Annotated in this window: 108 protein-coding genes, 1 other RNA gene, 2 pseudogenes and 1 other annotated feature (2 of these 112 only partly in view); of the genes and pseudogenes, 63 read left to right on the top strand and 48 right to left on the bottom strand. The window is 53.8% G+C overall.

From position 1 onward, the window contains the following. The 3 genes from phoR to proY all read left to right on the top strand — a co-directional run. Positions 1-397, top strand: partial view of a phosphate regulon sensor histidine kinase PhoR gene (gene phoR, locus ACT3RT_RS05000; RefSeq protein WP_185689390.1) — the final stretch only. It extends 929 nt beyond the left edge of the window; 397 of the gene's 1,326 nt are visible here — the last part of the coding sequence; its start codon lies off the left edge, out of view; the stop codon is at positions 395-397. 521 nt (positions 398-918) lie between these two features. Continuing rightward, the gene (gene brnQ, locus ACT3RT_RS04995; protein ID WP_034792453.1) at positions 919-2,238 is read left to right on the top strand and encodes a branched-chain amino acid transport system II carrier protein; all 1,320 of its coding nucleotides are present in this window, start codon (positions 919-921) and stop codon (positions 2,236-2,238) included. A gap of 154 nt (positions 2,239-2,392) precedes the next feature. Then, positions 2,393-3,790 carry a proline-specific permease ProY gene (proY, locus tag ACT3RT_RS04990; protein ID WP_353503137.1) on the top strand — a complete coding sequence of 466 codons (1,398 nt, stop codon included), beginning with the start codon at positions 2,393-2,395 and terminating at the stop codon, positions 3,788-3,790. A gap of 197 nt (positions 3,791-3,987) precedes the next feature. Here the strand turns inward: proY and ggt are convergent, their stop codons facing one another. The 3 genes from ggt to ACT3RT_RS04975 all read right to left on the bottom strand — a co-directional run bounded on the left by ggt (position 3,988) and on the right by ACT3RT_RS04975 (position 7,465). Further along, a complete protein-coding gene (gene ggt, locus ACT3RT_RS04985; RefSeq protein WP_496202583.1) occupies positions 3,988-5,748 on the bottom strand; it encodes a gamma-glutamyltransferase in 1,761 nt (586 codons plus the stop codon). Positions 5,749-6,071: 323 nt separating this feature from the next. Further along, positions 6,072-6,674, bottom strand: coding sequence for a peroxiredoxin C (locus tag ACT3RT_RS04980; RefSeq protein WP_353503135.1), 603 nt, complete (start codon positions 6,672-6,674; stop codon positions 6,072-6,074). Positions 6,675-6,883: 209 nt separating this feature from the next. Then, positions 6,884-7,465 (bottom strand): ACP phosphodiesterase, encoded by a 582-nt coding sequence (locus tag ACT3RT_RS04975; RefSeq protein ID WP_353503134.1) that lies wholly within the window; start codon positions 7,463-7,465, stop codon positions 6,884-6,886. 135 nt (positions 7,466-7,600) lie between these two features. Between ACT3RT_RS04975 and queA the strand changes: the two genes are divergently transcribed. The 5 genes from queA (at position 7,601) to secF (ending at position 13,219) form a co-directional block, all read left to right on the top strand. Continuing rightward, entirely contained in the window at positions 7,601-8,671 is a 1,071-nt protein-coding gene (queA, locus tag ACT3RT_RS04970; RefSeq protein ID WP_485903544.1) for a tRNA preQ1(34) S-adenosylmethionine ribosyltransferase-isomerase QueA, read from the top strand. A 100-nt stretch (positions 8,672-8,771) separates the two neighbouring features. Beyond that, entirely contained in the window at positions 8,772-9,896 is a 1,125-nt protein-coding gene (tgt, locus tag ACT3RT_RS04965) for a tRNA guanosine(34) transglycosylase Tgt (protein ID WP_034792442.1), read from the top strand. Positions 9,897-10,029: 133 nt separating this feature from the next. Further along, positions 10,030-10,362, top strand: a complete 333-nt coding sequence (gene yajC / locus ACT3RT_RS04960) for a preprotein translocase subunit YajC (RefSeq protein ID WP_034792440.1) — start codon at positions 10,030-10,032, stop codon at positions 10,360-10,362. A gap of 27 nt (positions 10,363-10,389) precedes the next feature. Then, positions 10,390-12,237, top strand: coding sequence for a protein translocase subunit SecD (gene secD, locus ACT3RT_RS04955; protein WP_353503088.1), 1,848 nt, complete (start codon positions 10,390-10,392; stop codon positions 12,235-12,237). A gap of 70 nt (positions 12,238-12,307) precedes the next feature. Further along, entirely contained in the window at positions 12,308-13,219 is a 912-nt protein-coding gene (secF, locus tag ACT3RT_RS04950; protein WP_051899533.1) for a protein translocase subunit SecF, read from the top strand. Between the two features lie 67 nt (positions 13,220-13,286). On the opposite strand, the gene ACT3RT_RS04945 is transcribed toward secF, so the two are convergent. Continuing rightward, positions 13,287-13,856: a DUF3251 domain-containing protein gene (locus tag ACT3RT_RS04945; RefSeq protein WP_353503087.1), complete on the bottom strand. Its 570-nt coding sequence runs from the start codon at positions 13,854-13,856 to the stop codon at positions 13,287-13,289. 204 nt (positions 13,857-14,060) lie between these two features. Between ACT3RT_RS04945 and nrdR the strand changes: the two genes are divergently transcribed. The 6 genes from nrdR (at position 14,061) to pgpA (ending at position 18,536) form a co-directional block, all read left to right on the top strand. Further along, entirely contained in the window at positions 14,061-14,510 is a 450-nt protein-coding gene (gene nrdR, locus ACT3RT_RS04940; protein ID WP_353503086.1) for a transcriptional regulator NrdR, read from the top strand. Positions 14,511-14,533: 23 nt separating this feature from the next. Then, positions 14,534-15,643: a bifunctional diaminohydroxyphosphoribosylaminopyrimidine deaminase/5-amino-6-(5-phosphoribosylamino)uracil reductase RibD gene (gene ribD / locus ACT3RT_RS04935; RefSeq protein ID WP_496202602.1), complete on the top strand. Its 1,110-nt coding sequence runs from the start codon at positions 14,534-14,536 to the stop codon at positions 15,641-15,643. 202 nt (positions 15,644-15,845) lie between these two features. Beyond that, positions 15,846-16,316: a 6,7-dimethyl-8-ribityllumazine synthase gene (gene ribH / locus ACT3RT_RS04930; protein ID WP_353503085.1), complete on the top strand. Its 471-nt coding sequence runs from the start codon at positions 15,846-15,848 to the stop codon at positions 16,314-16,316. 20 nt (positions 16,317-16,336) lie between these two features. Continuing rightward, on the top strand, positions 16,337-16,750 hold the full coding sequence (gene nusB / locus ACT3RT_RS04925) for a transcription antitermination factor NusB (protein WP_034792428.1): 414 nt from the start codon (positions 16,337-16,339) through the stop codon (positions 16,748-16,750). Positions 16,751-16,992: 242 nt separating this feature from the next. Further along, a complete protein-coding gene (gene thiL / locus ACT3RT_RS04920) occupies positions 16,993-17,979 on the top strand; it encodes a thiamine-phosphate kinase (protein WP_496202582.1) in 987 nt (328 codons plus the stop codon). Between the two features lie 62 nt (positions 17,980-18,041). Further along, entirely contained in the window at positions 18,042-18,536 is a 495-nt protein-coding gene (pgpA, locus tag ACT3RT_RS04915) for a phosphatidylglycerophosphatase A (protein ID WP_396131229.1), read from the top strand. Positions 18,537-18,608: 72 nt separating this feature from the next. Here the strand turns inward: pgpA and ACT3RT_RS04910 are convergent, their stop codons facing one another. The 4 genes from ACT3RT_RS04910 to xseB form a co-directional block, all read right to left on the bottom strand. Further along, the gene (locus ACT3RT_RS04910) at positions 18,609-19,583 is read right to left on the bottom strand and encodes an aldo/keto reductase (RefSeq protein ID WP_485903549.1); all 975 of its coding nucleotides are present in this window, start codon (positions 19,581-19,583) and stop codon (positions 18,609-18,611) included. A 157-nt stretch (positions 19,584-19,740) separates the two neighbouring features. Further along, positions 19,741-21,603 (bottom strand): 1-deoxy-D-xylulose-5-phosphate synthase, encoded by a 1,863-nt coding sequence (gene dxs, locus ACT3RT_RS04905; protein ID WP_396131126.1) that lies wholly within the window; start codon positions 21,601-21,603, stop codon positions 19,741-19,743. A gap of 86 nt (positions 21,604-21,689) precedes the next feature. Further along, positions 21,690-22,619, bottom strand: a complete 930-nt coding sequence (ispA, locus tag ACT3RT_RS04900; RefSeq protein ID WP_353503082.1) for a (2E,6E)-farnesyl diphosphate synthase — start codon at positions 22,617-22,619, stop codon at positions 21,690-21,692. Between the two features lie 6 nt (positions 22,620-22,625). Next, entirely contained in the window at positions 22,626-22,868 is a 243-nt protein-coding gene (xseB, locus tag ACT3RT_RS04895; protein ID WP_154145607.1) for an exodeoxyribonuclease VII small subunit, read from the bottom strand. A 325-nt stretch (positions 22,869-23,193) separates the two neighbouring features. Here xseB and thiI point away from each other — a divergent pair, with 325 nt between their 5' ends. Beyond that, positions 23,194-24,642, top strand: coding sequence for a tRNA uracil 4-sulfurtransferase ThiI (gene thiI / locus ACT3RT_RS04890; protein WP_353503081.1), 1,449 nt, complete (start codon positions 23,194-23,196; stop codon positions 24,640-24,642). Positions 24,643-24,727: 85 nt separating this feature from the next. Here the strand turns inward: thiI and yajL are convergent, their stop codons facing one another. Together yajL and panE are read right to left on the bottom strand one after the other, a co-directional pair. Further along, a complete protein-coding gene (gene yajL, locus ACT3RT_RS04885) occupies positions 24,728-25,333 on the bottom strand; it encodes a protein deglycase YajL (RefSeq protein ID WP_353503080.1) in 606 nt (201 codons plus the stop codon). After that, entirely contained in the window at positions 25,293-26,207 is a 915-nt protein-coding gene (panE, locus tag ACT3RT_RS04880) for a 2-dehydropantoate 2-reductase (RefSeq protein ID WP_496202581.1), read from the bottom strand. Before panE ends, yajL begins: the two co-directional genes overlap by 41 nt. A gap of 259 nt (positions 26,208-26,466) precedes the next feature. Here panE and ACT3RT_RS04875 point away from each other — a divergent pair, with 259 nt between their 5' ends. After that, positions 26,467-26,958, top strand: a complete 492-nt coding sequence (locus ACT3RT_RS04875) for a YajQ family cyclic di-GMP-binding protein (protein WP_034792410.1) — start codon at positions 26,467-26,469, stop codon at positions 26,956-26,958. A gap of 64 nt (positions 26,959-27,022) precedes the next feature. Here the strand turns inward: ACT3RT_RS04875 and ACT3RT_RS04870 are convergent, their stop codons facing one another. The 8 genes from ACT3RT_RS04870 to ACT3RT_RS04835 form a co-directional block, all read right to left on the bottom strand. Further along, on the bottom strand, positions 27,023-28,387 hold the full coding sequence (locus tag ACT3RT_RS04870) for an MFS transporter (protein WP_496202580.1): 1,365 nt from the start codon (positions 28,385-28,387) through the stop codon (positions 27,023-27,025). Between the two features lie 217 nt (positions 28,388-28,604). Beyond that, entirely contained in the window at positions 28,605-29,492 is an 888-nt protein-coding gene (gene cyoE, locus ACT3RT_RS04865) for a heme o synthase (RefSeq protein ID WP_034792408.1), read from the bottom strand. 18 nt (positions 29,493-29,510) lie between these two features. Then, entirely contained in the window at positions 29,511-29,843 is a 333-nt protein-coding gene (locus ACT3RT_RS04860; RefSeq protein WP_034792406.1) for a cytochrome o ubiquinol oxidase subunit IV, read from the bottom strand. Beyond that, on the bottom strand, positions 29,840-30,457 hold the full coding sequence (locus tag ACT3RT_RS04855) for a cytochrome o ubiquinol oxidase subunit III (RefSeq protein ID WP_034792403.1): 618 nt from the start codon (positions 30,455-30,457) through the stop codon (positions 29,840-29,842). Before ACT3RT_RS04855 ends, ACT3RT_RS04860 begins: the two co-directional genes overlap by 4 nt. After that, the gene (cyoB, locus tag ACT3RT_RS04850) at positions 30,447-32,438 is read right to left on the bottom strand and encodes a cytochrome o ubiquinol oxidase subunit I (protein ID WP_353503077.1); all 1,992 of its coding nucleotides are present in this window, start codon (positions 32,436-32,438) and stop codon (positions 30,447-30,449) included. Before cyoB ends, ACT3RT_RS04855 begins: the two co-directional genes overlap by 11 nt. 3 nt (positions 32,439-32,441) lie before the next feature. Then, the gene (cyoA, locus tag ACT3RT_RS04845; protein ID WP_034792398.1) at positions 32,442-33,395 is read right to left on the bottom strand and encodes a cytochrome o ubiquinol oxidase subunit II; all 954 of its coding nucleotides are present in this window, start codon (positions 33,393-33,395) and stop codon (positions 32,442-32,444) included. 529 nt (positions 33,396-33,924) lie between these two features. After that, positions 33,925-35,403 (bottom strand): muropeptide MFS transporter AmpG, encoded by a 1,479-nt coding sequence (gene ampG, locus ACT3RT_RS04840; protein ID WP_496202579.1) that lies wholly within the window; start codon positions 35,401-35,403, stop codon positions 33,925-33,927. A 130-nt stretch (positions 35,404-35,533) separates the two neighbouring features. Further along, positions 35,534-36,112: a lipoprotein gene (locus ACT3RT_RS04835; protein ID WP_353503075.1), complete on the bottom strand. Its 579-nt coding sequence runs from the start codon at positions 36,110-36,112 to the stop codon at positions 35,534-35,536. Between the two features lie 351 nt (positions 36,113-36,463). Between ACT3RT_RS04835 and bolA the strand changes: the two genes are divergently transcribed. From bolA to ACT3RT_RS04790, 9 genes are all read left to right on the top strand, one after another. Then, a complete protein-coding gene (gene bolA, locus ACT3RT_RS04830) occupies positions 36,464-36,778 on the top strand; it encodes a transcriptional regulator BolA (RefSeq protein ID WP_353503074.1) in 315 nt (104 codons plus the stop codon). Between the two features lie 458 nt (positions 36,779-37,236). Then, entirely contained in the window at positions 37,237-38,541 is a 1,305-nt protein-coding gene (tig, locus tag ACT3RT_RS04825) for a trigger factor (protein WP_485903558.1), read from the top strand. Between the two features lie 444 nt (positions 38,542-38,985). Then, complete coding sequence (gene clpP, locus ACT3RT_RS04820; RefSeq protein WP_034792385.1) at positions 38,986-39,609, top strand: ATP-dependent Clp endopeptidase proteolytic subunit ClpP; 624 nt, start codon at positions 38,986-38,988, stop codon at positions 39,607-39,609. Between the two features lie 190 nt (positions 39,610-39,799). Continuing rightward, the gene (gene clpX, locus ACT3RT_RS04815) at positions 39,800-41,074 is read left to right on the top strand and encodes an ATP-dependent protease ATP-binding subunit ClpX (protein ID WP_034792384.1); all 1,275 of its coding nucleotides are present in this window, start codon (positions 39,800-39,802) and stop codon (positions 41,072-41,074) included. 192 nt (positions 41,075-41,266) lie between these two features. Continuing rightward, positions 41,267-43,621 carry an endopeptidase La gene (gene lon, locus ACT3RT_RS04810; RefSeq protein ID WP_353503072.1) on the top strand — a complete coding sequence of 785 codons (2,355 nt, stop codon included), beginning with the start codon at positions 41,267-41,269 and terminating at the stop codon, positions 43,619-43,621. Positions 43,622-43,837: 216 nt separating this feature from the next. Beyond that, positions 43,838-44,113, top strand: a complete 276-nt coding sequence (hupB, locus tag ACT3RT_RS04805) for a nucleoid-associated protein HU-beta (protein ID WP_034792380.1) — start codon at positions 43,838-43,840, stop codon at positions 44,111-44,113. 168 nt (positions 44,114-44,281) lie between these two features. Then, positions 44,282-46,162: a peptidylprolyl isomerase gene (ppiD, locus tag ACT3RT_RS04800; protein ID WP_441656094.1), complete on the top strand. Its 1,881-nt coding sequence runs from the start codon at positions 44,282-44,284 to the stop codon at positions 46,160-46,162. 137 nt (positions 46,163-46,299) lie between these two features. Continuing rightward, complete coding sequence (locus tag ACT3RT_RS04795) at positions 46,300-46,686, top strand: ComEA family DNA-binding protein (protein WP_496202578.1); 387 nt, start codon at positions 46,300-46,302, stop codon at positions 46,684-46,686. A gap of 117 nt (positions 46,687-46,803) precedes the next feature. Further along, a complete protein-coding gene (locus ACT3RT_RS04790) occupies positions 46,804-47,220 on the top strand; it encodes a YbgC/FadM family acyl-CoA thioesterase (protein ID WP_353503069.1) in 417 nt (138 codons plus the stop codon). A 50-nt stretch (positions 47,221-47,270) separates the two neighbouring features. Here the strand turns inward: ACT3RT_RS04790 and queC are convergent, their stop codons facing one another. After that, entirely contained in the window at positions 47,271-47,969 is a 699-nt protein-coding gene (gene queC, locus ACT3RT_RS04785) for a 7-cyano-7-deazaguanine synthase QueC (protein ID WP_496200591.1), read from the bottom strand. 106 nt (positions 47,970-48,075) lie between these two features. After that, on the bottom strand, positions 48,076-49,776 hold the full coding sequence (locus ACT3RT_RS04780) for an SgrR family transcriptional regulator (protein WP_485903566.1): 1,701 nt from the start codon (positions 49,774-49,776) through the stop codon (positions 48,076-48,078). Between the two features lie 224 nt (positions 49,777-50,000). On the opposite strand from ACT3RT_RS04780, the gene cof reads away from it, so the two are divergent. Together cof and ACT3RT_RS04770 are read left to right on the top strand one after the other, a co-directional pair. Then, positions 50,001-50,822, top strand: coding sequence for an HMP-PP phosphatase (gene cof / locus ACT3RT_RS04775; RefSeq protein WP_353503066.1), 822 nt, complete (start codon positions 50,001-50,003; stop codon positions 50,820-50,822). A gap of 175 nt (positions 50,823-50,997) precedes the next feature. Next, positions 50,998-52,104: an ElyC/SanA/YdcF family protein gene (locus tag ACT3RT_RS04770; RefSeq protein ID WP_496202577.1), complete on the top strand. Its 1,107-nt coding sequence runs from the start codon at positions 50,998-51,000 to the stop codon at positions 52,102-52,104. 68 nt (positions 52,105-52,172) lie between these two features. Here the strand turns inward: ACT3RT_RS04770 and ACT3RT_RS04765 are convergent, their stop codons facing one another. Beyond that, entirely contained in the window at positions 52,173-53,216 is a 1,044-nt protein-coding gene (locus ACT3RT_RS04765; protein ID WP_034792364.1) for a PLP-dependent cysteine synthase family protein, read from the bottom strand. A gap of 123 nt (positions 53,217-53,339) precedes the next feature. Here ACT3RT_RS04765 and ACT3RT_RS04760 point away from each other — a divergent pair, with 123 nt between their 5' ends. The 5 genes from ACT3RT_RS04760 to amtB all read left to right on the top strand — a co-directional run bounded on the left by ACT3RT_RS04760 (position 53,340) and on the right by amtB (position 59,544). Next, entirely contained in the window at positions 53,340-53,795 is a 456-nt protein-coding gene (locus ACT3RT_RS04760; protein WP_034792362.1) for an Lrp/AsnC family transcriptional regulator, read from the top strand. Positions 53,796-53,920: 125 nt separating this feature from the next. Next, positions 53,921-55,738: a SmdA family multidrug ABC transporter permease/ATP-binding protein gene (locus tag ACT3RT_RS04755; RefSeq protein ID WP_496202576.1), complete on the top strand. Its 1,818-nt coding sequence runs from the start codon at positions 53,921-53,923 to the stop codon at positions 55,736-55,738. Further along, positions 55,731-57,515, top strand: a complete 1,785-nt coding sequence (locus tag ACT3RT_RS04750; protein WP_353503062.1) for a SmdB family multidrug efflux ABC transporter permease/ATP-binding protein — start codon at positions 55,731-55,733, stop codon at positions 57,513-57,515. The genes ACT3RT_RS04755 and ACT3RT_RS04750 overlap by 8 nt, the downstream gene beginning before the upstream one ends. A 340-nt stretch (positions 57,516-57,855) precedes the next feature. Further along, positions 57,856-58,194 (top strand): P-II family nitrogen regulator, encoded by a 339-nt coding sequence (gene glnK, locus ACT3RT_RS04745; protein WP_009639071.1) that lies wholly within the window; start codon positions 57,856-57,858, stop codon positions 58,192-58,194. Positions 58,195-58,254: 60 nt separating this feature from the next. Next, positions 58,255-59,544: an ammonium transporter AmtB gene (gene amtB / locus ACT3RT_RS04740; protein ID WP_185689410.1), complete on the top strand. Its 1,290-nt coding sequence runs from the start codon at positions 58,255-58,257 to the stop codon at positions 59,542-59,544. A gap of 188 nt (positions 59,545-59,732) precedes the next feature. Here the strand turns inward: amtB and tesB are convergent, their stop codons facing one another. After that, positions 59,733-60,599: an acyl-CoA thioesterase II gene (tesB, locus tag ACT3RT_RS04735; protein ID WP_485903578.1), complete on the bottom strand. Its 867-nt coding sequence runs from the start codon at positions 60,597-60,599 to the stop codon at positions 59,733-59,735. A 253-nt stretch (positions 60,600-60,852) separates the two neighbouring features. Between tesB and ACT3RT_RS04730 the strand changes: the two genes are divergently transcribed. After that, positions 60,853-61,440, top strand: a complete 588-nt coding sequence (locus ACT3RT_RS04730; protein WP_353503060.1) for a YbaY family lipoprotein — start codon at positions 60,853-60,855, stop codon at positions 61,438-61,440. Between the two features lie 72 nt (positions 61,441-61,512). On the opposite strand, the gene ACT3RT_RS04725 is transcribed toward ACT3RT_RS04730, so the two are convergent. Then, a complete protein-coding gene (locus ACT3RT_RS04725; RefSeq protein WP_353503059.1) occupies positions 61,513-61,821 on the bottom strand; it encodes an MGMT family protein in 309 nt (102 codons plus the stop codon). Positions 61,822-62,015: 194 nt separating this feature from the next. On the opposite strand from ACT3RT_RS04725, the gene ffs reads away from it, so the two are divergent. Next, positions 62,016-62,112, top strand: an RNA gene (gene ffs, locus ACT3RT_RS04720) — signal recognition particle sRNA small type. A gap of 139 nt (positions 62,113-62,251) precedes the next feature. Here ffs and ACT3RT_RS04715 read toward each other — a convergent pair. The 3 genes from ACT3RT_RS04715 to ACT3RT_RS04705 form a co-directional block, all read right to left on the bottom strand. Continuing rightward, a complete protein-coding gene (locus ACT3RT_RS04715) occupies positions 62,252-62,500 on the bottom strand; it encodes a hypothetical protein (RefSeq protein WP_496202575.1) in 249 nt (82 codons plus the stop codon). 186 nt (positions 62,501-62,686) lie between these two features. Beyond that, positions 62,687-64,036, bottom strand: coding sequence for an NCS2 family permease (locus ACT3RT_RS04710; RefSeq protein ID WP_353503057.1), 1,350 nt, complete (start codon positions 64,034-64,036; stop codon positions 62,687-62,689). 68 nt (positions 64,037-64,104) lie between these two features. Next, the gene (locus ACT3RT_RS04705; RefSeq protein ID WP_496202574.1) at positions 64,105-65,892 is read right to left on the bottom strand and encodes an adenine deaminase; all 1,788 of its coding nucleotides are present in this window, start codon (positions 65,890-65,892) and stop codon (positions 64,105-64,107) included. Positions 65,893-66,033: 141 nt separating this feature from the next. Between ACT3RT_RS04705 and ACT3RT_RS04700 the strand changes: the two genes are divergently transcribed. Next, positions 66,034-66,981, top strand: coding sequence for a LysR family transcriptional regulator (locus ACT3RT_RS04700; protein WP_496200599.1), 948 nt, complete (start codon positions 66,034-66,036; stop codon positions 66,979-66,981). A gap of 91 nt (positions 66,982-67,072) precedes the next feature. Here ACT3RT_RS04700 and ACT3RT_RS04695 read toward each other — a convergent pair whose 3' ends face one another. From ACT3RT_RS04695 to ACT3RT_RS04685, 3 genes are all read right to left on the bottom strand, one after another. After that, entirely contained in the window at positions 67,073-67,276 is a 204-nt protein-coding gene (locus ACT3RT_RS04695) for an HHA domain-containing protein (protein ID WP_034792706.1), read from the bottom strand. A 54-nt stretch (positions 67,277-67,330) separates the two neighbouring features. Continuing rightward, complete coding sequence (gene tomB / locus ACT3RT_RS04690) at positions 67,331-67,699, bottom strand: Hha toxicity modulator TomB (RefSeq protein ID WP_353503054.1); 369 nt, start codon at positions 67,697-67,699, stop codon at positions 67,331-67,333. A gap of 240 nt (positions 67,700-67,939) precedes the next feature. After that, positions 67,940-68,293 carry a hypothetical protein gene (locus tag ACT3RT_RS04685; RefSeq protein ID WP_485903583.1) on the bottom strand — a complete coding sequence of 118 codons (354 nt, stop codon included), beginning with the start codon at positions 68,291-68,293 and terminating at the stop codon, positions 67,940-67,942. Between the two features lie 403 nt (positions 68,294-68,696). On the opposite strand from ACT3RT_RS04685, the gene ACT3RT_RS04680 reads away from it, so the two are divergent. From ACT3RT_RS04680 to ACT3RT_RS04670, 3 genes are read left to right on the top strand one after another with little or no spacing between them, the layout of a single operon-like run. After that, a complete protein-coding gene (locus ACT3RT_RS04680; protein ID WP_485903584.1) occupies positions 68,697-69,434 on the top strand; it encodes a metal ABC transporter ATP-binding protein in 738 nt (245 codons plus the stop codon). Then, entirely contained in the window at positions 69,434-70,291 is an 858-nt protein-coding gene (locus ACT3RT_RS04675; RefSeq protein ID WP_353503051.1) for a metal ABC transporter permease, read from the top strand. The genes ACT3RT_RS04680 and ACT3RT_RS04675 overlap by 1 nt, the downstream gene beginning before the upstream one ends. A 25-nt stretch (positions 70,292-70,316) precedes the next feature. After that, positions 70,317-71,195, top strand: a complete 879-nt coding sequence (locus tag ACT3RT_RS04670) for a metal ABC transporter substrate-binding protein (RefSeq protein ID WP_353504015.1) — start codon at positions 70,317-70,319, stop codon at positions 71,193-71,195. 121 nt (positions 71,196-71,316) lie between these two features. Here the strand turns inward: ACT3RT_RS04670 and ykgO are convergent, their stop codons facing one another. The 4 genes from ykgO to ACT3RT_RS04650 form a co-directional block, all read right to left on the bottom strand. Further along, positions 71,317-71,457: a type B 50S ribosomal protein L36 gene (ykgO, locus tag ACT3RT_RS04665; protein ID WP_072009903.1), complete on the bottom strand. Its 141-nt coding sequence runs from the start codon at positions 71,455-71,457 to the stop codon at positions 71,317-71,319. 17 nt (positions 71,458-71,474) lie between these two features. Next, positions 71,475-71,732 carry a type B 50S ribosomal protein L31 gene (locus ACT3RT_RS04660; protein ID WP_353503050.1) on the bottom strand — a complete coding sequence of 86 codons (258 nt, stop codon included), beginning with the start codon at positions 71,730-71,732 and terminating at the stop codon, positions 71,475-71,477. A 121-nt stretch (positions 71,733-71,853) separates the two neighbouring features. Then, complete coding sequence (gene acrB, locus ACT3RT_RS04655) at positions 71,854-75,009, bottom strand: multidrug efflux RND transporter permease subunit AcrB (protein WP_353503049.1); 3,156 nt, start codon at positions 75,007-75,009, stop codon at positions 71,854-71,856. Between the two features lie 16 nt (positions 75,010-75,025). Continuing rightward, positions 75,026-76,216: an efflux RND transporter periplasmic adaptor subunit gene (locus tag ACT3RT_RS04650; protein ID WP_353503048.1), complete on the bottom strand. Its 1,191-nt coding sequence runs from the start codon at positions 76,214-76,216 to the stop codon at positions 75,026-75,028. A gap of 141 nt (positions 76,217-76,357) precedes the next feature. Between ACT3RT_RS04650 and acrR the strand changes: the two genes are divergently transcribed. After that, positions 76,358-77,005, top strand: coding sequence for a multidrug efflux transporter transcriptional repressor AcrR (acrR, locus tag ACT3RT_RS04645; RefSeq protein ID WP_496202573.1), 648 nt, complete (start codon positions 76,358-76,360; stop codon positions 77,003-77,005). 134 nt (positions 77,006-77,139) lie between these two features. After that, positions 77,140-80,541, top strand: coding sequence for a mechanosensitive channel MscK (gene mscK, locus ACT3RT_RS04640; RefSeq protein WP_353503046.1), 3,402 nt, complete (start codon positions 77,140-77,142; stop codon positions 80,539-80,541). 66 nt (positions 80,542-80,607) lie between these two features. On the opposite strand, the gene rsmS is transcribed toward mscK, so the two are convergent. After that, positions 80,608-80,781 carry a pleiotropic regulatory protein RsmS gene (gene rsmS / locus ACT3RT_RS04635; protein WP_072009902.1) on the bottom strand — a complete coding sequence of 58 codons (174 nt, stop codon included), beginning with the start codon at positions 80,779-80,781 and terminating at the stop codon, positions 80,608-80,610. Between the two features lie 221 nt (positions 80,782-81,002). Further along, entirely contained in the window at positions 81,003-81,539 is a 537-nt protein-coding gene (gene priC, locus ACT3RT_RS04630) for a primosomal replication protein PriC (protein ID WP_353503045.1), read from the bottom strand. A gap of 141 nt (positions 81,540-81,680) precedes the next feature. Between priC and ACT3RT_RS04625 the strand changes: the two genes are divergently transcribed. From ACT3RT_RS04625 to htpG, 6 genes are all read left to right on the top strand, one after another. Beyond that, positions 81,681-82,058: a DUF454 family protein gene (locus ACT3RT_RS04625; protein WP_353503044.1), complete on the top strand. Its 378-nt coding sequence runs from the start codon at positions 81,681-81,683 to the stop codon at positions 82,056-82,058. Between the two features lie 171 nt (positions 82,059-82,229). Continuing rightward, on the top strand, positions 82,230-82,781 hold the full coding sequence (gene apt / locus ACT3RT_RS04620; protein WP_496202572.1) for an adenine phosphoribosyltransferase: 552 nt from the start codon (positions 82,230-82,232) through the stop codon (positions 82,779-82,781). Positions 82,782-82,856: 75 nt separating this feature from the next. Then, positions 82,857-84,812, top strand: coding sequence for a DNA polymerase III subunit gamma/tau (dnaX, locus tag ACT3RT_RS04615; protein ID WP_496202571.1), 1,956 nt, complete (start codon positions 82,857-82,859; stop codon positions 84,810-84,812). Then, positions 84,139-84,203, top strand: a sequence feature (DnaX frameshifting element). It overlaps the preceding gene by 65 nt. Before the next feature lie 41 nt (positions 84,813-84,853). Further along, positions 84,854-85,183 carry a YbaB/EbfC family nucleoid-associated protein gene (locus ACT3RT_RS04610; protein WP_353503041.1) on the top strand — a complete coding sequence of 110 codons (330 nt, stop codon included), beginning with the start codon at positions 84,854-84,856 and terminating at the stop codon, positions 85,181-85,183. Further along, on the top strand, positions 85,183-85,788 hold the full coding sequence (gene recR / locus ACT3RT_RS04605) for a recombination mediator RecR (RefSeq protein WP_353503040.1): 606 nt from the start codon (positions 85,183-85,185) through the stop codon (positions 85,786-85,788). The genes ACT3RT_RS04610 and recR overlap by 1 nt, the downstream gene beginning before the upstream one ends. A gap of 199 nt (positions 85,789-85,987) precedes the next feature. Next, complete coding sequence (gene htpG / locus ACT3RT_RS04600) at positions 85,988-87,856, top strand: molecular chaperone HtpG (RefSeq protein ID WP_353504014.1); 1,869 nt, start codon at positions 85,988-85,990, stop codon at positions 87,854-87,856. Positions 87,857-87,929: 73 nt separating this feature from the next. Here htpG and ACT3RT_RS04595 read toward each other — a convergent pair whose 3' ends face one another. Next, positions 87,930-88,802 carry a LysR substrate-binding domain-containing protein gene (locus tag ACT3RT_RS04595; protein WP_496202570.1) on the bottom strand — a complete coding sequence of 291 codons (873 nt, stop codon included), beginning with the start codon at positions 88,800-88,802 and terminating at the stop codon, positions 87,930-87,932. 264 nt (positions 88,803-89,066) lie between these two features. On the opposite strand from ACT3RT_RS04595, the gene ACT3RT_RS04590 reads away from it, so the two are divergent. From ACT3RT_RS04590 to ACT3RT_RS04560, 7 genes are all read left to right on the top strand, one after another. Next, positions 89,067-89,738, top strand: coding sequence for a hypothetical protein (locus tag ACT3RT_RS04590; protein WP_396131091.1), 672 nt, complete (start codon positions 89,067-89,069; stop codon positions 89,736-89,738). 14 nt (positions 89,739-89,752) lie between these two features. Continuing rightward, positions 89,753-90,151, top strand: a complete 399-nt coding sequence (locus tag ACT3RT_RS04585) for an NUDIX hydrolase (RefSeq protein WP_100937457.1) — start codon at positions 89,753-89,755, stop codon at positions 90,149-90,151. Beyond that, positions 90,151-91,032 (top strand): DUF6024 family protein, encoded by an 882-nt coding sequence (locus tag ACT3RT_RS04580; RefSeq protein ID WP_496202569.1) that lies wholly within the window; start codon positions 90,151-90,153, stop codon positions 91,030-91,032. Before ACT3RT_RS04585 ends, ACT3RT_RS04580 begins: the two co-directional genes overlap by 1 nt. Then, positions 91,029-91,913, top strand: a complete 885-nt coding sequence (locus ACT3RT_RS04575) for a DMT family transporter (RefSeq protein WP_486031297.1) — start codon at positions 91,029-91,031, stop codon at positions 91,911-91,913. Before ACT3RT_RS04580 ends, ACT3RT_RS04575 begins: the two co-directional genes overlap by 4 nt. Positions 91,914-92,016: 103 nt before the next feature. Further along, entirely contained in the window at positions 92,017-92,661 is a 645-nt protein-coding gene (adk, locus tag ACT3RT_RS04570) for an adenylate kinase (protein WP_353503037.1), read from the top strand. Positions 92,662-92,892: 231 nt separating this feature from the next. Beyond that, on the top strand, positions 92,893-93,855 hold the full coding sequence (gene hemH / locus ACT3RT_RS04565; RefSeq protein ID WP_496202568.1) for a ferrochelatase: 963 nt from the start codon (positions 92,893-92,895) through the stop codon (positions 93,853-93,855). A gap of 26 nt (positions 93,856-93,881) precedes the next feature. Next, complete coding sequence (locus ACT3RT_RS04560) at positions 93,882-95,201, top strand: inosine/guanosine kinase (protein WP_496200605.1); 1,320 nt, start codon at positions 93,882-93,884, stop codon at positions 95,199-95,201. A gap of 61 nt (positions 95,202-95,262) precedes the next feature. On the opposite strand, the gene ACT3RT_RS04555 is transcribed toward ACT3RT_RS04560, so the two are convergent. Then, a complete protein-coding gene (locus tag ACT3RT_RS04555; RefSeq protein ID WP_034792301.1) occupies positions 95,263-96,039 on the bottom strand; it encodes an SDR family NAD(P)-dependent oxidoreductase in 777 nt (258 codons plus the stop codon). A 200-nt stretch (positions 96,040-96,239) separates the two neighbouring features. On the opposite strand from ACT3RT_RS04555, the gene ACT3RT_RS04550 reads away from it, so the two are divergent. The 7 genes and pseudogenes from ACT3RT_RS04550 to ACT3RT_RS04520 all read left to right on the top strand — a co-directional run bounded on the left by ACT3RT_RS04550 (position 96,240) and on the right by ACT3RT_RS04520 (position 100,663). Next, on the top strand, positions 96,240-97,166 hold the full coding sequence (locus ACT3RT_RS04550) for a LysR substrate-binding domain-containing protein (RefSeq protein WP_485903603.1): 927 nt from the start codon (positions 96,240-96,242) through the stop codon (positions 97,164-97,166). 186 nt (positions 97,167-97,352) lie between these two features. Beyond that, the gene (locus ACT3RT_RS04545; RefSeq protein ID WP_034792297.1) at positions 97,353-97,697 is read left to right on the top strand and encodes a carboxymuconolactone decarboxylase family protein; all 345 of its coding nucleotides are present in this window, start codon (positions 97,353-97,355) and stop codon (positions 97,695-97,697) included. A 51-nt stretch (positions 97,698-97,748) separates the two neighbouring features. Further along, a complete protein-coding gene (locus ACT3RT_RS04540; protein ID WP_496200607.1) occupies positions 97,749-98,429 on the top strand; it encodes a cupin domain-containing protein in 681 nt (226 codons plus the stop codon). Beyond that, positions 98,426-98,605: pseudogene (locus tag ACT3RT_RS04535) on the top strand (NAD(P)-binding protein); the annotation flags it as partial. The gene ACT3RT_RS04540 and the pseudogene ACT3RT_RS04535, both read left to right, overlap by 4 nt. 149 nt (positions 98,606-98,754) lie before the next feature. Continuing rightward, positions 98,755-99,321 carry an FAD-dependent oxidoreductase gene (locus ACT3RT_RS04530; RefSeq protein WP_496202601.1) on the top strand — a complete coding sequence of 189 codons (567 nt, stop codon included), beginning with the start codon at positions 98,755-98,757 and terminating at the stop codon, positions 99,319-99,321. After that, positions 99,305-100,051, top strand: coding sequence for an SDR family oxidoreductase (locus ACT3RT_RS04525; RefSeq protein WP_496202567.1), 747 nt, complete (start codon positions 99,305-99,307; stop codon positions 100,049-100,051). The genes ACT3RT_RS04530 and ACT3RT_RS04525 overlap by 17 nt, the downstream gene beginning before the upstream one ends. 114 nt (positions 100,052-100,165) lie before the next feature. Next, the gene (locus tag ACT3RT_RS04520) at positions 100,166-100,663 is read left to right on the top strand and encodes a P-loop nucleotide/nucleoside kinase family protein (RefSeq protein WP_485903610.1); all 498 of its coding nucleotides are present in this window, start codon (positions 100,166-100,168) and stop codon (positions 100,661-100,663) included. Positions 100,664-100,715: 52 nt separating this feature from the next. On the opposite strand, the gene ybaL is transcribed toward ACT3RT_RS04520, so the two are convergent. The 5 genes and pseudogenes from ybaL to ACT3RT_RS04495 form a co-directional block, all read right to left on the bottom strand. After that, positions 100,716-102,407 (bottom strand): YbaL family putative K(+) efflux transporter, encoded by a 1,692-nt coding sequence (gene ybaL, locus ACT3RT_RS04515; RefSeq protein WP_353503027.1) that lies wholly within the window; start codon positions 102,405-102,407, stop codon positions 100,716-100,718. A 230-nt stretch (positions 102,408-102,637) separates the two neighbouring features. Further along, on the bottom strand, positions 102,638-103,855 hold the full coding sequence (locus ACT3RT_RS04510) for an MFS transporter (RefSeq protein WP_353503026.1): 1,218 nt from the start codon (positions 103,853-103,855) through the stop codon (positions 102,638-102,640). A 42-nt stretch (positions 103,856-103,897) separates the two neighbouring features. After that, the gene (ybaK, locus tag ACT3RT_RS04505; protein WP_486031286.1) at positions 103,898-104,377 is read right to left on the bottom strand and encodes a Cys-tRNA(Pro)/Cys-tRNA(Cys) deacylase YbaK; all 480 of its coding nucleotides are present in this window, start codon (positions 104,375-104,377) and stop codon (positions 103,898-103,900) included. A 474-nt stretch (positions 104,378-104,851) separates the two neighbouring features. Then, positions 104,852-105,661, bottom strand: coding sequence for a TraB/GumN family protein (locus ACT3RT_RS04500; protein ID WP_396131076.1), 810 nt, complete (start codon positions 105,659-105,661; stop codon positions 104,852-104,854). Positions 105,662-105,830: 169 nt separating this feature from the next. Further along, positions 105,831-106,019 (bottom strand): annotated as a pseudogene (locus ACT3RT_RS04495) (cation transporter); the annotation flags it as partial. 89 nt (positions 106,020-106,108) lie between these two features. Here ACT3RT_RS04495 and cueR point away from each other — a divergent pair. After that, positions 106,109-106,516, top strand: a complete 408-nt coding sequence (gene cueR, locus ACT3RT_RS04490; protein WP_100937446.1) for a Cu(I)-responsive transcriptional regulator — start codon at positions 106,109-106,111, stop codon at positions 106,514-106,516. 256 nt (positions 106,517-106,772) lie between these two features. Here the strand turns inward: cueR and ACT3RT_RS04485 are convergent, their stop codons facing one another. The 5 genes from ACT3RT_RS04485 to tesA all read right to left on the bottom strand — a co-directional run bounded on the left by ACT3RT_RS04485 (position 106,773) and on the right by tesA (position 110,888). Beyond that, positions 106,773-107,234 carry an NfeD family protein gene (locus ACT3RT_RS04485; protein WP_496200613.1) on the bottom strand — a complete coding sequence of 154 codons (462 nt, stop codon included), beginning with the start codon at positions 107,232-107,234 and terminating at the stop codon, positions 106,773-106,775. Further along, positions 107,234-108,142 (bottom strand): SPFH domain-containing protein, encoded by a 909-nt coding sequence (locus ACT3RT_RS04480; protein WP_396131072.1) that lies wholly within the window; start codon positions 108,140-108,142, stop codon positions 107,234-107,236. Before ACT3RT_RS04480 ends, ACT3RT_RS04485 begins: the two co-directional genes overlap by 1 nt. A gap of 285 nt (positions 108,143-108,427) precedes the next feature. Then, complete coding sequence (locus ACT3RT_RS04475; RefSeq protein ID WP_496202566.1) at positions 108,428-109,285, bottom strand: co-chaperone YbbN; 858 nt, start codon at positions 109,283-109,285, stop codon at positions 108,428-108,430. 126 nt (positions 109,286-109,411) lie between these two features. Further along, on the bottom strand, positions 109,412-110,188 hold the full coding sequence (locus ACT3RT_RS04470; RefSeq protein ID WP_496202565.1) for an SDR family oxidoreductase: 777 nt from the start codon (positions 110,186-110,188) through the stop codon (positions 109,412-109,414). Between the two features lie 58 nt (positions 110,189-110,246). Beyond that, positions 110,247-110,888 (bottom strand): multifunctional acyl-CoA thioesterase I/protease I/lysophospholipase L1, encoded by a 642-nt coding sequence (tesA, locus tag ACT3RT_RS04465; protein ID WP_396131226.1) that lies wholly within the window; start codon positions 110,886-110,888, stop codon positions 110,247-110,249. On the opposite strand from tesA, the gene ybbA reads away from it, so the two are divergent. Beyond that, positions 110,859-111,545, top strand: coding sequence for a putative ABC transporter ATP-binding protein YbbA (gene ybbA / locus ACT3RT_RS04460; protein ID WP_154145576.1), 687 nt, complete (start codon positions 110,859-110,861; stop codon positions 111,543-111,545). The genes tesA and ybbA overlap by 30 nt on opposite strands. Next, on the top strand, positions 111,542-113,974 hold the full coding sequence (gene ybbP, locus ACT3RT_RS04455; protein ID WP_485903632.1) for a putative ABC transporter permease subunit YbbP: 2,433 nt from the start codon (positions 111,542-111,544) through the stop codon (positions 113,972-113,974). Before ybbA ends, ybbP begins: the two co-directional genes overlap by 4 nt. A 78-nt stretch (positions 113,975-114,052) precedes the next feature. Here ybbP and purK read toward each other — a convergent pair whose 3' ends face one another. After that, positions 114,053-114,500: the 3' end of a 5-(carboxyamino)imidazole ribonucleotide synthase gene (gene purK, locus ACT3RT_RS04450; RefSeq protein ID WP_485903633.1), read on the bottom strand. The gene runs 617 nt beyond the window's last position; 448 of the gene's 1,065 nt are visible here — the last part of the coding sequence; its start codon lies off the right edge, out of view; its stop codon occupies positions 114,053-114,055.

Genomic DNA, 114,500 nt, shown 5'->3' with positions numbered 1-114,500 from the left:
GGTGTTTGGCAATGAAGATCAGCTGCGCAGCGCGGTGTCTAACCTGGTGTATAACTCGGTGAACCACACGCCGACTGGCACGCGCATTGAAGTCAGCTGGCAGCAAACGCCGCTGGGGGCGCAGTTTCAGGTCAGTGATAACGGGCCGGGCATTGAGCCACAGCACCTGCCGCGCCTGACGGAGCGCTTCTACCGCGTCGACAAAGCGCGATCTAGACAGACGGGCGGCAGCGGGCTGGGGCTGGCAATCGTTAAGCACGCGCTCAGCCACCACAACTCCAAGCTGGATATCATGAGCGAAGTGGGTGTCGGCACGCGATTTATGTTTACCCTGCCACAGCGTCTGGTGGTGCCAGCCAGTTCCGCTACGCCGGGCAAAGTGAAAGATACGAAGTAATATTCTGCTGGCATAAATGTTAAAAAATAAAAGCTGCTCATCGGGCAGCTTTTTTCTTTTCTGCCAGAGGCTTACCCCAGCCTGCTAATCAGTAGCTCAACCTTTCATTAACACCTTATAAACGTGCGGGAAACGACCGGTTCTTGGTGATTTCGCGCAGTTTTAGCGGCAATAGTCTGTATCTTGTGCTTAATTTGATGAATAATCATACATATCATGTTTTGCATATCTCTAGTGACTTAGTGATATGCACTGCTTTTTGGTAAAAGTCTGGTCTAAGGCTCTGCTTTTTGGATCTCGGCTTGCCTTTTCACGACATAAACGTTTACCTTAGCGCCCGCTGTCGCTGAACTATTCCTGAATTACAACATTTCATCTGCATATCATCAGGCATTTTAGGCTTCTTTCTCTCCTCGAAATGGCATTGTCAGGCGGTTATCTCGCTCATTGACGTTATAACGAAAGAACAGGCGTTAGCATCGGTCACTTTATTCATTTGAACAGGCAACACGATACCAATCATGAGTACTCGTTTATCAAGCAAAGATATTTTGGCGTTGGGCTTTATGACCTTCGCCTTATTCGTCGGTGCCGGGAATATCATCTTCCCGCCGATGGTCGGTTTACAGGCCGGTCCCGCAGTCTGGTGGGCGGCGGCAGGGTTTATGATAACCGCCGTGGGCCTGCCGGTCATGACCGTGATTGCACTGGCTCGTGTGGGTGGTGGTGTTGACGCGCTGAGCTCGCCGATTGGCCGCGCCGCGGGCATTTTGCTGGCCACGGTTTGCTATCTGGCCGTCGGGCCGCTGTTCGCCACGCCGCGTACCGCCACCGTCTCTTTTGAAGTCGGGATCGCACCACTAACCGGCGACGGCCCGCTGCCGCTGTTCATTTATAGCGTCGTTTACTTCGCGCTGGTGATTGGTATCTCCCTCTATCCGGGCCGCCTGCTGGACACCGTGGGCCACTTCCTCGCGCCGCTGAAAATGGTCGCGCTGGGCGTGTTAGGCCTGGCCGCCGTGCTGTGGCCAGCGGGGCAGAGCATGCCTGCTGCCGAAGCCTACCAGCACGTGCCTTTCTCCAGCGGTTTCGTCAATGGTTACCTGACGATGGATACGCTGGGCGCGATGGTGTTTGGTATTGTTATCGTTAACGCGGCGCGCTCTCGCGGCGTGTCCGACGCCAAGCTGCTGACTCGCTACACTATTTTGGCGGGCCTGATTGCCGGTGTCGGCCTGATGCTGGTCTACCTCAGCCTGTTCAAACTGGGCGAAAATAGCGCCTCGCTGGTGCCTGACGCCACTAACGGCGCGGTTATTCTGCATGCTTATGTCGAACACACCTTCGGCGGCGTGGGCAGCTTCTTCCTTGGCGCGCTGATTTTCATCGCCTGTATGGTGACGGCGGTAGGCCTGACCTGTGCCTGCGCGGAGTTCTTCGCCCAGTATCTGCCACTCTCTTATCGCTCGCTGGTGTTTATCCTCGGCCTGTTCTCTATGCTGGTGTCGAATCTGGGCCTGAGCCATTTGATTCAGATTTCTATCCCGGTGCTGACCGCGATTTACCCGCCTTGTATCGTGCTGGTGGTGCTGAGCTTCACCCTGCGCTGGTGGAATAGCACCACGCGCATCGTGGCACCGGTAATGGTGGTTAGCCTGCTGTTCGGACTGGTGGATGGCATTAAAGCCTCGGCTCTGGCTGATATCATGCCAGCCTGGACTGCGAATCTGCCGCTAGCGGCGCAGGGCCTGGCATGGTTGCCACCTTCGCTGGTGATGCTGGTTCTCGCTGGGATTTACGACAAGATTAGCGGACCGCGCAGCGTGACGGCTCATCAGTAAATGACATTGGTGGTTCACTGGCGTCACGTTTCAGTCATATAATTGCGTTTGAAGAATGTTTCGCCAATCAGGCCACGGAAAACCCTTCCGTGGCTTTTTCATTGGTTTGAGTCCCTCATCAGCCTTGATGAACAAAGGAATTGGATAAATTCACATGCAGCAATCAGTTGAGAAAGAGCCGCCAGCGACTAAGTTAAAACGCGGCCTGACTACCCGACACATTCGCTTTATGGCGCTCGGCTCGGCCATCGGCACCGGCCTGTTTTACGGCTCGGCGGACGCGATTAAATTAGCCGGGCCAAGCGTGTTGCTGGCCTATCTGGTCGGCGGGATCGTGGCGTTTATCATCATGCGCGCGCTGGGTGAGATGTCGGTTAACAACCCGCAGAGTGGCTCGTTTTCGCGCTACGCGCAGGATTATCTCGGGCCATTGGCGGGTTACATCACAGGTTGGACCTACTGCTTCGAGATTTTGATTGTCGCCATCGCCGACGTCACCGCCTTCGGCATCTACATGGGCGTCTGGTTCCCCGAGGTGCCGCACTGGATTTGGGTGCTGAGCGTGGTGCTTATCATCGGCGGCATCAATCTGATGAGCGTCAGGGTGTTCGGCGAGCTGGAGTTTTGGTTCTCCTTCTTCAAAGTGCTGACCATCATCATCATGATTGTGGCGGGCTTTGGCATCATTATTTGGGGTATCGGCAACGGCGGGCAGCCTACCGGTATTCACAATTTGTGGAGCAACGGCGGCTTCTTCAGTCAGGGGATTATGGGCACCATTCTCTCGCTCCAGCTGGTGATGTTTGCCTACGGCGGGATTGAGATTATTGGTATCACCGCCGGAGAAGCTGAAGATCCGAAGAAGTCGATTCCGAAAGCCATTAACTCCGTGCCGTGGCGCATTCTGGTGTTCTACGTGGGCACGCTGTTTGTGATTATGTCTATCTTCCCGTGGAATCAGGTCGGGACGCAGGGCAGCCCGTTCGTGCTGACTTTCCAGCACATGGGCATCACCATTGCTGCCGGTATTTTGAATTTCGTGGTGATCACCGCCTCGCTTTCAGCGATTAACAGCGACGTGTTTGGCGTGGGCCGCATGCTGCACGGCATGGCGGGTCAGGGCCACGCGCCGAAGATGTTCAGCAAGGTGTCGCGTCGCGGCATTCCCTGGGTCACGGTGTTGGTGATGATGGCGGCGCTGCTGGTGGCGGTGTATCTCAACTACATCATGCCGGAAAACGTCTTCCTGGTTATTGCCTCGCTGGCGACCTTCGCTACCGTGTGGGTGTGGATTATGATTTTGTTCTCGCAAATCGCCTTCCGCCGCAAACTGAGCAAACAGCAGGTGAGCGAGCTGGAATTCCCACTGCGCGGCGGGGTGTTTACCTCGGTTATCGCGATTATCTTCCTATTCTTTATCATTGGCTTAATCGGCTACTTCCCAACCACGCGCGTCTCTCTCTACGCCGGGCTGGTATGGGTCGCCGTGCTGCTTATCGGTTACGCGTTTAAACGTCGCAACGACCGCAAGAAGCTGGCGGCGCAAAGCTAAGCAAGCACTTACATCCGTTAAAAGAAAAGCCCCGCGCTCACATAAGCTCGGGGCTTTTTCATATTTATGTTTAACCAAAATCATTCGCGCTGTATCAAGGCGGCAACTGCCCGAATCCTCAGGAGCTTACATCAGTAAGTGACTGAGGTGAGGGCAGGCAGCCAACGCCGATACGGTGCGAAGGATGAAGGTTAAGGTTAATAGCCGATGGCGGCGCCAGCTGGTCGACGCACATCATTCGCGCCATACAGATAGCCTTCACGCACTTTGCCCGACACCGCCGAGTCATTGCCCGAGTTAGCCGGCGTCACGCCAACCGCACCCGGCAGGCCGACCATAATCAGCTCGGTCGCGCCCCATGGGGTCTGCTCAACCATCTTGTAGCCCATCTTGGCCAGAATGTTCAGGCTGTCGGCTGAAACGCCTCGCTGCTCGTAATACACCTCATCCGGTAGCCACTGGTGGTGGATACGCGGCGCGTCAACGGCTTCCTGCGGAGGCATGCCGAAATCAATCACGTTGAGGGCAGTTTGCAGGGTGATAGTGATGATGCGCGAACCACCCGGTGAACCTAGAACCATGAAGATCTTGCCGTCTTTGGTCACTAAGCTCGGGCTCATGGAGGATAGTGGGCGCTTACCGGGGGCGATGGAGTTACGCGTGCCCTGCACCAAACCGTAGAGGTTTTTCTCACCCACTTTGACCGTGAAGTCGTCCATTTCGTCATTCAGGAAGAAGCCGGTTCCTGGCGCGATAACCACGGAACCAAAGCGGCCGTTGACGGTGTAAGTGGTGGAAACCGCGTTACCCATGCTGTCGACAATCGAGTAATGAGTGGTTTCTGGCTTTTCGTGCGGCTCCATTCCCGGCTGAACTTGTTCGGAAGGCGTGGCCTTATCTGCCTGAATCTTCTTACGAATCTCTTCGGCGTAGCTTTTGCTGACCAGACGATCAATCGGGTTCTTGATGAACTCCGGGTCGCCGAGATAGGTGTTGCGGTCCATGTAGGCGTGGCGCATGGCCTCGGTCATGTAGTGAATGGACGCCGCTGAGTTAAAGCCCATGCTCTTCAGGTCATAGCCTTCGAGGATATTGAGGATTTCGCACATGGTCACTCCGCCAGAGCTTGGTGGCGGTGCTGAGACAAACTTGTAGCCGCGATAGCTACAGGTGATAGGGGCCGTCTCGGTGACTTTGTAGTTGGCGAAGTCGGCGGCGGTCAGGATGCCTCCGCCTTTGTTGGACGCAGCTTCTACCGCAGCAGGGATTTTGCCTTTGTAGAAAGCGTCTGTGCCGTGTTTAGAAATGGATTCCAGCGTGTTGGCTAAGTCGGTTTGCACCAGTTTGTCGCCCGGTTGCAGGGCAGTGCCGTCTTTGCGCAGGAAAATGCGCGCGGCCTCAGGGTCTTCTTTGAAACGTTTTACCGTCGTGTCGAGGATATCCGTGTCGGCGCGGGTGAGGACAAAGCCTTCACGGGCCAGTTTAATCGCCGGAGCCATCACCTGCTCGCGGGTCAGCTTGCCGTATTCGCGCTGGGCGGTGTCCATGCCGAGCACGGTGCCCGGAACGCCCGAGGCGAGATACCCATACAGGCTGGCGTCTTTTTTCACTTTGCCATCGGCGTCCAGATACATGTTGGCACTGGCGGCGGCTGGGGCGGTTTCGCGGAAATTGATAAAGGTGTCTTTGCCGTCGGCAAGGTGCACCGTCATGAAGCCCCCACCGCCGATATTGCCACAGCATGGGTTAACCACGGCCTGAGCGTAGCCAACGGCCACGGCGGCATCAACGGCGTTCCCGCCCATCTTGAGAATATCGACACCCACCTGAGATGCCAGATATTGCGAAGTGACCACCATGCCGTTTTTGGCTTCTACCGCGGGGTTGGACGCCGCGTGAAGCGAGCCGCTGACCAGCAATGCCATTATGGTTAACGGCTTTTTCCATTTAAGTAACATATAAACTCCTGTTTGATACCCTGTCTGTGCAGAACCTTCAGGTTCTTGTGTGATAACGCTTTTTTTCTATACAACGTTCATTCTTGCCGGAGGAAACCATGCAAGGCGCAGGCCAATCTATCGCGCCACGTGGCAGGCAAAAATGAGACGTATTTAGGTTAGATGGAATAGGACTGATCGGGCAGAGTTTTATGAAATAAATGTGAAGACGGTGATGACTATGCGGGAAAAATGCGGGAAAAAAATCCCAAAAAAAAACGGCCAGCTAGGCTGACCGTTATTGCTCTGTTATTTTTTTTAAAGCCCTGAGGCTTAATAAAAAATTACAGGTTTGATGCGTTTTCTGACAGGTATTTAGCTACGCCGTCTGGAGAAGCGCCCATACCTTGTTTGCCTTTTTCCCACTGAGCGGGGCACACTTCGCCGTGCTCTTCGTGGAATTGCAGCGCGTCAACCATACGCAGCATTTCATCGATGTTACGGCCCAGTGGCAGGTCGTTAACAACCTGGTGGCGAACCACGCCTTCTTTGTCGATCAGGAAAGAACCACGCAGCGCAACGCCAGCGTCTGGGTGTTCGATACCGTAGGCTTTCTGAATTTCACGTTTGATGTCAGCAACCATCGCGTATTTAACTTCGCCGATGCCGCCTTTCTCAACAGGGGTTTTACGCCATGCGTTGTGAACGAATTCAGAGTCGAAAGAAACACCAACAACTTCAACGCCACGCTTCTGGAATTCTTCGTAACGGTGATCGAAAGCGATCAGCTCTGAAGGACATACGAAAGTGAAGTCCATTGGCCAGAAGAACAGAACAGTTGGTTTGCCCGCAGTGTGTTTTTTGAAGTTGAAGTTATCAACAACTTCACCGCTACCAAGTACAGCTGCTGCTGTGAAATCTGGGGCCGGACGAGTTACCAGGACCATAAGTACTCCTATTGGTGAGGTAAAAGAATTAGGGGTGTATAAATCGACAGCCAGTATAGAGGCTGGGGGGAAGCGAATAAACCCCATCAGACCAATCAATCAGATAGTATTCGACTATCAGTCTGTGGAGTAAGTCGCAAATCTTATTATGAATAAGCGGCTGATTTGCAGGGAATTGTGTCGCGATTCACGATTAATTTCACCCTAAGTCAAATTTCCTGCTGTCTGGCTTGCAGCATCATCTGCGGATAAAACTGCCAAAAAAGTTGTTCCAGCGCGTCATAATTCAATTCCAGATCGTGATATGACCCAGCCAGCGCGCTGAGTTTCGGGCGGCGGGCGGCCATATTCGACAAGGCATTGCCGATATTGGGCAGCGCGGCATAGCTCTGCATCCAGCGATCTGACCATAAATAGCGATTCAGATTGATAAAGCGCTCCGGCATTCCATCCAGCTGCGGTTCAATCTCTTGGCGACAAGCTTCGATAAACTCTTCCAGCTCAATGTCCGGCGAGAGCGTGGCCCAGTGGCGACACAGAAAGTGGTCCCACACCATATCCAGCGTGATAGGCGCGACGCGGCGGAAATCATCGCGGAAATAGCTGCGGGCGATTTTCACTTCCGGCAGGGTGTCGGTCATGACGTCGACCCGCCGATGCATGCGAATGCCGCTGACGATATCAGCGGAAAATAGCGAGTCAGGATTGCCACGGACGAAGTCGGCCAGCAGGTTTCCGAGTAGCGAACTGTTGGCGAGTGAGGCCAGATGGAGATGAGCTAAAAAATTCATCCGCACAGTATAATGCAAGAAACATGATCAATGACATGTCAGGATATGCCTTTCTTGAGGTAGAAGCTTGCAGCAAAAGGCCCGTACCACTAGACTAAGCCGCCTGTTTTTGTCCGTTAACTGAAGTGAAAAGCCATGCGCGTTGCCGATTTTTCTTTTGAACTCCCCGAGTCCCTGATTGCCCGCTATCCGCAGACCCAGCGCAGCGGCTGCCGTTTGTTGTCGCTGGACGGGCCAAGCGGCGAACTGACGCACGGCATTTTCACCGACCTGCTCGACAAGCTCGACGCCGGTGACCTGCTGGTCTTCAACAATACCCGCGTAATCCCCGCCCGCGTCTTTGGCCGCAAGGTCAGCGGCGGCAAGATTGAAGTGCTGGTAGAGCGGGTGCTTGATTCCAAACGCATTTTGGCTCACGTCCGTGCTTCAAAGTCGCCTAAACCGGGCGCAGAACTGCTATTAGGCGATAACGAAAACATCAAAGCCACCATGGTGGCTCGCCACGATACGCTGTTCGAGCTGGAATTTAATGAAGATCGCGATGTCTTCACTCTGCTGGAAGAGATCGGCCACATGCCGTTGCCTCCTTATATCGACCGCCCGGACGAAGACGCCGACCGCGAGCTGTATCAGACGGTTTACAGCGAGCGCCTTGGCGCCGTTGCGGCACCGACTGCCGGTTTGCACTTCGACCAGCCGCTGATGGACGCCTTGAAAGAGAAGGGGGTGGAGTTTGCTTTTGTGACGCTGCACGTTGGCGCGGGCACCTTCCAGCCAGTGCGTGTGGACACTATTGAAGACCACGTAATGCACGCCGAATACGCCGAAGTGCCACAAGAAGTGGTCGACGCGGTATTGGCATGTAAAGCGCGCGGTAAGCGCGTGATTGCGGTGGGAACTACCTCAGTACGCTCACTTGAGAGCGCCGCCAAGGCGGCAGAAGACGCGCTGATTGCGCCATTCTTCGGCGATACCAAGATCTTTATCTATCCGGGCTATGACTATCAGGTGATTGACGCGCTGGTGACCAATTTCCACCTGCCAGAATCCACGCTGATCATGCTGGTTTCCGCGTTTGCCGGATATAAAAACACCATGAATGCTTACCATCAGGCGGTGGCGGAGCAGTACCGGTTCTTTAGTTACGGTGATGCGATGTTCATCAACCGTAATCCTCTGGCTCCGCAAGAAGCGGTCGGCCAGTAACCATTGGCCCGGACGCATTCGATGCATTCGGGCTTTCTTTTTCTGCGGATAACTCCGCGGAGTAACCTCATCAGACTGTTTCTCTGATGCTGGAGGCACTGTGAAGTACGAATTAAGCACTACTGATGGTCGCGCACGTCGCGGACGTCTGGTTTTCGAACGTGGCGTGGTTGAAACCCCGGCATTTATGCCAGTGGGCACTTACGGCACGGTAAAAGGCATGACCCCGGAAGAGGTGAAAGACACTGGCGCGCAGATCCTGCTCGGCAACACTTTCCACCTCTGGCTGCGCCCTGGTCAGGAGATCATGAAGTTGCACGGCGACCTGCATGACTTTATGAACTGGCACGGCCCAATCCTGACTGACTCCGGCGGTTTTCAGGTGTTCAGCCTGGGCGCGATGCGTAAGATCAAAGAAGAAGGCGTGCACTTCCGTAACCCGATTAACGGCGATCCGGTGTTCCTCAGCCCTGAAAAATCGATGGAGATCCAAAACGATCTCGGTTCTGACATCGTAATGATCTTTGACGAATGTACGCCATACCCGGCGGATTGGGACTATGCCAAGCGTTCAATGGAAATGTCTCTGCGCTGGGCGAAACGCAGCCGCGATCGTCACAACGAATTGAATAATAAGAATGCTTTGTTCGGTATTATTCAAGGTAGCGTTTACGAAGATTTACGAGATGTATCATTAAAAGGGCTGGTAGAGATTGGCTTTGATGGTTACGCTGTGGGCGGCTTGGCGGTAGGTGAGCCGAAAGAGGACATGCACCGTATTCTTGAGCATGTTTGTCCGCAGATCCCGGAAGATAAACCGCGTTATCTGATGGGCGTCGGTAAACCAGAAGATTTGGTCGAAGGCGTACGTCGTGGCGTCGATATGTTTGACTGCGTAATGCCTACGCGTAATGCGCGTAACGGTCATCTGTTCGTCACTGACGGCATCGTGAAAATCCGTAATGCCAAGCATAAAGATGATACCTCGACCCTCGATGAGCATTGCGATTGTTACACCTGTCGCAATTACAGCCGTGCCTACTTGCATCATCTCGACCGTTGCAACGAAATACTGGGTGCGCGCCTGAACACCATCCACAATCTGCGCTATTACCAGCGTCTGATGGCGGGTTTACGCCAGGCTATCGAAGAGGGTAAATTAGAGCTGTTTGTAAAAGACTTCTACGAGCGTAAAGGGAAAGAGGTTCCACCTCTTAATTTCTGAGCCTGAAGTGTTAACGACGAGTTCTATTTAATGATTTACCGGCGTCGCTTTTTGGCGGCGCTTTTAAATGAGTCGCTTAAACAGAAACAGACGTTATATCGTTATGTTTCATAACAACAATGAGGGAATTTAAATGAGTCTTTTCATTTCCGATGCAGTCGCAGCTACCGGCGCACCGTCACAGGGAAGTCCTTACTCTCTGGTCATCATGCTGGTCGTTTTTGGTCTGATTTTCTATTTCATGATCCTGCGCCCGCAACAGAAACGCTCTAAAGAACACAAAAAACTGATGGACTCCATCGGTAAAGGTGACGAAGTGATGACCACCGGTGGTTTGATCGGTCGCGTAAGCAAAGTAGCTGAAACTGGCTTCATTGTTATCGCGCTGAACGACACTACTGAAGTGATGATCAAGCGTGACTTCGTGGCTGCCGTTCTGCCGAAAGGTACGATGAAGGCTCTTTAATTTTCGATTTTCCCGAAGGGAACTGCCGTGTTAAACCGTTATCCTTTGTGGAAGTATCTGATGCTGATCGTTGTGATCATCGTCGGTCTGCTATACGCACTTCCCAACCTTTATGGTGAGGATCCGGCTGTTCAAATTACTGGCGCTCGGGGCTCCGACGCCAGTGTTGCAACGCTGGACCAAGTCAAAAACGTATTAGATCAAGACAAAATTCCAAGCAAATCTATTGCACTGGAAAATGGTCAAATCCTTGCCCGCTTTAAAGACACTGATGTACAGCTGCGCGCTCGCGAAGCCCTCACCAGCGCCCTGGGCGACAAATTTGTTATTGCTCTGAACCTCGCGCCAGCAACGCCGCGCTGGTTAAGCATGATGGGCGCTGAGCCAATGAAGCTCGGTCTTGACCTGCGTGGTGGTGTTCACTTCCTGATGGAAGTTGACATGGATACCGCGCTGAGCAAGCTGCAAGAGCAGACCATGGACAGCATGCGCAGTGACCTGCGCGAGAAAAATATTCCTTACGCCACGGTTCGTAAACTCGACAACTATGGTGTCGAAGTGCGTTTCCGTGATGCCGCAACTCGCGACAGCGCCGTTAGCTATCTTTCCCCGCGTCACCGTGATTTAGTCATCACCGCCAGTGGCGACAATGCCGCGCGCGTTGTGATGACTGATGATCGCCTGAGCGAAGCCCGCGAATACGCCGTTCAGCAAAACATCAACATTTTGCGTAACCGTGTAAACCAACTGGGTGTGGCTGAACCGCTGGTACAGCGTCAAGGTTCAGACCGTATCGTGGTTGAGCTGCCGGGGATTCAGGACACTGCCCGCGCCAAAGAAATTTTGGGTGCGACGGCAACGCTGGAATTCCGTCTGGTCAACACCAACGTTGATGCGACTGCCGCTGCTTCTGGCCGCGTGCCGGGCGACAGTGAAGTGAAAAATACCCGTGATGGGCGCCCGGTTGTCTTGTACAAGCGCGTGATCCTTACCGGTGACCACATCACTGACTCCACCTCCAACATGGACGAATACAACCAGCCGCAGGTTAACATCTCCCTCGATAGCGCTGGCGGCAACGCCATGTCTAACTTCACCAAGGACAATATCGGTAAACCGATGGCGACCCTGTTTGTGGAGTACAAAGACAGCGGTAAGAAAGATGCGAACGGCCGTTCGATTCTGGCTAAGCAAGAAGAAGTTATCAACGTCGCGACTATCCAGTCACGTCTGGGTAACAGCTTCCGCATTACCGGCGTTAACGATCCGAATGAAGCTCGCCAGCTCTCCCTGCTGCTGCGCGCGGGTGCGTTGATTGCGCCGATTCAGATTGTTGAAGAACGTACCATCGGTCCAACTTTGGGGATGCAGAACATCACCCAGGGTCTGGAAGCCTGCTTGTGGGGTCTGGTGGCGTCAATTCTATTTATGGTGGTTTGGTATCGTAAGTTTGGTGTGATTGCGACAACCGCGCTGGTGGCTAACTTGGTTCTGATTGTTGGGATCATGTCTCTGCTGCCAGGGGCAACGCTGACCATGCCGGGTATTGCCGGTATCGTACTGACCCTTGCGGTTGCAGTTGATGCCAACGTACTGATTAACGAACGTATCAAGGAAGAGCTGAAGAACGGACGTTCCGTTCAGCAGGCGATTCATGAAGGCTATAAAGGCGCGTTCTCCAGTATCGTTGATGCCAACATTACTACCCTGATCACGGCGATTATTCTTTATGCGGTGGGTACCGGTTCGATAAAAGGCTTTGCTATCACCACGGCTATCGGTGTTGCAACCTCGATGTTTACATCAATCGTCGGAACCCGTGCCATCGTCAACCTGCTTTACGGCGGCAAACGCATCAAAAAGCTGTCTATCTGAGGAGTGCGTTGTGGCACAGCAACAATATACTGTTGAACAACTGAACTACGGCCGTAAAGTCATCGACTTTATGCGCTGGGACAACTTGGCCTTCGCCATTTCTGGTCTGTTGTTGATCGTTTCCATCGCGATCATCGGTGTTCGCGGGTTTAACTGGGGTCTGGACTTTACCGGCGGTACGGTAATTGAGATCAGCCTCGATCAACCCGCTAACCTTGATGACATGCGTGCATCAATGGAGAAAGCCGGGTTCACCGACCCTGTGGTCCAAAACTTTGGTAGCAGCCGCGACATTATTGTCCGTCTGCCGCCAACGTCAGGCACTGCGGGTCAGGAACTGGGTAACAAAGTCATCGGACTTATCAACGCCGACATCGACAAAAATGCGTCAGTAAAACGTATTGAGTTCGTGGGTCCAAGCGTAGGTAGCGATCTGGCTCAGGCCGGTGCGATGGCGCTGTTGATTGCGCTTATCTGTATCCTGATTTACGTTGGTTTCCGCTTCGAGTGGCGACTGGCGTTGGGTGCGGTTATCGCGTTGGCGCACGACGTCATCATCACCATGGGCGTGTTGTCACTGTTCAGAATCGAGGTTGACCTGACCATCATCGCTTCCCTGATGTCGGTTATTGGTTACTCTCTGAATGACTCCATCGTGGTTTCGGACCGTATTCGTGAGAACTTCCGCAAGATCCGTCGCGGTACCTCTTACGAAATCATGAACGTGTCCCTGACCCAGACCCTGAGCCGTACCATCATGACCTCAGCGACCACGCTGATGGTTGTTCTGATGCTCTACATCTTTGGCGGCGCGTTGCTGGAAGGCTTCTCACTGACCATGTTGATCGGTGTATCAATCGGTACGGTTTCATCTATCTACGTGGCATCCGCGTTAGCGCTGAAACTTGGCATGAAACGCGAACACATGTTGCAGCAGAAAGTTGAGAAAGAGGGCGCAGATCAGCCTTCGATCCTGCCTTAATCTGTTCAGCATCAGCCATGAAAAAGCCTCGCAATTGCGAGGCTTTTTTTATGCTTTCTGAAGGCCGTTATTTGGCGGCGGCGGGCTCTTGAACTGCTTGTACCGGGCCAAGAATATTATGCAGGCGAACAAAGCCGAGGGTTTCGACGCGAATATTCTGGAAGGTCACGTCGATAACCTGCTCCGCGCTCGGCAGCAGGGTCGGGACGCTGGCGATATTTTGCGTTTGCATATCCACGGTCAAAGGCTTGCCAGTGACTGGGTCAAGCTGTCCCCAGTCCAGCGAGGCGGTGAACGGCGGCAGTGGCTGTCCCGACACGCTTTTAATCCGCAGCTGGCCTTGAACGCCGCTGGCATCTGGAGAAACATTGGTCAGGATTACGCTTAACTCACCAATATCACTCTTCACCACCGCCGCGCTTTTTGCCGCAGGCAGGATATACAGGCCATCGGTTGACTGGCGGTTGAGCAGGGTTTGCTGCTCCAGCGCGCTGGCTAAATCGGTCAGACGCTGTAATTTTTGGTTTAACTGGCCGACTTCAGATCGCAGCTCTGTCACTTGTGGGTCTTGTTGGGCACAACCTGATAATGCCAGCAGGGCTGAAGCAGCTAAAGTTGCGCGAAAATAGCCTGTCATGTCGGTGAGTTCCTTTTCTTGCGCTCTGAGAGCGAGTTGCTCAGAGCCAGTAAAATCATAGGGTGAAGGGGGAAACGTGCAGCTCCTCCCGCTCAAACAAGGGGTTAAGTTTAACCCGATGTGCACCAAAGTAGCGACAGCCTTTGTTGTCGCGCCACTTCGCGCTAAACTAACCCCCCATCAAGACCGCCATCAGGAACTGCTATGCATTGCCCATTTTGTGCTGCTGTTGATACGAAAGTCATCGATTCCCGCCTGGTTGGCGATGGATCGCAAGTTCGCCGCCGTCGCCAGTGTCTGGTTTGCCACGAACGCTTTACTACTTTTGAAGTGGCCGAGCTGGTGATGCCCCGCGTGATTAAAAGCAATGACGTTCGTGAACCCTTCAATGAAGACAAACTGCGCCGCGGTATCTTGAAGGCGTTGGAAAAACGGCCTGTAAGCTCAGATGATGTTGAAATGGCCATCAGCCACATTAAGTCACAATTGCGGGCTACGGGAGAGCGCGAAATCCCTGCCAAAATGATTGGCAATCTGGTGATGGATGCACTTAAAAAGCTGGATAAAGTCGCCTACATTCGCTTTGCTTCGGTATATCGCAGCTTTGAGGATATCCGCGAGTTCGGCGAAGAGATCGCCCGTCTTCAGGATTAAGGATAGATATGTCCACAGAATCATTGCATACAGATGAAAAATACATGGCTCGCGCCTTTGAGCTGGCGCGACTCGGCCGCTTCACCACCACGCCAAATCCAAACGTCGGCTGCGTCATCGTCCGTGATGGCGAAATCGTGGGGGAGGGGTATCACATTAAGGCCGGTGGGCCACACGCCGAAGTTCACGCGCTGCGCATGGCGGGCGAAAAAGCCCAAGGCGCCACGGCTTATGTCACCCTTGAACCTTGCAGCCACCACGGCCGCACGCCTCCTTGCGCCGACGCGCTGATTGCCGCCGGTGTCGCTCGCGTGGTTGCTTCAATGCAAGACCCTAACCCGGAAGTCGCCGGGCGTGGCTTATACCGTTTGCAACAAACTGGCATTGAAGTCAGCCATGGATTGATGCACAGCGAAGCCGAAGCCATCAACCTCGGCTTCTTAAAGCGTATGCGCACCGGCTTCCCTTATGTGCAGCTAAAAATGGCGGCGTCGCTGGATGGCCGCACGGCGATGGCGTCTGGCGAAAGCCAGTGGATCACCTCAGCCGCCGCGCGTGCCGACGTGCAGCGTTTTCGTGCTCAAAGCTCGGCCATTCTTAGCTCCAGCGCCACGGTGCTGGCGGACGACCCTTCACTCAACGTCCGTTGGGACCAACTGGATAGCGACACTCAGCATATTTATCCGCAGGAGTCCCTGCGTCAGCCGCTGCGCATTGTTATCGACAGTCAAAATCGCGTGACGCCACGGCACAAAATGGTCAATCAGCCGGGCGATACTTGGCTGGCCCGCCTTGCCGCCGATGAGCAAACCTGGCCTGAATCCACCGAGCAGTGGGTGGTTCCGGGGCGAGATAACCGGGTTGATTTAGTGCTGCTGATGATGCAACTGGCCAAGCGACAGATAAATAGCATATGGGTTGAAGCCGGGGCAGAGCTTGCCGGGGCGCTGTTGCAGGCCGGTCTGGTGGATGAGCTGATCGTCTACATGGCACCAAAATTACTGGGTGAAAACGGACGTGCACTTTGTGTGCTCCCCGGCTTGCAAAGCCTGTCCGATGCGCCACAATTTACCCTCAGCGATGTGCGTCAGGTGGGAACAGATTTGCGTCTGCGCCTGAAACCTCAGTACTAATCGGCACGTATTCGAGCCGTAAAAACGTCGCAAAAATATCGGGCAGATAAGCTTCGGCTTCTCTGCCACGCCTTTTGACGGAATGTGTTTATAAATCGCATGTCCAGACAAGGTAATAATATGATAGAATCCGCCCCCCTGCGGCTGGGCTGGGCCGGGGCTGTCAAAAGCTGAACTCTTGAACCCATTTAAAGGAAAACCTATGAACGTTATCGAAGGTGTTGTAGCCACGCCGAACGCGCGCGTAGCAATCGCTATTGCCCGTTTCAACAATTTCATCAACGACAGCCTGCTGTCTGGCGCGGTTGATGCTTTGAAACGCATTGGTCAGGTTAGCGATGACAACATCACCGTAGTGTGGGTTCCAGGCGCTTATGAGCTGCCACTGGCCACTCGTGCTCTGGCGAACAGCGGCAAATATGACGCTGTTATCGCACTGGGTACCGTCATCCGTGGGGGCACTGCCCATTTCGAATTCGTGGCTGGCGAATGTAGCTCTGGTTTAGCCAGCGTTGCGCTGAACAGCGAGATCCCAGTTTCGTTTGGCGTGCTGACTACCGAAAGTATTGAGCAAGCTATCGAACGTGCAGGGACAAAAGCCGGTAATAAAGGTGCTGAAGCAGCCCTGACCGCGCTTGAAATGATTAATGTTATCAAGGCTATCCAGGCCTGAATCTAGTTAAGGGGAAATCCGTGAAACCTGCTGCTCGTCGCCGCGCCCGTGAATGTGCCGTACAGGCGCTTTACTCTTGGCAGTTGTCGAAAAACGACATTGCCGATGTTGAATTAGAATTCCTGACCGAGCAGGATGTCAAAGACGTCGACATTACCTATTTCCGCGAATTGCTGACCGGTGTTGCTACCAGTGCAGAGAAGCTTGATGCGCTGATGGCTCCATACCTGTCTCGCCAGCTCGACGAATTGGGTCAGGTGGAAAGAGCAATCCTGCGTCTGGCTCTGTTTGAACTGAGCAAGCGTCAGGACGTCCCTTACAAAGTGGCCATCAACGAAGCGATCGAACTGGCGAAAACCTTCGGCGCTGAAGACAGCCACAAATTTGTTAACGGCGTACTGGATAAAGCGGGCCCGCATATCCGCAAAAAGTAACAGTACAGCCCGTTCACAAGTCACAACAATAAATGCATGTTGGTCATACAGCCTTTAGTTTGGTTGAAGATTTTGTGAAGTTACATCGCTTACCATGGCGTTGACCAACCTGTTGAGGCCGGATATCCGGCCTTAGTCATTTTTCTCCCTCACCATTCAGTTGGCAGGCGCGCCGGTGTTGCTCCTTGCGCAGCTAGGCACCAGCTCGAATGATATTGGGTGACTCAATCTGGAATTTTACTATGGCATGCGGCGAATTTGATTTAATAGCTCGCTACTTCAACCGGTACAGAACGGCTCGCCGGGATGTCCAGTTAGGCATTGGCGATGACTGCGCTCTGCTGACTGTCGCTGAAAAGCAGCTATTAGCAGTAAGTACCGACACCCTGGTAGAAGGCATTCATTTCCTCAAGACTATCGATCCTGCCGATCTCGGTTATAAAGCATTGGCAGTGAATCTCAGTGATTTAGCCGCCATGGGTGCCGATCCGGCGTGGGTATCGCTGGCATTGACCCTGCCGGAAGTGAACACCGAATGGCTGGAAGCCTTTAGCGATAGCCTGTTTGATCAGCTCAATTACTACGGTATGCAACTGATTGGTGGCGATACCACCCGTGGCCCATTAAGCATGACCCTGACCATTCAGGGGCTGATTCCTATGGAGCGCGCATTAACACGCAGCGGTGCCGGCGTCGGTGACTGGATCTTCGTTACCGGCTCGCTGGGCGACAGCGCGGCAGGCCTGGCCCTGCTGCTGGATCAGCTGACCGTCGACAATGCCGAGCATCGCGACACTCTGCTGCAACGCCACCTTCGCCCGACGCCGCGTATTTTGCAGGGTCAGGCACTGCGTGGTTTAGCCACCGCGGCGATTGATATCTCAGACGGCCTGATTTCAGACCTTAAACACGTGTTGTCGGCCAGCGGCTGCGGCGCGCGTATCGACTTAGACGCGCTGCCGTTGTCAGAAGCACTTCTGGGCAGCGTGGATGGCGATCGGGCGCTGAAATGGGCACTGACCGGCGGCGAAGACTATGAGCTTTGCTTTACCGTTCCCGAAATCAACCGTGGCGCACTGGACGTGGCTCTCAGCCATCTGGGCGTTGATTTTACCTGCGTCGGGCAGATGGCTCCGCTATCTGAAGGAATCACCTTCTTGCGTTCAGGCGAGCCGGTGGAACTTGATTGGCAAGGGTTTGATCACTTTTCAGCAGGAGTTGTTGCGTGACCGTTAGTCATAAAAAGCGACCTGAGAACTACAAAGGTAAAACCGGCGATCATAAACGCGATATGGCCGCCGCGAAAAAGCGCCTCAATCTGCGCAACCCGTGGCACTTGCTGGCTACAGGCTTTGGTAGCGGGCTTTTCCCTTACGGGCCGGGCACTGCCGGTTCGATTGCCGCGATCCCTTTCTGGATCGTACTGACCTACCTGCCGTGGCAGCTTTACTCGCTGGTGGTGATGTTCAGCATCTGTATCGGGGTTTACCTCTGCCGCCAAACGGCCAGAGACATGCAGGTTCACGATCACGGCAGCATCGTGTGGGATGAGTTTGTCGGCATGTGGATCACGCTGATGGCGCTGCCAGTCAACGATTGGCAGTGGGTCGTCGGCGGTTTTGTGGTGTTCCGCATTCTGGATATCTGGAAGCCGTGGCCTATCCGCTGGTTCGACCGCAATGTTCACGGCGGCATGGGTATCATGATTGATGATGTTATCGCCGGGATTTTTGCCGCAGGCATTATCTATTTGGTTGGGCATCACTGGCCGATTGGCCTGTTTTAAGCCGACTTGAAATGTGAAAAGGCGCTGAGCTTCTGGCTTCAGCGCCTTTTTTACGCCTTCCCCTCACCGCGATTATTTATAGCCCGTCGCCTCATGCGGCTGATAGGCCATCTCCAGCTCGGCAATCTCTTCTATCGATAGCTTCACTTGCAGCGCCGCAATAGCGTCTTCAAGGTGGGCAGGGCGCGAGGCACCGATGATTGGTGCAGTAACCGCAGGCTTGGCCAACAGCCACGCCAAGGCAATTTGCGCCCGCGGAACGCCGTGGTCCTCAGCCACTTTCTCCAGACGCTCGGCAACTTTGGCATCAACAGCATCCGTGGCGTCATACAGCTTTTGGCTGACTTCATCGGAAACCGATCGCGCCGTGGTTTCGCCCCAAGGCCGCGTCAGTTTGCCTCGCGCCAGCGGGCTCCACGGCAGGACGGCGATATTCTCCTGCACGCAGAGCGGGTGCATGTCATTTTCCTCTTCGCGCTGGATCAGATTGTACTGATCCTGCATCGAGACAAACGACGCCCAGCCGTTTTTCGCCGACAGCTCCAATGCTAGTTTGAATTGCCGGGCATGCATGGAAGACGCGCCGATGTAGCGCGCCTTGCCTGCTTTCACCACGTCATTCAGTGCTTCCAGCGTCTCTTCGATGGGCGTCTCATAGTCCCAGCGATGGATTTGCAGCAGGTCCACGTACTCCATGTCCAAGCGCCGCAGGCTGTCATCAATGGATTGCAGAATTGAAGCGCGAGACAGCCCCGGCTTGAGGCCGGTGACGGCATTGTAGACCTTGGTGGCGACCACCACGTCTTCACGCCGGGCGTACTCTTTCAGCGCGCGGCCAATAATTTCTTCGCTACTGCCATCGGAGTAGTTATTGGAGGTATCGAAGAAATTAATTCCGGCGTCCAGCGCCTGCTTAATGATAGGGCGGCTGCTCTCTTCGGGCAGAGTCCAGGCGTGAGAGCCGCGGTCCGGCTCGCCAAAGGTCATACAGCCCAAACACAGGCGTGACACCTCAAGATCGGTTTTTCCTAGTGTAATGCGTTGCATCATTCCTCCTGCTTGTTGTTTTTATTCAAGAACAACCTGTGCAGATTCATAGCACGCTATAAGTGTAGTTCAGGCAGGACGGAGAGCAGGATAACGGCGGGAGTAAGTGTGAAGCTCCCCTCTTTAAAATAGCTAAAGAGGGGAGATGCGGCGGCGGTTAGGCCAGCCAGTCGTTGATTTGGCGTTCGATGCCTTCGGCATCCAGACCAAGATCGCGGCGCACTTCGTCCTGTGTGCCTTGAGAGACGAAGTGGTCCGGCAAACCAATATTCAGCACCGGCACCATCAGGCGTTTGGACATCAGCAGCTCATTCACGCCGCTGCCCGCGCCACCCATGATGGCGTTCTCTTCCAGCGTTACCAGCACTTCATGGCTAGAAGCCAGCTCGAGCACCAGAGCTTCGTCGAGAGGTTTAACGAAACGCATATCGACCAGCGTCGCATTCAGCTTTTCGGCCACGGCGTTGGCTTCTGGCAGCAGGGTGCCGAAGTTTAGGATGGCGATTTTCTCGCCTTCGCGACGCACAATGCCTTTACCCATTGGTAAGGAGGCCAGCGGCGTACACTCCGCGCCGGTTCCGTTGCCACGAGGGTAACGCACCGCCACCGGACCCTCTTGATAGTGGTAGCCGGTGTGCAGCATCTGGCGACATTCGTTCTCATCGCTCGGCGTCATGATGACCATGTTCGGGATGCAGCGCAGGAAGGACAGGTCAAACGCGCCCTGATGGGTCTGGCCGTCGGCACCGACGATACCGCCACGGTCGATGGCGAACAGCACCGGCAGGTTTTGAATCGCCACGTCGTGGATCACCTGATCGTAGGCGCGCTGCAAGAAGGTCGAGTAGATGGCGACGATCGGCTTGTAGCCGCCGATAGCCAGCCCGGCGGCAAAGGTCACCGCGTGCTGCTCGGCAATCGCCACGTCGAAATACTGCTGTGGATATTCTTTGGAGAAGCGCACCATGCCGGAGCCTTCGCGCATCGCCGGAGTGACCGCCATCAGCTTGCTGTCTTTGGCGGCGGTTTCGCACAACCAGTCGCCAAACACTTTAGAGTAAGTCGGCAACCCTTCTTTGCTTTTCGGCAGCGTGCCTAACAGCGGATCAAATTTCGGCACGGCGTGCCAGCTGATCGGATCTTTCTCGGCTGGCTCATAGCCTTTGCCTTTCTTGGTCATGATGTGCAGCAGCTGCGGGCCTTTCAGCTCGCGCATGTTTTTCAGCGTCTGCACCAGCGCCAGCACGTCGTGGCCGTCGACCGGGCCGATATAGTTAAAGCCCAGCTCTTCGAACAAAGTGCCCGGCACCATCATGCCTTTCAGGTGTTCTTCTGTGCGGCGTACCAGCTCCTTAATCGGAGGAATGCCGGACAGCACCTTCTTGCCGCCTTCGCGCAGGCGCGAGTAAAGCTTGCCGGAGAGCAGTTGTGCCAGATGGTTATTCAGCGCGCCGACGTTCTCGGAAATCGACATTTCATTGTCATTGAGCACCACCAGCATGTCTGACTTGATGTCACCCGCGTGGTTCATCGCTTCGAACGCCATACCGGCGGTGATCGCGCCATCGCCAATCACGCAGATGGTCCGGCGGCCTTTACCTTCGCGCTCGGCGGCCACGGCCATGCCCAAACCGGCACTGATCGAGGTGGAGGAGTGACCCACGGACAGGGTGTCAAACTCGCTCTCTCCGCGCCACGGGAAGGGATGCAGGCCATCTTTTTGGCGGATAGTGGAAATTCTGTCGCGGCGGCCGGTCAGGATTTTGTGCGGATAGGCCTGATGGCCGACATCCCACACCAGACTGTCGAATGGCGTGTTATAGACGTAGTGCATCGCGACGGTCAGTTCAACCGTGCCCAAACCGGACGCAAAATGCCCGCTGGACTGGCTGACGCTGGCCAATAGGTATTGGCGAAGTTCGTCGCAGAGCTTTGGCAAGCTCTCTTTAGGAAGCGAACGGAGTTCTTCGGGATTCTCCGCCAGCGCCAAGGTCGGGTATTTGGCTAATTCAAGACTCATGAGTTGCTCATAGTAAGTTCAACGGCATATAGGCTGCCTCGCGGGCGTTGTTGCTTCCATGTCACAACGCCCATGGCCCGGCTATATCAATTATCGCGTTCAATCACGAAGCGGGCTAATGCGTGCAGCGGTGCCGTGTTGTAAGAAAGTGCGGCCAGCTGTTCTAATGCCGCGACCGCTTCTTGATAGAGGTCTTTGGCTTTCGCTTGTGCGCCATCCAGTCCCAGCAGTGCGGGATAGGTGCTTTTGCCGAGTTGCTGATCGGCTCCCTGACGTTTGCCGAGTTTCTCGGTGTCGCCAATCACGTCCAGAATGTCATCCTGAACCTGAAACGCCAGGCCAATGGCTTGGGCATAAATATCCAGTTGAGGAAGCGCAGCGCGGCCTTTTTCACCCGCGGCTAACGCCCCCATGCGTACCGCGGCGCGGATCAGTGCGCCGGTTTTGTGGCGATGGATCTGCTCTAAGGCTTGCAGATCGATCTGTTGACCTTCAGCCGCCAAATCCAGTGCCTGACCGCCACACATGCCGGCAATACCACTGGCCGCGGCTAATTCAGACATCATTGACAGGCGATCTTGCAACCGCACTTCGCCCATCGGGCCGTCGGCCAAAATAGTGAAGGCCAGCGTTTGTAAGGCATCACCCGCCAAAATGGCATTCGCCTCGCCAAATTTAATGTGGCAAGTGGGTTGACCGCGACGCAGGTCATCATCATCCATGGCGGGTAAATCATCGTGGATCAATGAATAGGCGTGGATGCATTCAATGGCTGCCGCCGGGGCGTTCAGTGAGTCCAAATGCAAACCAAACAGCTGACCTGTAGCATAGACCAAATAAGGGCGCAGGCGTTTTCCACCCAACAACGCACCGTGGCGCATGGCCTGAGCCAGCGGCATCTCGGCAAAAGGTTGGGCATCTATGTAGGAGGTTAGCGCCCGATCGACACGTTTTTGCGCCGAACGGAGCTGGCTGTTGAAATCAATGCCTTCGGCTTGTTGTGCAATATCAGCCATGACAGATCACTCAGCGTCCGGGGTAAAAGGTGTCAGCGGGGCGTCATTGTCGCTATCCAGCAGGATTTGAACGCGTTGCTCGGCTTGTTGCAATTTTTGCTGTCCCTGACGGGCCAATTGCACGCCGGTTTCGAACTCATTCAGCGCGTCTTCCAGCGGCAATTCGCCAGATTCGAGGCGAGAGACAATCTGTTCCAGTTCGGCCAGAGCAGTTTCAAAGTTGGCGGGTGCTACAGCTTTTTTCGGCATAATTCTCTTTCAAACTCGTTGGTCAGATAGGTTGGGCAGCAGCGTGACGCTGCAATGTAAGTCATCGCCCTGGCGGGATTCCGTCTCGACGTCATACCCGATGTGTGGTTTTGTGCGCAGAGACCCTATTTAAAGTGGTATACTTTGCGCCGCTGAATCTGGCTCAACAAAATTATCGTTAAGCTATACGGCTATTCAACGCTGAAATGCCAACAGGCTCTATTACTCGTTAGTGTTAGTCGGCGTTGGGCTTAACAATAATAGGCGCTTTCAGCCTGATCCAGCCACTCATTCCCTGTTTTCTCACTGCTAACAAAAGACTGCTATGAAGTTTATCATTAAATTGTTCCCAGAAATCACCATCAAGAGTCAATCTGTGCGTTTGCGCTTCATTAAGATCCTCGCAAGCAGCATTCGCAACATCATTAAACCTCAGGATGAGTCATTGGCTGTGGTTCGCCACTGGGATCATATCGAAGTTCGCAGTAAAGACGAAAGTAAACACGACTTGATTATCGAATTGCTGTGCCGCATTCCCGGCATTCGTCACGTCGAAGAAGTGGAAGATCGTCCTTACACCGACATGCACAATATCTTCGAGCAGGCGCTGGAAGCTTATGGCCCTGAAGTTGAAGGCAAAACCTTCTGCGTGCGCGTGAAGCGCCGTGGTAAACATAGCTTCAGCTCCGGCGACGTCGAGCGCTATGTTGGCGGTGGTTTGAATCAACACGTTGAATCTGCGCGCGTTAATTTGACCAATCCGCAGGTGACCGTGAAGTTGGAAATCAACGACGACCAGCTGGTGCTGATCAAAAGCCGTCACGAAGGTCTGGGCGGCTACCCGATTGGGACGCAGGAAGACGTGCTGTCGCTGATCTCCGGCGGGTTTGACTCCGGCGTGTCGAGCTATATGTTGATGCGTCGCGGCTGCCGCGTGCATTACTGCTTCTTCAACCTTGGCGGCTCAGCCCATGAAATCGGCGTCAAGCAGGTGGCTTACTACCTGTGGAACCGTTTTGGCAGCTCACACAAAGTGCGTTTCATCGCTATCGACTTCGAGCCGGTGGTGGGCGAAATCCTTGAGAAAGTCGAAGATGGCCAGATGGGCGTGGTGTTGAAACGCATGATGGTGCGCGCAGCTTCGCAAATCGCCGAGCGTTACGGCGTTCAGGCGCTGGTAACGGGCGAGGCGCTGGGGCAGGTTTCCAGCCAAACGCTGACCAACCTGCGTCTCATCGACAATGCGACAGACACGCTGATCCTGCGTCCGCTTATCTCTCACGATAAAGAGCACATCATCAATCTGGCTCGCCAAATTGGCACTGAAGACTTTGCTAAAACCATGCCGGAATATTGCGGCGTGATTTCTAAAAGCCCGACAGTGAAAGCCGTTAAAGAGAAAATCGAAGCCGAAGAGCAGATGTTCGACTTCTCGATTCTCGACAAAGTGGTTAGCGAAGCGCAGAACCAGGATATTCGCCAGATTGCTGAACAAGCCGCGCAGGAAGTGAAAGAAGTCGAAACCGTGGCTGAGTTAGTAAGTACTGACATTCTTCTGGATATCCGTGCGCCAGACGAAGCGGAAGAGAAGCCGCTGGAGCTGGAAAATGTCGAAATCAAGGCCGTGCCTTTCTACAAGTTGAGCACCCAGTTCGCCGATTTGGACCAGAGCAAAACCTACTTGCTGTACTGCGAGCGCGGCGTGATGAGCCGCCTACAGGCGCTCTATCTGCTTGAGCAGGGCTACACCAACGTTAAAGTTTACCGCCCTTAAGCCTTATCGCGCGCTAAAAACAAACCCCGGCCATGCCGGGTTTTTTTATGGTTTTTCTCATTGCCATCAAACCGATAGTGAGCGATTACTCACGCGCCCCTTCGTCAGTGAAATTATAAATCCCCGGAGACATGACCAGCTGAGCGGCAATCTCCGCCGCTTTTGGCCGGTCGAACAGCAGTTCGATCAACTTTAGTGTGAACTCCATCGAACTGCCCGGCCCCTGACTGGTAAGCAAATTAACCCGAGGGTCATGCATCACCCGGCGATCTGACCATTTGTTGGCGGCGATTTTATCTTTCAACCCTGGAAAACCGGTGATATTGGCGATAGGGAATAAGTCGTGATACTCCAGCACCAGGGCTGGCGCGGCGCAGATGGCAGCGACAACTTTACCGGCAAAGTGCATCTGGCGAACGGTTTCCACCAGCAGCGGGCTGTCGCGGAAGCACTCGGCGCCTTTCACGCCGCCCGGCAGAACAATGGCGTCAAAGTCGTTATCGGCGACATCCACCAGTGGGGCATCGGCCAGCAGCCGCACGCCGCGCGAACAGGTGATTTCCAGCGCGCCGTCGCCTGCTACGCTTGCCGTGGTCACTTTGGCACCGGCTCGAACCAGCAAGTCGATGGCCGTGACGGCCTCAATTTCCTCACTCCCAGGTGCCAGGCAGACCAGAACCGAAACGCTCATAGCCATTTTCCTTTCTTTTAACGGTATCGAATAAGTGACTGTTCACCGGCAGAGTCAGCCCGTGCTTGCGCCCGCGGCGGATAACATAGCCGGTAATATAGTCGATTTCTGTGTGACGCTGAGTGCGAATGTCCTGCAACATCGACGAGTGGTTGGCGGCCGTGGTGTCGATCACCTGATACACATAGCTCAACAGGGACTCTGCGTGAGTTTGATATCCCTCAATCGCCATCACTTCCGCCACTTCGGCGCAAATCTGCTCTATTTCGCTGCTAAATCCCAGCAAGTCGCCATTAGTACAATTATGTACGGCGGTCAGAGGGTTAATTACGCAGTTAACCGCCAGCTTGTTCCATAGAGAAGGATAGATGTTGTTATGCCAGGCCACGTCGGGCAGGGCTTCATGCAGCACGTCGGCGATATGGCTGGAAGCCGCGCCTCGCGCAGATACCGGGCCGATATGGGTTATCCCGGCGGCAACGTGCAGAATGGCATTGCCCTCGTGGCGTGCGGCGTGGGTGGTCGCCCCTTGTAAAATGGACAGGCGGCTGGCCGGTAATTCATCAATGGTACCCATGCCGTTATGCAGCAGCAGCAGAGTGCAATTGTCGTTGAGCATCGGCATTAGAGCGCTCACCGCGCCGGAAACTTGCCAGGCTTTTAGCGTCACCAACAGCAGTTCGCTTTCGGCCAAATGCTGCGGGTCATTAGTTGGGAGGTTACGGTTGAACGCCACGCCGTCCGGCGATATCACGTTAACGGCAACAAAAGGCTGTGGAATGCGTACCCAACCTTGCACGTCATGACCTTGTTGGTACAGGGTAGATAGCCAAAGCTGCCCCAGGGCACCGCAGCCAAGAACTGTAATTTTCATTATGCCTCCTGAGCAATCAGATCTAACATACTCAGTAAATCGAATTTAATGTTTCTAATTTGTTATTAATTTGTATTTTTTAGTATAGCATTCTGTGCTGTGTGTCACATATTTTCGCCCATCGGCACCATCTTAACGGCCAGCCTAATAAAAACCGACGGCTTATTTTTGGCTTCAATGAGCGAAGGCGGTATTATGCACGCCATCATAAGACTTATCATCATAACGACATGGGTTAAAGCCCCAGGGAGAAGCGATTATGCCGTCATTCGACATTGTTTCTGAAATCGACATGCAGGAAGTGCTCAACGCGGTCGACAACGCTAGCCGTGAACTGCAAACCCGTTGGGATTTCCGCAACATTCCCGCCAGCTTCGAGCTGAATGAGAAAAACGAAACCATTAAAGTCGCCAGCGAATCTGATTTTCAGGTGAACCAGCTGGTTGATATTCTGCGTGAAAAGCTGGCGAAACGCGGCATTGAAGGCGCGGCGCTGGAGATCCCTGAGAAGATGGATCACAGCGGCAAGACCTATAGCGTAGAAGCTAAACTGCACTCAGGGATTGAATCTGCGGTAGCGAAGAAGATCGTGAAGCTGATTAAAGACAGCAAAATCAAGGTGCAGACTCAGGTTCAGGGTGACGAAATCCGCGTGACCGGTAAAGCGCGTGATGACCTGCAAGCCGTAATGGCGCTGGTGCGCAAAGGCGATTTGGGCCAGCCTTTCCAGTTTAAGAACTTCCGCGACTGATTGCCCTGCGGCAAACAAAAAAGGACGCCCTGTGAGCGTCCTTTTTTATTATCTAATCAAAGTATTAGATTACAGCGACTAACTGTTCCAGCGCTTTGCGATTGGTCTGTTTGGTATCCACTTTGACATAAGCACTCAGCTCTTCCGGCACGACAATCGCCTCGGCGACGCCCGGCTGGGCTTTGAGGCGTGCTTCCAGAGCCGAGTCTTTAACCGCCAGCTCAGACAGCGTAATGCGCAGGCTGCTGACGTAAGGCGGCTCGCTCATGGTAGCGCTGACCATCAGCCACACCACGGCAATGGCTGCGCAAACCAAGAAGACTGCGCCAGCGCCGCCCGCTCCGTAAACATAACCCCCTAGACTGCCGCCGATGGCGACGCCGATAAACTGGCTGGTGGAGTAAACGCCCATGGCCGTGCCTTTATAGCCCGCCGGAGACTCTTTGCTGATAAGCGAAGGCAGAATGGCTTCCATCACGTTGAACGCTAAGAAGAACAGCTGGATGCCGGCAATCACCACCCACAGGCGCAGGCCGGCGTACCACAGCACCAACTCAGCCAGCAGCAGCACCGCCACGCAGCCCATGAAAACTTGCTTCATGTGGCGCTTAGATTCGGCATAGATGATGACCGGAATGACGGCCACGAAGGAGACCAGCATAGTCACCAGATAGACGCGCCAGTGCTCACTCGGCGGGAAGCCCGCGTGCTCCATCACTTGTGGTAGCACCACGAAGCTCGACATCAGCAGAATATGCAGACAGAGAATGCCGAAGTTAAGCTTCAACAGTTTCTTGTTCGCCAACACTTTGCCAAAGCTGCCTTTCACCATGCTCGATTCACGGTTGAGGATGTGGGTTGCCGGAGCCGGGACCACCAACAACGTGATAACAATGGCAATAATCGTCAGCAGGGCTATGGCCCAGAACAGGGCGTGCAGGCCCCAGGCATGGGTAATGATGGGGCCGAGCACCATGGCGATAGCAAATGTGATACCAAAACTGATGCCGATAAAGGCCATGGCCTTGGTGCGGTTCTGCTCGCGCGTTAAGTCAGAGAGCAGCGCCATCACTGCGGCGGCAATCGCGCCGGAGCCTTGCATCGCACGGCCAATGATCACGCCCCAGATTGAATCTGTTGATGCAGCAACCACGCTACCGATACAGAAGATAATCAGCCCGAAAACGATCAGCGGCTTACGCCCAACGCGATCGGAGAGCAGGCCAAAAGGAATTTGGAAGACGGCCTGTGCCAGTCCATAGATACCGATAGCAATGCCGATAAGTGTTTCACTGGCACCCGCGAGCGCCATACCGTAAGTGGTCAGGACGGGTAGCACCATAAACATGCCGAGCATGCGCAAAGAGAAAACTATCCCTAGTCCCCACGTCGCCCGGCTTTCCTGCGGGGTCATTTGGTTATCGTTCATTACTACCTCAAGACTAAAACCTGCGACATTGTAATGTCTTTAACTTGTGCCGGTAAATTGCTGGATGTTTAGCAGATATTACCGCCGCCAGTGGGCCAGAAGCACAACGTTATGAAAATTCTGACTGGATAAAGCAGGGGAGGGCTCAAAAAAATGACCAGTATCGCTACTGGCCATTGTTGTGCTGTATGTCGCTAAAGAACTCAGCGCGTCATGCTTACCAGACGTAGGTTAACAAGTTGTTCGGCGAAGCGGCGTTGAAGTCGATAGACATCATGACGCTCAGCGAAGTGATCGCGATAATCGAGAAGACAAACAGCTTTCTTGCCCACACGATGTCGTTTTCGGTTTTGTAACCTTTCAGCGCCATGCCCAACCACCAGACGCTCACGGCGGCAGCCACAATCAGGTATTTATAACCCGCGTAGCCGCTGAGGGTCAGCATCAAGGTCGCCACCATAAAAGCAATGATGTAGACGGTGATGTGGTGTTTAGCCACTGAAATGCCTTTCACTACCGGCAGAACCGGAATGTTGGCAGCCTGATAATCTTTAAAGCGGAAGATGGCAATCGCGTACGAGTGCGGCATCTGCCACAGGCTGAAGATCAGCAGCAGGATCAGCGCGCCCATATCGAACTGGCCGGAAACGGCACAGTAACCGATAACTGGAGGCGCTGCCCCTGACAAGCTGCCGATCAGCGTGCCATATACCGATTTGCGTTTCATATACAGGCTATAAACCCCGACATAAACCACAAAGCCCATCACAGCCAGCCACATCGCCAGCGGATTGGCACCGATATACAGCAACGCAAAGCCCGCAATACCCAAAATGGTAGCGTAAACCAGGGTTGTTTTCGGCGGAATCAGGCCCTTAACCAGGACCCGGTTCTTCGTTCTTTCCATAATCTTGTCGATGTCGCGGTCAATAAAGTTGTTGAAAACACAACCCGATGCGACAACCAACGAGACGCCCACTAAGGTGGCGAGAAAGAGAGGGAAGTCGATGCTGCCTTTGGCAGCAAGGAGGAATCCCCCGACGACAGAAATTAAATTACCGAAAATAATTCCTGGTTTCGTTACTTGCAGGTATTGCTTAATCATCACGTGCAGCTCGGCTCTTTAACTGACCATCATATTGAGGTTGAGGTTATACATAATCCACAGTGAGCCCACAACGACGATAAAGATAATCACAGCGGTGAACAGAAATGCCACCAGGTTCCAGCGTGCTTCCGATGCAGTACTTAAGTGCAGGAAGTAAACCAGATGTACAACGATCTGGATAATCGCAGATGCGACCACCGTGCCAATGATAAGCGAATGTGAAGCTGTATCGCTCATTACCATGGCAAACGGGATAACCGTCAGAATAACTGACAGGATGAAGCCAATCAGGTATGACTTCACGCTGCCGTGGCTTGCGCCGCCATGGGAAGTGGCAGAATGACTCATGCTAATACCCCCATCAGATAAACAACGGTGAATACGCAGATCCATACCACGTCCAGGAAGTGCCAGAACAGGCTCAGGCACATCAGGCGGGTTTGGTTAACTGCGGTCAGGCCGCGACGGCTAACCTGTACCATCATGGTGATGATCCAGATCAGGCCACAAGTTACGTGCAGACCGTGGGTTGCTACCAGCGCGAAGAACGCTGACAAGAAACCACTGCGATCCGGACCGTAGCCTTCTTTAATCAAGTGATGGAATTCATAGAGTTCCATCGCGATGAAGCCAAGACCAAACAGGAAGGTCAGGAACAACCAGCTGTTAACAGCTTTTACGCTGCCTTTAGTCATGCCCAGCATCGCCATGCCGTAAGTAATACTACTGAACAGCAGGAAGAAGGTTTCTACCAGTACGAATGGCAGTTCAAAAATATCTTTACCAGACGGGCCGCCAGCGGTCCCGTGCACCAGTACTGCGTAAGTTGCGAACAAGCTCGCGAACAGTACGCAGTCGCTCATCAGGTAGATCCAGAAGCCGAAGACTTTGGTTTCACCTGCGTCGTGGTGCCCATGCTCTGCATGGGCTGCGTCGTGGTTAGTCAGGGTATCAGTTGCCATGTTTCAAGCCTGCTTTGCTGATTTGTTCAAAATGTTGGCTCTCAATACGTTCGATTTCTTCAACCGGCACGTAGTAATCAACATCTTCATCGAAGCTTTTCACAATCCAGGTTACAACCAGTGCGATGAAGCTAACCAGCGCCAACCACCAGATATCCCAGATTAATGCAAAACCGCTTACCAGGCTGAGCATCGCAATGATGAAGCCTGCGCCGCTGTTACGTGGCATATGAATTTTTTCATATTTTGCTGGTTTAACATAAGCTTCGCCTTTCTCTTTCATGTCCCAGAACGCGTCGCGGTCATGTACCTGAGGTACTACTGCGAAGTTATAGAACGGAGGAGGAGAAGAGGTTGCCCACTCCAGAGTACGTGCGCCCCACGGGTCACCCGTCAGGTCACGGTTCTGGTCGCGGTCACGAACACTCACAACGATCATGATCAGTTGGCAAAGAATACCGATTGCAATCAATGCTGCACCACAAGCTGCCACGACCAGTAATGGGTGGAACTCAGGGTCGATATTCTGGCTAACGCGGCGAGTCATACCCATGAAGCCCAGTGCATAGAGTGGCATGAAGGCGACGAAGAAGCCGATGATCCAGAACCAGAATGAACGCACACCCCATTTTTCATTCAGCGTGAAGCCGAAGGATTTAGGGAACCAGTAAGTCAGGCCAGCGAAGCAACCGAATACCACACCACCGATAATAACGTTATGGAAGTGAGCAATCAGGAACAAGCTGTTGTGCAGCACGAAGTCTGCGCCTGGAACAGCCAACAGAACGCCGGTCATACCACCTACAGAGAAGGTGATGATGAAGCCGATGGTCCATAGCATCGCAGCGTTAAGCTGGATACGGCCTTGGTACATGGTGAACAGCCAGTTGAAGATTTTTACCCCTGTTGGGATAGAAATAATCATCGTCATGATACCGAAGAAGGCATTGACGTTGGCACCTGAACCCATGGTGAAGAAGTGGTGCAGCCAAACAACGAACGACAACACGGTGATGGCGATAGTTGCCCATACCAGTGAGGTGTAGCCGAACAGACGTTTTTTGGAGAAGGTCGCAGTAACTTCTGAGAACACACCAAATACTGGCAGAACCAAGATATACACTTCCGGATGGCCCCAGGCCCAAATCAGGTTGATGTACATCATCATGTTGCCGCCCATATCATTGGTGAAGAAATGGGTGCCCAGATAGCGATCCAGGGTCAGCAACGCAACGGTTACGGTCAGAATTGGGAACGACACGATGATCAAGACGTTGGTACACAACGCAGCCCAGGTAAATACCGGCATTTTCATCAGCGGCATACCAGGCGCACGCATCTTGAGGATGGTGGCGAAGAAGTTAACACCGGTCAGCAAGGTACCAATACCGGATATCTGGAGACTCCATATCCAATAATCGACCCCGACACCCGGACTGTACTCCTTACCTGACAACGGCGGATAGGCCAACCAACCGGTCTGCGCGAACTCACCAACCCCCAGAGAGATGTTGATCAGTACAACGGCAGCGGCGGTGAACCAGAAGCTGATGTTGTTCAGGAACGGGAATGCAACGTCACGAGCACCGATTTGCAGCGGCACAACCACGTTCATCAGACCGATAACGAAAGGCATCGCCATGAAGAAAATCATGATCACGCCGTGCGCGGTAAAGATTTGGTCGTAGTGATGAGGCGGTAGGAAGCCCGGTTCTCCCGCAGAGGCGAGGACTTGCTGGCTACGCATCATGATCGCATCGGCAAAGCCACGCAACAGCATGACGAAGGCCAGAATGATGTACATGATACCTAATTTTTTGTGGTCAACGGAGGTGATCCATTCGTTCCACAAATATTTCCATTTGCCGAAATAGGTGATGCCGGCCAGAACGGCCAAGCCACCAATAATTATCGCGGCAACGGTGACCACGATAATCGGTTCATGATACGGGATCGCATCAAGTGTTAATTTTCCCAACATCGTTTATTCCTCGGCTCCGGCTGCGTGAGCATGATCGCCCATGTCCATGCCTTTCATGTCAGTGCCGGCTGGCATTGGCATTGTCTGGCCTTTGTGCATGTTCATATCACCCATGAATTTGCCAATAATTTCTTTGAACAATTCAGGTTTGACGCTTGCGAAGTATTCAACCGGGTTGTCGATACTTTGCGCTGCCAGTTTGTTGAAGTCGTCAGTGGTTGCCAGTTGGTTTGGCGCGCTCTTCACTTTCGCAACCCATGCGTCAAAGTCTTCACGCGTAGGAGTAGCAATAGTGTTGAACTTCATGCCAGAGAAACCGCGGCCACTGAAGTTTGACGAGATGCCTTTATAGGTACCAGCTTCGTTTGCAATCAAATGCAACTGAGTCTGCATACCCGCCATCGCGTAAATCTGTCCGCCTAACTGAGGAATAAAGAACGAGTTCATCACAGAATCAGAAGTGACTTTGAACTGAACCGGAACATCTTTAGGGATAACCAATTCGTTAACAGTTGCGATGCCTTGTTCTGGATAAATGAACAACCATTTCCAGTCCAAAGAAACCACTTCAACTGTCAGGGTCTTTTGGTCAGATACGATAGGCTTGAACGGGTCAAGTTCGTGAGTGGTTTTCCAAGTTATCGTTGCCAGGATGGCAATGATGATAATTGGAACCGTCCAGACCACGGCTTCGATTTTGTTGGAATGGGACCAGTTCGGGCTGTACTTAGCGTTTGTATTAGAAGCGCGATACTTCCATGCAAATGCAAAGGCCATGATAATAACTGGTATAACCACGATCAGCATTAATCCGATTGCGGTCAGTATCAGCGTTCTCTGCTCGAGTCCAATTGCTCCTTTGGGATCCATCAATGCCGTATTGCAACCACTTAACATTAAAGCAGATGCAAATAAGGACAACATCCCAATACTTTTATTGTATTTCTTAAGTCTCATCTAACGACCTCAATAAATCAGGGCTCTATTGTCGCTCCATGTGTGCGGGCATTTTACGGGAAGGTTGCAGTACTGTAAACACGCTTAAGGAAGTGTCAGCGGGCCACTGCCACTTTATGTTAACGAAGTCACACATGTCACGGAGAGTGACAATTTCTCAATGTCAACAATATGTTGCGTGGGGTTCTTTAACTATGGTGAGTAAAAACAAGGTATAGCAGTAATGCTTAATATTTAATGCGAAGTGTAATGTTCTTGGTAGGTTTAATTAATGTTAACGCAATGTATAAATACGGTGAATTTAAAAATAAAAAGCAGGTAAAAAAAAAGTGTATTTGAAAGATGCTGTAACTTATTAATTATATTTTATTGAATGAAGTTTATCTCAGCGCAGGGAAATGTTACTTAATTTGAGCTTGGTTTTGGCCTCGCCAATGCCCCCTGAATCGCCCCGCCAGCCCTGATATACCCATGATTTACACCGATATATCAGGCCAGAATTCGACTTAAGGGACAAGGGCGAACTGTCTTAAACTCGACGCAGGCGGCGCAGAGCCACAAAGTCGAGAATGCTGCCGAGCGCGATGCCGAACAGGCAAATCACAGCCCCGGCTTCGATCAGTTTCTGCGGCAGAGAGGTGAGGGCGGTCCACTCCAGCGAGTTGGTGATCAATAGCACCAGCCATGCCGCTAACAGTAAGCAACCTACCATTAAGATGCGCAGCGCCAGTCGGTAATGGCTGGCGAACAGAGTGCGTGGTAAGAACTCGTCGGTGTTTTGCGTGTGTTCAAGGGTTTGGCGGCAGATAGCCAGCAATAGCAACCCCGGCACGGCGGCGGCGATGGAGAAGAGATAGAACAGGGGCCAGCCGTGTGCTTCGACAAACCAACCGGCGATCGGCCCGACGTACACCCGGCCAACGGCGGACAACGCCGAGAGCAGCGCAAACTGGGTGGCGGAGAACGACTTATTGCATAGCGTCATTAACAGCGCGACGAACGCGGCGGTGCCCATTCCTCCGCACAGATTTTCGAAGAAGATCGCCGCGCCCATAGAGTAGATGTGCTTATCCGTGACCGCCAAAATCCAGTATCCCGCGTTGGAAACGGCCTGCAAAATGCCGAAAATCATTAACGCGCGGAACAGGCTGAGGCGCTGCATCACCATGCCGCCATACAGCGCGCCAATAATCGTCGCTAACAGACCAAGGGTTTTGTTCACCAGGCCCACTTCCCCGGCGTCAAACCCCACGCCGCGAATCAGGAAAGTAGTACTCAGGCTCCCCGCGAAGGCGTCGCCCATCTTGTACATCACAATCAGCAGCAGAATCAGCCAGGCGTTGTTGCGGCTGAAAAAGTCTTTAAGAGGGGCTACGACTGCAATTTCTATGGTACGAGGTGCTGGCTCAGAGACATCAGGCTCCGGCGCCATAATAGTGGCCACCACGCCAATCAGCATCAGGCCCGCCATCAGCCAGTACATGTGTTGCCAGCCGAGGTAGCGATCGGCTATCCACAGCGCCAACCCGCCAGAAACCAGCATCGCCAATCGATAGCCCAATACCGACACGGCCGCACCACTGCCACGCTCGGCGGCGGGCAGAAGATCCGTCTTATAGGCATCAAAAACAATATCTTGCGAGGCGGAAGCAAAGGCGATCAGTACTGCCAACGCTGCCAGCCAAAACAGCTCTTTTGCCGGATCGAGATAGCCCATAGCGAAAATCGAGGCCACCAACAGCAGCTGGGTGAGGATTAACCATCCACGACGGCGGCCGAAGAAAGAGGGGGTGTAGCGGTCCATCATCGGGGACCAGAGGAACTTGAAAACGTAGGCCTGGCCGACCAGAGAGAAAATCCCAATGGTTTTTAAATCGACATTCTCGACGGTCATCCAGGCTTGCAGCGTGCCCGAGGTCAATGCCAGAGGTAAGCCGGATGCAAACCCGAGCAGCAGTAATATCAGCGTATTGCGCTGTGTGAAGATTTTGAAGTACTGGCTTACCATTAAAATGTGTTCCCGCAGACCGATAGAGTAGAGGCGCTGGGGAATGATAAATGAAGGCGGGAAATAATGGTAAAAACAATTCTGCCCGACAGTGCCGGGCAGAAGAGTCAGTCAGCTTAGCCGGTTAAGATTAACGGGCGTTGGCTTTGATGAAGTCACTGATGCTGGTGTCTTGAGCCATGTCGTTGATGACGTCGCCCAGCGTGCTGTTAACCGCATTGGTGATTTTGTCGTTGGTCGCAGTAAGCGCACCCTGCACATTGTAAGTAGAACGGTAGTTTTTAACCTGTTTATTACCATTTTTCGCCGTAGCGATGATGGAGATATCAGCCTTGGTGGTGATGTTGTAGCGCAGGTTGCCTTCTTGCACGTCAGCAAACAGTTTGTTCACCACCACTTGCAGATCAACGGCGCCGTCTGCACCAATCATGTAACCGCGCGCGGTCATTTGCTTTTCCAGAGACTCTTGCAGCAGGAAGCGCAGGTCACGAGATGGGGTCAGGGAAACCAACTGGCCGTCACGGTTCACTTTAGCCAGCGCCTGATCCTGACGTTGGTCAGCACCATTAATGCTGATAGTGATGCCCTGAAGGGTAGGATCCTGCGTTGGCAGAGTGATTTTTGGCGAAATATTTAAGGTGTTGGTGCTGGTAGCGCAACCTGCAAGCATGAACAATGCTAATACAGGGAAAATGATTTTTTTCAACATGTTAGGTTCTCAATTAATGCATCTGATTCCAGATGTAAAATGGGATCGATTACTGATAGTGGTTACATCATAACATCGCCATTTTTGGGTGTAAGCCCTGACTGGTGGTAAAAGCGACATTTGATTAAATTTAAAGCAAACTGACTTATTGATATCTAATGGTTTCGCCTAAAATGCAGATTAATGGCTAAATACCATTAGGTAAGACAAACCGATTGCCTTTTTTATCAATCGCAGCAGAAATTTTGTTTCTGTAACATACTAATAAATCGCAAAGCCGCCTATCCTTAATAGTGTGACAGATGGTCAAGTAAGGATGCAGTTCCCTGCTAACGGCGTAAGGAGATTGCTATGATTCGCGAGCAAATAGAAGCAAAATTAGTTGCAGCGTTTGAACCTGCGTTTCTGGAAGTAACTGATGAGAGTTATCGTCACAATGTCCCAGCCGGTTCAGAAAGCCATTTCAAAGTAGTAGTGGTGTCCGATAAATTTGTCGGTGAGCGCTTCCTTTCACGTCACAGAGCGATTTATGGCGTACTTTCAGAGGAGCTTGCGGGGAGTGTTCATGCCTTGGCATTACACACTTATACGCAAAAAGAGTGGGAAGGCTTACAGGATACAGTATTAGCTTCGCCTGCTTGTCGAGGTGCCGGAACCTTAGCCTAATCGCGAAGGATCTTGCTCCCAAAAATCATAAAATTCCCTTCTAGGGTACGGTATCACTGGAACTTTCTCCATAAGATGCGGTATTAGTAGGGGCAAATTCTGAAACGGCCTGCGGGCCGTTTCTGTTTTAAACGAGAAGAATAAGTGGCTGGCAGGCGACAGGGTTGTTTAAGCCTTTGCATCGACTACGTTTTCCGAGGGATCGACCGCAATGCGAGTTTTCCTCCCACGCAGTAGATTACCGTCCTCGACTCGCCGTCTATGCGCCGCTATAATGTCGCGTCTTATTTTTCCGGAATGGTTTCGGGACGCTTTCGAATACAGGGCTACGTTCTTAATCAGGACTGTCCCGGTTCTTAGAAGTCGTTTTCAAGGTAAGTTCGTTCTTTTCCACGCTTCTCATCTTGAGAACGACTTCTGGAGTTGACCGAGCACTGTAATTTTTTTGAGGTAACAAGATGCAAGTTTCTGTTGAAACCACTCAAGGCCTTGGGCGCCGTGTAACTATTACTGTTCCTGCTGACAGCATTGAAAAAGCAGTGAGCAGCGAACTGGTCAACGTATCGAAAAAAGTACGTATTGACGGCTTCCGTAAAGGCAAAGTACCAAAACACATCATCGAGCAGCGTTACGGTGCTTCCGTTCGTCAGGACGTTCTGGGTGATCTGATGCAGCGCAACTTCGTTGACGCGATCATCAAAGAGAAAATCAATCCAGCTGGCGCACCTAACTATATTCCGGGTGAGTACAAACTGGGCGAAGACTTCAACTACAGTGTTGAATTCGAAGTGTACCCAGAAGTTGAGCTGAAAGATCTGGAAAACATCGAAGTTGAGAAACCTGTTGTTGAAGTTAACGACGCTGATGTTGACACCATGCTGGAAACGCTGCGCAAGCAACAAGCTGACTGGAAAGAAACTGACGCTGCCGTTACTGCTGAAGATCGCGTAACTGTTGATTTCTCAGGTTCTATCGACGGTGAAGATTTCGAAGGCGGCAAAGCCTCTGATTTCGTACTGGCTATGGGCCAGGGCCGCATGATCCCAGGCTTTGAAGAAGGTCTGGTTGGTCACAAAGCAGGTGAAGAATTCGTCATCGACGTAAACTTCCCAGAAGATTACCACGCTGAAAACCTGAAAGGTAAAGCGGCTAAGTTCGCGATCACCCTGAAGAAAGTTGAAGAGCGTGAGCTGCCAGAACTGACTCCAGAGTTCATCAAACGTTTCGGCGTGGCTGATGGTTCTGTTGAAGGCCTGCGTGCTGAAGTGCGTAAAAACATGGAACGCGAGCTGAAAGGTGCTGTTCGTAACCGCATCAAAACTCAGGCAATCGACGGTCTGGTTAACGCTAACGAAATCGACGTTCCAGCTGCACTGATCGACGGTGAAGTTGACGTTCTGCGTCGTCAGGCTGCACAACGTTTCGGCGGCAACGAAAAACAAGCGCTGGAATTGCCGCGTGAGTTGTTCGAAGAGCAAGCTAAACGTCGCGTAGTTGTTGGTTTGCTGTTGGGTGAAGTGATCAGCCAGCATGAACTGAAAGCTGACGAAGATCGCGTTAAAGCGCTGATCGAAGAAATGGCTTCTGCTTACGAAGATCCATCTGAAGTTGTTGAGTTCTACAGCAAAAACAAAGAGCTGATGAACAACATGCGTAACGTCGCGCTAGAAGAACAAGCGGTCGAAACTCTGTTGTCAAAAGCTAAAGTGACTGAAAAAGCCACTACCTTTACTGAGCTGATGAACCAGACTCAACCTGCATAATTGATTTGCCGGTGACTGAGCCGTTTACCCAGTGGTTAACGGCTCGACATAAAAGCCCGCGGTTTTTACTGCGGGCTTTTTTATGCTCTACAGATGACATTTTTCTTTTTTGCTGTTGTTTTTGCACTATATTTATCAACGTAAGCAAAGAGAGTAGGCCAGCAAGTGGGTAGTAGAGGCCGCTTTAACAGGCTCTGCTATTGTTAAGCCAATCAATGAAAAATGCGGAGCCAGAGAAAGAAATCTCCCAGCGGGCTTGAAAAGGGGTGTTCGTTCCCCCAATTGTTAAATACAAACCAGGTAGCTTTGCTGCTAAATTCAGACTGATAACAACCGTCAGCCGTGATAACGGCGACTTGGCCGCTTGAGCGTAGTCATCAATGCCTATCTCAAGTAGAATCGGTTTTAACTAGCGCCAAAAGAGAATTCTATTAGGAGACGGTTATGTCATACAGTGGTGAACGAGATCAATTTGCACCGAACATGGCTCTGGTACCCATGGTTGTTGAGCAGACTTCACGGGGTGAGCGTTCTTACGACATCTACTCCCGTCTGCTGAAGGAACGTATTATTTTCCTTACGGGCCAGGTTGAAGACCATATGGCTAACCTGATTGTGGCTCAGATGCTGTTTCTGGAAGCAGAAAGTTCAGAGAAAGACATTTTTCTGTACATTAACTCTCCGGGCGGCGTAATCACTGCAGGGATGTCTATCTACGACACCATGCAATTTATTAAACCGGATGTGAGCACCATTTGTATGGGCCAGGCCTGTTCAATGGGCGCATTCCTGTTGACCGCGGGTGCGAAAGGCAAGCGTTTCTGCTTACCAAACTCACGCGTAATGATTCACCAGCCGCTGGGTGGCTATCAGGGACAAGCAACGGATATCGAAATCCATGCTAAAGAGATCCTGAAAGTAAAAGGTCGTATGAATGAGCTGATGGCGAAACATACGGGCAAAACTCTTGAAGAAATAGAGCGTGACACTGAGCGCGACCGTTTCTTGTCTGCTGAAGAATCTGTAGAGTACGGTTTAGTTGACTCCGTATTTACCCATCGCGTCTGACGACTTATTTCTGCCGGACTGATGGTCTATAGTTAAGTCATGCTGTGGCGCGTATGCGCAGTGTTGGTTGCTGCAATTACGCGTCAATTCGTCTTTGACGGAACTGACATTGGTCAACGATATGGCAGCAGTTTAAAATAGTCGTGCCGCAGTCACCCTGCGAAACAGATATTAAAGAAGAGGTTTACTGATGACAGATAAGCGCAAAGACGGTTCAGGAAAGCTGCTGTACTGCTCTTTTTGCGGCAAAAGCCAGCATGAAGTTCGCAAGCTGATTGCCGGGCCGTCAGTGTATATCTGCGATGAATGTGTCGATCTGTGCAATGACATTATTCGCGAAGAGATTAAAGAAGTTGCTCCGCATCGCGAACGCAGCGCACTGCCAACGCCACATGAAATCCGCCAACACCTCGATGATTATGTCATCGGGCAAGAGCCTGCGAAAAAGGTTCTGGCCGTTGCGGTTTATAACCACTACAAGCGCTTGCGTAACGGTGATACCAACAACGGTATTGAACTGGGCAAGAGCAACATTTTGCTGATCGGTCCAACAGGTAGCGGTAAAACGCTGTTGGCTGAGACTCTGGCTCGTTTCCTCGACGTTCCTTTCACCATGGCGGATGCCACCACCTTGACCGAAGCCGGTTACGTGGGTGAAGACGTTGAAAACATTATCCAGAAACTGCTACAGAAATGTGATTACGACGTACAGAAAGCGCAACGCGGTATCGTGTATATCGATGAAATCGACAAGATTTCCCGCAAGTCTGACAACCCATCTATCACCCGTGATGTTTCAGGTGAAGGTGTTCAGCAGGCGCTGTTGAAACTGATTGAAGGTACGGTTGCTGCTGTGCCTCCTCAGGGCGGTCGTAAGCATCCGCAACAAGAGTTCTTGCAGGTTGATACCTCAAAAATTCTGTTCATCTGTGGCGGTGCTTTTGCTGGCTTAGATAAAGTGATTGGTCAACGCATTAACACCGGTACAGGTATCGGTTTTGGTGCAGAGATCAAAGGTAAAGCTGAGAAAGCCACTGAAGGCCAATTGCTGGCTCAGGCTGAACCAGAAGATTTGATCAAATTTGGTCTGATCCCTGAGTTCATCGGTCGTTTACCCGTAGTGGCTACGCTGAGCGAGTTGAGCGAAGACGCGCTGATTCAGATCCTGAAAGAGCCGAAAAATGCCCTGACTAAGCAGTATCAGGCATTGTTCAATCTGGAAGGTGTCGAGCTAGAGTTCCGCGACGAAGCACTGGTGGCGATTGCTAAGAAAGCGATGATCCGTAAAACCGGTGCTCGTGGCCTGCGCTCTATCGTTGAAGGGGCACTTTTGGACACTATGTACGACTTGCCATCCCTCGACAGCGTCGACAAAGTGGTAATCGATGAATCCGTCATCGCGGGCCAATCCGAGCCGTTGATGATTTATGGCAAACCCGAGGCGCAGCAAGCATCTGGCGAATAATTCACCAGCTGTTCCAGTGGGTTAGTTAATAAATGGGGGATTTTGTCCCCCATTTTTTTTTACTCGCATTCTTGTCGTTGAATGTCAGATATTCATCCCCATATACTCCAATAACGACTTGCTGAAACCCGTCTGACTCGTGTTTCACGAGATTTCCTTAACCTGGCGGAAGCTAAACTAAGAGAGAGCTCTATGAACCCTGAGCGTTCCGAACGCATTGAAATCCCCGTATTGCCTTTGCGCGATGTGGTGGTTTATCCGCACATGGTGATCCCGTTGTTTGTTGGCAGGGAAAAATCGATTCGGTGCCTTGAAGCCGCGATGGATCACGACAAAAAAATCATGCTGGTGGCACAGAAAGAAGCCTCTACTGATGAGCCGGGCGTTAATGATCTCTTTTCTGTAGGCACCGTTGCCTCCATATTACAGATGCTGAAACTGCCCGACGGCACCGTGAAGGTGCTGGTTGAAGGGTTACAGCGTGCGCGCATCACCACGTTGTCTGATAACGGTGAGCATTTCGCGGCACAGGCTGAATATCTCGAATCTCCGGCTGTGGACGAGCGCGAACAGGAAGTTCTGGTGCGCACGGCCATTAATCAGTTTGAAGGCTATATCAAACTGAATAAAAAAATTCCGCCGGAAGTGCTGACTTCGCTTAACAGCATTGAAGATGCAGCCCGTCTGGCTGACACCATCGCCGCGCATATGCCGTTGAAACTTAGTGACAAACAGTCCGTTCTGGAAATGTTTGATATCACTGAGCGTCTGGAATATCTGATGGCGATGATGGAATCGGAAATCGACTTGTTACAAGTTGAGAAACGCATCCGTAATCGTGTCAAAAAGCAGATGGAAAAGAGCCAGCGTGAGTACTATCTGAATGAGCAAATGAAAGCCATTCAGAAAGAATTGGGTGAGATGGATGATGCACCTGATGAGCACGAGGCGCTGAAACGCAAAATCGAAGCGGCGAAAATGCCGAAAGAAGCGCGTGAAAAAACCGAAGCTGAGCTGCAAAAACTGAAAATGATGTCCCCGATGTCCGCCGAAGCGACCGTGGTTCGCGGCTACATCGACTGGATGCTTCAGGTGCCGTGGAATTCACGCAGTAAAGTGAAAAAAGACCTGCGTAAAGCCCAGGAAGTTCTGGATACCGACCATTTTGGCCTCGAACGTGTCAAAGACCGTATCCTTGAATATCTTGCGGTGCAAACGCGTGTCAGCAAAATCAAAGGGCCAATCCTCTGTCTGGTTGGGCCTCCGGGCGTGGGTAAAACCTCTCTGGGTCAGTCCATTGCGCGTGCAACGGGCCGTGAGTATGTGCGTATGGCGCTGGGCGGCGTGCGTGACGAAGCCGAAATCCGCGGCCACCGTCGTACTTACATCGGTTCTATGCCGGGTAAATTGATCCAGAAGATGGCGAAAGTTGGCGTTAAAAACCCACTGTTCCTGCTCGATGAGATCGACAAAATGTCTTCCGACATGCGTGGCGATCCGTCGTCAGCTCTGCTGGAAGTGCTTGATCCAGAACAGAACGTGGCCTTTAACGATCACTATCTGGAAGTCGATTATGACCTGTCAGACGTGATGTTCGTGGCGACCTCCAACTCAATGAACATTCCAGCTCCGCTGTTGGACCGTATGGAAGTGATTCGTCTTTCCGGCTATACCGAAGATGAAAAGCTGAACATCGCCAAACAGCACCTGCTGCCGAAGCAAATTGAGCGTAACGCCCTGAAGAAAACCGAGCTGACAGTGGATGACAGCGCGATCATTGGCATTATCCGTTTCTACACCCGCGAAGCCGGCGTGCGTAGTCTGGAACGCGAATTGTCCAAGCTGTGTCGCAAAGCGGTTAAACAGCTGCTGCTGGATAAGACTCTGAAGCACATCGAAATCAACGGCGATAACCTTAAAGATTTCCTTGGCGTGCAGAAAGTGGATTACGGCCGTGCAGATACCGAAAACCGCGTAGGTCAGGTGACTGGCCTGGCGTGGACCGAAGTGGGCGGCGAGCTGCTGACCATCGAAACGGCCTGCGTACCGGGTAAAGGTAAGTTGACCTACACCGGTTCACTCGGCGAAGTGATGCAAGAGTCGATTCAGGCCGCGCTGACCGTGGTCCGCGCTCGTGCGGACAAGCTGGGCATCAACGCTGACTTCTACGAAAAACGTGATATTCACGTTCACGTACCAGAAGGTGCGACGCCGAAAGATGGCCCGAGTGCCGGTATTGCGATGTGTACCGCATTAGTATCTTGCCTGACAGGTAACCCGGTTCGCGCCGATGTTGCTATGACTGGCGAAATAACTTTACGTGGTCAGGTTCTGCCAATCGGCGGCCTGAAAGAGAAGCTGTTAGCTGCTCACCGCGGCGGTATCAAAGTAGTGCTGATCCCTGATGACAACAAACGTGACCTGGAAGAGATCCCAGCCAACGTTTTAGGTGATTTGGAGATCCATCCGGTTAAGCGTATTGACGACGTTTTGAATCTTGCTCTGCAAAATCCAGCGTTCGGCGCACTTCCGGTAGCGGCAAAATAGTGATCTCGACCATCACAGTTCAATAAAACTCAGGCTGGCAGGTGAAATCCCACTTGCCAGCCTTTTTTTGTGTCGTTAAGTTAGTCAGTTGTCAGCGCGTTTAAGACTGGTTTCGGTTGCTTGCATAGCCCTGACAAGCTTGATATAAAAGCTTCGCTGTCATATTCGCAGGGAAAATGCGACGTGACGATAGTATTTCAAGAGGGGATGAATAGAGTGAATAAGTCACAATTGATCGACAAAATTGCCGCCGGTGCTGATATTTCTAAAGCGGCTGCTGGACGTGTATTAGATGCAGTACTGGGATCGGTAACTGAAACTCTGAAATCAGGGGAAGAAGTTGCACTGGTTGGTTTTGGTACGTTCTCTGTACGTGAGCGTTCTGCGCGTACCGGCCGTAACCCACAGACTGGTAAAGAAATCAGCATTGCTGCGGCAAAAGTGCCTGGTTTCCGTGCTGGTAAAGCGTTGAAAGACGCCGTTAACGGTTAATTACCTGCAGGTCAGGCGTCAAACCTGCGTGACAAAAGCGAGCATGGTGCTTTTACTCTCAGGTCTGGTTGTTAAACAATAACCTGACGTCACCGGGCTGGTAAGGTAAGATACAAGGCGCATCGAATTCGATGCGCTTTTTTTATTACAGCGGAGTGTTGCCACACTATGATGGACAATTTACGCGCGGCCGCCAATCACGTCGTGCTCAAAATCATTCTGGCCCTGATTATTCTGTCCTTTATTTTGACAGGGGTGGGCAACTACCTGATCGGCGGTTCAGGCGACTATGCAGCGAAAGTGAATGGTCAGGAGATCGGACGTGCTCAGTTGGAAGAAGCTGTGCAAAACCAGCGTAGCCGACTGCAACAACAGCTTGGAGAGCAATTCTCTGCGCTGGCTGGCAGCGAAGGTTATATGCAACAACTGCGTCAAGAGTCCCTGAATAACCTGATTGACGTCACTTTGCTGGATCAGTATTCCAAGAAGCTAGGCATCACCGTTAGCGATCAGCAGATCAAAGACGCGATTCTGGCGACCCCACAATTCCAAACTGACGGCCGTTTCGACAATGCCAAGTATCTGCAAAGTATCCAGGGTATGGGTTACAGCGCGGACAACTTCGCCAAATTGATGAAACAGCAATTGGTTAGCCAGCAGTTAGCACAGGCATTTGGTACTTCAGACTTCGTTTTGCCGTCTGAAACCAGCGCCATGTCAGACTTGCTGCTGCAAGAGCGCGATGTTCGCACTGCAACGCTGGACACCGCAGCCCTTGCGGCCAAGCAGCAGGTTAGCGACAGCGAAGCGCAGGCTTTCTACGACCAGAACAAAAACAACTTCGTTTCTCCTGAAGCAGTCAAAGTGAGCTACATCGAAATGGATGCTGCTGCTTTGCAAGGAAAAACGACAGTAAGCGATGCAGATATCACGGCTTACTACGACCAGCATAAAAGCGAGTTTGGTCAGCCGGAGCGCCGTCGTTACAGCGTTATCGTGTTGAAAAACCAAGCTGACGCCGATGCGGTTGCCGCTGAACTGAAAAAAGGCGCTGATTTTGCCGAGCTGGCAAAAACCAAGTCTATCGATACCTTGAGCGGTAAGCAGGGTGGTTTGATGGATTGGGTTGAGCCTGAAACCACGCTACCAGAGTTTAAAAGTGCCAATCTGACCACCAAAGGTCAGGTATCCGGCGTGATTAAGTCTGACAGCGGGTTCTTCATTCTGCGTCTGGAAGATATTAAACCAGAGCAAATCAAGCCTTTGGCTCAGGTTCGTGACAGCATTGTTGATAAGCTGAAACAAGATAAAGCGACTGACGCTTACTACGCGTTGCAGCAGAAAGTTAGCGAAGCCGCGAACAACGACAACGAATCTTTGGCTTCTGCTGAAGAGGTGGCTGGCGTTAAGGCGACTCATACCGACTGGTTCACTCAGCAATCTATTCCTGCGGCCATCAACTTCAAACCTGTCATTCAGGCAATCTTTGATGGCGGCCTGATTGGTCAAGACGGTACGCCGGGCAGCAACTCTGACATCATCACCGTGGATGGCGATCGCGCCTTCGTGGTACGTGTTGATGCTCACAAGGCGGAAGGCGTTAAACCTTTTGCTGAAGTGAAAGAGCAGGTTGTGACTATGGTGAAACGCCAGAAAGCTGAAGATCAGGCACGTTTGGACGGTGAGAAGCTGCTGACGGCTCTGAAAGCAGGCAAAGGCGATGAAGCTCTCAAAGCTGCTGGCCTGAGTTTCGGCGACGTGCAGAAGGTTCAGCGTTCACAACAGCCTTCGGCTTTCGAGCAGAATGTCTATGCGCTGCCTCATCCGCAAAAAGACCAGCCGGTTTACGGTTTGTCTCAGGATGATCAGGGCAATAGCGTGCTGGTTGAGCTGACGGCGGTCAACGCTGGTAAGCTGCCTGACAATGAAATCGCTCGCTTCGAGCAAGAGTTGCAGCAATCTTCTTCTAACGTGACCTTCGACGCTCTGCTGTCGAACCTGCGTCAGGAAGCAAAAATTAAGCTGGGTTCTGGCGCACAACTCCAGTAAACCTCGCAGCGTTATGCAACGTGTTGCAACAAACAAAGGCCGCTTTCGCGGCCTTTTCCACATTTTGAATCTGCCAATTGTTGCCCGAACAAACTTGCTGCACTCTGTCCGTGCTGAAAACACATGGAGGATACAGCATGAAAAAATTGGGTATTACATCACTGTCACTGGCCTTAGCGCTTGGCCTTTCCACTCTGCCGGTTATGTTACAGGCAGCCCCCGCGGCCACCAGTAAGGTTGCTACGACGGCATCTACGGCCACTCAAGCCCCAACCAGCAAGGTTGAAGCTTCTAAGGCTAAGCAGGAGAAGGCCACGACCACTGACGACACCACGGTGAGCATCAACACGGCTTCCGCAGAGGACTTCGCCCGCGTGATGAATGGCGTTGGCGTTAAGAAGGGGCAGGCTATCGTTAACTACCGTGATGACTTGGGACAGTTCACGGAAATCGAACAGCTACAGGAAGCCCCGGGGATTGGTGCCGCGCTGTTTGAGCGCAACAAGGACCGATTGAAATTGTGACGAAAGTCGCGGCGCTGACCTGTTCACGGTTAGTGCCGTTTTCTTCTGCTAATCTCAAAAGACATCTGACCAGTTGTCAGGATTTAATGACTATTTTGCAGGAGCCGGAAAGCAATTATGCATACATTTATTACCGTTCGTGGTTTTCATATTGATGTTTATCAGCACGTTAACAATGCCCGTTATCTGGAATTTCTAGAAACAGCACGTTGGGAATGGCTGGATAACAAAAGCGGATTTAAATGGATGAGCGAGAATAACATCGCGTTCATCGTGGTAAACATCAACATTAACTACCGCAAACCCGCCACGCTGGGCAACGTGTTGCGTATCGACAGCAGCCTGCAGCAGCTGAATACCCGCAGCGGCGTGCTGGAGCAAGTAGTCACCCACGATGGCGATATCGTCGCTGACGCCACGCTGACCTTTGTGTGCATTGATCTACGCACCCAGAAGGCGCTGACGCTGGAAGGCGAGTTGTTGGAAAGATTGCGCGAGTTAGAGCTGAAAGAGGAAGAGGCGCGAGGAGGCTGAGGAAGGCGTGAACGACCGGGCTAAAGAGTTAGCCCGGCCAAGAGAGCGGATTATTTCAGCCCGGTTTTCTGCTTCAGGCTAGCCATAACGCCGACTTTGTCTTGCTGATACTGCTGCAGGCCATTGGCGCGCAGGTTACAGGCGGCGCATTCGCCACAGCCATCACCCGCGATGCCGTTGTAGCACGTCAGGGTGTGATGGCGAATCAAATCCAGCTGTTGGTAATAATCGGCCAGGGCCCATGTCTCAGCTTTGTTCAGCCACATCAGCGGCGTGTCGAAACGGATATCGCGCGCGATGCCCAAGCAAACAGCGTGTTTCAGCGCTTTGACGAATTCGTCGCGGCAATCCGGGTAGCCGGAGAAGTCGGTTTCACAGACGCCCGTTATGACGGCTTCAGCCTGAACTTGATAAGCATAAATAGCCGCCAGAGTGAGGAACAGAATATTGCGGCCCGGCACGAAAGTGCTCGGTAAGCCGTTTTCCTCAGTTTCGCCCAGCGCCGGCACCGGAATGTTGTCACGGGTCAGGCTGCTCACTGCCAGCTCGTTAAGTAAACCCACGTCCAAAACTTTGTGAGCTTTGGCGCCCAGTTCTACAGACAGCTTCTGAGCAATGTCGATCTCAGCGCGATGTCGTTGACCATAATCGAAGGTAATGCAATGTACTTCGTCATATTGCGTCAAAGCCTGAATCAGACAGGTGGTTGAATCCTGACCGCCGCTGAAAACCACTACTGCTCTTTTCATGTTTTTATCCATTTGTACTTGAATCAATTGCCACCGATTTCGGCAAATTCTATGAGGCTCATGTTACTTTTCTTTGGGATCGCTGAACAGCATCAATCATAGACTGTCACGAGAGCGGCGGGGGGATCCACGCCTGACAAAAATCGAACCATCCCCACGCGGTGAGCTGTACGCCGTTGACCCGCGGCGGCGCGCTGACCTGATATTGATAGTTGAACAGCGGCGTAATAGTGCCGCGCTTCATCAAATGGTAAAAATGGTTGCGAAGTTCTTCGGCGCGAATGTCGGCCAGAGGGAGTTGTTGAATAGTCTTAAGGCGCTGCGCCTGCTGCTCCAACTCTACATCACTCAGAATGCCCGACCACAGCATATCCTGACGCAGCCAGTTCTCTAAAGTGGCCTCCGGCGCTTCGCCGATCAGACGGTCGCCCAAAAGAATATCGGCCTCATTGATACCACTTTCGTCATCCCACACGCGGCCCTGATGATAAACGATTTCTAACTCGCAGTTCTCGGCGCGCAGTGCCTCTTGCAGCGCCTGCGCGACAAACTCCAGCTCGACCGGCGGGTGGAACAGCAATCTCAGGGTTTTCGGTAAGGTCACGTCATCAGCATGATGCTCGGGGATCGGCCATTCCGGCAGCATCTCACTGCTCGGCTTCACCAAGTCATGGTCAATAGGCAGGTTATTGAGCAGGCCAGAGCGCTGGATAATCATCACCACCTTTTGCGCCTGTTCAGAGGTTAAATGCTGCCGACGCAGATTGGCGGCGATGTAGCAAAAACCCAGACTGGTGCTGCGTTTGACCGGTTTGACATCCGCCAGTTCATCCTGCTCCCCCAGCATGATGCGCACTGGGTGCTGGCAACTGACATTATCCCGCTGCGCGAACAGCTGCGGGGTTATCCAGAACTCAATGGCGGCAAGGAAAGGGCGCTGCAAGTGGTAGTAGGCATGCTGCTCGAGGCGCACTAGCTCGGCGGCAAAGCTGGCTAAACGGAAAGGCCCCGCGCCGCAGAAGGCATCGTCGGGGTGAGACAGCAAACAGCTAAGATCAGCCAGACGGTGCGCCAGCCAGTAGTCCGGCACCTCGAGGTCAAATTGCAGGCAGAGCGCGTGGGGCAGTTTTATCTCCGCTACGGCGGCGAAGGCGTGCCTGCTGCGTGGCGAAAGGCGCAGTCGCTCCAACTGCTGGCGCAGCTGCTCGGCACGGATCGGCTCGCCGTTGTGCCAATAAAGCTGGCTGCGCAGGAAGAAATACCAGGTTTTGCCGTTATTACTGATTTGCCAATGGTGCGCCAAATCAGGCTGGGGCAGCGGATCCCCGGTGGTGAAGCGAGTTAGCCCGGCGTGCAAAGTATGCGCCAAGTGCTGCTCGGCGCGGCCGGTCAGGGTTTGCGGGTCCAGTGGCTGCATGCTGCGATAGTAGGGGATACGCAGGGTCGGCGCGTCGGCCTGCCACTGGCCGCCAAGGTGGGGAGCGAGCAGGGCGTTTAAATGATTCGGGTCGACTTCGCTAAATTGCAGCGCCGCCGAGTGTTCACCGTTTTTCAGCAACTGCTGTAAGTAATTTCCCCGTAAACTTTCTGGCGTATACAGGCAGTGTAGCTCGGCGCGTTTGCCACGACCGGCTTGCGAATGCCAGTTTATCCAGCCTGCGTGCTGAAATTGCGATAGCAAAGTGCGGGTGTGGCGTTCGCTACAGCAGAAGATTTCCGCCAGCTCGCCGACATTCACCGTGGCGGGCTGACTGCCCACGCTGGCATACAGCCGTTGAAACTGATTAAGACGATTTTGCAAACGCATGCCACACCTACTCCCCTCTGAGAGAAACTCGTGGGTTGAGCATAACTCAGCGGCTGGCGGGCGACATGGAGCAAATTCACGGAGTGTGAGCTAAATCAGGAACACTATTTTTAAACTGTTCACTATTACTTCCGCAAATCGAGTTGCATACTCAGTTTGCTTACTTTCCACACCACGGCGGCTGAAATTGTTCATCCTGCCCGGTGGGATAATCGCGAGGTGTTATGTTTCGTTTGGCTGCATTTGATATGGACGGCACGCTGTTAATGCCTGATCACCGTTTAGGTGAAAAGACACTGGCCACGCTGGCTCAGCTGGCTGAAAAGCCCATGACGCTGACTTTTGCAACCGGGCGTCACTACCTTGAGATGAAAGACATTCTGGCGAATCTGGGGCTGGAAGGCTATCTGATCACCGGCAACGGCACGCGCATCCACAATCTGCACGGCGATCGCCTTTACGCCAGTGATTTACCCGACGACTGCGCCGAAGAACTGCTGAGAACCCAATGGGATACCCCGGCCAGTCGCCACGTTTTCCGTGATGAAGGTTGGTTTACCGACCTCGACGACCCTAAGTTGCTGATCCCCCATGAGTTCAGCGGATTCCGCTATCAGCTGTGCAACTTTGCCGAACTGCCTATCAGCGGCAACAGCAAAGTCTGCTTCTGCGCACCGCACGACGTCCTGCTGCAACTGGTGCCACAGTTGGAAAGCCACTTTGGCGGACGCATTGATTTATGCTTTTCGGCGGCGGACTGTCTGGACATCATGCCAGCCGGGAGCAATAAAGGGAGCGCCTTGGCGTTTCTCACCCAGCAATTGGATATCGAAATGGCCGAGTGCATGGCCTTCGGCGACGCCATGAATGACCGCGAAATGCTGGAAAGCGTGGGTATGGGGCTGGTAATGGGCAACGCCCTGCCGGTCCTCAAACAGCAGGCTCCACACTTACAAGTTATTGGACATTGCCAACATCAGGCGGTGTCCCACTTTTTACAACATTGGCTGCATTCACCACACCTCACCTATTCCCCCGAATATTAAGGTTATTTCAGCCAGCCGGGCTATCTGTCCCGGCTTTTTTCTGTCTAACGGGCATGTGTCACAAAACTGTCATATGACTTTCATATAGTTCGCCCATTCTCCGCCACGCGTCTTTTTCTTATTTTCGCTTTTATTTATAGTCCAGACAGGTAGTTAACCTTTTAAGGATAAAATAATGATCACTACTCCACGAGTAACCCGCGTTGCTCTTGCTTTAGCTTTTTTGATTTCTGCCAACGTGTCCGCCAGGGCCATCGATACCGTTCAGCCACAGGCTGATTATCAACAATATATTTCCGAACGCCAAACCGTTGATTTTCTGATTCAAGATGCGCTGACGGCGTTTAAATCTCCGGCGCGCGTGTCCGACGCTGGCTTTACTGGCAAGCTGCCAACCAATATGGAAATTGTCGCCGACAGGCTGCAACAGGCCAGTAAGTTAGAGCCTTACCGTGCCGATCTGCTGTTCAGCACCGCCAGCGCGTACATCTATAACAACAATGTGGATAAAGCCTTGGGCCTGTATAAACAGATTTTGGACATCGCGCCAGACGACGTTGACGCCCACAGTTACATCGCGGCGTGGGATCGTTTCAAAGGTGACACTGCCGGAACCGACGCCCAGCTCGCCGCGTTGCAGCAGCTGAATCCGGGCCGCGTGGACCAACTGAAGAAAGTGTTCGCGGTGATCGACCACGTCACTACCATGCCGCTGCGCGACCGTCTGCCGGCTGACGAAGCTAAATCCTTCACCGGGCCGACGGCAATCGTTACGCTGGGTTACGCGCTGGACCCAGATGGCTCGATGAATAAAATCCTCATCCAGCGCCTGGAGAAAACGCTGGAACTCGCCAAACAGCTGCCTGATGCGATGATCGTGGTCACCGGCGGTGTGCCGCAGAACCACCAAACCGAAGGCAAACTGATGGCGCAGTGGCTGGAGGAGAAGGGCGTCGACAGCAAACGCATCTATCAGGACAACTTTGCCCGCTCGACGGTGGAAAACGCGCTGTTCAGCCGTTACGCCTTGGCTAAGCATCGCATTAAACATGCCGTGATTGTCAGCTCAGGTAGCCACGTGCGCCGTTCGCAGGCTCTGTTCACCATCGCCAGCTGGGAAACCGGCCCGCGCGATATTCAGTATGTTTCCGTGGCCGCCATCGACAAGCCGCTGGCTGAAATGCAAAGCGTTTCTCAGGGGGATAAGCAGGGGATTTACCGCGACGCGCTGAAAACCATGGGGTTGTGGAGCTTCCGCAGCTATCCGTTAGAAGAGCGTTAATCGTCTAATTCACAAGACGTTGATACCAAAAAGGCGACCTCAGGTCGCCTTTTCACTTTTGAACAAACTCAGCGAATTCCCGCCAGCTGGGCGCTGTAGTGGCTGATATCACCGATATTTGCCGCCACCCATTCCGGGTCGAAATAGGTATTCAGGTAGCGTTCGCCGCTGTCGCACAATAGGGTGACGATGGAGCCGGTTTCGCCTTTCTCGCGCATCTGTTTCGCCAATTGTAGGGCGCCCCAGACGTTGGTGCCGGTCGAGCCGCCAACTTTGCGCCCCAGCACCACCTCAAGCCATTGCACGGTCGCCACGCTGGCGGCGTCGGGCACGCGCATCATGCTGTCGATAACGCTCGGAATGAAGGACGGCTCGGCGCGCGGTCGGCCAATTCCTTCGATTTTGCTGCTGCACTGCGCGGTGACGCTCGGGTCGCGCTGCTGGTAATAGTCGTAGAAAACCGAGTTTTCCGGATCAACGACCACCAGTTCAGTGTCGTAACCCTGATAACGAATATAGCGGCCCAGCGTGGCGGAGGTGCCGCCGGTCCCGGCGCTCATCACCAGATAACGCGGCACCGGATTAGGCTCCAGCGACATCTGGCGGAAGATGCTGTCGGCAATATTGTTGTTGCCGCGCCAGTCGGTGGCTCGCTCGGCGTAGGTGAACTGATCCATATAGTGGCCGTTCATTTCACGCGCTAACTGCTCGGAGGCGGCGTAGATCTGGCTCGAATTTTCCACGAAGTGGCAGCGCCCGCCGTAGAACTCAATTTGCTGAATTTTGCGCGGTGCGGTGCAGGATGGCATGACTGCGATAAAGGGTAGGCCGAGTAAACGTGCAAAATAGGCTTCCGAAATGGCGGTGCTGCCAGAAGAGGCTTCAATGATCGGCGTATTTTCGCGGATCCAGCCGTTGCACAGCCCGTACAAAAACAACGAACGCGCCAGACGGTGCTTCAGACTGCCCGACGGATGGGTGCTTTCATCTTTCAGATAGAGCGCGATGCCGGGGAAATCGCTGAGGCTCAGGCGCATTAAGTGGGTATCGGCTGAGCGCTGGAAGTCGGCGTCGATTTCTTTTATGGCGTGGTTTACCCAGGCATTGGTCATTATGAAGTCCGTCGGCAAAGAGATGTTGATGGCACTTAGATTAACGCATTGAGCAGAGAAATAAGTTACTCTTTAGCCCATAAATGATGACCTAAAGAGAATGATTTTCTCTCGGGAGGCGACTTGGTAGATAAAATTGACCGCAAGCTGTTGTCGATGCTGCAACAGGACTGCACCCAGTCCATCAACGTGCTGGCCGAGGCAGTGAACCTGACAACCACGCCTTGCTGGAAACGCCTCAAGCGTCTCGAGGATGAGGGTATTATTCGCGGCAGGGTGGCGTTGCTGGATAACGAAAAACTGGGGCTGGATCTCACGGCCTTCGTACTGATAAAAACTCAGCACCACAGCAGCGATTGGTACCAACATTTTGTCGATCAAGTGGCAGCATTACCCGAAGTGCTGGGCTTTTACCGCATGGCCGGAGAGTATGACTATTTGCTGCAAGTGCAGGTGGCCGACATGAAAAGCTACGACAGCTTTTACAAACGTCTGGTAAACGGTGTACCGGGATTAATCGACGTGACTTCGAGTTTCGCGATGGAGCGGATTAAATCCACCACCGAGCTGCCGCTGTAACATGGCGCTTTCGCTGGCGAGGCGTTAGGGCCAGTTTGAAAAAAGTTTCATCTGTTTGGCATGTTAAGGATGGTATTCTTGCCGCTGCTTCATAATAAAAATCTTAAGAATATGGATAAATCTGCGTGAGACTCTTTGCTCAACTGGGTTGGTATTTCCGCCGCGAGTGGCGACGTTACCTCGGGGCCGTGGCATTGCTGATTATTATCGCTATTTTGCAGCTGCTGCCGCCCAAATTGGTTGGAATCGTCATTGATGGCGTGACCTCAAAACAGATGACCTCCGGCGTCTTATTCGCCTGGCTGGGTCTGATGCTGGGCACGGCGGTTTTGGTGTACCTGCTGCGCTATGTCTGGCGCGTGCTGCTGTTCGGCGCCTCTTATCAGCTGGCGGTGGAGCTACGCCAGAACTTCTTCAAGCAGCTGAGTCGCCAACATCCGGCGTTTTATCTGCGCCATCGCACCGGCGACCTGATCGCTCGCGCCACCAATGACGTCGACCGCGTGGTGTTTGCCGCCGGTGAAGGGGTGCTGACGCTGGTAGATTCACTGGTGATGGGGCTGGCGGTGTTGATTGTCATGGCGACGCAAATCAGCTGGGAGCTGACGCTGCTTTCTCTGGTGCCGATGCCAATCATGGCGATTGTGATCAAACGCTATGGCGACCAATTGCACCAGCGCTTTAAAACCGCGCAGGCCGCGTTCTCTTCCCTCAACGATCAGGCGCAAGAGAGCCTGACCAGTATTCGCATGATCAAAGCCTTCGGCCTTGAGAATCACCAATCTTCGCAGTTTGCCGACGTCGCCGCGGATACCGGCGTGAAGAATATGCACGTCGCGCGGGTGGATGCCCGTTTCGACCCGACGATTTATGTCGCCATCGGTATGGCCAACATGCTGGCGATTGGCGGCGGCAGCTGGATGGTGGTGCATGACCATCTGACGCTGGGCCAGCTCACCAGCTTTGTGATGTACCTTGGCCTGATGATTTGGCCCATGCTGGCGCTGGCGTGGATGTTCAACATCGTTGAGCGCGGAAGTGCCGCCTATAGCCGTATTCGCAGCTTATTGCAGGAAGCGCCGAGCGTGGTGGATGGCAAAACGCCTCTGCCGGAAGGGCGTGGCACGCTGGAGGTGAAAATTGACGATTTCCGCTATCCGGAAAACAGCCAGCCAGCGCTGCACGCCGTCGACTTTGTGCTCAAGCCGGGCCAGATGCTGGGCCTCTGCGGCCCCACGGGTTCTGGCAAAAGCACCTTGCTGGCTCTTATTCAGCGCCAGTTCGACATCACGCAGGGTGACATTCAGTTCCACGGCCTGCCGCTGACGGAGATCCAACTGGACGACTGGCGCGGGCGCATAGCGGTGGTCAGCCAGACGCCGTTCTTATTCTCCGACACCGTGGCGCAGAACATCGCGCTGGGCCGCCCTGATGCGACCCAGCAGGAGATTGAAGAGGCCGCGCGTTTAGCCAGCGTCCATGAAGATATTTTGCGTCTGCCGCAGGGCTACGAAACGGAAGTGGGCGAGCGCGGCGTGATGCTGTCTGGCGGTCAGAAGCAGCGTATCTCCATTGCTCGCGCCTTGCTGTTACAGGCTGAGATCCTGATTTTGGATGATGCGCTTTCCGCCGTCGATGGCCGCACCGAGCACCAAATTCTGCATAACTTGCGGACCTGGGGCAGCGATCGCACGGTGATCATCAGCGCGCATCGTCTGTCGGCGCTGGTGGATGCCAGCGAAATTCTGGTGTTCAGCAATGGCACCGTCGCCGAACGCGGCAACCATGAGCAGCTCTCCTCAAGGCCCGGCTGGTATCGCGAAATGTATCGCTATCAGCAGTTGGAGGCCGCGCTGGACGACGTTCCTGCGGACGATCTCCCGGTGGATGACCTTCCTGTGGATCAACAACCCCCGAGTTTGGTTGACATAAAACATGATTAAAATTCAGAAAAGCTGGCCGACGCTCAAAAGGCTTTTGAGCTACGGCAAGCCTTACAGCAAGCCCCTGTCGATTGCCGTGCTGATGCTGTGGGTGGCGGCGGGTGCGGAAGTGCTCGGGCCGATCCTCATCAGCTACTTTATTGATAATTACGTGGCGAAGGGCCAGTTACCGCTGGGCATGGTCAGCCTGCTGGCCATCACCTTTATCGTGCTGCAATTCCTCGCCGCTGGCCTGCATTACTATCAGGCGCTGCTGTTTAACCGCGCCGCGGTGGGGGTGGTCCAGAGGCTGCGCACCGACGTCATGGACGCCGCCCTGCGCCAGCCCTTAAGCGCCTTCGACACTCAGCCGGTGGGGCAGTTGATCTCCCGCGTCACCAACGATACCGAGGTGATCCGCGATCTCTACGTCACCGTGGTGTCGACCGTGCTGCGCAGCGTGGCGCTGATTGGCGCCATGCTGATTGCCATGTATAGCCTCGACTGGCGGCTGGCAACCATCGCCGCGTGTATCTTCCCGGCGGTGTTCATCGTGATGGCTATCTATCAGGTGTACAGCACGCCGGTAGTGAGGCGCGTTCGTAGCTATCTGGCTGATATCAATGACGGTTTTAACGAAGTCATTAACGGCATGGGCGTGATTCAGCAGTTCCGCCAGCAGAAGCGCTTTGGGCAGCGTTTGGCCAATGCCAGCCAGTCCCACTATGCCGCCCGCATGCAGACGCTGCGGCTGGAAGGCTTCCTGCTGCGCCCGCTGCTGAGCCTGTTCGCGTCGCTGATCCTCTGCGGCCTGCTGCTGTTATTCGGCTTCAGCGCCGAAGGCACCATTGGCGTCGGCGTGCTTTATGCCTTCATTAACTACCTTGGGCGTTTAAACGAGCCGTTAATTGCGCTGACCTCGCAGCAGTCTATCTACCAGCAAGCCGTGGTAGCGGGGGAGCGAATTTTTGATTTGATGGATCGTACCCAGCAGCAGTACGGCAGCGACGACAAGCCGCTGTGCAGCGGCGAGATTGATATTCGTAATGTCAGCTTCGCCTATCGCCCGGACAAATGGGTGCTGGAGAATATCTCGCTGCAAGTGCCTTCGCGCGGCTTTGCTGCGCTGGTTGGGCACACCGGCAGTGGTAAAAGCACTTTAGCCAACTTGCTGATGGGCTATTATCCGGTGAATCAGGGGGAGATCCGCGTGGACGGTCGCCCGCTGTCTGAGCTTTCCCACACCAGCTTGCGCAAAGGCATCGCCATGGTGCAGCAGGACCCGGTGGTACTGGCGGAATCGGTTTTTGCCAACGTCACGTTGGGCCGCGACATCGATGAGGAGCAGGTGTGGCACGCGTTGGAAGTGGTGCAGCTTGCGCCGCTGATCCGCGCGATGCCGGATGGTATCAACACCCGTCTCGGCGAGCAGGGGAACAATTTGTCGGTGGGGCAGAAGCAGCTGTTAGCCATGGCGCGCGTTCTGGTGCAAGCGCCAGAAATTTTGATCCTTGACGAGGCAACCGCCAATATCGATTCCGGCACGGAACAGGCGATTCAGCGCGCGCTGCGGGCTATTCGCCAGCAGACCACGCTGGTGGTCATCGCCCACCGTCTTTCCACCATTGTAGATGCCGATAACATCCTGGTGCTGCATCGCGGTCAGGCCGTGGAGCAGGGCAATCACCTCCAGCTGTTAGCTGAAAAAGGCCGTTACTATCAAATGTATCAGTTGCAGCTGGTGGGGGAGGAACTCGCCTCTTCGCAGCACGAGCAGCCGGTCGCTGAAAACGGCTAGGCCTCTCGCGGTGGCCTGACTCTCTCAGGTCACCGCGCTTTTCTTCCCTCTTATTTCTCACTCCGGCACTCTGGCGTTGCACCATCTTCATGCAGCGATCTTTAGGCCAAATTTTCCTTGCACTGAAAAATAGCGCTGCGCACTTAAATAGTGCGCAGGAGGCTGGGCTATTTGCACCATTTTGACTCTCAGCCTCGCTGCGACGATTCCGAAATCCCGTCTTTAAGCCACAAAACGCCAGATCTCAGCTCTTAAACAACTCTGGCACAGCCTTTGCTTTATCCATTGCGTATCGGCGAGAGTCCTCTCGCGGCAGGCTCTTAATTCGAGGAGTGGCAACATGAAGCTGGTTACTGTGGTGATCAAACCTTTTAAGTTGGAAGACGTGCGTGAAGCACTGTCAGCTGTAGGAATTCAGGGCCTAACCGTGACGGAAGTCAAAGGGTTTGGCCGCCAGAAAGGACACGCAGAGTTGTATCGCGGCGCGGAGTACAGCGTTAACTTCCTGCCAAAAGTAAAAATCGATATTGCGATCGCCGACGATCAGCTTGATGAAGTGATCGACGTGATTAGCAAAGCGGCCTACACCGGCAAGATCGGCGATGGCAAAATTTTTGTTGCTGAACTGCAACGCGTTATTCGCATCCGTACCGGCGAAACCGACGAAGCAGCACTGTAATTTCAGCCTTATTACTTTAAATCACAATTTGCAGTCTTTGAGAAACGGGGTGGGTTAACAATGAAAAAACTTCTCGCGATGATGGGGCTCGGTGCAACTGCCCTGTTGCCATCGATTGCCATGGCTGCTGCACCTGCGGTGGCTAACGGCGCAGATAACGCCTTCATGATGATCTGTACCGCGCTGGTACTGTTCATGACGGTTCCGGGCGTGGCGCTGTTTTACGGCGGCTTGCTGCGTTCCAAAAACGTCTTGTCTATGCTGACTCAGGTCATCGTGACCTTCGCGCTGGTTTGCGTACTGTGGATGCTTTATGGCTACAGCGTCGCGTTCAGCGAAGGTAACGCCGTGTTTGGTGGCTTCAGCAACGCGATGCTGAAAGGCATCGGTCTTGACTCTGTTACCGGCACCTTCTCACAGCTGATTCACGTTGCGTTCCAATGCTCCTTCGCCTGTATTACCGTGGCGCTGGTGGTTGGCGGACTGGCAGAGCGCGTTCGCTTCTCCGCGGTACTGATTTTCACCGTGATTTGGCTGACCTTCTCTTACCTGCCAATCGCACACATGGTTTGGGCGGGCGGTTTCTTGGCGGCTGACGGCGCGCTGGACTTCGCGGGCGGTACTGTTGTTCACATCAACGCCGCGGTTGCTGGCCTGGTGGGTGCATACATGGTGGGTAAACGTGCTGGTTTCGGCAAAGAAGCCTTCAAGCCGCACAACCTGCCAATGGTCTTCACTGGCGCATCAATTCTGTATGTTGGCTGGTTCGGCTTCAACGCCGGTTCTGCCAGCGCAGCAAGCTCTATCGCAGCCTTGGCCTTCCTCAACACTGTGATGGCGACCGCGGGTGCAATCCTGTCTTGGACGCTGGTTGAGTGGATGGTGCGCGGCAAACCTTCACTGCTGGGCGCAAGCTCCGGTGCTATCGCGGGTCTGGTTGCTATCACCCCGGCTTGCGGTACCGTAGGCGTTGGCGGTGCATTGATTATCGGTCTGGTAGGCGGCGTTGCTGGCCTGTGGGGCGTGGTCACGCTGAAACACTGGCTCAACGTTGATGACACCTGTGACGTGTTCGGCGTTCACGGCGTGTGTGGCATCGTGGGCTGTATCCTGACAGGCGTGTTCTCATCCAGCTCTCTGGGCGGCGTGGGTTATGCCGAAGGCGTGACCATGGGTCACCAAGTGTGGATCCAGCTGCTGAGCGTGGGCGTAACCCTGATTTGGTCTGGTGTGGTTGCCTTCATCGCTTACAAAGTGGCAGACGTGCTGGTTGGCCTACGCGTGCCTGAAGAACAAGAGCGCGAAGGTCTGGACGTAAACAGCCACGGCGAAAACGCTTACAACCAATAATTGGTTAAGCGTCTGATTTCAAAGAAAGTAGTGCGCTAAATTCTGTCCGACAGGAAACATAATAAAAAGCAAACACAACAACCTATCCGGCGTGCTGATAAAGACTTAACGGATAATGATGAAAGCAAAAAGGGGCGATAGAGATATCGCCCCTTTTTTATGTATTTTCGATGCAGTTTCAACCCGACTTAAGGGATTTCGCGCTGGCGAATCACCCCTTCCTGCACCGTGGTGGCAATCAGCACGCCTTCGCGAGTGTAGAACTGCCCGCGCACAAAGCCGCGCGCGCCCGATGCCGAAGAGCTCTCAACGGCATACAGCAGCCAATCGTCCAGCTTGAACGGACGGTGGAACCACATGGAGTGGTCAATGGTGGCCACTTGCATGCCCGGCTCAAGGAAGCCGACGCCGTGCGGCTGAAGAGCCGTGGGCAGGAAGTTGAAGTCCGAGGCATAACCCAGCAGATACTGATGCACGCGCAGGTCATCCGGCATCTCGCCGTTGGCTTTAAACCATACCGCGCGGTGTGGCTCTTCTTTACTGCCTTTTAGCGGATTGTGGAACTTCACCGGGCGCATTTCGATCGGTTTCTGGCCGATAAACTTGTCGCGCACTTTCTCAGGGATCAGGTGAGCAAGGCTCTTGGCGATATCCGATTCGGAGATTAAGGACTCCGGCGGCGGCACGTCCGGCATGGTGTTCTGATGCTCGAAGCCCTCTTCATGGCTCTGGAATGAGGCGGTCATGTAGAAGATCGGCTTACCGTGCTGGACGGCTTTTACGCGGCGGGCGCTGAAGCTGTTGCCGTCGCGCAGGATTTCGACGTCATAAATAATCGGCTTGCTGCTGTCGCCGGGGCGTAAAAAATAGCTGTGGAAAGAGTGAATACCACGGTCGCTAGGCACGGTTTGCTTGGCAGCGTAGAGAGCCTGCCCAACTACCTGCCCGCCAAAGACCTGACGCAAGCCAAGATCTTCACTTTGGCCACGAAACAACCCTTCTTCGATTTTTTCCAGATCTAGCAGATCCAGTAATTTTTTTAGTGCCTGACTCATAGGTGGCCTCATGAAAGTTAGCCTTTTGCCGCCTCGGAAAACTCTGATAAATCAATGTGCAGCATCAGGAACGATGGGGTATCTCATTCATAATAGTGGATAAAAGCATGGCTCAGAAGCTGATTTTGGTCAGCGACAGGAAAAGGTCAGTTTTTTGTGCCATGATTAATGCGCAAGGTGGTTAAAGCCACTACTCATAGTCGGCGTTTATTTGAGCTTGTCGACAAGCGAATAATAAAAAGGAGAACGATCAATGAAACTTTGGCAGATTGTAGGTGGAACCGCGCTGTCTCTCACACTGGCCGGTTGTGCATCGCACCCAGCACCAGCACAGGAAGCACCCGCCAATACGTCGGCGAGTCCATCCGGGCCAGCTATCACCGGGCCAAACGTGTCGGGTACGGTTAACATCTCACAGCGCGTGGCCTTGCCACCTGATGCTGTATTGACGGTAACTATGTCTGATGCTTCTCTGGCTGATGCGCCTTCACGCGTTATCGCGCAGAAAGTGGCACGCACTGGTGGGAAACAGGCTCCATTTACCTTTATCCTGCCTTACAATCCGCAGGATGTCCCGCCAAACGCACGCGTTATCTTGAGTGCGGCGGTGACGGTGAATGGTCATTTGGCCTTCATTACGGATAGCATCAAAGAAGTGGTTAACCGCGGTCAGGGTACCAAAGCTGACTTGCAGTTAGTCCCAGTAGCCTCAGTGCCTGTGACGACCAAGCCAACCGGATTAGGGCCAGAAAGCAACCCTAACCAACCGGGTCTTGAAACTCCTCCAGGTGCGCCAGGTGCTCCAGCACCCGCTCCAGCCCCGACTCAGCCAATGTATTAATAGTTAATTAATACCGAGTCAGTCGAGCAAAAGAAAAACACCGCCCAGGCGGTGTTTTTTTATGACCAGGATTCACCATTTCCAGCCATATTTTTCCAGATCAATCTGCCCGCCTTCGAACACAATGCCTTCTTCGAGCAGGGCCTGGCGCTGGCGTTTAAAATCTTCCCCTTGTTGGGAAATCTCGCCGTGACGATTGATGACGCGATGCCATGGCAGAGTGCTGCCTTCCGGCAATTTGCGCAGCACGCCGCCGACCTGCCTTGCCGCGCGCGGTGAGCCTGCTAACTGGGCAACATTGCCATAAGTGGTGACTTGACCATAGGGGATGGCGGCAATGATCTGAAGGACGCGGTGGCGAAAGTTATCGGTCTCCGACATGGTGGGCTCCTTGTGGGTTTCACTGCCATTATGCCGCAAACCCGTCTCGGATAAAGGTCGTAACCGTGGTGGTTGTATAAGAAAACAACGGTTGTCGGCGGTTAACTTGCAATTGCCACGGCCATCACTGATAATGCCCACCGCTTCGATTATTCAGCAATGAGTCGCGAAGCCAACAACGACAATGGGGGCCCTGTTGGTTCTCCCGCAACACTAACTTGTTAACTCGGTCAGGTCCGGAAGGAAGCAGCCATGGCAGGTGTCGTGTGTGCCGGGATGTAGCTGGCAGGGCCTCCACCATTTCTGGCTCTCGCCGTTTTACGCTCATTCCCCACTTATTATTACTCCCCCAATTTTGTTAATTCATCGCTGAATAATCGGCGCAATTCGTCGTGCAAAAAAAAGCTGGGACTTAGCCCAGCTTTGCGTCTTAACGCGCTTTATTGGCTTGAGCAATCACCGAGCCGGCCAGCGTTTTGGCGACCTCGCTTGAGGAGGCACTTTTTAAAGCTTTGGATGCAATAGCTTCCATCTCGGCACCGGTTTGGTTTTTAGAGCTGGTCTGCGAAAGCACTGAGCCTGCCAGGCTTTTTTCAAGCTCGGTGGCCTTGGGGTTGTTGAGGGTTTCTGCTGCGAGGCGGGCGACGTGTTGTGAGGATTGTTTATCGTTGCGAGTCATGTTTATCACCTATCCATGTGGTAAATAATCAAAGATGTAGTATTCCATATGTCAATAAATGACTAGATATGGTGTTTCATCTTAGGGTGATATGTTGGATTTCTACAAGACTATTTTGGATTTTGTGCTTTTGTCGTCGTAAAAAAGGGCACGTTTTAGGTGCCCTTATGGAGATTTATTTTGCGGCTAGTGATGGACTAAGGTGGCGAAGTAATAGGCTAATGGGATCGCCAAAATATACAGGCCAATCGGCACTTCACGGGCTTTCCCGGCCACGACTTTGATGATCACATAGAACAGCAGGCCACCGGCGATCCCCGTGCCGAAGCTGTTTGAAATCAGGGTGATCATCACCATCATCAGAACTGGCAGGCCATCAGTAAAGTTGCCCAAATCGACTTTGCGCAGCCCGCTGAACATGTTCAAACCAATCAGAATTAATGCCGGTGCCGTCGCCTCTTTGGGGATCATCAGCGCAATCGGCGTAAACAGCAGCATCAGCAGGAACATCAAGGCCGCGGTCAGCGCCGTCAGGCCAGTTTTGCCTCCAGCTTCGGCGGCGGCTGAGGACTCAATCAGCGCCGTTGCAGCAGGGATGCCGACAATGGGCCCGAGTGCCGCCGCAATAGAGTCAACCACGAATGGACGATTAATGTTAGGCATGTTGCCTTGCTCGTCGAGCAACCCGGCCTCGCCGCCAACGGCCAGCGTGGTGCCCATGGTGGAGAAAAACTCAGACGCGAAGAAGATAAACAGGAAGGGCAGGAAGGCGATATTAATCGCGCCCATCAAATCGACTTTACCCAGCAGCGGCCCGACGGAGTGCGGCAGGGAGAACCACTGCTGCGGCAGGTGGGTGACGCCAAAAGGAATGCCAATCAGCGTAGCGAAAAGAATGGCCCACAGCAGCGCGCCGGGGATTTTTCGCGCCTGAAGAGCGACTGCTACCAACAGGCCGAGCAGGGCGATAATGGCGCCCGGCGCGGTGAAGTCACCCAAGGCTAAAGCGTTGGTTTTCACCGTCGCGGCCACCAAACCGGCATTGCGGAAACCCAATAAAGCCACAAAAATACCAATCGACGCCGTTAAGCCAAGCTTGATGGATTGCGGAACGGAGCGAGTAACCACTTCGCGCAGACCCAGCACCGTCATTACGAAAAACACGATGCCCGACCAGCAGGCGATGCCCAGCGCGATGGGCCAGCTGATGCCGTCCCCGGCCAGCGTAATGCCGACTAACACTGAACCGCCGATGCCCGGCCCGACCATAAACGGCAGGTTGGCATAGAACGCCATCAGCAAGCTTCCCAATACAAAAACGATAATGACGCCGGTGGTGGCCGCGCCTTTATCGATGCCGCCCGCGGCCAGCAGGCTTGGGATGACAATCAATAAATAGGCGGCGGCTAAGAAGCCAGTAATGCCCGCCAGACACTCAGTTTTAGCTCGGGTGCCGCGCTGCTGTAGTTTAAAACGACGCTGTAACCAGCTTTCTCCGGCTGGCGCAGCGGCCTGTTTAACAGAACTGTCACTCATGTTGGAAATCCCCTGAAACTTTATGTTTTTTATGATGTTGCGGTTGCTATCACTGTGTTGCAGTACGGCTAAATCTCGTCTTCCCACATTTCGAGGATCGGGTCGACTATTTCTCTTAACCCGCCATCGGTCAGACCTAAATCAGTCAGATGGGGACCGGCGTTGCAGGCCAAACAGGTGCCTTCGATGGCTTTGAAAACGCGATAAGGCGGCTCCCAGTCGGCGACTTTGGAACTCAGATCTCGCAGGTTTTTAAACTGCGCCGCCAACTCTTCTGCCGGTAAATCCGAAAGCATGCCGGCAATCGGCATGGCCACGTGGGCCAGCAGTTGTTCATTTTGGCTCAGCGCCATGCCGCCGCCGCTAGCTATTAGCTGATTAGCTGTCAGCACCATATCCGCAGGATTTCGGCCCAGCACCACCAGATTATGCGAGTCGTGGGAGTAGGAGGTGGCAATGGCCCCGCGCAGTTCACCCCAGCCTTCCAGCAGCGCCATGCGCGGCGTGGCGTCATGGCGGCCATGGCGATGCTTGACCCAAATCAGGCTGAAGCCGTCAGGGATCTGCACCTCGCCGTCGCGCACGTTAACCACCACTTCGCTCCACTGGGTGAAGCGCGCGCCTTTGATGTTTCTCAGGCGAGCTTTGCCATTTTTCAGACCGGGAATGCGCAGCACAAAGTCGCCTGCCGACAGACTGGAGATGTGCATGGTGTCGCGCGGCGGTGTCACGCCGGTGGCTTTTTTCGGACTGAACAGCAGCTTGCCGTCTTGCGCCACTTTCTGCCCGCTCACGTAAACGGCTAAAGGATTGAGCGACTCCAGCGAGTCGAACACAATCATATCCGCCGTGCGTCCGGCGGCAATCAGGCCTAAATCAGCACGCTGCATGCGGATCGCCGCGTTGAAAGTCGCCATGCGCAGCACGTCTTCAGCAGGCAAGCCGTGAGATATCAGTAGTTTAATCAGGGCGATCAGGCCGCCTTTTTCCAACAGGAAATCGGGCGGGACGTCATCCGTGCAGAGGGTGATTTGCGAAGAGAGGTGCGGCAGGGTTTTCAGTGCCGCGACGATTTCTGGCAGTAGATATGGGTGCGAGCCGCGAATTTGCAGAGTCAGGCCAGCCCGTAGTTTCTCCAGCGCGTCTTCGGCGGAGGTCAACTCATGGTCAGAAGTGATCCCGGCGGCGAGGTAGGCTTGCAGCCCGGCGCCTTTCAAGCCGCGCGCGTGCCCTTCAATCAGTTTGCCGCTGCTCAGGCCAGCTTCGAGGATTTCAATCATGCGATCGCTGGCGTTGAGCACGCCGTGCATATCCATCACTTCCGCCACGCCCGCGACTTCCGGCCAGCTCAGCATGGTTTGCATTTCACGCCCTTTGAAATCGGCCCCGGACATTTCCAGACCCGGAGTAGAAGGCACGCTGGACGGCGCGGCGCAAATCACCCGCAAAGGCAGGTCACGGCTGGATTCAACAGCATAACGCACGCCGTCTACGCCGAGCACGTTGGCTAATTCATGCGGATCCCAAAAAACCGTGGTAGTGCCTTGAGCGACTACGATCTCGGCGTAACGCTCCGGCGGCAGGTGGGAGCTTTCTATATGCACGTGGGTGTCGATAAAACCGGGAGAGAGCAGCGCTCCGGCAAGGTCATCGACATTTTCTGTCTGCAAAAACTCGCCGCAGGGGTGCACGCTGGCGATCATATGGCCGACTAGCCCGACGTCGGCGTCGCGGATCTCTCCTGTCACCATGTCGATGACGCGCGCATTGCGCAGTAAGCGGTCGAAGGGAATTTTGCCTAAAGCGGCTTGTACGGCGCGCTGGCGCAGGGCGATCGCGGGAGAAGAAACAGTCATAGGAGTATCCAATATCGGCAAGTCATTGCGCTAATGTAGGCAGCGTGAAGAGCTTTGGACAGATGATTTATTTTATCGGGTTATAAGATGGGGTTATGCTGAGCAAACGTTTACTTTCTTTTGACTGGAACACGGGAAACTATGTCTGAACCTTGGCGTCGATTGCCTGCTTTATCCCTCAAACAGATACAATATTTTGTCACGCTGGCCCAGCTGCGCAGTTTTACCGAAACAGCCAATCGCTTGGCTATCAGCCAGCCGGCGTTGAGCAGCGCGCTGCGCCAAATTGAGTCAGTTTTAGGCGGGAAGCTGGTAAACCGAACCGCGCAGGCGGTGACGCTCACCGAGGAAGGCATTGCCATTTTGCCCCATGCCCAGCGTTTGCTGAACGCCGCTCACAGCGCGTTTGACGATATGCAGCAGATTATGGAGCAGGGCGGTGACGGCACGTTGAGAATTGGGCTGGTCCCTTCCGTCAGTACGCTACTCTTTCCCGCCGTTCCGCAGTTGCTTTCCGAACATTTTCCGGCCATGCGCGTTGAGTTTCACGATTTGACCAATGACGCCCTGCTGGTGGAACTTGAAAACGGTTCTCTGGACTTTGGTATCGGTGCCACTGACAGCACGGTGCCGGACAGCCTGACGGTCTATCCCCTGCTGGAAGACCCTTTTGTGGTGGTGATGCGCAAGGATGATCTATTAGCAGAAACGCACAATCTTCCGTGGCGGCAGTTGGCCAAAAGACCGATAGCGCTTTTTCTAAAAGGCAATGTCAGCCGATTGGTGGCGTCGCTGGTGGAAAGCCATAAATTGAACCTGAGTATCAATTACCGGGTGGATTTTCAGGAAACCCTCTATGGGTTAGTCCGATCGCGGCTGGCACTGGCTATTTTGCCTGAGTTATATACCGCAACGCTGAATGATGAAGAATTAAAGGTGGTCCATTTACAGCAACCGACCTTAAGCCGAACCGTGGCGATGATGCGAAAACCCGCCCCTTTGCGTTCGGCGCAAACAGAACAGTGTTTTCAGTTTCTATTACAGGCTTTTTTAGAAAGGATTAAGAAAGGGAATAAAGAGTTTCAATAATTGGAACTGATAAAGGAAGTGAATGTTTTGTCTGAATAATAACCATAGGGCCGCGGTTAAATACGGCCCTATGAAGTCATGTATGGAAACGTTACCGGACGAATTTCCAGACGGCGACAGGAACTTTGTCGTAAAGCTTATTCATTGTTAATTCTGCCAAGCGATGGTCGGCCGCAGAGTAAAACAACTCCAGTTCATCGTCGGAAAGCTCGTACTTATTTTTCTCAATAACGCGTTCAAGAGTGTCAATAGTGGTGCATTTTCTCAAACGCATCAAATAGTCGATTTTGTTCATCATGACCTTTTCATTATTTATCTAAATTACTGCTGGTGTTGGTTAAAGTATTACTTAAGTTTTCATCAGGGTACAGACATACTCACCTGAGAACATTCTGAATAATCGTTTTTTGGTCTTTTGCCATTGACGTAAGTCAGAATCGTTTATTCCGTAATTACTGAAGAGGGTGTAGGTATCGTCCAGGTACTCCTCAACCAAATCGGTCAGAGGGGTATCATCCGGGTATTTTATTTTAAAACTCATCACAAACGAAGCGATGTGCTCGATCAGTTCATTAAGTTGCAGGTTTACCGCGGAAGTAGGGTCGTTGACCCAACCGTGGTGGCTATCCCCCAGCGTAGCTATCCCTTCATCGTACAGACTTTCATTCAGGAACCGCAGCTGCGCTATATCGTGTCGCTTAGGCGAGTACTCATCCATATCATCCCCTCCGTAATGGCTTATTCGGTGTTGACAACACTCTGTGAGTAAACAACAAAACTTGGTGGTTTCCGGGTACATCACTTACAACAGAACTCTATGAACTAAACCTAAAATATCGATGAGATTTAGCAATAATAAACACTTTCTTCAATAAATGTTGGGGATAAGATTTATTCAAAACATTACGATTTAAATATAATTCATTTTGGCAATTATGCACCAGTGCATTACTTAAAATTACAGTTCTTCAGCGGAAGTCGAACGTTCAGTATCAATAATATCAAATTCAAGCCCGTGGCCTTTAACTTTAAATGACACGCGCTCAGTGGTGAACTCATCTGCGTTAATGTCAAGGCAGGCGTTGAAGATAGTCCATTTGAATCCATAACTCATCGAATACTGATCATTACCGATAGCTGTGATAGAGATAATCTTCAAAGTGTCAGGCGTATATTGAGAATTTTCGGAGTAATAACTCAAATCCCCAACTAAATCTGTTTCTATTTGTGAGAGATTGAGTTCAATAATCTTTTGCAAATACTCGGTTGAAACTTTGTTCCCATCGATTTCATAAGGGATTAATTTTTTCACCTCGTTCCCCACGTGAAATAGTCTTCCTCTATTATCGCACGTTTTGGCGAGATTTGCCCACGCAATGGCAAAATTCTTGCCTAACAAGGAAGAGTTATCTATATGATTTTTCAGTTTTTTATGAATGGTTAATATTTAATTACTTTTTCCTTACGTTAAAATTAAGCCAGAGATAAATAAAAAAAGAGTGAAGATTTGAATCTTATTAATGGCTAGCAAGACACGAAAGATTACAACTTTACGGCTTGAATAGTTGAACGTCATGTGATGTTATATTGTAACATTCATGAGGTTTATCGATGAACAAGACATTATTTACACTCTCCGCCGTGACCCGTTGTGGGGCTGCTGCCATTTTACTGGCCCTATTGTGGGGCGGTATCTATTGGGCTATTTCGCTGCCATGATTTCTGTCTCACAACTTAAAGTCGGCTATGACCGACGCGCCGTCGCGATGCCCATCGAGGGCAATTTTAGCGAAGGTTCGCTCACCGCCGTGATCGGTGCCAATGGCGCAGGGAAGTCTACCTTTCTCAAAACGCTGGCGGGACTTCAGCCCGCCATTTCCGGCAATTTATCTTTTAATGAGGCAGGCAAGCCTGCTTCCCGCCCGCGCTTGGCTTATTTACCGCAGCAGGCAGAGCTGGATCGCGCATTCCCTATTAGCGTGTTTGATCTGGTGGCGATGGGCTGCTGGCCGCAAAGTGGCCTGTTTGGCGGAATTAATCGTCGCTCCGGCGAACGGGTGGAACAGGCGCTGGAAACCGTGGGAATGACATCCATGGCGCACTTGCTGGTTGGCGAGTTGTCTGGCGGCCAGCTGCAACGCACTTTATTCGCTCGATTGCTGATCCAACAAGCCCCGCTGATCATGCTCGATGAGCCTTTCACCGGCATCGACAGCCAAACCACCGAGCTGCTGTTGAAGGTGATTGCCCAGTGGCACCAGGAAGGGCGTACGGTGATTGCCGTGCTGCACGATATTTCCATGGTTGCGCGCCATTTTCCGCACGTTTTATACCTCAGCGCACAGCGTAATATTTGGGGGACCACCGATCACGTCCTGAGCCATTTCCCCAATCCGACCCACGCCTGTGTCTCCAACGACACCTTTACCCTTGCCGCTGGGATTACTGCTTGATGATGTTATTCCACCTAATTGCCGATCCTTTTATTGAATTTGGTTTTATGCGCCGCGCGCTGATTGCCTGTTTGGCGCTCTCCATCAGCGCCACGCCGCTCGGCGTTTTTCTGTTACTGCGCCGGATGAGTCTGGTGGGCGACGCCTTATCCCACGCCGTTTTGCCCGGTGCGGCTATTGGCTATCTGATTTCCGGCATGTCGCTGGTCGCCATGGGCGTCGGCGGTTTTATCGCGGGTTTGGCCGTCGCCATGCTATCAGGCTTGGTGAGCCGCCGAACGCAGTTAAAAGAAGATGCCAGCTTTGCCGGTTTCTATTTGGGATCGCTCGCCTTGGGCGTCACGCTAGTCTCCCTGCGCGGCTCAAGTGTCGATCTTCTACACGTGCTGTTTGGCTCGATTTTGGCCATTGATTCTCCGTCGATCGTCATGGTCGGTATTATCACCTCCGTATCCGTCTTAGTGCTGGCCGCGGTGTATCGCGCGCTGGTGATTGAGTCATTTGACTCACTGTTCTTGCGCGTTAGCGCAGGCAAATGGCTGGCGGCGATCCACGGGATATTCTTGGCACTGGTGGTGGTTAATCTGGTCGCGGGGTTCCAAATCCTCGGCACGCTGATGTCCGTCGGCCTGATGATGTTGCCTGCGGCGAGTGCGCGCTTCTGGGCGCGAGACCTGCCACACACCATTTTAAGCGCCATGGTGATTGGGGTGATCAGCAGCATTGTTGGCCTTGAGTGGTCATATTACGCCTCGCTGCCTGCTGGCCCGGCCATCGTGCTTAGCGCCAGTGCCATATTCTTTATTTCAGTTTTATTTGGAACGCGCGGCGGCATGTTGACCGCCTCGCGCCGTTAAGCAGTACCACAAGAAAGGAGAAATGATGAAACGTTTACCTGTTGCTCTGGCAGTAGCTGCCCTGCTGTCGAGCCCACTGGCAATGGCGAAAACCGTCACCGCCGTGGCCAGTTTTTCAATTTTGGGGGATATCGTTCACCAGGTTGGTGGCGATCACGTGAAAGTGAATAGCCTGGTTGGCCCGGATGGCGACCCGCACAGCTTCGAACCTTCGCCGCAAGACAGCAAAGAGATCAATGCCTCAGATGTCGTGTTCGTCAGCGGCTTGGGTCTGGAAGGGTGGATCGACCGTCTGGTTTCCGCATCAGGTTATAAAGGCAAAGTGGTGACCGCCTCCGAAGGCGTGAAATCCAGCCAGATGGTTGATGATGGTAAAGAGATCACTGACCCGCACGCCTGGAACAGCATGGCGAATGGCGTGATTTATGCCACCAACGTGATGAACGCCTTGATTGCCGCGGACCCTGAAGATGCAGACTATTTCCGCAAACGGGGTGGCGCTTATATCGAACAGCTGAAAAAGCTCGATGAGTGGGCGAAATCCGAATTCGCCAATGTCCCGCAAGAGAAGCGTAAGGTTCTGACCAGCCACGATGCTTTCGGCTATTTCGGCCGTGAATATCACGTCACCTTTATGGCGCCGGTGGGCTTCTCAACCGAAGCTGAAGCCAGCGCCAGCGGCGTTGCCTCGCTGATTAAGCAGATCAAAGAAGAGAAGGTGAAAACCTACTTTATCGAGAACCAAACTGATCCTCGCTTAGTGAAGCAAATTGCTGCAGCGACCGGGGCTCAGGCCGGTGGCGAACTGTATCCAGAGGCGTTGTCTGGTCCGAAAGGCCCGGCGACCACCTATGAGAAAGCCTTTAAACATAATGTTGAGACTATCGTCGCCAGCATGAAGTAAGCACTAACCCTTTCCGCCGTTGATGCGGAAAGGGATTCATCATTTCTGTAAAAAAGAAAAAGCCCCGTCCGGGCAAGCGGCGGGGCTTTTTTATTAAGGTGTTGGCGCAAAGCGTCGCCTTTTAGCGTTTTTTCTTCTTACCTTGTACCGCTTTAAATCGCGGATTGGTTTTGCAAATCACATAAACTCGGCCCTTGCGACGCACCACGCGACAGTCTGGATGGCGGTTTTTCGCAGAGCGAAGTGAACTTAAAACCTGCATGACTGACTCCTAGCCTATTACTTCTTTTTGCCAAGGAAGCTGCCAAAACGCTGGTTGAAGCGCGCGGTGCTGCCTTCTTTGGAGAAGTCCTTTTGCTTACCTGTGTAGTACGGGTGAGATTGAGAAGAGACTTCAATTGTGATGTAAGGGAAGGTGGTGCCTTCCAGTTCGATGGTGCGATCGGTCTTGATGGTTGATCCCACTTTGAAATATTCATCGGCGCTGGTGTCGTGGAATACCACGGTGCGATAGGCAGGATGGATACCTGGCTTCATAATAACCTCAAATGTTATGTTATACTATAACAAATAGTATGCGCCAGTTGCTGCGTGGGTTCAAGTCTTGAAATAAAAAAAGGCCGCTATTCGCGGCCTTTTCAATTTGCTTCACACTGGATTAGTGTTTTGGTTGCTGCTCTACAGCGTGAGTATGTTCGATATCCTCATTCTTCTTACCAAAGCGGCGGCGTACCACCACGAAGAAGACCGGAACAAAGAAGATAGCCAACAGCGTTGCGGTGATCATCCCGCCCATTACGCCAGTACCTACGGCATTCTGAGAACCGGAACCTGCACCGCTACTGATAACCAGTGGCATAACACCGAGGATAAATGCCAGTGATGTCATCAGAATCGGACGCAAACGCATACGAACCGCTTCGAGAGTCGACTCAACCAGACCTTTGCCTTCCTTGTCCATCAAGTCTTTGGCGAATTCCACAATCAAGATGGCGTTCTTCGCCGACAGCCCGATGGTGGTCAACAGACCTACCTGGAAGTAAACGTCATTGCTCAGACCACGCATAGTTGCTGCGATCAACGCACCGACTACGCCCAGCGGAACAACCAGCATGACCGAGAATGGAATCGACCAGCTTTCATACAGCGCTGCCAGACAGAGGAATACCACAATCAGCGAGATAGCATACAGGGCAGGGGCCTGGTTACCTGACAAACGTTCCTGATAAGAAAGGCCTGTCCAGTCAAAGCCGATACCGTTTGGCAGCTTCGATGCTAAAGATTCCATCATTGCCATGGCATCACCACTACTCTTGCCCGGTGCCGGCTGACCAAGGATTTCCATCGATGGCAGACCGTTATAGCGTTCAAGGCGTGGCGAACCGTATTCCCACTTCATGCTCGAGAAGGCTGAGAACGGCACCATCTGACCTGAACTACCACGAACATAGAGGTTGTTAATGTCTGATGGCAGCATGCGGTATTTGTTTTCCGCCTGCACGTACACTTTCTTCACGCGGCCACGGTCGATGAAGTCATTGACGTAACTACCGCCGATTGACGCACCCAGCGTGGTGTTGATGTCAGACAGTGAAACGCCCAGCGCCGACGCTTTCTCTTGGTCGATTTCCACTTTGAACTGTGGCGTATCTTCCAGACCGTTAGGACGAACCTGCGTCAGCAAGTCAGGGTGTTGCGCGACCATGCCGAGCAGTTGGTTACGCGCCTGAGTCAGTTTGTCGTGACCCAAGTTAGCCTGGTCAATCAACTCGAAGTCGAAGCCGCTGGCTGTACCCAATTCCACGATAGCTGGCAGGTTGAACGCGAACACCAAACCGTCTTTGATTTGACTGAAAGCACCCATTGCACGCGCCGCAATCGCCGGAACTTTGTTTTCAGCGCCGCTACGATCGGCCCAGTCTTTCAGACTGATAAACGCAATACCGGTGTTCTGACCACGACCTGCGAAACCAAAGCCGTTAACGGTAAAGACCGATTCAACGTTGGCTTTCTCTTTAGTCAGATAGTAATTACTGACTTCATCCAACACCTTCTGCGTACGTTCCTGGGTGGCACCCGCCGGTAGCTGGGCCATGGTCAGGAATACACCCTGGTCTTCTTCTGGTAAGAACGAAGTCGGCAGGCGGATAAACAGGAATGCCATGCCCACAACGATCAGCAGATACAGAATCAAGTAACGACCGGTGCTGCGCAGAATGTTGCCTACGCTGTCGGTATAGTGATGCGTACTTTGGTCGAATTTCTTGTTAAACCAGCCGAAGAAGCCTTTTTTCTCGCCGTGGTCACCCTTGGCGATAGGTTTCAGCATGGTGGCACACAGTGCCGGAGTCAGGATCATTGCTACCAGTACTGACAGCACCATCGCGGAAACAATGGTGATGGAGAACTGACGGTAGATAACGCCGGTTGAACCACCGAAGAACGCCATCGGGATGAATACCGCTGACAGAACCATGGCAATACCGACCAGTGCACCCTGAATCTGCTCCATCGATCGTTTGGTGGCTTCTTTCGGCGGCAGGCCCTCTTCCACCATGACGCGCTCGACGTTTTCTACCACCACGATGGCGTCATCCACCAATAGCCCTATCGCAAGCACCATACCGAACATCGTTAGGGTGTTTATCGAATAACCAAACGCGGACAAAATCGCAAAAGTACCTAACAACACGACCGGCACGGCAATCGTTGGGATAAGCGTTGCGCGGAAGTTTTGCAGGAACAGGTACATTACCAAGAAGACCAATATGATGGCTTCTAACAGGGTTTTCCCTACTTCTTGAATCGAAATCTTAACAAATGGCGTGGTGTCGTATGGATAAACCACTTTCAAGCCAGCAGGGAAGAACGATTGCAGTTTTCCAAGCGTAGCTTTTACTGAGGCCGCGGTATCCAGGGCGTTAGCGCCTGTTGCCAGTTTAATCCCCAGACCTGCTGCCGGTTGGCCGTTAAAGCGCGCAACCACGTCGTAGTTTTCACCACCCAGCTGGATTTTAGCCACGTCTTTCAGGCGAACCTGAGAGCCATCTGGATTCACTTTCAGAATGATTTTGCCGAACTCATCCGCAGACTTCAGACGGGTCTGAGCAACGATTGATGAGTTAAGCTGCTGGCCTGGAACTGGTGGTGTACCACCCAACTGGCCCGCTGCAATCTGGTTGTTCTGAACTTTAATCGCGTTGATAACATCAACCGGCGTGAGCTGGAAGTTGTTGAGCTTATTCGGGTCCATCCAGATACGCATCGCGTACTGAGCACCAAACAGCTGAACGTCACCAACACCTGCAGTACGGCTGATAGGATCTTTAATGTTTGAACCCACGTAGTCGGCGATATCATCCTGAGACATGGTGCCGTCAGTGGAGATAAAGCCCGCAACCATTAAGAAGCTGCTACTGGATTTTTCTACCGAAATACCTTGCTGCTGAACTTCTTGCGGCAGCAACGGCGTTGCTAGCTGCAGTTTGTTCTGCACCTGTACCTGGGCAATATCTGCGTCAGTACCGGAAGCAAAGGTCAGGGTTATCTGAACCGTACCTGATGAATCACTGGTCGACGACATGTACATCATGTTGTCGATACCGTTCATGTTTTGTTCGATAACCTGAGTGACGGTGTCCTGAACCGTTTGTGCGTCAGCACCTGGATAAGTAGCCGTCAACTGTATCGCTGGCGGCGCAACGGTTGGATACTGCGCGATAGGTAGCGAGATTATTGCTAATCCCCCCGCCAACATGATGATGATGGCGATAACCCACGCAAATATCGGGCGATCTATAAAAAACTTAGCCATGAATTACCGGCTCCTATTAAGACTTCGGCGCTGTATCAGATGCAGCCTGTTTCTTAGCGTCTGCGTTTTGATCGACTTCCTGCGCATTAACCTGCACGCCTGGTTTGATTTTCTGTAGTCCGGTCACGATAACTTTGTCACCAGATTTCAGGCCATCGGTTACAACCCATTTGTCGCCGATCGCTTGCGTCGTGGTAACAGTGCGCAGCTCAACTTTGTTGTCTGCACCCACCACCATGGCAGTGGCGTCACCACGTGGGTTACGGGTGATCCCTTGCTGTGGAACCAATAATGCGTTGTTGTTAACACCTTCATCCAGACGGGCGCGAACGAACATACCAGGCAGCAATGCGTCATCTGGGTTCGGGAACACGGCACGTAAGGTAATGGAACCGGTGGTTTCATCAACGGTAACATCAGAGAATTCCAATGTACCCGCTTGCTTATATTCACTACCGTTATCTAACAGCAGCTTAACTTGCGCTTTGCCATTAGCTTGCTTCAGAGAGCCGTCGGCCAGTTCCTGTTTCAGACGCAGGAAGTCATTGCTCGATTGGGTTACGTCGACATAGATAGGGTCGAGCTGTTGCACCGTCGCCAATGCATCAGCCTGGCCGTTGGTCACCAGAGCGCCTTCGGTTACAGCAGATTTACCAATACGACCTGAAATCGGGGAGGTAACTTTGGTGTAAGCAAGATTGATACGCGCAGATTCAACGGCGGCTTTCGCTGCAACTACTGCCGCATCGGCCTGTGCTGCGTTAGAGAAAGCGGTGTCGTAATCTTGTTTACTGACGTAGTTGGTGCCTAACAGTGGCTTATAACGATTAACCGTAACGCGAGCAACTTGAGCACTAGCTTGAGCTTTAACTAAATCGCCTTTCGCACTGTCGTAAGCAGCCTGATAAGTCGCAGGATCAATTTGATACAAGGACATGCCAGCTTTAATGTCACTGCCTTCCACGAAGTTGCGCTTCAGGATAATGCCGGTGACTTGGGGACGAACTTCTGCAATGCGGAAGGAGGCTGTACGACCAGGAAGCTCGGTGGTCACATTCATGGCTTCAGTTTTCAGTGTTACGACACCGACTTCTGGAGCTTTTGGCGCGCCTTGTTGAGCTTCTTTATCATTACATCCTGTAAGTGCTAAGCTTCCGGAAAGCATCAGAACTACCGCCAGAGGCGTTAACCCTCTGTTTCTGTTCATAAATAAACCTCAAGTGTCCGATTTCAATTTGTCCAATGGATCACAAGCTTTAAAACCCATTGCTGCGCTTTTAATATGTGCGTGCTATGTTACATACATTCCCGAATGTATGTAAATCAAACGCCCCCAAAAGCTGACGCCATGGCACGAAAAACCAAATTACAGGCCCTTGAGACTCGACAACAGATTTTAGATGCTGCTGTTCAGGAGTTCTCTGCCCGTGGCGTTGCCTCAACTTCGCTGACTGATATTGCCAATGCCGCCGGCGTCACTAGGGGCGCAATCTACTGGCATTTCAAGAATAAGGTTGAATTGTTTAATGGGGTCTGGGAAGAGTGTGAGTCCCAGATGCACTTACTCGAATTAGAGTATCAGACAAAGTTTCCCAATAATCCACTGCGGGTTTTGCGCGAGATACTGATTTATTTCTTACGTGCCACAGTAAACAATCCCCGTCGTAGGGCTTTGATGGAGATAATATTTCACAAATGTGAATTTGTTGGGGAGATGACGTCAGTTCATGAAGCGCGCAAGGCGCTATATCTTGAAGGCTACGGCAAGATAGAACGTATTCTTCAGAAATGCATTGATGCCGAGGAATTACCGAAGAATTTACACCCGCGTCAGGCGGCTATTATTCTTCGCGCTTATATCACTGGATTAATGGAGAACTGGCTGTTCGTCCCTGAAAGCTTTGATTTAGAAGGGCAGGCGGCCCAACTGATTGATACCTATATTGAAATGCTAAGGTTCTGCCCGAGCCTGCTCCTGCCAAAAAACGCGCCTTAATCCGTCTCTTTCCTTCTGTGAGTTTTTTGTCATTTTGTGACGTATTCTGACACGCTTTTCCGACTTCATAACTCTGTGTCACCTGTTAGTGTAGTGTTAATATCAACCTCTCTTTCTCGACACAATGTGCATCCATGTTTAAGCGATCCTCCGCGTTGCCATACTCGTCTTCATATTATCTATTTCCGCTGACTTTTTTGCGTGGCCTGACTTTGACATTATTGGTGTCGTTGGCGCTTTCCTTTATTACATGCGCTAATGCGGCAGTTAATAATGATCTGCCTACTCGTTCTGAAGTGCAGAACCAATTTGATGCGCTGAATAAGCAAAAAAGCCTGACGCCGGTCGAGAAACTTTCACAGCAGGATTTAGTCCACACCCTCGAGTATTTAGACGCCCTCGAGCGCGTGAAGCAGGATACGGCGCAGCTGCGCCAACAGGTGGCTGATGCCCCGGTCAAATTGCGCAACGCGGCAGATGGCCTGGATAAGCTGAAAAACGGGAATAACGACGGTGTGACCAAAGAGTCGCTGGCGACACTCTCTCTGCGCCAGTTAGAAAATCGCCTGAATGATACGCTCGACGATCTGCAATCCTCGCAGGAGGATTTGTCCACTTTCAACACCCAGCTTATCTCATTGCAAACCCAGCCCGAGCGGGTGCAGGGCGCGATGTACAACTACTCGCTGGCTATCCAGAAAGTGCGTAACCAGCTAAACGGCATGGCGCCGGGGCAGCAGGATCTGCGCGCCACCCAGCAGACCATGTTGGTGACAGAGCAAGCCTTGCTCAACGCGCAGATTGATTACCAGCGCAAAAGTCTGGAAGCCAACACCACGCTGCAAGATTTACTGCAAAAGCAGCGCGATTTCACCAATGCGCACATCGGCCAGCTGGAGCGCGTGGCGCAAATGCTGCAAGAGGTGGTGAATGGCAAACGCCTGACCCTTTCCGAGCGCACCGCCAAAGAGGCGCAAACGCCGGATGACACCTCCAATATTCAAAATGACCCGCTGGTGGCCCAAGAGTTGGGGATTAACCGCACCCTGAGCCAGCGACTGATTGCCGCCACCGAAGAGGGTAACCAGCTGGTTCAAAAGAACATTACGGTCAAAAACTGGCTCGATCGCTCTTCGCAGGCCGAGCACGATCTGAAAGAGCAGATCAGCGTGCTGAAGGGCAGCCTGCTGCTGTCGCGCATTCTTTATCAGCAGCAGCAAAATACCATTCCGCCGACTGGCCTGATGACCGACATGAGCGCCAAGATTGCCGATTTGCGCCTCGAGCAGTTCACCATCAACCAGCAGCGCGACGCGTTATTTCAGGGCGATAGCTACATTCAGGGCGTGGTGGACAGCAGCAAAGAGAAGATTAACGACGACATTAGCGACGCGCTGGATCAGATTGTCGACATGCGCCGCGAGCTGCTGGACCAGTTGAATAAGCAGTTGGGAAATCAGCTCTCGCTGGCGATCAATCTGCAAATTAACCAGCAGCAGTTACTGAGTATCAATGAGTCCTTAACCCAGACGCTGACCCAACAGATCTTCTGGGTGAGCAGTAACAAGCCGATGAACTGGGACTTCATCAAAACCCTGCCGAGCGAGGTCAAAAGCCAACTTAGCGAGTTGCGAATCAAGATGCCGCTGGGCGAGCTGATGATGGGAGGGTTACATTCGCTGCCGGTCAACGTGCCGCTGCTGGTGGTGATTCTGGTGCTGTTGCTGCGTCGCCGCGCGTTGCAAAGGCATCTCGACAAGCTCAATAGCGACGTCGGCCAGCTCAAGCGCGACACCCAGCTGCACACGCCGCGCGCCCTGATGATCATCATGCTGAGCACTCTGCCGGGCGTGTTGCTGACCCTCGGCATCGGCTATTGGTTCTCGCAGTGCGATATCGAACTCAGCGATTTCCTCTGGGCGCTGTCCCAGCGTCTGGCGGTCTTCATACTGGTGATGGGCTTCTGCTTCCGCCTGCTAAAACCCAATGGCGTCAGCGAACGCCATTTTAACACCTCGGCAACCCAATGTGCCCATTACCGGCGCTCGGTGGTGCGGCTGGCGCTGGTTATGCTGCCGCTGATCTTCTGGTCGGTGCGCGGCGAGAAAGCGCCGCTGGGGCTGGTGGATGACATCATTGGTCAGGTGGTGATCCTCTTGACCTTAATCGCGCTGGCCGTGCTGGTGTTCCCAATTTTCCGCGACAGCTGGCGGGAGAAGAACACCCACAGCGTGCGGCTGGTGATTGTGGCGGCTATTGCGATTGCGCCGCTGTTGCTGGTCGGGCTGATGGTCGCGGGCTACTTCTATACTACGCTGCGCCTAGCCGGGCGCTGGATAGACAGCTTCTATTTACTGATTTTGTGGAATATTACCTATCTCAGCGCGCTGCGTGGTTTGAGCGTCGCGGCGCGCCGTCTGGCTTATCGCCGTGCGCTGGCGCGCCGTCAAAGCATTAATGCCAAAGAGGGGGCGGAAGGGAGTGAGCCGGTGGAGGAGGCGCCGCTGGGTTTAGACCAAATTAACCAGCAGTCGCTGCGTTTGACCACCATGGTGCTGTTCTTTATTTTCGCCAGCGTGTTCTACTGGATTTGGTCCGATTTACTCACCGTTATCTCCTATCTCGACAGCATTTCGCTGTGGCACTACTCCAGTAATGTCGCGGGCAGCGTGGTGCAGCAGACGGTCACTCTCGGCAATCTGTTGCTGGCCTTTGTGGCGGTGATTGTGGCCTATGTGCTGACTCGCAACCTGCCGGGCCTGCTGGAAGTGGTGGTGCTGTCGCGGCTACAGCTGCGGCAGGGCACCTCCTACGCCATCACCACCATCATGACTTACTCGATTACGGTGATCGGTACGGTGACGGCGCTCGGCTCGCTTGGCGTCTCTTGGGATAAACTCCAGTGGCTAGTCGCGGCGCTGTCAGTGGGCTTAGGCTTTGGTTTACAAGAGATTTTTGCCAACTTCGTTTCAGGTTTGATCATCCTGTTCGAACGCCCGGTGCGTATCGGCGACACGGTAACCATTGGCACTTTCTCGGGCACGGTGAGCCGAATTCGTATTCGCGCCACCACTATTATCGACTTTGACCGCAAAGAAGTGATCATCCCGAACAAAGCCTTTGTGACCGAAAGGCTGATCAACTGGTCGCTGTCCGACACCGTCACGCGCATCATCATTAAAGTCGGCGTGGCCTATGGCTCGGATCTGGATAAAGTGAAAGAGATCCTGCTGCAAGCCGCCCATGAAAGCTCACGCGTCATGAGCGATCCGGCGCCGCTTGTCTATTTCCTTAACTTTGGTGCCAGCACCTTAGATCACGAATTACGGGTTTATGTGCGTGAACTAGGGGATCGCAGCCACACGGTGGACGAACTCAATCGCACCATCGACAGGCTGTGCCGCGAAAACGATATCAACATCGCCTTCAACCAGTTGGAAGTGTATCTACACGATAAAAACGGGGGAGAAGAGGTGCAGGAAGTGAAGCGGGAACTGCGTCAGCCGGGGGAACCTTTGCCGCCAGAGGCGGTGTAAGTCCTGTTTTTACAGGGAATGTGCTGAAGACATTCCCTGTTTCTTCCAGTCAGTCTCTGACCGAAATTACAAATAACTCACAGACAGCGTATTCAAGCTGCCTTTAAGCTTTTCCTGATAATCGCGTTTGACGATCTCAAGCGCGGCGAGCGCGGTTTCAGGTGCAATTTCATTGCACTCAAGTAAGTAGATCAAATCAACAGCGAGTTGTAGCTCGGGTGGCGCATTTTCGACAGACATGGGAGCCAACGTTCAGTGTAGTGTGCGATGTAAATAAAGATCCGTTTTTGTTCAAATGACAGTTTTCAACGGATCCGAAGTCAGCCTGAAGCAGGTAAGGAGTGGCTCAGTTAAGCAGCAGCCAGGACCTTTTAGGATATTTAATCACTCAGGCATGGAAACTGATTATAGATAATAAATGTCTCCGCCTGCCTGCAGTTTTCAAAAAATGTGATAAACATTCAAAAACCTTTTTCCTGCCTTTCAATTTGCCGCTCGATTTTGGCTAACGCCTGCCTGCATCTCATCAATCGACCTTCCAGCGCGGCCAGTTCCTTCTGCACTCTTTGCTGGTCGCTGAAAGTGGCAAGCTGCCCAAGGGTGCTCTCTCGGTCTTCAATCATGGCGATTAAACGGCGCTCAAACTGCTGGGTTTCTGCCAGCCGGGTGTAGTTGTCGTGGCTTTTACGCTCTGGCGTTTGGTGAGTCTTGCGCAGACCCTGAGTTGCCAGTTCGCGCTGCAAGGCTGTAATTTGGGAAATCAGCCGCTCGGCGACAAAAGCCACCTGCGCCTGACGCTTCTCCGCCACCACCTGATGCAGCTGGCCAAGATTGACCCGCACTTCAGCCAGATAGTCGCGCAGTCGGGTGCCTTTGGTGGCAAACAGCGTCACGTCGAAACGCGCCTGCTGGGCCGAAACGTGGCCGACAGGTTCAATTTCTTGCGCGAGCGCCTCTATTTGTTGGCTCAGGGCGTGCAATATTTGTTCAGTGCTCACTGGGGTTCTCCGCGTTGGACCTGATTAGCTTACCCTGAAGCTCACCAGATACAAGGCATGCGGTGTTTGGCAGCGGCTGGGCAGTTGTTTACACTGATGACATAGCGACATCGATAACATAGACAAGTCGACAGGGATTGTATGAAACGTGTTTTGTTGATCATTCTGGGGTGGGTATGCGTGGTGCTGGCGACGCTGGGCGTAGTGCTGCCTTTATTACCTACCACGCCGTTTCTGCTGCTGGCGGCATGGTGCTTTGCTCGCTCGTCGCCGCGTTTTCACTACTGGCTGCTATATCGCTCGTGGTTTGGCAGTTACCTGCGCCACTGGCAGGAACATCGCGCCTTGCCACCCGGCGCAAAAGGCAAAGCCGTGCTGGTGATCCTCATTACGTTTGCCATTTCTCTCTATTTTGTCCCGCTGTGGTGGGTGCGCGTTTTACTGCTTTGTATCATGTTCGGGCTGCTTATCATGATGTGGCGCTTACCAGTGGTTGACCTAAAGCAACAAAAAAGGTGATCATGTCCGGCTGCGGGTTGCTTTTTAAAGCGGCTTTGCATAGATTTGGGCATCTCGCGCACCCTCATGCGCGCCAATTTCCTTCCTTAAACAGCCAAACACTTTTGTAAGGCATGAGCCATTTACTGGTTCGCGTTTAAGTATGAACAGCAGTTTTATCAGGCACTTATTATGACAGCTACCGCACAGCAGCTAGAGTTTATCAAAAACAGCATTAAATCCATTCAAGACTACCCGAAACCGGGCATTCTGTTCCGCGACGTCACCAGCCTGCTGGAAGACCCGGCAGCCTATGCCGCCAGCATTCAACTGCTGGCCGACCGTTATCGTGACTCCGGCGTCACCAAAGTGGTGGGTACCGAAGCGCGTGGTTTCTTGTTTGGTGCTCCGGTGGCCTTGGCTCTGGGTGTGGGTTTTGTGCCTGTGCGTAAACCGGGCAAATTGCCACGCGAAACCCTGAGCGAAAGCTATGAGTTGGAATACGGCACTGACAGTCTGGAAATCCACACTGACTCTATCAATGTCGGTGAGAAGATCCTGGTTATCGATGACCTGCTGGCAACCGGCGGCACCATCGAAGCCACCGTGAAGCTGATCCGCCGTTTGGGGGGGGAAGTGACTGACGCAGCATTCATCATTAATCTGTTCGATCTCGGCGGTGCAGAGCGCCTGAGTAAGATGAATATCAACTGCTACAGCCTGGTCGACTTCCCAGGCCATTGATTGACACAAGCCTCGCCTGCCCAGGCGAGGCTGTGATAGCATGACCCTCCCGACCACTCGACTTCTCCGGTATTAATGAGCTATCAGGTTCTGGCCCGTAAGTGGCGCCCTCAAACTTTCGCCGACGTCGTCGGACAGGAACATGTGCTGACCGCGCTGGCCAACGGCCTGTCGCTCGGACGCATCCATCACGCTTATCTGTTTTCCGGCACCCGCGGTGTGGGGAAGACCACCATTGCGCGCCTGTTAGCGAAAGGGCTGAACTGTGAAACCGGTATTACTTCTACGCCGTGCGGCGTGTGTGATAACTGCCGTGAAATCGAACAGGGCCGTTTTGTTGATCTGATTGAAATCGACGCCGCGTCCCGTACCAAAGTAGAAGATACCCGCGAACTGCTGGACAACGTGCAATATGCGCCAGCGCGCGGTCGCTTCAAAGTTTACCTGATTGACGAAGTCCACATGCTCTCGCGTCACAGCTTCAATGCGCTGTTGAAAACGCTGGAAGAGCCGCCTTCGCACGTCAAATTCTTGCTGGCTACTACTGATCCACAGAAGTTGCCGGTGACAATTCTCTCCCGCTGCCTGCAGTTTCACCTGAAGGCGCTGGATGTCGAACAAATTCGCAAGCAGCTCGACGTGGTGCTGACCGCCGAGCAGATCAGCAGCGAGCCGCGCGCTCTGCAACTGCTGGCTCGCGCGGCCGACGGCAGTATGCGCGACGGCCTGAGCCTGACCGACCAAGCTATCGCCATGGGGCAGGGCGCAGTAACCACCGAAACCGTGTCGCAGATGCTGGGGACGCTGGATGACGAGCAGCCGCTAGCCGTGCTTGAAGCCCTGGTGAGCGCCGACGGCGCGCAGATGATGGCGCAGGTGGAGCATGCTGCTTCTCGCGGCGTTGACTGGGAAAACCTGCTGGTGGAAACGCTGGCGTTGCTGCATCGCATCGCTATGGTACAGCTGTTACCCACGGTGCTCGACAACCATTACGCCGCCATTGAGCAACGCCTGCGCGAGCTGGCGCGGGTTATCCCGCCTGCCGATGTGCAGCTTTATTACCAAACGTTGCTGATTGGCCGCAAAGAACTGGCCTACGCGCCGGACAAGCGCATGGGCGTCGAGATGACCCTGCTGCGCGCCTTGGCTTTCCACCCAAAAGTGGTGATTGCTGAACCTGTAGTCCAGCCGTCGGTAGCCCCAGCAGCCACTGTGCCAGCGCCTTCTGCTGCGCCAGAAGCCCAGCCGCAAAGCAGAACTTCTCAGCAAGAAACACCGCCGCCGCAAGGCGCGCCGCAGCCAGGTATCTCAGATACCACGGCGCAACTGTTACAGGCCCGAACACAACTACTCAGGCAGCAGGGGAATACCACCCCAAAAAAAGCTGAGCCGGCAGCGCCAGGAAAAGCGCGGCCGGCAAACTCAGCCCTGGAGCGTTTAGCTTCGGTGACTGAGCGTGTGCAAACGCAGGCCAGCGCCAGAAAAGAGAAAGAACCTGAGCAGCCCGTAAAAGAAGAAGCTTATCGCTGGAAAGCCCTGAACGAGCCGGAAGAGGCACCCGAGCCGGTGGCGACGCCCAAGGCGCTGCGCACCGCGCTGGAGCATGAGAAGTCGCCGGAAATGGCCGCGCGTCTGGCGGTCGAAGCCACTGAGCGCGACGGCTGGGCGGCTGAAATCAACCAGATGGTGATGCCAAAACTGGTTCAGCAACTGGCCCTGAACGCGTGGTGTGAAAAGGTTGAAGCCGGGAAAATCACCCTGCATCTGCGCTCTTCGCAGCGCCACTTGAATTCCCCTTCGGCACAAAAAGTGCTGACGGAAGCACTATCGACACTCCATCAGACGCCGGTTGAACTCACCGTGCTAGAAGATGATAATCTGGCGGTCAAAACGCCTCTGGAGTGGCGACAAGCCATATATGAAGAGAAGCTGGCGCAGGCGCGCCAGTCGATTATTGCGGATAACAATATTCAAACTCTGCGCCGTTTCTTCGACGCCGAGCTTGATGAAGAGAGTATTCGCCCTGTTTAAACGCCGCAAATCCCCGCGGCCCGACGCAAAGAGAGATGATTATGTTTGGAAAAGGCGGCATTGGTAACCTGATGAAACAGGCCCAGCAAATGCAGGAAAAAATGCAGCAGGTACAGGCAGAAATCGCCCAGTTAGAAGTGACCGGCGAATCTGGCGCGGGCATGGTTAAAGTCACCATTAACGGCGCGCACAACTGCCGTCGTGTGGAAATCGACCCAAGCCTGCTGGAAGACGACAAAGACATGCTGGAAGACCTGATCGCGGCGGCTTTCAACGACGCGGCGCGTCGCATTGAAGAAACTCAGAAAGAGAAAATGGCTTCTGTATCCGGCGGCATGCAATTGCCACCAGGCTTTAAGATGCCATTCTGATGCAAACCAGCCCACTCCTTGAATCACTAATGGAGGCGTTGCGCTGCCTGCCGGGCGTTGGCCCGAAATCGGCGCAGCGCATGGCATTCCAACTGTTGCAGCGCGATCGCAGCGGTGGAATGCGGCTGGCGCAGTCGTTAACGCGTGCGATGTCTGAAATCGGCCACTGCGCTGATTGCCGCACTTTCACCGAGCAGGATATCTGCACCATTTGCGCCAACCCACGGCGCAAAGAAAACGGTCAGATTTGCGTGGTAGAAAGCCCGGCTGACATCCATGCTATAGAACAAACCGGTCAGTTCTCCGGTCGCTATTTTGTCCTGATGGGGCATCTGTCTCCGATGGACGGCATTGGCCCGGATGACATCGGTTTAGATCGTTTAGAGCATCGTCTGGAAAGCGAAAGCATGAAAGAGGTGATTCTGGCGACCAACCCGACGGTCGAAGGTGAGGCGACGGCGAACTACATCGCCGAAATGTGCGGCCAGTACGGCGTGCTGGCGAGCCGCATCGCGCACGGCGTACCGATGGGCGGTGAGCTGGAGATGGTAGATGGCACCACGCTGTCGCACTCTCTGGCTGGGCGCGCACCTTTCAAATTCTGATCTGGTAATTCCCGCCACGCGTGCGATTTCACGCGTGGCGGTTCAGTTTTAAGCCAAACTCTCTCTTTTCCCTTGAATTATCCTCCTGATAACCCCATCTACTCCTCAGCGTTTTATTTTGGCCAATGTGCCGCCTGTAAGGCTGGGCTTGCCAGCATAATGACAATTCAAATAGCGTAACTGAGGTAATTTGATGAGTATGAAAGGACAAGAAACCCGCGGCTTCCAGTCTGAAGTTAAGCAGCTGCTGCATCTGATGATCCACTCCTTATATTCCAACAAAGAGATTTTCCTGCGTGAGCTGATCTCCAACGCCTCAGATGCCGCCGACAAACTGCGTTTCCGCGCGCTCTCCAAGCCTGAACTCTATGAGGGTGATGGCGAACTGCACGTGCGTCTGGCGTTCGATAAAGAAAAACGTACCCTGACCCTGAGCGACAACGGCATCGGGATGACCCGTGACGAAGTGATCGACAACCTCGGCACTATCGCTAAATCAGGTACTAAAGCCTTCCTGCAATCCGTCGGTTCCGAGCAGGCGAAAGACAGCCAGCTGATCGGCCAGTTCGGCGTAGGCTTCTACTCCGCGTTTATCGTGGCGGACAAAGTGACCGTGCGCACCCGCGCTGCTGGCGCGAGCAAAGATGAGGGCGTGTTCTGGGAATCTGCTGGTGAAGGCGAGTACACCCTGGCGGATATAGAGAAAGCCGATCGCGGCACCGAAATCACTCTGCACCTGCGCGAAGATCAGGATGAGTTCCTCGACGATTGGCGCGTGCGCTCGATTATCAGCAAATATTCCGACCACATCGCCTTGCCGGTTGAAGTTGAAACCCGCAATGAAGAAGATGACACCGTCACCTGGGAGCAAATCAACAAGGCGCAGGCCCTGTGGACCCGCGGTAAATCGGAAGTCACTGACGAAGAGTACACCGAATTCTACAAACACATCTCCCATGACTTCAGCGATCCGCTGAGCTGGAGCCACAACCGTGTTGAAGGTAAGCAGGAGTACACCAGCCTGCTGTATATCCCTTCACAAGCCCCTTGGGATATGTGGAACCGCGACCACAAGCACGGCCTGAAGCTGTACGTGCAGCGCGTGTTCATCATGGACGAAGCCGAGCAGTTCATGCCGAACTACCTGCGTTTCGTGCGTGGTCTGATAGATTCCAACGACCTGCCGTTGAACGTCTCGCGTGAAATCCTGCAAGACAGCCGCATCACCCAGAACCTGCGCAGCGCGCTGACCAAACGCGTATTGCAGATGCTGGAGAAACTGGCGAAAGACGACAACGAGAAGTACCTGCAATTCTGGCAACAGTTCGGTCTGGTGCTGAAAGAAGGCCCGGCAGAAGATGGCGCGAACAAAGAAGCCATTGCCAAACTGCTGCGATTCGCCAGTACCCGCAACGACAGCTCCAGCCAGACTCTCTCTCTGGAAGAGTACGTTGCCAAGATGGTGGAAGGTCAGGACAAAATTTACTACATCACCGCCGACAGCTATGCCGCCGCGAAGAGCAGCCCGCACCTTGAGCTGTTCCGCAAGAAAGGCATCGAAGTTCTGCTGCTGTCCGATCGTATCGACGAGTGGATGATGAGCTATCTGACTGAGTTTGATGGCAAAGTCTTCCAATCCGTGAGCAAGGCCGACGACACGTTGGACAAGCTGGCTGACGAAGAGAGCGAAGAGCAGAAAGAAGCTGAGAAGGCGCTGGAGCCGTTCGTTGAGCGCGTGAAAACCCTGCTGGGCGACCGTGTGAAAGAAGTGCGTCTGACCCACCGTCTGACTGATACGCCAGCGATTGTCACTACCGGCGCTGATGAAATGACTACCCAGATGGCGAAGCTGTTCGCCGCTGCCGGTCAGGAAGCGCCAGAAGTGAAATACATCTTCGAGCTGAACCCAGACCACGCGCTGGTGAAACGTGCTTCCGACGTGGCCGATGACGCGCAGTTTAGCGAGTGGGTTGAACTGCTGCTGGATCAGGCGCTGTTTGCCGAGCGCGGCACGCTGGAAGATCCAAACCTGTTTATCCGCCGTATGAACCAACTGCTGCAAGCATAAGGTTCAGATGCTCATAAAAAGCCCTGTCATCGCGACGGGGCTTTTTTTTTGCTCTTAAATGCAGGAAAACGGCTTAGCCTCCGCTGGCTTCTTCCAGCAACCAGCCGCGAAATGCAGTGATCTCCGGCTCATGGCTGCGATCGCTTTTCACCAGCATATAGGTGGCGCGATCCACCTCGGCGAAGCCCAGCGGCGCGATCACCGTGCCATCCTGTAGCTCCTTCTTCACCAGAATCTGCGGCGTCATGATGATCCCCAGCCCGTTTTTTGCCGCCTGAATCGCCAGCGTCAGGTTGTCGAAATGCTTGCCCGCAATAAAATCGCCTTTGGCATTGGTTTTCTTAGCCCACTCCTGCCAGGCATTAATTTTGGTGTCGGCGTGCAGCAATGGCAGGGTGGAGAAGTCCGTCTGATAAGTAAATCGGTGGCGGAAATTCGGCGAACAGACCGGGCCGATATAATCGACGGTGATCAGCGTTGATTCAATATCGCTGGTCAGCTGGTTCTCATTACTCTTAATTAGAATATCTGTCCGCTGTTCATGGACTTGCTGAACATCGGTATGCGTTTGGAAAGTCAGGACAATATTTTCATGACGTTCCGAAAAGCGGCTAATCCGCGGAATAAGCCACTGGGCTAAAAAACTTGGCGCGCAGGAGATAATTAAATTATTTTCCTGCCGGGCTTTAATTTCACGGCAGGTATTTTCTATTTCGACAAATACCTGATCGCAGCATTTTTTTAATTTCTCACCGTCGCGGGTTAAATAGACCCGGCCCGCCGCGCGTTTAAATAACGGCGTGCCCAGCCAGCCCTCTAAATTCTTAATTTGATGACTCACCGCGCTGTGAGTCACGTTCAGCGATTCCGCCGCCAGACTGAAGCTTTCAAAGGTCGCAGCCTGCTTGAAATAGTGCAGGGCGCGCAGGGAAGGCAGGTTTGCCATATCAACACCTTGTTAGAAAAACTCAACTCAACTGTCTGTTTATATCATTTTCTTGTGCCGAAAAAACCCATTAGTCTCAACCTCGTTCCGAAGCACATCTCTCTAACAGGCGCTGTAATTCTACTGAAGATAATTCAGTAAGTGCGCCAGTCTGCGCCTTGCGCGCTGGTTAAGTCTGTATAAAAAATAAGGATGACTATGAACAACTCACTTTCTGGTACAACGACTTCCACAGCAAATACGACTCCACGAACGCAGTTAGTTATGTTCACAGGTGGCCGCGATAGCACGCTGGCCGCATGTTATTTAATGTTACAGGGTATCCCTGTGCATCTTTACTCTGCCAACAGCGGTTGCTCCCTGCACCGCGGCATTCTCGCCCACCGTGTGGAAGAGTTGCGTAATCGCTTTGGCGATTTAGTGGTCGAACACACCGTCGAGGATATCAGCGGGACTTTCCGCTCCATCGCCATTGAAAATATCGAAAGCGATATTTTGCGTCATCGTAAAAATCTGGTGTTACTCGGCGAGAAATTAGCGATTCACGCTCACTTGGTGGATTTCTGCCGCCGCAACGATATTAGCGTGATTAACGACGGTATTACCCACTACCAGCAAGAATTCCCCGAGCAGCGCCTGGTTGCCAAAGAGTTCTTGGTCAACCTGATGAATGAATACGACATTCAATACCACTCGCCAATTTATGAATTCGCTCAATCTTCTGACGACGTGAAATATCGCCTGCTGCAATTAGGTATTTCCACTAAATCGCTGGAAGGGGTGAGTATTTTCGGTGACAGCTTCTCGACGCCGAATGACGAAACCATTCTGGCTTATCTGAATGAGAAAACGCCGCTAGCGCGCAACATCATTAAATTCCTCTCCGGTGAAACCCTGAGTCTGGGGTTAAAAACGGCGACTCACGCTGCGGCGTAATGAAGGATAACCCGATGAAAACTATCGTCAAATGTTCGGCAGTGATCATCCGTGACCGCGCGTTATTACTAACGCGCAAGCGCGGAACTGACATCTTTATCTCTCCCGGCGGTAAGCCGCTGACCGGAGAAGACCACATCAGCTGTTTGCGTCGTGAGTTAAAAGAAGAACTTAACGTTGATACGGCCAAAATCACGCCGCTGGGCTTATTCCACGGCGTGGCGGAGTTCGAAAAAGTGGCGATTGAAAATCATGTTTATCAGGTGGAAGTGGTGGGGCAGCCCGTCGCCAGCGCGGAGATCGCTGAAATCGCCTGGGTGAATTACCGCAAGCCGCCTTGCGAAGTGGGAGTGGGATCCGTGTTTCGCGACAACGTCCTGCCGTTACTGTACCAGCGTGAGTTGATCGACTGATGGACCCTTCATCTCTCTCTCCCGCCTTGCAGCAACAGCACGGTGATCACTATTACAGGGAAGTAAACCGGCTGCGGGAAGTGCTGCGCGACAAGCTGACGACGGTCTATCGTCTTGGCGATTATGACATTTTTCTAGTGCAGTCGGTGCGTGTGGGCTTAGCCATGCTCTCCCACTTGCTGCATAAACATAATATGTCGCTGAATCTGGCCGCCCATCGCCACTATCAGCCGATTGAACTGCTGTTCTCCAAACCCGCGCCGATTGACGCGCCGGGGCAAAACAGCGGCGTCAACATGGTCACGCACGTTAACCCTTATACCGGGGCCATTAACGATCTTGATGGTTTGAATCATAAAACCGTGGTCGACGGTTCGCATAGTTTCGCCACCGGTCTGCATGATGAGTTGGTGAATAACAGCTCGATTTTCCTCGCGCCGCTGCATAAACACGCGTCGGTGGCCGTGGGTCTGACGCTGATTGCCGTGCGCCCTGAGCACTACAGCTGTTTGTTCCGCAGCGAGCTGCGCCTGTACGAAGGATCAACCGTCTCTCAGCGGCCATTGCAGGAGGCCATTGCCGCGATGGAGGCCACGGATTGGCAGCCTTACAACGTGGCCAGCGTCGAGAAAATCGACCTGCCGCTGGCTAACGGTCTACGCCTGACCTCGCTCAGCGCGTCTGGCCTGCCTTTCGCCTGCTTCCCCGTGGCGACGCTGTCTGAAGACCAGCTGCGTAAGGTCAAACAGATCAATGGCAGCTATTTCGAGCACACCCAAACTTTGCGTATTTCCCGCTGGGCGCGGGGCAATCGCTTTCAGCAAGTGGATAGCACTGGCAGTGTTATCGACGATTTAGCCCGACTTTGGAGTCAAAAATGAGTAAATCTACCCCAGTTAACGGCAACCTGATCGGTATTCTCGGCGGCATAATTCTGAGTACCGATTCCGTGTTTATCCGACTCATGAGTATCGATAACTCATGGATGATTGTGATGCTGCGCGGCCTGTTTATGTGGGGGCTGGTGGTGCTGGTTTACCTGCTGTGGCCGAAGAGCCGCTCGGTGCTCGGCGTGCCGTGGATCACCCGTCAAAACGCGTTGTCGACGCTGTTTTTCTGTATTGCGTCGGCCTGCTTCGTTAATGCGTTAAATCGCGGCAGCATCGCCACCGTGCTGGTGATCATCTCCTCGACGCCGTTTGTTTCCGCGATCATTTCGCGCCTGTTCTTTGGCACCAAAATTGATAAATCTCTGCTGATGGCCGCCATCGCGGGCATGCTCGGCGTAGCTATCGTGATGACCGGCCGCGCGACGGGCTATGACCCGCTGGCCAACTACTTCGCGCTGGCGACGGCAGTGTCTATGGCGCTAGCCTTTATCTTTGCTTCAAAAGTGGAAAACGGCACCGTGGGCTTGCCTTCAATCGGCGGCGTGCTGGCCTCGGTTTGCGTGGTGGGCTTCACCGGCGGTGGCGTGCTGCACGCTGTTCCGCTGCTCAGCGGTTCGCAGTGGCTGTGGCTGTTCGTAGAAGGCGCGGTGATTATGCCGCTGGCGATGGGGCTGATTTCTCTCTCCACGCGCTTTGTTTCTCCGGTTAACGCCGGACTATTTTTACTGCTCGAAACCGCCCTCGCGCCGCTGTGGATTTTCCTGTTTCTTAATGAGGCGCCAACGCTGCAAGCCGTTGTTGGTGGGTGCATTATTGTGCTGGCCGTTATCTCCCAGACCTTGCGAATTAAACGCCAGGAGGCGCTGGCTTAACCTTGATTGCGCGCAGCCTGTTCCTTGAGGAAGGGCGAGCAGAATGATATGGTTGGTCGTTTTGTACGTTTTAATAAAAATTACATGCAAGGGGATTTACGCAATGCGTATCATTCTGCTGGGCGCTCCGGGCGCTGGTAAAGGAACTCAAGCGCAATTCATCATGGAGAAATATGGCATTCCGCAGATTTCTACCGGTGACATGTTGCGCGCAGCTGTTAAAGCTGGAAGTGAGCTCGGCAAGAAAGCAAAAGAAATCATGGATGCCGGTAAACTGGTGACCGACGAATTAGTGATTGCACTGGTTAAAGAACGCATTCAGCAGGAAGACTGCCGCAATGGTTTCTTGCTCGACGGCTTCCCACGCACCATCCCTCAGGCTGATGCCATGAAAGACGCTGGGATCAAAGTGGACTACGTGCTGGAATTCGACGTACCTGACGAACTGATCGTTGATCGCATCGTAGGTCGCCGCGTTCATCCAGGCTCAGGCCGCGTTTATCACATCAAATTCAATCCGCCAAAAGTGGAAAACAAAGATGATGTGACCGGCGAAGAGTTGATCACCCGTAAGGACGATCAGGAAGAAACCGTGCGTAAGCGCCTGGTTGAATATCACGATCTGACCGAGCCATTGGTGTCTTACTACAGCAAAGAAGCTGAAGCGGGCAACACTCAATACGTTCGTATCGACGGTACTCAGAAAGTGGACGAAGTGCGCCAAGAGCTGGCTTCTATCCTCGGTTAATGTCGTTGTCGTAAATAATAGAAATAACAAAAGCGACTCCGGTCGCTTTTGTTATTTCTGTTTCCCGCACTTTTATTCATCAAATGAATGGTATTGATTACTTCTGCCATTAGCTGTTATCGGTTCCGCTCCCCGTCTTTTTGGTTACAATGTGCAAAGTTAAGTCGAAGCCCGCATTTTTGGCTTCCAGTCACCCAGGCTCAAGAGCCGTAATAATTTAGGAAATTCAGCATGATGCAGACGAAATTCGGTGTGTTACTGGTCAATCTCGGTACGCCCGAAGCACCAACGCCGCAGGCCGTAAAAAAGTATCTGGCTGAGTTTTTAGGTGATCCACGGGTTGTTGATACTAATCGTTTGATTTGGCTGCCGATCCTTTACGGCGTAATTTTGCCGCTGCGATCTCCGCGCGTCTCCAAACTGTATAAGGGCGTGTGGATGGAAGAGGGTTCGCCGCTGATGGTGTTTAGCCGCCGCCAGCAAAAAGCGCTGGCCGAGCGCCTGCCGGGCACTCCGGTTGAACTGGCGATGAGCTACGGCAAGCCAAGCATGGAAGATGCCATCGACAAACTGCTGGAGCAGGGCGTCACCAAAATGGTCGTACTGCCGCTGTATCCGCAATATTCCTGCTCCACCAGCGCCGCGGTGTTTGACGGCGTAGCGCGCGTGTTAAAAGAGAAGCGCCGCCTGCCGTCACTGAGCTTTATTCGCGACTACGCCGAGCATCCGGCCTATATCTCCGCGCTGAAAACCACCGTTTTGCGCTCCTTCGCCGAGCACGGCGAACCAGATCGCCTGATGCTCTCCTTCCACGGTATTCCGAAGCGCTTTGTGGCCTTGGGCGACGATTATGAACAGCGTTGCCGCGACACCACTCAGGCGCTGACTCAGGCACTGGGCCTGCCGACGGGAAAAATCTTGCTGACCTTCCAGTCGCGCTTTGGCCGTGAACCATGGCTGACGCCTTATACCGACGAGACGCTGAAAGGCTTGCCGGCGCAGGGCGTGAAGAACATTCAGATCATGTGTCCAGGCTTTGCGGCAGACTGTCTGGAGACGCTGGAAGAGATTAAAGAAGAGAACCGTGAGATCTTTATGCACGCAGGCGGCGAGCAATTCCATTATATTGACGCCCTTAACGATCAGCCTGAGCATATCGATCTGCTTCAGCAGTTAGTGACTCAACATTTTTAACGTTTTTTGATCCACAGAGAGCATCAATGAAATTTCCTGGTAAACGTAAGTCTAAACACTATTTCCCTGTCAGCGCGCGCGATCCTTTACTGCGTGATTCAATGTTGCAGAGCATGATGCCTGACAGCGAAGTAGGGGCTTCTTATATCGTCGGTATCGATCAGACGATGGTAGATATTGAAGCGCGTGTAGACGAAGACTTCGTTACCCGTTATGGCCTGAAGGCCGGCGAGTCCAGCGTTATCGACGATGCGACCGCCGAGGCGTTGTATCAGGAGTTAATGAGTCAGGCGCTGATCACCCATCAGTTTGCCGGTGGCACCATCGGCAACACTTTGCACAACTACTCGGTGCTGGCCGATGACCGCTCAGTTCTGCTCGGCGTGATGTGCAGCCACGTGCAGATTGGCAGCTACGCCTATCGCTACCTGTGCAACACCTCGAGCCGCGTGGATCTGAACTACCTGCAAGGTGTGGATGGCGCCATTGGCCGCTGCTTTACCCTGATCAGCGACAGCGGCGAGCGTACCTTTGCGATTAGCCCTGGGCATATGAACAATTTGCGTCAGGAAAGCGTGCCGGAGGACGTGATTGCCGGGGCTTCGGCGCTGGTGCTGACTTCCTACCTGCTGCGCAGTAGCGAAGGCGAACCTATGCCAGAAGCCACGATGCAGGCTATCGCTTATGCGAAGAAGTATCAGGTGCCAGTGGTACTGACTCTGGGTACCCAGTTTGTGATTGCTGAGAACCCGCAGGCGTGGCGCGACTTCATCGCTGAAAATGTCTCTATTTTGGCGATGAACGAAGATGAAGGTTTTGCGCTAACGGGCTTGAAAGACCCGCTGATGGCGGCCGATAAGGCGCTGGAGTGGGTTGATCTGGTGCTCTGCACCGCCGGTCCGAACGGCCTGTTTATGGCCAGCTACACCGAAGAAGAGTACAAACGCGCGACGAATCACCCGCTGCTGCCGGGGGCGATTGCCGAGTTCAACCAGTATGAATTCAGCCGCGCCATGCGCCGCGACAGCTGCCAGAACCCGCTGAAAATTTACTCCCACATCGCGCCATACATGGGCGGGCCGGAGAAGATCATGAACACCAACGGTGCTGGAGACGGCGCGCTGTCTGCCCTGCTGCACGACATCGCCGCCAACGGCTTCCACCGCACCAGCGTGCCAAACTCCAGCAAGCACGCCCGCGACTATCTGACCTACTCCTCACTGTCTCAGGTCTGTAAATACGCCAACCGCGTAAGCTATCAGGTCCTCAACCAGCACTCCCCGCGCCTGACGCGTGGCCTGCCGGAGCGCGAAGATAGCCTCGAGGAGTCGTATTGGGAACGTTGATGCTAAGGCGTCAATAAGCAGAAAAAAAACGCGGCGCTCGCCGCGTTTTTGCATTTAAACCTTAAGCGTTACGTCCCGCCATCACGCCGCCGTCGATGTCCCAGATGGCGCCGGTAACCCACGTCGTTTTATCAGACAGCAAGAAAGCCACGGTGTCGGCGATATCGCGCGGCGTACCGACGCGGCCGATTGGGTGGAAGCTGTCGAAGCTGTTCATCACGCCGCCCACGTCCTCTTTAGGAATAAAGCCTTCATAGATCGGCGTGTGAACCACGGCTGGCGAAACGGCATTCACGCGGATGCCGCTCTGACCCAGCTCCAGTGCCAGATTTTTGGTCAGGGCGTGCAGGCCCGCTTTTGCCATGGAATAGGCCGAGGATGGCGTCGCGCCGATGGCCTGCTGCGCCCACATGGAGCCGATGTTCACAATTGAGCCTTTGATGCCCGCTGCCACCATGTTTCTTGCCACGTCGCGAGTGATGAAGAAGGTCGCACGGTTGATGTTCATATACATGTCATAGTCGGCTTCTTCGTTTTCGACGAAGGCTTTCGGGAAGAACACGCCAGCGGCGTTGACTAACAGGCTGATATCGCGATGGTCGCGGTTAATTTCCGCCATCACGTGCTTCATACCGGCTTCTTTCATTAGATCGGCGACGATAATGGATACCGGACCAAGGGATGACAGGGCTTGGCGCGCTTCTTCTGCTTTGGCCTGACGATTGCCCACCAGCACCACGCTGCCGCCGTTTTCTAACACAATGCGCGCCGTTTCCAGACCCATGCCGCTGGTGCCGCCGACGACTAATAGTTTTTTACCTGCAAATGATGCTGACATATTGACCTCGAATTCTTATTTATCAATCAGTTATTAACAAGGCATCTGTCAGATTCAGCTGCCCGGCGATGAACCCAGATTGCCACGGGGCGAGCAGGCTGACGAATCAGAAGATATTGCCTGATGACAAAGAAAATCTATGTCGTTAGCCGTTTTCTGGGCTAGGATGAAGGCATAACTAATCAGCAGGTGATTTTGCGATGCGCTCCTTAAATAGACTTAAATGGCTACACGCCTTTGAAGCGGCGGCCCGACACGGCAGCTTTACCGGGGCGGCGGAAGAGCTGGGCGTGACGCCCGCGGCGGTTGGGCAGCTGGTGCGTTCGCTCGAGGAGTGGGTAGGGCATCCGCTGCTGACTCGTACGCGTTCTGGCAAAAAGCGGCTGATGGTAGTAGCTGAGGCGCAAGACGCGCTGAAAGAGATCACCGACGGGTTGGATAAGCTCGAAAGCGGCCTGAAGAAGTTGCGCGGACGCCGCGCGCGCTCGGTGATTGTGGTTACCGCGTCGCAGGTGCTGGTGATGAACTGGCTGATGTCGCGCCTGAACCTGTTTGCCGAACACCATGAGGATATCGACCTACGCCTCGACGTCTCGGATAAGCATATCGATTTGGCTCACGGCGAGGCGGATATCGGCATTCGCTGCGGGCCGGGCAACTGGCCGGGGCTGCACGCGACCTGGATCATGGATGAAGAGGCAGTGGTGGTGTGCAGCCCGCTGATTTTAAAAGCTGGGCAAGAAGCCGACTGCGATTGGCTGAATAAACAGAAGCTTATCTACGATGACACCCCGCATCCCGGCGCCAATATGCCGTCGTGGAGCGGTGTGCTGGACACCATCGGCTATGGCCATGTGAGCCAGAATAGCCTGCATATCAACTCTACCTCGGCGGTGATTCTGGCGGCGCTCGGCGGGCGTGGCGTGGCTATCGTGCGCCGCGCGCTGGTGCAGCAATCCATTGATAGCGGCCAGCTGATTCAGCTCTACCCATCATTTAAATGGCCACTGACGTGGTCCTATTACATGGTGCGGTCTGAGCATGCGCTGAGTCGCCCCGAAGTGCAGATTTTCCATGACTGGATGCTGGAATATCAGCACTCACTAAGCTCAAACACCCCCGCCTAACTCTCTCTTCAGAAAATAGCCAAGCCACGGCTGGCTATCCTCTGCTTTCAGCTTTTTCAGCAAGATAGTTTTTCTTTGCCATAAGGCAAGTTTATCTCATTTGTTTAACACTCTTAACATTTCAATAATGCCTGCGACGAAAGGGACGTGATGGGTCACGTCGCCTGATTGAAGAAGAGATTTTCTATGTTGCTGAACTGGAATGAACATCGCGATGAACTGCTGGGGAAAGTGAATGAGTTCGCCAAGCTGACGCCGGAATTTATGCGCGGGCTGGTCAAGATGGATGCGGGCGCTTCCGCGACTGGCCATTTGGACCCGAAAATCCATGAGCTGATTGCGCTGGCGGTGGCGGTGACCACCCGCTGCGACGGCTGTATCTCCGTTCACGTTAAAGCTGCCGCCAAACACGGCGCGACGCGCGAAGAGATTGCCGAAGCGCTGGCCGTGGCGATCTCCCTCAATACCGGCGCGGCGCTGACCTACACCGCCCACGTGCTGGACGCCTTCGACTCATTGCCAAAAGCATAATTTTTTCCGGCGCTTAGCCGCGCCGGTCTGCTCTCTTATCGGAAACGCATCATGTTAGTCAATCACGACCTCTCCCTGCGCGCGCTGGTCACGGCGGATAAATATGAGTGGGTAAGCTCGCCGCAGTCCGGCGTTCACCGCGTCATGCTAGACCGCATTGGCGCAGAACAGGCGCGGGCCACCAGCATTGTTCGCTATGACGCGGGCTCAGATTTCCCCACACATTCGCACCCTGACGGCGAGGAGATTTTGGTGCTGGAAGGCGTGTTTTCCGAAGGGGAGCAGCACTATCCGGCGGGCTGGTATCTGCGTAATCCGCCGGGCTCTTCCCATCAGCCTTCCAGCAAATTGGGCGCGACGATTTTCGTCAAACTGCGGCAGATGGCCGCCGAGGAAACCCAGCGAGTGCGCATCAATACCTTGGAAGCAAGCCGCTGGCAGCAACGGCAGGGCCGTGAAATTTGCCCGCTGTACCAGAGTGCGCATGAGCTGGTGAGGCTGGAAAGCCTCGCCGCCGGAGAGCCGATTTTTGCCAGTGAGCCGGTGGCCGGGGCCGAGCTGTTGGTGCTGGGCGGAGAGATAACAGAGGGCGCTAGCGCCTATTCCACGGGCAGTTGGCTGCGGCTTCCTGCTGGCACCTTTCCTGAATTAGTGTCCGGCAAGGCAGGGGCGCTGTTGTACATCAAAACCGGCCATTTGCCCGGGCAGAAAACATTGGCGGTGAAGCAATGAGACAGGTGCAAGTTGCCATTGTTGGCGGCGGCCTGAGCGGAATGTATGCCGCCGCGCTTTTGGAGCAGGCGGGCGTGGATTATCTGCTGATTGAAGGGCGCGATCAGGCCGGTGGGCGCATTCAGTCGCTGCACGCCGCAGATGAAACTCAGCGTTTTGATCTCGGCGCTACGTGGGTCTGGCCAGCCTTTCAGACCCAGTTGGCACAGCTTTTACAACAGCTTGATATTGAGCTTATCGCGCAAGAAGAGCAGGGCGACATGCTGCTGGATCGTGCGTTGCATCAGCCGATTTCGCGGCATCCTGGTTACGTTTCAACCCCGCGCTGCCAGCATCCGTCGCCCGAGAGTGGGCCAATACCGGCACTTGGATGGCGCCGCACGCCAAATACGTGGCAGTTTACTCCCGACCATTTTGGCGGCAGCAAGGGCTGTCAGGGGAAGCACGCAGCGCCGTCGGCCCTATGGCTGAGATTCACGATGCCTCGGCGTCAGAGCAGGCTGCGGCACTGTTCGGCTTTCTGGGAATACCGGCGAAAACGCGCTGGACCACCAGCGAAAGCAATCTAAAAGACCTCTGTCGCGCGCAGCTGGTCAGGCTGTTTGGCGAGCAGGCGGCGCATCCGGTTACTGAGTTTTTCAAAGACTGGGCCGACGATCCGCTGACCGCCACAGCGGGGGACCTGACGGCGAATCAGAGCCATTCGATTCCTGAGGCTTTTATCCGCGAGGGCGTCTGGCAGGGGAGATTAAAGGGCATCGCCAGCGAGTGGTCGGCGGCCTTTCCGGGTTATATCGCCGGGGCAATAGACGCCGCGACGCAGGGCTTCGCCGCATTCACGACTCAATCACACCAACCCACTCAGGGAGCACAGTATGAGATTGAAAAATAAACGCGTATTGATCACCGGTGGCACCAGCGGCATTGGCTTAGCTACGGCCAAATTAATGCTGCGCGAAGGGGCGCGGGTGGCGATCACCGGGCGCGATGCCGGGAAGTTGCAACAGATTAAACAGCAGCTGGTAGGGGATGTTCTGGCGATTCAGGCTGACGTGCTGGCGCCAGAGGATCTGCGCCGTATCCACGACCAAGTATCCGCTGAGTTTGGCGGGCTGGACGCGTTTTTTGCCAACGCCGGTGTGGCCTTCGGCTCGCCGCTGGCGAGTACCAGCGAGGCGCGTTACGACGAGCTGATGGATATCAACGTCAAGGGCGTGTTCTTTTCCATGCAGGCGATTTCGCCGCTGTTGCAGCCGGGCGCGTCGGTAATTCTCAACACCTCGTGGTTGAATCAGGTCGGCACGCCGGGCCTGTCTCTGCTTTCGGCCTCCAAAGCGGCGGTGCGCTCATTGGCGCGAACGTGGTCGGCGGAGCTGCTCGAGCGCAAAATCCGCGTCAACGCCGTCAGTCCGGGGGCGATGAATACGCCCATCCACGGGCGCAGCGGCGGCACAGAGGCTGAAGTTGACGCTGGCAAACAGCGCATTGCGGCGCGAATTCCCCTCGGGCATTTGGGGGAGGCCGAAGATATCGCCAACGCGGTGGTGTTCCTCGCCAGCGATGAATCTCGCTACATGCTGGGGGCTGAAGTGGTAGTCGACGGTGGCTTTTCGCAGCTTTAGCTCTTGATATGACTCAATAAGGCCAGCCCTCTTGCTGGCCTTATTTTTCAGCTCTCTTCGCCCCAGCGCGTGCTACTCTTTTGATTCATTTACTAGCAGCAAAGCGAGGAAAGCATGTCCCTGACCGCCACGGAAACTCCCACTCTTCACCTGCTCTGCGGTAAAATTGCCTCGGGCAAATCTACGCTGTCTGCCCGTCTTGCTGCCCGCCCGTTAACGGTGATTATTAGCGAAGACCAGTGGCTGGCGCGGCTTTACGCTGAGGAGATGCATAGCGTAGCCGACTACGTGCGCTGCTCGGCCAAGCTGCGAGAAGCCATGGCTCCGCACCTTATTGCCTTGCTGCAAGCCGGTATGTCAGTGGTGCTCGACTTCCCGGCCAATACGCTAGCAAACCGCCAATGGATGAAGGGGATTGTCGAGGCGTCCGGCGCTGACAACCAGCTGCACTATCTCGACGTTCCCGACGAGGTGTGCAAAGCCCGGCTCCGCGCCCGCAATCAGGCCGGTGAGCACGACTTCGCCGCCACCGACCAGCAGTTTGATTTCATCACCAGCCACTTTGTCCCGCCGACGGAAGACGAAGGGTTTCAGGTGGTGGTTTATCGCTGAGTGAAATAAAAAAGCCTCCCATATGGGAGGCTTTTTGCTAGTCGAAAAGGCGTTAAATCGGGCAGTAAGGCCGCTTTTCGTCTTCTTTCATTACGTCAACATGCAGCATATTCAGCATGCTGTTGGCGATTTCACGTTCACCCATCACCACTTCGTTTGCCCCGCGCTCCATGATGTAACGCACTTCGTCGTCATAGTGGGCGCGGGCGATGATCTCGATATTCGGGCGTTTGGTTCTTGCCGAGGCGACAATTTCACCGGCTTCGTAGCCATTGGGAATGGTCACCAGCAGCCAGCGGGCGCAGTCCAGACGGGCCAAATCCATCACTTCCTGATTGGCGGCGTTACCCAATACCGTGCTGATACCTTGCTCGCGCAGCGCTTCGACCCGTGGCCGGGAGTTCTCAATTACCACCAGTGGAATGCCCGCGGCCTGAAGCTTCTCGCCCAGCAGGCTACCCACGCGACCATAGCCCACCAGCAGGGCGTGGTTGCACAGGTCGAAGGGGATCTGCTTCTCGTCTTCGACGGCTTCTTCCACGCTCTGATCGTCGATGGTTTCGGTCTTCGCCAGATATTTTTCCAGCAACGTGAACAGCAGCGGGTTAAGCATAATCGACAGGATCGCGCCCGCCAGCACCAGATTGCGGCCATGCTCAGACAGCATGCCGAGCGTGATACCCAGACCGGCGAGGATAAAGGCGAACTCACCAATCTGCGCCAAACTGACAGAGATCGTCAGCGCGGTGCGCCGCGAGTGGCCGAAGGTTTTCACCAGCAGGAAGGCGGCGATCGATTTACCGAAGACGATAATGCCCAGCGTTGCCAGCACCGCCAGAGGCTCGCGGATGATGATCAGCGGGTCGAACAGCATGCCGACGGAGACAAAGAACAGCACCGCGAAGGCGTCGCGCAGCGGCAGGGTGTCGTGCGCCGCGCGTTGGCTCAGTTCAGACTCGTTTAGCACCATGCCCGCGAAGAACGCACCCAGCGCAAAGGAGACGTCGAACAGCTCCACCGCGCCATAAGCAATGCCCAGCGCCAGCGCCAGAACCGCCAGCGTAAACAGCTCACGCGAGCCGGTACTGGCGGTGCGGGCGAGGATCCACGGCACCAGGCGGCGGCCGACCACCATCATTAGCACCATAAAGGCGATCACTTTGCCGATGGTTATCGCCAGTTCCATACCCAGCGCGCCAAAGCTTGAATGCTCACTCTCCATCATGCTGCTAAAGGCGGGCAGTAAAACCAGCGTCAGCACCATTACTAAGTCTTCGACTATCAACCAGCCAATGGCGATTTGCCCGCGCTGGCTGTCAATCAGCTGCCTCTCTTCCAGCGCCCGCAGCAGCACCACGGTACTGGCTGTGGAAAGACAGAGGCCGAAGACCAGACCGGCAGCCAAGTCCCAGTCCAGCAGGCGTGACAGGCCGATACCCAGCAGCGTCGCGACCGCGATTTGCAGCACCGCGCCGGGGATAGCGATGGATTTTACTGCCAATAAGTCTTTGAGAGAGAAGTGTAAACCTACGCCGAACATCAGAAGGATGACGCCAATTTCCGCCAGCTCAGGAGCAAGAGAAGTATCGGCGACAAAGCCCGGAGTAAAAGGGCCAGCAAGCACGCCAGCGGCAAGATAGCCGACAAGAGGGGAAATTTTAAGGCGATTGGCGAGCATCCCGAACAGGAAGGCCAGTACCAAACCGCCGACGATGGTGGTTATCAAGGGCGTAGAGTTGTGCATCCATACTCCTTCTAGTTATGCGTCAGTGCAAAGTGTAAGAGAGTGTTAATGATTTTATGGCATATCGGCAGCCGATGTGTAAGAAAATGTGCCTTGAATGTCAAAAAATAACGATTTTGATGTAAATCAGGATGAAAGTGACATTTCACAGGGTTTTGGACAGCGATGTTTCAGTGGACAAGGTGAGTGTGCTGCCGATAACGGAGTATCGGCAGCAGAAAGGCAGAAGTTTAGGACTGCTTTTGTTCAATATTCGGTAAGAATGCGGTGAGAATCCCCAATAGTGGCAGGAAGGCGCAAATCTGATACACCAGTTCGATGCTGGTGCGGTCGGCAACGTAGCCTAGCACCGCAGCGCCAAGGCCGCCCATGCCGAAGGCCAAACCAAAGAACAGGCCAGAAACCATGCCGACTTTGCCCGGAATCAACTCCTGCGCAAACACCAAAATTGCCGAGAAGGCCGAAGCCAATACCACGCCGATGATCACGCTGAGAATGCTGGTCCACATCAGGTTGGCGTGGGGCAGCAGCAGGGTGAAAGGTGCGACGCCGAGGATCGAAGCCCAAATCACATATTTACGCCCAATCTTATCGCCAATCGGCCCGCCAATAATGGTGCCCGCCGCCACGGCAAACAGGAACACAAACAGGTGGATCTGCGCGTTTTGAATCGACACGCCAAACTTGTGAATCAAGTAGAAGGTGTAGTAGCTACTCAGGCTGGTCAGGTAGAAGTACTTGGAGAACACCAGCACCAGCAGAATACCCATCGACATCGCCACCGTGCGGCGCGGCAGCACGGTGATATTGCCCGCGACGGGGCCGCGCTTCTTGATGATCTGCTGCTGTTGGCGATACCACTTACTGATTTGCAGCAGTACCACGATACCCAGCAGGGCCGCCAGTGAGAACCAGGCCACATTGCCTTTGCCATAAGGGGCGATAATCAGTGCGGCCAGCAAAGGCCCCAGCGAGCTTCCCAAGTTGCCACCCACCTGGAAGACCGACTGCGCCAGACCGTGACGGCCACCGGACGCCATGCGTGCCACGCGAGAGGACTCCGGGTGGAACACCGAGGAGCCGGTGCCCACCAGCGCGGCGGCTAACAGCACCACTGGGAAGGTCTGCGCCACCGCCAACAGCAGCAGGCCGGAGAGGGTAAAGCCCATGCCAATCGGCAGCGAGTAAGGCTGCGGATGCTTGTCAGTGTAATAACCAATAATAGGTTGTAGCAGCGAGGCGGTTATCTGATAAGTCAGGGTTATCATGCCTATCTGCGTGAAGCTGAGGGAAAACTCGTTTTGCAGCAGGGGATAAATCGCCAAAATCAGCGACTGGATCATGTCATTGAGCAGGTGGGAAACGCTGATTGCGCCGAGTATCCCGAAGGCCGTGCGTTTGGCGGCGCTGGCTACGGGTTGGGTAGGGAGGTCGGTACGGTCGGTCATCTCTATCTAAGCCTTTATTCTTGTAGTAAGTAGCGGAAACAGTCAGTCAACTTTAGCGATGTCGGCAAATTTTCCGCGCAGCAGGGTACAAAGATCGCCCGCAGCCAGTTCAATATCAAGCCCGCGTTTACCTCCAGAGACAAAAATGGTGGCAAAGTTTTGCGCCGGGCTATCGATAACCGTGGGCAGCAGCTTTTTCTGCCCCAAAGGGCTAATGCCGCCGACCAGATATCCGGTCACGCGCTGGGCAATTTGCGGGTCAGCCATATCGGCCTTCTTCGCGCCGAGGGCTTTGGCGACTTTCTTGAGGTCTAACATTGAGGCGACTGGCGTGACGGCCACGGCCAAATTTTTTGCGTCACCGTTGAGTGAAACCAGCAGGGTTTTATAGACCTGATTAGCATCCAGCCCGAGTTTCTGCACGGCTTCGTCACCGAAGTGGGTCTCATCGCTGCTGTGTTCATAAGGGTGGAGAGTAAAAGCCACCTTATTTTTTTCCAATAATTTGACTGCTGGCGTCATAACCATCCCCGAGAAAAGATCCCAATAAAAAAAGTCACCGGGTCTATGAGGGTAAAAATGCCTCAGACGTTCACGATGACTTAATTAGCGGAAAAATAATAACTCTGCTCAATCTTTTGATTGTAAAGCATAAAGAGTATTTCTTGAACGAATGTTAAATATTAGTCTAGCGAATGTCTGTTGCCAAGACCCAATACAGATTGCTAACCTACTACTGCCAGTGTTCTGTCCCGCAAGAGACAAATGCTGAAGCTATAACTAATAAAATGAAATTCCTCTTTGACTGGCCAATAGCGATATTGGCCACTTTTTTGATCCTCTTTATCCTTTAAGCCAGCTCTGCGTTGGCTTCCTTCGCTCGCCCTAGACACTTACTTGTGTAAGCTCCCAGAGACTCGCTCAGTTGCCGCCTTGATCTGACTCGAATGATTTTGAGGATCTCGAGTTTTGTTCTTGTTCAGGCACAAACCCGACTCAGCGCCGATCCGCTGTCAGCATATCCGGCAGGTTGCCTTCGCCATACAGATGCAGCGCGCCGACGGCGACCACGTATTTACCGGGCGGCAGGGCGTTGAGTTGCTGCTTCCAGCGTAGGTTGCGTTGATTCATCAGCACGTCGTACAGGTCATTGCTGAAGGTGTTGGGCAGCGGCTCCATGCTTTGGCTGGGCTGGGATTCCAGCCACCAGCTGATCATGGTTTGCAGCAGCCGCGCGTTGGTGTGCCAGTGAGTCAGGGTGTCTTCCAGCAGCGAACGGCCGTCGTCCGGCAGTTGCTGAAGCAGGGTGAGCTGCTCCTGCGGGCCTTCCAGCTCGATGATTTTCTTCTGCTCGCGCCGTGCGGCTTTCAATAGCTGATAGTCAATGCCGTATTCGCCGCGCAGCCCAAGGCGCTGGGCCTGACCGGCTTGTAGCATCAGCGCGACCTGCCAGCAGGGCAGGTGATTCAGGCTATAGATAGATGTCCCCAACTCCTCGCAGAGTCTCTCCACCTGCAAATATTGCTGCTCAGTCAGCCTCTCGCTAAGTGGCGAGAGATCTTCCGCGATGCCGAAAGGCGATTCCGCCTCGCTGATGTCGGCTTCGACAATCAACGCATCGGCCTGCGACAGCCGTTTCAGCAAGATATCCGGCAGGGGCTGCATATTCATGGTGCCCATGTGGATGCTGCCCACCAGGTGCAAATGACGGTCGCCGGGAAGCTGGATATCCATCGCCGGATAGTGATATTCCGCGGGAGAAAGCAGACCGAGCCAGCGGGCAAGTTGGTAAAAGATATGGCCCATGTGGCGTTGTCTCCTTGCAAGGGTGAAGGGTCATGCTAGCGCGTCGCTGGCGTAGCGAACAGGGGGAAAGTCTTGATTTTCGGGGGGAAGGCGAATTAAAAGCATGAAAAGTCACGTTTATCGCCGCGGGCAGAGTTACCAGCGGCGATGGCGCAGGACGTTAAGCGACTGTCGCCTGATAGCCCGCTTCTTCGACAGCGTCGATCAGCTCTTGGGTTGGCGCAGAGCCTTCAACCACGGCTTTGTTCAACTCAACGTCCACTTTGGTGGTGCCTGACACGGCTTCCAGCGCTTTGCGCGTAGACGCCACGCAGTGTCCGCAGGTCAAACCTTCAAGGTGTAAAACGGTCGTCGTCATAGGGAGTTCCTCTGGATACTGTTGGTTGGCCTTTGTTCGATTCAGGGGTAGGATAAACCTTCCAGCAAGGTGAAGGTCAAGGGGGCAAAATGAATATCAGCGATGTGGCAAAGAAAACCGGTTTGACCAGCAAAGCGATTCGCTTCTACGAAGAGAAGGGGCTGGTGACGGCGCCGATGCGCAGTGATAACGGCTATCGTACTTACGCTCAAAAGCATATTGAGGAGCTTACGCTACTGCGTCAGGCGCGGCAGGTGGGTTTCACTCTGGATGAGTGTCAGGAGCTGGTGGCGCTGTTCCACAATCCCGACCGCCACAGTGCCGATGTGAAAGCGCGAACGCTTGAGAAAGCCGCAGAGATTGGTCGACATATTGAAGAGTTAACCGAGATGCGCCAGCGGCTGCTGGCGATGGCAGAGTCCTGTCCTGGCGATGAAGGAGCGGCGTGCCCAATCATCGACAATCTCTCTTCGCCCTTGGCACCGCAGCTGCGTTAGCCGCTTTCGGTCACCCGAATCACTGACTGATGTCAGCTCATCGGGATTCCCTCTTTTGCTGCCTTGCTGCAGCACCAATGGCTTTGAGAGAGCTTAGAGGCGGCTGTTGCTCGGCTCAACCCTCAGCGTAATGCCTTCGACCTTGGCACCGCAGCTGCGTTAGCCGCTTTCGGTCACCCGAATCACTGACTGATGTCAGCTCATCGGGATTCCCTCTTTTGCCGCCTTGCTGCAGCACCAATGGCTTTGAGAGAGCTTAGAGGCGGCTGTTGCTCGGCTCAACCTTCAGCGTAATGCCTTCGACTTGGGTGATGACCACGTCGTCGCCCACGCTGAGTTGCGCGGTGCTGGTGATGCGCCAAGTGCTGTCGCCAATGCGCACGCGACTGTAGCCATTGCTCATGGGTTCAAGCACGGTGGCATGCATGCCGACCAGCTGCTGGCCGCGCTGATTCAGTGAGCCATTCTGCCGGTCCGGCCTCTGGCGCGTGCTGAGCCACTTCCACCAAAGCCACGCGGCGACCATCGTCAGCACGGCAAAGCTGATACCCTGCCATTCCCACGACAGCGGCAGCAGCCACGTCAGTAACCCTACCAGCGCCGCCGCAATGCCACTCCACAGCAAATAACCGCTCGCACCGAGCAGTTCTGCTGCCAGCAACAGGCCGCCGAGTGACAGCCAAAACAGGTGCGGGCTTGCTATAAGCTGTTGCAGCATTATTTTCCGCCTTTGGTTTCTTTCAGCAGTTCCGCGATACCGCCGATGGAGCCCATCAGGCTGCTGGCGTCCAGCGGCATCATGATCACTTTACTGTTATTGGATGAGCCGATTTTGGTCAGCGCGTCGGTGTATTTCTGCGCCACGAAGTAGTTGATGGCCTGCACGCTGCCGGCGGCGATTGCTTCAGACACCATTTTGGTGGCCTGTGCTTCTGCTTCCGCCGCACGTTCGCGGGCTTCAGCTTGCAGGAAAGCTGACTGGCGCTCACCTTCGGCTTTCAGGATCTGTGACTGCTTTTCACCTTCGGCGCGCAAAATGGCTGACTGACGCACACCCTCAGCTTCAAGGATATCGGCGCGTTTGGTACGTTCGGCTTTCATCTGGGCGTTCATCGCCGAGATAAGCTCAGCCGGCGGGCGCACGTCGCGAATTTCGATACGGGTGATTTTTACGCCCCACGGGTTGGTGGCTTCGTCGACGATATGCAGCAAACGCGCGTTGATATTGTCGCGTTGTGACAGCATCTCGTCCAGTTCCATCGAGCCCAGCACGGTACGGAAGTTGGTCATGGTCAGGTTAACAATCGCCTGCTCAAGGTTGCTGACTTCATAGGCGGCGCGCGCCGGGTCAATCACCTGAATAAAGCAAACGGCGTCGATAGCCACATTGGCGTTATCGCGGGAGATCACTTCCTGAGAAGGAATATCCAGCACTTGTTCCATCATATTGATTTTGCGGCCGACGCGGTCAACGAAGGGCACGACCAGATTCAGGCCAGGCATCAGGGTTTTGGTATAACGGCCAAAACGTTCGACGGTCCACTGATAGCCTTGGGGAACAATTTTAACACCGGCGAAAACCACCAGTAGCGCGAGAACGACAATAATCGGGATAACGGTCAACATAGTTTGAACTCCTGTAATACCTTTGATATTTCAAGCTACGGAGGCGTGAGTTGCTTTCCTGCAACTGGAACTATTTGGGGTATGGCTGCGTGTCCTATTGTTTTCTGGAGATTTTCCAGAAAAAACAAATTCATGTGAGTAGAGCGCATATATTTTGCTCACTGGGGATTGTCGCACAAAACATTCAGAAGTCGTATTGATTCAGCTTAGGCGAACAACTAAATAGAGGGGAAAGCAGCGCGACGGGGGCCGCGCTGGGGGAAGCTGTGATGCGTTCTGCGGGGATCAGTAAAGCAGGGAATAGAGCTGGCGGCGGTACTTGGCGGCCAGCGCATCGCCGGTGCCGAGTGCAGCCAGAATGTCCATCAGCGTTTTACGTGCAGAACCATTGGCCGCGCCGAGATCTTTCTTCAGCGGTGCCATCAGCAGTTCCAGCGCCTCTTCATTTCGGCCCACCGCGTGCAGTTGCAGGCTGAGCTTAACCGCCAGCTCAACGTTGCCCGGCTCTTGCTGAAGTTGCTGCTGCAATTGCTGGATTTCAGGGGTGTCAGCAGCTTGTTTTAGCAGCTCGATTTGCGCGATAAGCCCCTGATAGCGCGAGTCTTTATCTTGCAGCGGAATAGTCGCCAGCACGGCTTCGGCATCTTCACTGCGGTTGAGCTGAATTTGCACTTCAGCCAGCATCAGGCCGATATCACTGCGCTGCTGGCTGAGCTGCCAGGCCTCTTTTAGCAGCGGCAGGGCGCCTGTCAGATCACCGGCTTGCAGCAACTCTTGGGCCTGCGCCACTTTCAACTCTTCTTCTTTCGGCAACACTTTTTGCAGCAGTTCGCGGATCACCTCTTCCGGCTGCGGGCCTTGGAAACCGTCTACCGGCTGACCATCTTTGAACAGATAAACCGCCGGGATGGAGCGCAGACCGAACTGCTGAGCAATCATCTGTTCGGCGTCACAGTCGACCTTTGCCAGAATCAGCTGACCGGCGTACTCGGTGGCCAGTTTGTCGAGGATTGGCCCCAGCACCAGACAGTGCTGGCTGCGTTCGGACCAGAAGTAAAACATCACCGGAACCGACATGGACTGTTCCAACGTCTGGTGCAGGTTGGTTTCGTTGATAGTAATGATCGAAGGTTGTGCCAGCATAAATCAGTCTCTCTTATCTTGGTGAAGCCCTGTCCCTAGTTGAAACAATGCCGCGCCGAGATTGTGATAAATAATAAGATGTTAAAAGCTAAATGGGGGCACTTGTGCCAGCTTCAACCCCTGCCGCTAGCTATTACCGCGCAGGATTTTATCCAGCACGCGGCCGGGTAACAGGCGGCGCAGCACGGTGATGCCGTGCGCCAGCAGCGTCACCGGATAGCGCAAACGCGCCTTCGGGCTCTCTAAAGCATGGCGCAATTTCGGCAAAACTGCCTCTGGCGTCAGGGTAAAACGCTTGGCGATGCCCGGATTATTCACCGGTTTATCGGCCTGCGACTGATTAACGTTCTGCGTGAAATTGCTGGTCAGCGGGCCGGGTTCAATCAGGCTGACCTGTACCCCCGTGCCGTGTAGCTCCATGCGCAGGGCGTCGGACCACGCCTCCAGCGCGTATTTACTGGCGGCGTAGACCCCGCGCCCCGGCGTGCTGATCAAGCCCATCACCGAACTGGTCTGAATGATGCGACCTTCGCCGTGGGCCAACATGGCGGGCAGCAGCAGCTGGGTGAGCTGATGAGTGCCGAACAGATTGGTGGAAAACTGCTGCTCGAACTGCTCCCGGCTGATGCCGCTTAGCTGCCCGTAAACCCCGTAACCAGCGTTATTGAACAGGCCATACAGGCGATTGCCGGTCAGGGCGATGACTTCCGCGGCGGCGCGCTCGACGCTCTGCTTATCGTCCAAATCCAGCTGAATGGTTTCGAAACCCTGCTGTTGCAGATTCTCAAGATCCTGCGCTTTGCGACAAGCCGCCAGCACGCGATAGCCGCGCTGACGCAAATCGTGCGCGGCAGCCAACCCAATGCCGCTTGAGCAGCCGGTGATCAATACTGCTTTTTGCATAACTTTACCTGTCAGAAGCCCCTATTTTTCAGGACTGTGGTTTACTTAGGGTTTCGGCCTATTTGACCAGCGGCGCGAGTTTGTCCGCCATCCAGTCAGCGATAAATGGCTGAGCCACCTGAGCCGGGTGCAAACCGTCATCCTGCATCCACTCTGGCTTCACGGCGACCTGTTCCATAAAGAAAGGCACCAGCGGGATGTCGTTCTGCTTCGCCAACGCCGGGTAAATGCCATAGAAGGCGTCAGTATAACGGCGTCCGTAGTTCGGCGGCAGGCGGATTTGCATCAGCAGCGGCTCGGCGTTGGCCTGTTTCACCAAGCCGATAATTTGGTTCAGCGTCTGGGAGATTGCCGGTGGCGCAAAACCACGCAGACCGTCGTTAGCCCCCAGCTCAATCAGCACCCAGCGCGGCTGATGCTGTTTCAACAGCGCGGGAAGGCGAGCCAGCCCTTGTGCCGCAGTATCGCCACTAATACTGGCATTAATAATGGTGGGTTTACCTTCTTCTCTCTGCCACTTGTTATTTAGCAGGGTTGGCCAGGATTGGGCAACCGGAAGGCGATAAACCGCGCTTAAACTGTCTCCAACAATCAGTAACTTATCAGCTGCGGTGGCGCGAGCACTCAGCGTTGCAGCGACCAGCATTGATACAAGTAAAAGGAAAGGAAGATGCCAGCGGGAAACGTTCTTGAAGTTCATCATCTTAGTAAACACGTCGGTCAGGGTGAAAGTCAGTTAACCATCCTGTCCGGTGTGGAGCTGGTTGTCAAACCGGCGCAGACCATTGCGCTGATCGGCGAGTCGGGGTCAGGTAAGTCTACCTTGCTGGGTATTTTAGCCGGGCTGGATGATGGTACCGGGGGCGATGTGAAGCTGCTCGGCCAGTCTCTGACCGACATGAATGAAGAGGGCCGCGCCGCGCTGCGCGCCAAAAACGTCGGCTTTGTGTTTCAATCTTTTATGTTGGTGCCGACGCTCAACGCGCTGGAAAACGTCCAGCTTCCGGCCCTGCTGCGCGGTGAGTCTGACGCCAATAGCCGCGCGCAGGCGGTGCAGCTTTTGCAGCAGTTGGGCCTGGGCGAACGCCAGCACCATCTTCCGGCCCAGCTTTCCGGCGGCGAGCAGCAGCGCGTGGCGCTGGCCCGCGCATTTATTGGCAAACCTAAACTGCTGTTTGCCGACGAACCGACCGGCAACCTCGACCGCGCCACCGGCGAGCGCATCGTCGACTTACTCTTCTCACTCAACCGCGACGCGGCAACCACGCTGATTCTGGTGACTCACGACGAGCAACTGGCGGCGCGCTGCCAGCGTCGTTTGCGCCTGCGTGACGGAAAATTGTGGGAGGAAGCATGATTTGGCGCTGGTTTTGGCGAGAGTGGCGCTCGCCTTCGCTATTAATCGTCTGGCTGGCTCTGACGCTGGCGGTGGCCTGCGTGCTGGCCTTGGGCAGCATCAGCGACCGCATGGAAAAGGGGTTGAGTCAGCAAAGCCGTGATTTTATCGCCGCTGACCGCGTGCTGCGTTCCGCCCGGCCAATTACCGAAGCCTGGTTGCAGGACGCCGAGAAGCAGGGGCTGAAAGTCAGCCGCCAGCTCAGCTTCATGACCATGACCTTCGCCGGAGACACGCCGCAACTGGCAGACGTCAAAGCGACGGATCTTGCCTATCCGCTGTACGGCGATTTGCAAACCCAGCCGCCGGGCATGAAGCCTGAGCCGGGCACCGTGCTGGCCGCGCCGCGCCTGATGGCGCTGCTCAATGTGAAAGTGGGCGACAATCTTGAAGTCGGCGATTCAACCTTCAAGATTGCCGGAGAGATTATCCAAGAGCCGGATACCGGCTTTAACCCGTTCCAGACGGCGCCACGCCTGATAATGAACTTGGCGGACGTGCCTAAAACTGGCGCGGTGCAGCCGGGCAGTCGTTTGACCTATCGCTACATGTTTGCCGGTTCGCCGCAGGACATTCAGACCTACGGCGATGCCATCAAGGGCCTGCTGAAGCCCGACCAGCGCTGGTACGGCATGGAAGAGTCTGAGGGCGCGCTGGGCAAATCCTTGCAGCGTTCTCAGCAGTTCTTGCTGCTGTCGGCGCTGCTGACGCTGATGCTGTCGATTGCCGCCGTGGCCGTCGCCATGGGCCATTACTGCCGCAGCCGCTATGACTTGGTGGCGGTGTTGAAAACCCTCGGAGCGGGCCGCCGTTCGCTGCAAAAACTGATTATCGGCCAGTGGGTGGCGGTGTTGCTGCTGGCGGCGGTGTCTGGCAGCGTGATTGGTTTGCTGTTCGAAGCCTTGCTGATGAAGATGCTGACGCCTGTACTGCCTACCGCCTTGCCGCCGTCGGGCGTTTGGCCGTGGATCTGGTCGATGGGCTCTTTGTTGGTGATCTCCCTGCTAGTGGGGGCGCGCCCTTACAAACAGCTGCTGGCGACCCAGCCGCTGCGCGTACTGCGCAATGACGTCGTCGCCAATGTCTGGCCGCTGCGCTGGTTTATTCCTGTGATGCTGCTGATTGTGGTCGGCCTGTTGGCGGCGCTGGTTGGCGGCAGCACCTTGCTGTGGTCACTGCTGGCGGGCGTGGTGGTTCTGTCGCTGCTGCTCGGCGCGATTGGCTGGGGCAGCCTGCTGCTGCTGCGCCGCGTCACCGTCGGCAAGCTGCCGCTGCGGCTGGCTATCAACCGTCTGGTGCGCCAGCCGTGGGTGACGCTCAGCCAGCTGGCGGCTTTCTCCATGTCCTTTATGCTGCTGGCGCTGTTGCTGGTGCTGCGCGGCGACCTGCTCGACCGCTGGGAGCAGCAGTTGCCGCCGGATAGCCCTAACTACTTCCTGCTGAACATCACTAAGGATCAGATCCCGCAGGTGACGGAATTCCTCAACCAGCATCAGACCAAGCCGGAGGAGTTCTACCCGATCGTGCGCGTGCGGCTGACCAAGATTAACCAGCAGGTGTCGACGGATATCATCAAACCGGACGATGCCGCCGGTGAGGCGGTCAACCGCGAGCTTAACCTGACGTGGATGCAAGGCTTGCCGGATCACAACCCGCTGGTGGCCGGAGACGGGCCGCCGAAGGCTGGCGAAGTGTCGATAGATGAAGGGCTGGCGGGGCGTCTGGGCGTGAAGCTTGGCGATACGCTGACCTTCAGCGGCGACACGCAGGACTTCAGCGCCAAAATCACCAGCCTGCGCAAAGTGGACTGGGACAGCCTGCGGCCGAACTTCTACTTTATCTTCCCGCCGGGCGCGCTGGATGCTCAGCCACAAAGCTGGCTGACCAGCTTCCGCTACGAAGGGGACGCCAAGGCGATCACCCAGCTTAACCGCCAGTTCCCGACCCTCAGCCTGCTGGATATCGGCTCGATTCTGAAACAGGTGGGGCAGGTACTTCAGCAGGTGAGCCGCGCGTTGGAAGTCATGGTGATTCTGGTAATGCTGTGCGGCGGATTGCTGCTGCTGGCGCAGATTCAGGTGGGCATGCGCCAGCGCCGTCAGGAGCTGATCGTGTACCGCACGCTGGGAGCCAGTAAGAAGCTGCTGCGCGGCACCCTGTGGTGTGAATTCGCGGTGTTGGGACTGGTCGCGGGGATTGCCGCCGCCGTGGGCGCCGAAGCCGCTCTATGGCTGCTGACGCGCAAAGTGTTTGATTTCCCTTGGGAGCCGAACATGGTGCTGTGGTGGTCGGTGCCGCTCATCAGCGCGATTTTGCTGTCACTGTGTGGCGGTTGGATGGGCGTGAGATTACTGCGGGGAAGGGCGCTGTTCAGAGCTTACGGCAACTGATTTACCGCAACTGACTTACGGCAACTGAACTACGGTAAATAAAAAACGGCTCCCTCAGTCTTGCGGGAGCCGTGCCAATCAGAGCTTCGCCAAGGCCCAGTCAATGCCGCTGGCGTATTCCGCCGGTAACAGCGGAATAAGCGATTTCAGGTTATCTTTCAACAACTCTGCGCTGGCATCATTGAGGTTGAGATGCCCGACTTTGCGCCCGGCGCGCACTTCCTTCTCATACCAATGCAGGTTCACCAGCGGCAGGCTCAGCCACTCGTTGGAGACATCCGTACCAATCAGATTGACCATCACCGACGGCGTGCTGACCACCGGCTTAGGCAGCGGCAGGCCGAGAATGGCGCGTAAATGCATTTCGAATTGGCTGTAGGACGCGCCGTTTTGCGTCCAGTGGCCGCTGTTGTGCACGCGCGGAGCCAGCTCGTTGATCAGCAAACCTTCGCTCACCACGAAGCACTCCATCGCCATCACGCCGACATAGTTCAGCTCGTTGAGGATGGCGGCCAGCATGCTTTCA

Origin of the sequence: Ewingella sp. AOP9-I1-14 (genome assembly GCF_052375995.1) — a bacterium.
Lineage (GTDB): Bacteria > Pseudomonadota > Gammaproteobacteria > Enterobacterales > Enterobacteriaceae > Ewingella > Ewingella allii.
Note: the sequence above shows the minus strand (reverse complement) of the source record. Positions and strands in the feature narration are given on the sequence as shown.

Bases quoted from the DNA above. Each gene is read 5' to 3' on its own strand.
- brnQ (WP_034792453.1), top strand. From the start codon at position 919: ATGAGTACTCGTTTATCAAGCAAAGATATTTTGGCGTTGGGCTTTATG.
- proY (WP_353503137.1), top strand. From the start codon at position 2,393: ATGCAGCAATCAGTTGAGAAAGAGCCGCCAGCGACTAAGTTAAAACGC.
- ggt (WP_496202583.1), bottom strand. From the start codon at position 5,748: ATGTTACTTAAATGGAAAAAGCCGTTAACCATAATGGCATTGCTGGTC.
- ACT3RT_RS04980 (WP_353503135.1), bottom strand. From the start codon at position 6,674: ATGGTCCTGGTAACTCGTCCGGCCCCAGATTTCACAGCAGCAGCTGTA.
- ACT3RT_RS04975 (WP_353503134.1), bottom strand. From the start codon at position 7,465: ATGAATTTTTTAGCTCATCTCCATCTGGCCTCACTCGCCAACAGTTCG.
- queA (WP_485903544.1), top strand. From the start codon at position 7,601: ATGCGCGTTGCCGATTTTTCTTTTGAACTCCCCGAGTCCCTGATTGCC.
- yajC (WP_034792440.1), top strand. From the start codon at position 10,030: ATGAGTCTTTTCATTTCCGATGCAGTCGCAGCTACCGGCGCACCGTCA.
- secF (WP_051899533.1), top strand. From the start codon at position 12,308: ATGCGCTGGGACAACTTGGCCTTCGCCATTTCTGGTCTGTTGTTGATC.
- ACT3RT_RS04945 (WP_353503087.1), bottom strand. From the start codon at position 13,856: ATGACAGGCTATTTTCGCGCAACTTTAGCTGCTTCAGCCCTGCTGGCA.
- nrdR (WP_353503086.1), top strand. From the start codon at position 14,061: ATGCATTGCCCATTTTGTGCTGCTGTTGATACGAAAGTCATCGATTCC.
- ribH (WP_353503085.1), top strand. From the start codon at position 15,846: ATGAACGTTATCGAAGGTGTTGTAGCCACGCCGAACGCGCGCGTAGCA.
- thiL (WP_496202582.1), top strand. From the start codon at position 16,993: ATGGCATGCGGCGAATTTGATTTAATAGCTCGCTACTTCAACCGGTAC.
- pgpA (WP_396131229.1), top strand. From the start codon at position 18,042: ATGGCCGCCGCGAAAAAGCGCCTCAATCTGCGCAACCCGTGGCACTTG.
- ACT3RT_RS04910 (WP_485903549.1), bottom strand. From the start codon at position 19,583: ATGCAACGCATTACACTAGGAAAAACCGATCTTGAGGTGTCACGCCTG.
- dxs (WP_396131126.1), bottom strand. From the start codon at position 21,603: ATGAGTCTTGAATTAGCCAAATACCCGACCTTGGCGCTGGCGGAGAAT.
- ispA (WP_353503082.1), bottom strand. From the start codon at position 22,619: ATGGCTGATATTGCACAACAAGCCGAAGGCATTGATTTCAACAGCCAG.
- xseB (WP_154145607.1), bottom strand. From the start codon at position 22,868: ATGCCGAAAAAAGCTGTAGCACCCGCCAACTTTGAAACTGCTCTGGCC.
- thiI (WP_353503081.1), top strand. From the start codon at position 23,194: ATGAAGTTTATCATTAAATTGTTCCCAGAAATCACCATCAAGAGTCAA.
- yajL (WP_353503080.1), bottom strand. From the start codon at position 25,333: ATGAGCGTTTCGGTTCTGGTCTGCCTGGCACCTGGGAGTGAGGAAATT.
- panE (WP_496202581.1), bottom strand. From the start codon at position 26,207: ATGAAAATTACAGTTCTTGGCTGCGGTGCCCTGGGGCAGCTTTGGCTA.
- ACT3RT_RS04875 (WP_034792410.1), top strand. From the start codon at position 26,467: ATGCCGTCATTCGACATTGTTTCTGAAATCGACATGCAGGAAGTGCTC.
- ACT3RT_RS04870 (WP_496202580.1), bottom strand. From the start codon at position 28,387: ATGAACGATAACCAAATGACCCCGCAGGAAAGCCGGGCGACGTGGGGA.
- cyoE (WP_034792408.1), bottom strand. From the start codon at position 29,492: ATGATTAAGCAATACCTGCAAGTAACGAAACCAGGAATTATTTTCGGT.
- ACT3RT_RS04860 (WP_034792406.1), bottom strand. From the start codon at position 29,843: ATGAGTCATTCTGCCACTTCCCATGGCGGCGCAAGCCACGGCAGCGTG.
- ACT3RT_RS04855 (WP_034792403.1), bottom strand. From the start codon at position 30,457: ATGGCAACTGATACCCTGACTAACCACGACGCAGCCCATGCAGAGCAT.
- cyoB (WP_353503077.1), bottom strand. From the start codon at position 32,438: ATGTTGGGAAAATTAACACTTGATGCGATCCCGTATCATGAACCGATT.
- cyoA (WP_034792398.1), bottom strand. From the start codon at position 33,395: ATGAGACTTAAGAAATACAATAAAAGTATTGGGATGTTGTCCTTATTT.
- ampG (WP_496202579.1), bottom strand. From the start codon at position 35,403: ATGGTAAGCCAGTACTTCAAAATCTTCACACAGCGCAATACGCTGATA.
- ACT3RT_RS04835 (WP_353503075.1), bottom strand. From the start codon at position 36,112: ATGTTGAAAAAAATCATTTTCCCTGTATTAGCATTGTTCATGCTTGCA.
- bolA (WP_353503074.1), top strand. From the start codon at position 36,464: ATGATTCGCGAGCAAATAGAAGCAAAATTAGTTGCAGCGTTTGAACCT.
- tig (WP_485903558.1), top strand. From the start codon at position 37,237: ATGCAAGTTTCTGTTGAAACCACTCAAGGCCTTGGGCGCCGTGTAACT.
- clpP (WP_034792385.1), top strand. From the start codon at position 38,986: ATGTCATACAGTGGTGAACGAGATCAATTTGCACCGAACATGGCTCTG.
- clpX (WP_034792384.1), top strand. From the start codon at position 39,800: ATGACAGATAAGCGCAAAGACGGTTCAGGAAAGCTGCTGTACTGCTCT.
- lon (WP_353503072.1), top strand. From the start codon at position 41,267: ATGAACCCTGAGCGTTCCGAACGCATTGAAATCCCCGTATTGCCTTTG.
- ppiD (WP_441656094.1), top strand. From the start codon at position 44,282: ATGATGGACAATTTACGCGCGGCCGCCAATCACGTCGTGCTCAAAATC.
- ACT3RT_RS04795 (WP_496202578.1), top strand. From the start codon at position 46,300: ATGAAAAAATTGGGTATTACATCACTGTCACTGGCCTTAGCGCTTGGC.
- ACT3RT_RS04790 (WP_353503069.1), top strand. From the start codon at position 46,804: ATGCATACATTTATTACCGTTCGTGGTTTTCATATTGATGTTTATCAG.
- queC (WP_496200591.1), bottom strand. From the start codon at position 47,969: ATGAAAAGAGCAGTAGTGGTTTTCAGCGGCGGTCAGGATTCAACCACC.
- ACT3RT_RS04780 (WP_485903566.1), bottom strand. From the start codon at position 49,776: ATGCGTTTGCAAAATCGTCTTAATCAGTTTCAACGGCTGTATGCCAGC.
- cof (WP_353503066.1), top strand. From the start codon at position 50,001: ATGTTTCGTTTGGCTGCATTTGATATGGACGGCACGCTGTTAATGCCT.
- ACT3RT_RS04770 (WP_496202577.1), top strand. From the start codon at position 50,998: ATGATCACTACTCCACGAGTAACCCGCGTTGCTCTTGCTTTAGCTTTT.
- ACT3RT_RS04765 (WP_034792364.1), bottom strand. From the start codon at position 53,216: ATGACCAATGCCTGGGTAAACCACGCCATAAAAGAAATCGACGCCGAC.
- ACT3RT_RS04750 (WP_353503062.1), top strand. From the start codon at position 55,731: ATGATTAAAATTCAGAAAAGCTGGCCGACGCTCAAAAGGCTTTTGAGC.
- glnK (WP_009639071.1), top strand. From the start codon at position 57,856: ATGAAGCTGGTTACTGTGGTGATCAAACCTTTTAAGTTGGAAGACGTG.
- amtB (WP_185689410.1), top strand. From the start codon at position 58,255: ATGAAAAAACTTCTCGCGATGATGGGGCTCGGTGCAACTGCCCTGTTG.
- tesB (WP_485903578.1), bottom strand. From the start codon at position 60,599: ATGAGTCAGGCACTAAAAAAATTACTGGATCTGCTAGATCTGGAAAAA.
- ACT3RT_RS04730 (WP_353503060.1), top strand. From the start codon at position 60,853: ATGAAACTTTGGCAGATTGTAGGTGGAACCGCGCTGTCTCTCACACTG.
- ACT3RT_RS04725 (WP_353503059.1), bottom strand. From the start codon at position 61,821: ATGTCGGAGACCGATAACTTTCGCCACCGCGTCCTTCAGATCATTGCC.
- ACT3RT_RS04715 (WP_496202575.1), bottom strand. From the start codon at position 62,500: ATGACTCGCAACGATAAACAATCCTCACAACACGTCGCCCGCCTCGCA.
- ACT3RT_RS04710 (WP_353503057.1), bottom strand. From the start codon at position 64,036: ATGAGTGACAGTTCTGTTAAACAGGCCGCTGCGCCAGCCGGAGAAAGC.
- ACT3RT_RS04705 (WP_496202574.1), bottom strand. From the start codon at position 65,892: ATGACTGTTTCTTCTCCCGCGATCGCCCTGCGCCAGCGCGCCGTACAA.
- ACT3RT_RS04700 (WP_496200599.1), top strand. From the start codon at position 66,034: ATGTCTGAACCTTGGCGTCGATTGCCTGCTTTATCCCTCAAACAGATA.
- ACT3RT_RS04695 (WP_034792706.1), bottom strand. From the start codon at position 67,276: ATGAACAAAATCGACTATTTGATGCGTTTGAGAAAATGCACCACTATT.
- tomB (WP_353503054.1), bottom strand. From the start codon at position 67,699: ATGGATGAGTACTCGCCTAAGCGACACGATATAGCGCAGCTGCGGTTC.
- ACT3RT_RS04680 (WP_485903584.1), top strand. From the start codon at position 68,697: ATGATTTCTGTCTCACAACTTAAAGTCGGCTATGACCGACGCGCCGTC.
- ACT3RT_RS04675 (WP_353503051.1), top strand. From the start codon at position 69,434: ATGATGTTATTCCACCTAATTGCCGATCCTTTTATTGAATTTGGTTTT.
- ACT3RT_RS04670 (WP_353504015.1), top strand. From the start codon at position 70,317: ATGAAACGTTTACCTGTTGCTCTGGCAGTAGCTGCCCTGCTGTCGAGC.
- ykgO (WP_072009903.1), bottom strand. From the start codon at position 71,457: ATGCAGGTTTTAAGTTCACTTCGCTCTGCGAAAAACCGCCATCCAGAC.
- ACT3RT_RS04660 (WP_353503050.1), bottom strand. From the start codon at position 71,732: ATGAAGCCAGGTATCCATCCTGCCTATCGCACCGTGGTATTCCACGAC.
- acrB (WP_353503049.1), bottom strand. From the start codon at position 75,009: ATGGCTAAGTTTTTTATAGATCGCCCGATATTTGCGTGGGTTATCGCC.
- ACT3RT_RS04650 (WP_353503048.1), bottom strand. From the start codon at position 76,216: ATGAACAGAAACAGAGGGTTAACGCCTCTGGCGGTAGTTCTGATGCTT.
- acrR (WP_496202573.1), top strand. From the start codon at position 76,358: ATGGCACGAAAAACCAAATTACAGGCCCTTGAGACTCGACAACAGATT.
- mscK (WP_353503046.1), top strand. From the start codon at position 77,140: ATGTTTAAGCGATCCTCCGCGTTGCCATACTCGTCTTCATATTATCTA.
- rsmS (WP_072009902.1), bottom strand. From the start codon at position 80,781: ATGTCTGTCGAAAATGCGCCACCCGAGCTACAACTCGCTGTTGATTTG.
- ACT3RT_RS04625 (WP_353503044.1), top strand. From the start codon at position 81,681: ATGAAACGTGTTTTGTTGATCATTCTGGGGTGGGTATGCGTGGTGCTG.
- apt (WP_496202572.1), top strand. From the start codon at position 82,230: ATGACAGCTACCGCACAGCAGCTAGAGTTTATCAAAAACAGCATTAAA.
- dnaX (WP_496202571.1), top strand. From the start codon at position 82,857: ATGAGCTATCAGGTTCTGGCCCGTAAGTGGCGCCCTCAAACTTTCGCC.
- ACT3RT_RS04610 (WP_353503041.1), top strand. From the start codon at position 84,854: ATGTTTGGAAAAGGCGGCATTGGTAACCTGATGAAACAGGCCCAGCAA.
- recR (WP_353503040.1), top strand. From the start codon at position 85,183: ATGCAAACCAGCCCACTCCTTGAATCACTAATGGAGGCGTTGCGCTGC.
- htpG (WP_353504014.1), top strand. From the start codon at position 85,988: ATGAAAGGACAAGAAACCCGCGGCTTCCAGTCTGAAGTTAAGCAGCTG.
- ACT3RT_RS04595 (WP_496202570.1), bottom strand. From the start codon at position 88,802: ATGGCAAACCTGCCTTCCCTGCGCGCCCTGCACTATTTCAAGCAGGCT.
- ACT3RT_RS04590 (WP_396131091.1), top strand. From the start codon at position 89,067: ATGTTCACAGGTGGCCGCGATAGCACGCTGGCCGCATGTTATTTAATG.
- ACT3RT_RS04585 (WP_100937457.1), top strand. From the start codon at position 89,753: ATGAAAACTATCGTCAAATGTTCGGCAGTGATCATCCGTGACCGCGCG.
- ACT3RT_RS04580 (WP_496202569.1), top strand. From the start codon at position 90,151: ATGGACCCTTCATCTCTCTCTCCCGCCTTGCAGCAACAGCACGGTGAT.
- ACT3RT_RS04575 (WP_486031297.1), top strand. From the start codon at position 91,029: ATGAGTAAATCTACCCCAGTTAACGGCAACCTGATCGGTATTCTCGGC.
- adk (WP_353503037.1), top strand. From the start codon at position 92,017: ATGCGTATCATTCTGCTGGGCGCTCCGGGCGCTGGTAAAGGAACTCAA.
- hemH (WP_496202568.1), top strand. From the start codon at position 92,893: ATGATGCAGACGAAATTCGGTGTGTTACTGGTCAATCTCGGTACGCCC.
- ACT3RT_RS04560 (WP_496200605.1), top strand. From the start codon at position 93,882: ATGAAATTTCCTGGTAAACGTAAGTCTAAACACTATTTCCCTGTCAGC.
- ACT3RT_RS04555 (WP_034792301.1), bottom strand. From the start codon at position 96,039: ATGTCAGCATCATTTGCAGGTAAAAAACTATTAGTCGTCGGCGGCACC.
- ACT3RT_RS04550 (WP_485903603.1), top strand. From the start codon at position 96,240: ATGCGCTCCTTAAATAGACTTAAATGGCTACACGCCTTTGAAGCGGCG.
- ACT3RT_RS04545 (WP_034792297.1), top strand. From the start codon at position 97,353: ATGTTGCTGAACTGGAATGAACATCGCGATGAACTGCTGGGGAAAGTG.
- ACT3RT_RS04540 (WP_496200607.1), top strand. From the start codon at position 97,749: ATGTTAGTCAATCACGACCTCTCCCTGCGCGCGCTGGTCACGGCGGAT.
- ACT3RT_RS04525 (WP_496202567.1), top strand. From the start codon at position 99,305: ATGAGATTGAAAAATAAACGCGTATTGATCACCGGTGGCACCAGCGGC.
- ACT3RT_RS04520 (WP_485903610.1), top strand. From the start codon at position 100,166: ATGTCCCTGACCGCCACGGAAACTCCCACTCTTCACCTGCTCTGCGGT.
- ybaL (WP_353503027.1), bottom strand. From the start codon at position 102,407: ATGCACAACTCTACGCCCTTGATAACCACCATCGTCGGCGGTTTGGTA.
- ACT3RT_RS04510 (WP_353503026.1), bottom strand. From the start codon at position 103,855: ATGACCGACCGTACCGACCTCCCTACCCAACCCGTAGCCAGCGCCGCC.
- ybaK (WP_486031286.1), bottom strand. From the start codon at position 104,377: ATGACGCCAGCAGTCAAATTATTGGAAAAAAATAAGGTGGCTTTTACT.
- ACT3RT_RS04500 (WP_396131076.1), bottom strand. From the start codon at position 105,661: ATGGGCCATATCTTTTACCAACTTGCCCGCTGGCTCGGTCTGCTTTCT.
- cueR (WP_100937446.1), top strand. From the start codon at position 106,109: ATGAATATCAGCGATGTGGCAAAGAAAACCGGTTTGACCAGCAAAGCG.
- ACT3RT_RS04485 (WP_496200613.1), bottom strand. From the start codon at position 107,234: ATGCTGCAACAGCTTATAGCAAGCCCGCACCTGTTTTGGCTGTCACTC.
- ACT3RT_RS04480 (WP_396131072.1), bottom strand. From the start codon at position 108,142: ATGTTGACCGTTATCCCGATTATTGTCGTTCTCGCGCTACTGGTGGTT.
- ACT3RT_RS04475 (WP_496202566.1), bottom strand. From the start codon at position 109,285: ATGCTGGCACAACCTTCGATCATTACTATCAACGAAACCAACCTGCAC.
- ACT3RT_RS04470 (WP_496202565.1), bottom strand. From the start codon at position 110,188: ATGCAAAAAGCAGTATTGATCACCGGCTGCTCAAGCGGCATTGGGTTG.
- ybbA (WP_154145576.1), top strand. From the start codon at position 110,859: ATGCCAGCGGGAAACGTTCTTGAAGTTCATCATCTTAGTAAACACGTC.
- tesA (WP_396131226.1), bottom strand. From the start codon at position 110,888: ATGAACTTCAAGAACGTTTCCCGCTGGCATCTTCCTTTCCTTTTACTT.
- ybbP (WP_485903632.1), top strand. From the start codon at position 111,542: ATGATTTGGCGCTGGTTTTGGCGAGAGTGGCGCTCGCCTTCGCTATTA.